101 protein-coding genes and 7 pseudogenes (1 of these 108 cut by a window edge) are annotated in these 111832 nt (G+C 72.1%); 62 read left to right on the top strand and 46 right to left on the bottom strand.

Translation table 11 applies throughout. The features are described from left to right. Positions 1–160: 160 nt before the first annotated feature. Together lpdA and sucB are read left to right on the top strand one after the other, a co-directional pair. On the top strand, positions 161–1549 hold the full coding sequence (lpdA, locus tag AB0A94_RS06775) for a dihydrolipoyl dehydrogenase (RefSeq protein WP_361739826.1): 1389 nt from the start codon (positions 161–163) through the stop codon (positions 1547–1549). Positions 1550–1611: 62 nt separating this feature from the next. Continuing rightward, positions 1612–3480 carry a 2-oxoglutarate dehydrogenase, E2 component, dihydrolipoamide succinyltransferase gene (sucB, locus tag AB0A94_RS06770; protein ID WP_361739823.1) on the top strand — a complete coding sequence of 623 codons (1869 nt, stop codon included), beginning with the start codon at positions 1612–1614 and terminating at the stop codon, positions 3478–3480. A gap of 101 nt (positions 3481–3581) precedes the next feature. Here the strand turns inward: sucB and AB0A94_RS06765 are convergent, their stop codons facing one another. After that, a complete protein-coding gene (locus tag AB0A94_RS06765) occupies positions 3582–4136 on the bottom strand; it encodes a hypothetical protein (protein WP_361739820.1) in 555 nt (184 codons plus the stop codon). A 261-nt stretch (positions 4137–4397) separates the two neighbouring features. Here AB0A94_RS06765 and AB0A94_RS06760 point away from each other — a divergent pair, with 261 nt between their 5' ends. The 4 genes from AB0A94_RS06760 (at position 4398) to AB0A94_RS06745 (ending at position 9805) form a co-directional block, all read left to right on the top strand. Then, positions 4398–5021 carry a GntR family transcriptional regulator gene (locus tag AB0A94_RS06760; protein ID WP_361739818.1) on the top strand — a complete coding sequence of 208 codons (624 nt, stop codon included), beginning with the start codon at positions 4398–4400 and terminating at the stop codon, positions 5019–5021. 333 nt (positions 5022–5354) lie between these two features. Further along, the gene (gene aceE, locus AB0A94_RS06755; RefSeq protein ID WP_361739815.1) at positions 5355–8060 is read left to right on the top strand and encodes a pyruvate dehydrogenase (acetyl-transferring), homodimeric type; all 2706 of its coding nucleotides are present in this window, start codon (positions 5355–5357) and stop codon (positions 8058–8060) included. A gap of 63 nt (positions 8061–8123) precedes the next feature. Further along, positions 8124–9101 carry a WYL domain-containing protein gene (locus AB0A94_RS06750; protein ID WP_361739812.1) on the top strand — a complete coding sequence of 326 codons (978 nt, stop codon included), beginning with the start codon at positions 8124–8126 and terminating at the stop codon, positions 9099–9101. Between the two features lie 185 nt (positions 9102–9286). Further along, on the top strand, positions 9287–9805 hold the full coding sequence (locus tag AB0A94_RS06745) for a DUF4240 domain-containing protein (protein ID WP_361739941.1): 519 nt from the start codon (positions 9287–9289) through the stop codon (positions 9803–9805). Between the two features lie 13 nt (positions 9806–9818). On the opposite strand, the gene AB0A94_RS06740 is transcribed toward AB0A94_RS06745, so the two are convergent. Then, on the bottom strand, positions 9819–9995 hold the full coding sequence (locus AB0A94_RS06740) for a hypothetical protein (RefSeq protein WP_217136717.1): 177 nt from the start codon (positions 9993–9995) through the stop codon (positions 9819–9821). Further along, the gene (locus AB0A94_RS06735) at positions 9992–10900 is read right to left on the bottom strand and encodes a peptidoglycan recognition protein (protein WP_361739809.1); all 909 of its coding nucleotides are present in this window, start codon (positions 10898–10900) and stop codon (positions 9992–9994) included. Before AB0A94_RS06735 ends, AB0A94_RS06740 begins: the two co-directional genes overlap by 4 nt. A gap of 198 nt (positions 10901–11098) precedes the next feature. Between AB0A94_RS06735 and AB0A94_RS06730 the strand changes: the two genes are divergently transcribed. Further along, complete coding sequence (locus tag AB0A94_RS06730) at positions 11099–12283, top strand: MarP family serine protease (protein ID WP_361739806.1); 1185 nt, start codon at positions 11099–11101, stop codon at positions 12281–12283. A 57-nt stretch (positions 12284–12340) separates the two neighbouring features. Here AB0A94_RS06730 and AB0A94_RS06725 read toward each other — a convergent pair whose 3' ends face one another. Further along, positions 12341–12826, bottom strand: a complete 486-nt coding sequence (locus tag AB0A94_RS06725) for a GNAT family N-acetyltransferase (RefSeq protein WP_361739803.1) — start codon at positions 12824–12826, stop codon at positions 12341–12343. A 72-nt stretch (positions 12827–12898) separates the two neighbouring features. Here AB0A94_RS06725 and AB0A94_RS06720 point away from each other — a divergent pair, with 72 nt between their 5' ends. Both AB0A94_RS06720 and AB0A94_RS06715 read left to right on the top strand, forming a co-directional pair. Further along, entirely contained in the window at positions 12899–13801 is a 903-nt protein-coding gene (locus AB0A94_RS06720) for a TIGR01777 family oxidoreductase (protein WP_361739801.1), read from the top strand. A gap of 230 nt (positions 13802–14031) precedes the next feature. Continuing rightward, positions 14032–15435 carry an NAD(P)/FAD-dependent oxidoreductase gene (locus AB0A94_RS06715; RefSeq protein ID WP_361739798.1) on the top strand — a complete coding sequence of 468 codons (1404 nt, stop codon included), beginning with the start codon at positions 14032–14034 and terminating at the stop codon, positions 15433–15435. A 234-nt stretch (positions 15436–15669) separates the two neighbouring features. On the opposite strand, the gene AB0A94_RS06710 is transcribed toward AB0A94_RS06715, so the two are convergent. After that, a complete protein-coding gene (locus AB0A94_RS06710) occupies positions 15670–17130 on the bottom strand; it encodes a regulator (RefSeq protein ID WP_361739795.1) in 1461 nt (486 codons plus the stop codon). A gap of 278 nt (positions 17131–17408) precedes the next feature. Between AB0A94_RS06710 and lipB the strand changes: the two genes are divergently transcribed. The 4 genes from lipB (at position 17409) to AB0A94_RS06690 (ending at position 20569) form a co-directional block, all read left to right on the top strand. After that, positions 17409–18206 carry a lipoyl(octanoyl) transferase LipB gene (gene lipB / locus AB0A94_RS06705; protein WP_361739792.1) on the top strand — a complete coding sequence of 266 codons (798 nt, stop codon included), beginning with the start codon at positions 17409–17411 and terminating at the stop codon, positions 18204–18206. Between the two features lie 153 nt (positions 18207–18359). Next, complete coding sequence (gene lipA, locus AB0A94_RS06700; RefSeq protein ID WP_361739789.1) at positions 18360–19325, top strand: lipoyl synthase; 966 nt, start codon at positions 18360–18362, stop codon at positions 19323–19325. A gap of 256 nt (positions 19326–19581) precedes the next feature. Continuing rightward, entirely contained in the window at positions 19582–19827 is a 246-nt protein-coding gene (locus AB0A94_RS06695) for a hypothetical protein (protein WP_361739786.1), read from the top strand. A gap of 37 nt (positions 19828–19864) precedes the next feature. Beyond that, positions 19865–20569: a DUF4191 domain-containing protein gene (locus AB0A94_RS06690; RefSeq protein ID WP_361739783.1), complete on the top strand. Its 705-nt coding sequence runs from the start codon at positions 19865–19867 to the stop codon at positions 20567–20569. Between the two features lie 89 nt (positions 20570–20658). On the opposite strand, the gene AB0A94_RS06685 is transcribed toward AB0A94_RS06690, so the two are convergent. After that, complete coding sequence (locus AB0A94_RS06685; RefSeq protein WP_361739781.1) at positions 20659–21129, bottom strand: RDD family protein; 471 nt, start codon at positions 21127–21129, stop codon at positions 20659–20661. Positions 21130–21339: 210 nt separating this feature from the next. On the opposite strand from AB0A94_RS06685, the gene glnA reads away from it, so the two are divergent. Together glnA and AB0A94_RS06675 are read left to right on the top strand one after the other, a co-directional pair. Beyond that, entirely contained in the window at positions 21340–22749 is a 1410-nt protein-coding gene (glnA, locus tag AB0A94_RS06680) for a type I glutamate--ammonia ligase (RefSeq protein WP_217136728.1), read from the top strand. Positions 22750–22879: 130 nt separating this feature from the next. Beyond that, complete coding sequence (locus AB0A94_RS06675; protein WP_361739778.1) at positions 22880–23137, top strand: hypothetical protein; 258 nt, start codon at positions 22880–22882, stop codon at positions 23135–23137. Positions 23138–23183: 46 nt separating this feature from the next. Here AB0A94_RS06675 and AB0A94_RS06670 read toward each other — a convergent pair whose 3' ends face one another. From AB0A94_RS06670 to AB0A94_RS06645, 6 genes are all read right to left on the bottom strand, one after another. Then, a complete protein-coding gene (locus tag AB0A94_RS06670; protein WP_361739775.1) occupies positions 23184–25742 on the bottom strand; it encodes an FtsX-like permease family protein in 2559 nt (852 codons plus the stop codon). Further along, entirely contained in the window at positions 25739–26506 is a 768-nt protein-coding gene (locus AB0A94_RS06665; RefSeq protein WP_361739772.1) for an ABC transporter ATP-binding protein, read from the bottom strand. The genes AB0A94_RS06670 and AB0A94_RS06665 overlap by 4 nt, the downstream gene beginning before the upstream one ends. Positions 26507–26529: 23 nt before the next feature. Next, positions 26530–26961, bottom strand: coding sequence for a hypothetical protein (locus tag AB0A94_RS06660; RefSeq protein ID WP_361739769.1), 432 nt, complete (start codon positions 26959–26961; stop codon positions 26530–26532). Between the two features lie 171 nt (positions 26962–27132). Beyond that, positions 27133–27807, bottom strand: coding sequence for a response regulator transcription factor (locus AB0A94_RS06655; protein WP_217136733.1), 675 nt, complete (start codon positions 27805–27807; stop codon positions 27133–27135). After that, complete coding sequence (locus tag AB0A94_RS06650; protein ID WP_361739766.1) at positions 27807–29036, bottom strand: sensor histidine kinase; 1230 nt, start codon at positions 29034–29036, stop codon at positions 27807–27809. The genes AB0A94_RS06655 and AB0A94_RS06650 overlap by 1 nt, the downstream gene beginning before the upstream one ends. A gap of 179 nt (positions 29037–29215) precedes the next feature. Next, the gene (locus AB0A94_RS06645; protein ID WP_361739763.1) at positions 29216–29530 is read right to left on the bottom strand and encodes a hypothetical protein; all 315 of its coding nucleotides are present in this window, start codon (positions 29528–29530) and stop codon (positions 29216–29218) included. 232 nt (positions 29531–29762) lie between these two features. Between AB0A94_RS06645 and AB0A94_RS06640 the strand changes: the two genes are divergently transcribed. The 9 genes from AB0A94_RS06640 to AB0A94_RS06600 all read left to right on the top strand — a co-directional run bounded on the left by AB0A94_RS06640 (position 29763) and on the right by AB0A94_RS06600 (position 37835). Beyond that, the gene (locus AB0A94_RS06640; RefSeq protein WP_361739760.1) at positions 29763–30122 is read left to right on the top strand and encodes an arsenate reductase family protein; all 360 of its coding nucleotides are present in this window, start codon (positions 29763–29765) and stop codon (positions 30120–30122) included. 109 nt (positions 30123–30231) lie between these two features. Further along, positions 30232–30882, top strand: a complete 651-nt coding sequence (locus AB0A94_RS06635; RefSeq protein WP_361739757.1) for a hypothetical protein — start codon at positions 30232–30234, stop codon at positions 30880–30882. Between the two features lie 261 nt (positions 30883–31143). Next, entirely contained in the window at positions 31144–32172 is a 1029-nt protein-coding gene (gene glnII / locus AB0A94_RS06630; RefSeq protein WP_361739754.1) for a glutamine synthetase, read from the top strand. A gap of 115 nt (positions 32173–32287) precedes the next feature. Next, positions 32288–32410, top strand: coding sequence for a hypothetical protein (locus tag AB0A94_RS06625; RefSeq protein WP_361739751.1), 123 nt, complete (start codon positions 32288–32290; stop codon positions 32408–32410). A gap of 84 nt (positions 32411–32494) precedes the next feature. After that, complete coding sequence (locus AB0A94_RS06620) at positions 32495–33058, top strand: winged helix-turn-helix domain-containing protein (RefSeq protein ID WP_361739748.1); 564 nt, start codon at positions 32495–32497, stop codon at positions 33056–33058. A 72-nt stretch (positions 33059–33130) separates the two neighbouring features. Then, the gene (locus tag AB0A94_RS06615; protein WP_361739745.1) at positions 33131–34141 is read left to right on the top strand and encodes an SDR family oxidoreductase; all 1011 of its coding nucleotides are present in this window, start codon (positions 33131–33133) and stop codon (positions 34139–34141) included. Between the two features lie 68 nt (positions 34142–34209). Continuing rightward, entirely contained in the window at positions 34210–35475 is a 1266-nt protein-coding gene (locus AB0A94_RS06610; protein WP_361739742.1) for a sensor histidine kinase, read from the top strand. Next, entirely contained in the window at positions 35460–36113 is a 654-nt protein-coding gene (locus AB0A94_RS06605; protein WP_361739739.1) for a response regulator transcription factor, read from the top strand. Before AB0A94_RS06610 ends, AB0A94_RS06605 begins: the two co-directional genes overlap by 16 nt. Before the next feature lie 219 nt (positions 36114–36332). Next, positions 36333–37835 (top strand): DUF1996 domain-containing protein, encoded by a 1503-nt coding sequence (locus AB0A94_RS06600; RefSeq protein WP_361739736.1) that lies wholly within the window; start codon positions 36333–36335, stop codon positions 37833–37835. Between the two features lie 71 nt (positions 37836–37906). Here AB0A94_RS06600 and AB0A94_RS06595 read toward each other — a convergent pair whose 3' ends face one another. Further along, a complete protein-coding gene (locus AB0A94_RS06595) occupies positions 37907–38338 on the bottom strand; it encodes a hypothetical protein (protein ID WP_361739733.1) in 432 nt (143 codons plus the stop codon). Between the two features lie 156 nt (positions 38339–38494). Here AB0A94_RS06595 and AB0A94_RS06590 point away from each other — a divergent pair, with 156 nt between their 5' ends. Both AB0A94_RS06590 and AB0A94_RS06585 read left to right on the top strand, forming a co-directional pair. Next, positions 38495–40393: a hypothetical protein gene (locus tag AB0A94_RS06590; RefSeq protein ID WP_361739731.1), complete on the top strand. Its 1899-nt coding sequence runs from the start codon at positions 38495–38497 to the stop codon at positions 40391–40393. A gap of 64 nt (positions 40394–40457) precedes the next feature. Next, complete coding sequence (locus tag AB0A94_RS06585) at positions 40458–41156, top strand: TetR/AcrR family transcriptional regulator (RefSeq protein WP_361739729.1); 699 nt, start codon at positions 40458–40460, stop codon at positions 41154–41156. Positions 41157–41162: 6 nt separating this feature from the next. Here AB0A94_RS06585 and AB0A94_RS06580 read toward each other — a convergent pair whose 3' ends face one another. From AB0A94_RS06580 to AB0A94_RS06550, 7 genes are all read right to left on the bottom strand, one after another. Next, positions 41163–41516, bottom strand: coding sequence for an isomerase (locus AB0A94_RS06580; protein ID WP_361739726.1), 354 nt, complete (start codon positions 41514–41516; stop codon positions 41163–41165). A 55-nt stretch (positions 41517–41571) separates the two neighbouring features. Then, positions 41572–46983: a pullulanase-type alpha-1,6-glucosidase gene (gene pulA / locus AB0A94_RS06575; RefSeq protein WP_361739723.1), complete on the bottom strand. Its 5412-nt coding sequence runs from the start codon at positions 46981–46983 to the stop codon at positions 41572–41574. A 208-nt stretch (positions 46984–47191) separates the two neighbouring features. Further along, positions 47192–48565, bottom strand: a complete 1374-nt coding sequence (locus AB0A94_RS06570) for an alpha-amylase family protein (protein ID WP_361739721.1) — start codon at positions 48563–48565, stop codon at positions 47192–47194. Between the two features lie 166 nt (positions 48566–48731). Beyond that, on the bottom strand, positions 48732–50426 hold the full coding sequence (locus tag AB0A94_RS06565) for a glycoside hydrolase family 13 protein (RefSeq protein WP_361739718.1): 1695 nt from the start codon (positions 50424–50426) through the stop codon (positions 48732–48734). A 146-nt stretch (positions 50427–50572) separates the two neighbouring features. Continuing rightward, complete coding sequence (locus AB0A94_RS06560) at positions 50573–51484, bottom strand: sugar ABC transporter permease (RefSeq protein WP_361739715.1); 912 nt, start codon at positions 51482–51484, stop codon at positions 50573–50575. 13 nt (positions 51485–51497) lie between these two features. Next, on the bottom strand, positions 51498–52502 hold the full coding sequence (locus tag AB0A94_RS06555) for a sugar ABC transporter permease (protein ID WP_361739712.1): 1005 nt from the start codon (positions 52500–52502) through the stop codon (positions 51498–51500). 99 nt (positions 52503–52601) lie between these two features. Next, a complete protein-coding gene (locus AB0A94_RS06550) occupies positions 52602–53873 on the bottom strand; it encodes an extracellular solute-binding protein (protein WP_361739709.1) in 1272 nt (423 codons plus the stop codon). A gap of 607 nt (positions 53874–54480) precedes the next feature. Between AB0A94_RS06550 and AB0A94_RS06545 the strand changes: the two genes are divergently transcribed. Together AB0A94_RS06545 and AB0A94_RS06540 are read left to right on the top strand one after the other, a co-directional pair. Continuing rightward, on the top strand, positions 54481–55527 hold the full coding sequence (locus AB0A94_RS06545) for a LacI family DNA-binding transcriptional regulator (protein ID WP_361739706.1): 1047 nt from the start codon (positions 54481–54483) through the stop codon (positions 55525–55527). 119 nt (positions 55528–55646) lie between these two features. Further along, positions 55647–56516: a phosphatase PAP2 family protein gene (locus AB0A94_RS06540; RefSeq protein ID WP_361739703.1), complete on the top strand. Its 870-nt coding sequence runs from the start codon at positions 55647–55649 to the stop codon at positions 56514–56516. Between the two features lie 7 nt (positions 56517–56523). Here AB0A94_RS06540 and AB0A94_RS06535 read toward each other — a convergent pair whose 3' ends face one another. Continuing rightward, positions 56524–59523 (bottom strand): bifunctional [glutamine synthetase] adenylyltransferase/[glutamine synthetase]-adenylyl-L-tyrosine phosphorylase, encoded by a 3000-nt coding sequence (locus AB0A94_RS06535; protein WP_361739700.1) that lies wholly within the window; start codon positions 59521–59523, stop codon positions 56524–56526. Positions 59524–59704: 181 nt separating this feature from the next. On the opposite strand from AB0A94_RS06535, the pseudogene AB0A94_RS06530 reads away from it, so the two are divergent. The 9 genes and pseudogenes from AB0A94_RS06530 (at position 59705) to AB0A94_RS06490 (ending at position 65066) form a co-directional block, all read left to right on the top strand. Next, a pseudogene (locus AB0A94_RS06530) lies at positions 59705–60210 on the top strand (pyridoxamine 5'-phosphate oxidase family protein). 36 nt (positions 60211–60246) lie between these two features. After that, on the top strand, positions 60247–60687 hold the full coding sequence (locus AB0A94_RS06525; protein WP_361739698.1) for a VOC family protein: 441 nt from the start codon (positions 60247–60249) through the stop codon (positions 60685–60687). A 30-nt stretch (positions 60688–60717) separates the two neighbouring features. Continuing rightward, entirely contained in the window at positions 60718–60969 is a 252-nt protein-coding gene (locus AB0A94_RS06520) for a CopG family transcriptional regulator (protein ID WP_361739695.1), read from the top strand. Continuing rightward, positions 60970–61404 carry a PIN domain-containing protein gene (locus AB0A94_RS06515; RefSeq protein ID WP_361739692.1) on the top strand — a complete coding sequence of 145 codons (435 nt, stop codon included), beginning with the start codon at positions 60970–60972 and terminating at the stop codon, positions 61402–61404. A gap of 307 nt (positions 61405–61711) precedes the next feature. Beyond that, positions 61712–62341 (top strand): hypothetical protein, encoded by a 630-nt coding sequence (locus AB0A94_RS06510; protein ID WP_361739690.1) that lies wholly within the window; start codon positions 61712–61714, stop codon positions 62339–62341. 1 nt (position 62342) lies between these two features. Next, positions 62343–62771, top strand: coding sequence for a phage holin family protein (locus AB0A94_RS06505; RefSeq protein ID WP_217136761.1), 429 nt, complete (start codon positions 62343–62345; stop codon positions 62769–62771). Next, positions 62747–63457, top strand: coding sequence for a DUF3618 domain-containing protein (locus tag AB0A94_RS06500; RefSeq protein ID WP_361739686.1), 711 nt, complete (start codon positions 62747–62749; stop codon positions 63455–63457). The genes AB0A94_RS06505 and AB0A94_RS06500 overlap by 25 nt, the downstream gene beginning before the upstream one ends. 728 nt (positions 63458–64185) lie before the next feature. Beyond that, positions 64186–64870, top strand: a pseudogene (locus AB0A94_RS06495) (Scr1 family TA system antitoxin-like transcriptional regulator); the annotation flags it as partial. Positions 64871–64874: 4 nt separating this feature from the next. Next, the gene (locus AB0A94_RS06490) at positions 64875–65066 is read left to right on the top strand and encodes a DUF397 domain-containing protein (RefSeq protein WP_361739938.1); all 192 of its coding nucleotides are present in this window, start codon (positions 64875–64877) and stop codon (positions 65064–65066) included. Positions 65067–65120: 54 nt separating this feature from the next. Here AB0A94_RS06490 and AB0A94_RS06485 read toward each other — a convergent pair whose 3' ends face one another. Continuing rightward, positions 65121–66686, bottom strand: coding sequence for a polysaccharide lyase family 1 protein (locus AB0A94_RS06485; RefSeq protein ID WP_361739683.1), 1566 nt, complete (start codon positions 66684–66686; stop codon positions 65121–65123). A gap of 295 nt (positions 66687–66981) precedes the next feature. Here AB0A94_RS06485 and AB0A94_RS06480 point away from each other — a divergent pair, with 295 nt between their 5' ends. After that, positions 66982–67554 (top strand): DinB family protein, encoded by a 573-nt coding sequence (locus AB0A94_RS06480; protein WP_361739680.1) that lies wholly within the window; start codon positions 66982–66984, stop codon positions 67552–67554. Between the two features lie 87 nt (positions 67555–67641). Here AB0A94_RS06480 and AB0A94_RS06475 read toward each other — a convergent pair whose 3' ends face one another. Together AB0A94_RS06475 and AB0A94_RS06470 are read right to left on the bottom strand one after the other, a co-directional pair. Continuing rightward, positions 67642–69003, bottom strand: a complete 1362-nt coding sequence (locus AB0A94_RS06475; RefSeq protein WP_361739677.1) for a glutamine synthetase family protein — start codon at positions 69001–69003, stop codon at positions 67642–67644. Between the two features lie 285 nt (positions 69004–69288). Beyond that, entirely contained in the window at positions 69289–69732 is a 444-nt protein-coding gene (locus tag AB0A94_RS06470; RefSeq protein ID WP_361739674.1) for an Rrf2 family transcriptional regulator, read from the bottom strand. A gap of 179 nt (positions 69733–69911) precedes the next feature. On the opposite strand from AB0A94_RS06470, the gene AB0A94_RS06465 reads away from it, so the two are divergent. The 3 genes from AB0A94_RS06465 to AB0A94_RS06455 are packed head-to-tail and all read left to right on the top strand — an operon-like array spanning position 69912 to position 73004. Next, positions 69912–70574 (top strand): DUF3105 domain-containing protein, encoded by a 663-nt coding sequence (locus AB0A94_RS06465; RefSeq protein ID WP_361739671.1) that lies wholly within the window; start codon positions 69912–69914, stop codon positions 70572–70574. Next, a complete protein-coding gene (locus AB0A94_RS06460; protein WP_361739669.1) occupies positions 70571–71194 on the top strand; it encodes a DUF305 domain-containing protein in 624 nt (207 codons plus the stop codon). Before AB0A94_RS06465 ends, AB0A94_RS06460 begins: the two co-directional genes overlap by 4 nt. A gap of 49 nt (positions 71195–71243) precedes the next feature. Further along, positions 71244–73004 carry an NAD+ synthase gene (locus AB0A94_RS06455; protein ID WP_361739666.1) on the top strand — a complete coding sequence of 587 codons (1761 nt, stop codon included), beginning with the start codon at positions 71244–71246 and terminating at the stop codon, positions 73002–73004. Positions 73005–73096: 92 nt separating this feature from the next. Here the strand turns inward: AB0A94_RS06455 and AB0A94_RS06450 are convergent, their stop codons facing one another. The 4 genes from AB0A94_RS06450 to AB0A94_RS06435 form a co-directional block, all read right to left on the bottom strand. After that, entirely contained in the window at positions 73097–74314 is a 1218-nt protein-coding gene (locus AB0A94_RS06450; protein WP_361739663.1) for an MFS transporter, read from the bottom strand. Between the two features lie 114 nt (positions 74315–74428). Beyond that, entirely contained in the window at positions 74429–75484 is a 1056-nt protein-coding gene (locus tag AB0A94_RS06445) for an endonuclease/exonuclease/phosphatase family protein (RefSeq protein ID WP_361739660.1), read from the bottom strand. A gap of 186 nt (positions 75485–75670) precedes the next feature. Then, entirely contained in the window at positions 75671–76291 is a 621-nt protein-coding gene (locus AB0A94_RS06440; protein ID WP_361739658.1) for a TetR/AcrR family transcriptional regulator, read from the bottom strand. Between the two features lie 75 nt (positions 76292–76366). Next, on the bottom strand, positions 76367–77956 hold the full coding sequence (locus AB0A94_RS06435; RefSeq protein WP_361739655.1) for an MFS transporter: 1590 nt from the start codon (positions 77954–77956) through the stop codon (positions 76367–76369). A gap of 191 nt (positions 77957–78147) precedes the next feature. Between AB0A94_RS06435 and panB the strand changes: the two genes are divergently transcribed. The 3 genes from panB to AB0A94_RS06420 all read left to right on the top strand — a co-directional run bounded on the left by panB (position 78148) and on the right by AB0A94_RS06420 (position 81222). Continuing rightward, a complete protein-coding gene (gene panB, locus AB0A94_RS06430) occupies positions 78148–79026 on the top strand; it encodes a 3-methyl-2-oxobutanoate hydroxymethyltransferase (RefSeq protein WP_217136775.1) in 879 nt (292 codons plus the stop codon). 346 nt (positions 79027–79372) lie between these two features. Beyond that, positions 79373–80401, top strand: coding sequence for an ATP-binding cassette domain-containing protein (locus AB0A94_RS06425; protein WP_361739651.1), 1029 nt, complete (start codon positions 79373–79375; stop codon positions 80399–80401). Further along, positions 80398–81222, top strand: coding sequence for an ABC transporter permease (locus AB0A94_RS06420; RefSeq protein ID WP_361739648.1), 825 nt, complete (start codon positions 80398–80400; stop codon positions 81220–81222). Before AB0A94_RS06425 ends, AB0A94_RS06420 begins: the two co-directional genes overlap by 4 nt. Here the strand turns inward: AB0A94_RS06420 and AB0A94_RS06415 are convergent, their stop codons facing one another. Continuing rightward, complete coding sequence (locus AB0A94_RS06415; protein WP_361739645.1) at positions 81223–84504, bottom strand: BTAD domain-containing putative transcriptional regulator; 3282 nt, start codon at positions 84502–84504, stop codon at positions 81223–81225. 156 nt (positions 84505–84660) lie between these two features. Between AB0A94_RS06415 and AB0A94_RS06410 the strand changes: the two genes are divergently transcribed. Beyond that, entirely contained in the window at positions 84661–85461 is an 801-nt protein-coding gene (locus AB0A94_RS06410) for a site-2 protease family protein (RefSeq protein ID WP_361739642.1), read from the top strand. Here the strand turns inward: AB0A94_RS06410 and AB0A94_RS06405 are convergent. After that, positions 85451–85645, bottom strand: coding sequence for a hypothetical protein (locus AB0A94_RS06405; protein WP_361739639.1), 195 nt, complete (start codon positions 85643–85645; stop codon positions 85451–85453). The genes AB0A94_RS06410 and AB0A94_RS06405 overlap by 11 nt on opposite strands. 66 nt (positions 85646–85711) lie before the next feature. Beyond that, positions 85712–86425 (bottom strand): NADPH-dependent F420 reductase, encoded by a 714-nt coding sequence (npdG, locus tag AB0A94_RS06400; protein WP_361739636.1) that lies wholly within the window; start codon positions 86423–86425, stop codon positions 85712–85714. 140 nt (positions 86426–86565) lie between these two features. Between npdG and AB0A94_RS06395 the strand changes: the two genes are divergently transcribed. Next, positions 86566–87168, top strand: coding sequence for a hypothetical protein (locus AB0A94_RS06395; RefSeq protein WP_361739634.1), 603 nt, complete (start codon positions 86566–86568; stop codon positions 87166–87168). Between the two features lie 14 nt (positions 87169–87182). On the opposite strand, the gene AB0A94_RS06390 is transcribed toward AB0A94_RS06395, so the two are convergent. Further along, the gene (locus AB0A94_RS06390) at positions 87183–87413 is read right to left on the bottom strand and encodes a hypothetical protein (protein WP_361739631.1); all 231 of its coding nucleotides are present in this window, start codon (positions 87411–87413) and stop codon (positions 87183–87185) included. An 83-nt stretch (positions 87414–87496) separates the two neighbouring features. Between AB0A94_RS06390 and map the strand changes: the two genes are divergently transcribed. Both map and AB0A94_RS06380 read left to right on the top strand, forming a co-directional pair. Continuing rightward, entirely contained in the window at positions 87497–88354 is an 858-nt protein-coding gene (map, locus tag AB0A94_RS06385; protein ID WP_361739628.1) for a type I methionyl aminopeptidase, read from the top strand. Between the two features lie 143 nt (positions 88355–88497). Continuing rightward, on the top strand, positions 88498–89145 hold the full coding sequence (locus AB0A94_RS06380; RefSeq protein WP_361739625.1) for a biliverdin-producing heme oxygenase: 648 nt from the start codon (positions 88498–88500) through the stop codon (positions 89143–89145). A gap of 242 nt (positions 89146–89387) precedes the next feature. Here AB0A94_RS06380 and AB0A94_RS06375 read toward each other — a convergent pair whose 3' ends face one another. Beyond that, the gene (locus tag AB0A94_RS06375) at positions 89388–89762 is read right to left on the bottom strand and encodes an ATP-binding protein (RefSeq protein ID WP_361739622.1); all 375 of its coding nucleotides are present in this window, start codon (positions 89760–89762) and stop codon (positions 89388–89390) included. Positions 89763–89882: 120 nt separating this feature from the next. Here AB0A94_RS06375 and AB0A94_RS06370 point away from each other — a divergent pair. Both AB0A94_RS06370 and AB0A94_RS06365 read left to right on the top strand, forming a co-directional pair. Continuing rightward, positions 89883–90552: pseudogene (locus tag AB0A94_RS06370) on the top strand (DUF5753 domain-containing protein); the annotation flags it as partial. Next, the gene (locus tag AB0A94_RS06365; RefSeq protein WP_361739620.1) at positions 90549–90752 is read left to right on the top strand and encodes a DUF397 domain-containing protein; all 204 of its coding nucleotides are present in this window, start codon (positions 90549–90551) and stop codon (positions 90750–90752) included. The pseudogene AB0A94_RS06370 and the gene AB0A94_RS06365, both read left to right, overlap by 4 nt. On the opposite strand, the gene AB0A94_RS06360 is transcribed toward AB0A94_RS06365, so the two are convergent. After that, positions 90733–91758: an NAD(P)-dependent alcohol dehydrogenase gene (locus AB0A94_RS06360; protein WP_361739617.1), complete on the bottom strand. Its 1026-nt coding sequence runs from the start codon at positions 91756–91758 to the stop codon at positions 90733–90735. The genes AB0A94_RS06365 and AB0A94_RS06360 overlap by 20 nt on opposite strands. On the opposite strand from AB0A94_RS06360, the pseudogene AB0A94_RS06355 reads away from it, so the two are divergent. After that, positions 91739–92047, top strand: a pseudogene (locus tag AB0A94_RS06355) (TetR/AcrR family transcriptional regulator); the annotation flags it as partial. The gene AB0A94_RS06360 and the pseudogene AB0A94_RS06355 overlap by 20 nt on opposite strands. Before the next feature lie 14 nt (positions 92048–92061). Here the strand turns inward: AB0A94_RS06355 and AB0A94_RS06350 are convergent. Beyond that, positions 92062–92706, bottom strand: coding sequence for a PhzF family phenazine biosynthesis protein (locus tag AB0A94_RS06350; protein WP_361739615.1), 645 nt, complete (start codon positions 92704–92706; stop codon positions 92062–92064). A 196-nt stretch (positions 92707–92902) separates the two neighbouring features. Continuing rightward, complete coding sequence (locus tag AB0A94_RS06345) at positions 92903–93166, bottom strand: hypothetical protein (protein ID WP_361739935.1); 264 nt, start codon at positions 93164–93166, stop codon at positions 92903–92905. 407 nt (positions 93167–93573) lie between these two features. Here AB0A94_RS06345 and AB0A94_RS06340 point away from each other — a divergent pair, with 407 nt between their 5' ends. From AB0A94_RS06340 to AB0A94_RS06325, 4 genes and pseudogenes are all read left to right on the top strand, one after another. Further along, positions 93574–94656 (top strand): iron ABC transporter permease, encoded by a 1083-nt coding sequence (locus AB0A94_RS06340; protein WP_361739612.1) that lies wholly within the window; start codon positions 93574–93576, stop codon positions 94654–94656. Further along, positions 94653–95519, top strand: a complete 867-nt coding sequence (locus tag AB0A94_RS06335; protein ID WP_361739609.1) for a heme ABC transporter ATP-binding protein — start codon at positions 94653–94655, stop codon at positions 95517–95519. Before AB0A94_RS06340 ends, AB0A94_RS06335 begins: the two co-directional genes overlap by 4 nt. Continuing rightward, positions 95515–95662: pseudogene (locus tag AB0A94_RS06330) on the top strand (iron transporter); the annotation flags it as partial. The gene AB0A94_RS06335 and the pseudogene AB0A94_RS06330, both read left to right, overlap by 5 nt. Next, the gene (locus AB0A94_RS06325; RefSeq protein WP_361739606.1) at positions 95625–96620 is read left to right on the top strand and encodes a hypothetical protein; all 996 of its coding nucleotides are present in this window, start codon (positions 95625–95627) and stop codon (positions 96618–96620) included. The pseudogene AB0A94_RS06330 and the gene AB0A94_RS06325, both read left to right, overlap by 38 nt. 77 nt (positions 96621–96697) lie before the next feature. Here the strand turns inward: AB0A94_RS06325 and AB0A94_RS06320 are convergent, their stop codons facing one another. Then, positions 96698–97435, bottom strand: coding sequence for a bifunctional DNA primase/polymerase (locus AB0A94_RS06320; protein WP_361739603.1), 738 nt, complete (start codon positions 97433–97435; stop codon positions 96698–96700). Between the two features lie 203 nt (positions 97436–97638). On the opposite strand from AB0A94_RS06320, the gene AB0A94_RS06315 reads away from it, so the two are divergent. After that, positions 97639–98520 carry a glycerophosphodiester phosphodiesterase gene (locus AB0A94_RS06315; RefSeq protein ID WP_361739932.1) on the top strand — a complete coding sequence of 294 codons (882 nt, stop codon included), beginning with the start codon at positions 97639–97641 and terminating at the stop codon, positions 98518–98520. Positions 98521–98542: 22 nt separating this feature from the next. Here AB0A94_RS06315 and AB0A94_RS06310 read toward each other — a convergent pair whose 3' ends face one another. Next, a complete protein-coding gene (locus tag AB0A94_RS06310) occupies positions 98543–99160 on the bottom strand; it encodes a TetR/AcrR family transcriptional regulator (RefSeq protein ID WP_361739600.1) in 618 nt (205 codons plus the stop codon). Positions 99161–99260: 100 nt separating this feature from the next. Between AB0A94_RS06310 and AB0A94_RS06305 the strand changes: the two genes are divergently transcribed. Next, the gene (locus AB0A94_RS06305) at positions 99261–99509 is read left to right on the top strand and encodes a DUF6243 family protein (RefSeq protein WP_361739597.1); all 249 of its coding nucleotides are present in this window, start codon (positions 99261–99263) and stop codon (positions 99507–99509) included. Here the strand turns inward: AB0A94_RS06305 and AB0A94_RS06300 are convergent. The 3 genes from AB0A94_RS06300 to AB0A94_RS06290 form a co-directional block, all read right to left on the bottom strand. Then, positions 99449–100447: a small ribosomal subunit Rsm22 family protein gene (locus tag AB0A94_RS06300; RefSeq protein WP_361739594.1), complete on the bottom strand. Its 999-nt coding sequence runs from the start codon at positions 100445–100447 to the stop codon at positions 99449–99451. The two genes, AB0A94_RS06305 and AB0A94_RS06300, sit on opposite strands and share 61 nt — an antisense overlap. Before the next feature lie 231 nt (positions 100448–100678). After that, entirely contained in the window at positions 100679–101857 is a 1179-nt protein-coding gene (locus AB0A94_RS06295; protein ID WP_361739592.1) for a serine hydrolase domain-containing protein, read from the bottom strand. After that, positions 101809–103194 carry a multidrug effflux MFS transporter gene (locus AB0A94_RS06290; RefSeq protein ID WP_361739589.1) on the bottom strand — a complete coding sequence of 462 codons (1386 nt, stop codon included), beginning with the start codon at positions 103192–103194 and terminating at the stop codon, positions 101809–101811. Before AB0A94_RS06290 ends, AB0A94_RS06295 begins: the two co-directional genes overlap by 49 nt. Before the next feature lie 140 nt (positions 103195–103334). Here AB0A94_RS06290 and AB0A94_RS06285 point away from each other — a divergent pair, with 140 nt between their 5' ends. Together AB0A94_RS06285 and AB0A94_RS06280 are read left to right on the top strand one after the other, a co-directional pair. Beyond that, positions 103335–104336, top strand: coding sequence for a Gfo/Idh/MocA family oxidoreductase (locus AB0A94_RS06285; protein ID WP_361739586.1), 1002 nt, complete (start codon positions 103335–103337; stop codon positions 104334–104336). A gap of 61 nt (positions 104337–104397) precedes the next feature. Then, positions 104398–104559 (top strand): annotated as a pseudogene (locus tag AB0A94_RS06280) (3-oxoacyl-ACP reductase); the annotation flags it as partial. Positions 104560–104799: 240 nt separating this feature from the next. On the opposite strand, the gene AB0A94_RS06275 reads toward AB0A94_RS06280, so the two are convergent. Then, positions 104800–105789: an aldo/keto reductase gene (locus AB0A94_RS06275; RefSeq protein WP_361739583.1), complete on the bottom strand. Its 990-nt coding sequence runs from the start codon at positions 105787–105789 to the stop codon at positions 104800–104802. Positions 105790–105881: 92 nt separating this feature from the next. Between AB0A94_RS06275 and AB0A94_RS06270 the strand changes: the two genes are divergently transcribed. Then, positions 105882–106235 (top strand): MazG-like family protein, encoded by a 354-nt coding sequence (locus AB0A94_RS06270; RefSeq protein WP_361739580.1) that lies wholly within the window; start codon positions 105882–105884, stop codon positions 106233–106235. 256 nt (positions 106236–106491) lie between these two features. Here the strand turns inward: AB0A94_RS06270 and AB0A94_RS06265 are convergent. Continuing rightward, positions 106492–107199, bottom strand: a pseudogene (locus AB0A94_RS06265) (lytic polysaccharide monooxygenase). 414 nt (positions 107200–107613) lie between these two features. On the opposite strand from AB0A94_RS06265, the gene AB0A94_RS06260 reads away from it, so the two are divergent. Further along, positions 107614–108207 (top strand): hypothetical protein, encoded by a 594-nt coding sequence (locus AB0A94_RS06260; protein WP_361739577.1) that lies wholly within the window; start codon positions 107614–107616, stop codon positions 108205–108207. Positions 108208–108300: 93 nt separating this feature from the next. Here AB0A94_RS06260 and AB0A94_RS06255 read toward each other — a convergent pair whose 3' ends face one another. Continuing rightward, a complete protein-coding gene (locus AB0A94_RS06255; RefSeq protein ID WP_361739574.1) occupies positions 108301–109365 on the bottom strand; it encodes an alpha/beta hydrolase family protein in 1065 nt (354 codons plus the stop codon). Positions 109366–109666: 301 nt separating this feature from the next. On the opposite strand from AB0A94_RS06255, the gene AB0A94_RS06250 reads away from it, so the two are divergent. Further along, positions 109667–109918: a hypothetical protein gene (locus tag AB0A94_RS06250; RefSeq protein WP_361739571.1), complete on the top strand. Its 252-nt coding sequence runs from the start codon at positions 109667–109669 to the stop codon at positions 109916–109918. Positions 109919–110320: 402 nt separating this feature from the next. Here AB0A94_RS06250 and AB0A94_RS06245 read toward each other — a convergent pair whose 3' ends face one another. Together AB0A94_RS06245 and AB0A94_RS06240 are read right to left on the bottom strand one after the other, a co-directional pair. Then, complete coding sequence (locus AB0A94_RS06245; protein ID WP_361739569.1) at positions 110321–111052, bottom strand: hypothetical protein; 732 nt, start codon at positions 111050–111052, stop codon at positions 110321–110323. Positions 111053–111157: 105 nt separating this feature from the next. After that, on the bottom strand, positions 111158–111832 hold the 3' portion of the coding sequence (locus AB0A94_RS06240; RefSeq protein ID WP_361739566.1) for a hypothetical protein. The gene runs 546 nt beyond the window's last position; 675 of the gene's 1221 nt are visible here — the last part of the coding sequence; the start codon falls outside the window, past its right edge; its stop codon occupies positions 111158–111160.

The following is a 111832-nucleotide window of genomic DNA, read 5'->3' as shown; positions in this document are numbered from 1 at the left end:
CTCACACCACGGCCCGGCGTCTCGTTCGGCTCCTGCAGGTGCGAAGATGGGCTCGGCAGGACAGGGCCCCACCTAAGGGCCGAGAACATAGAGCGGCCGGACACCAGCCGCCGACCGGTCACTGGAGACCGGCGTGGCGCACATGCATGGAGGACGTGACGTGGCGAACGACGCCAGCACCGTTTTCGACCTAGTGATCCTCGGCGGTGGCAGCGGTGGCTACGCCGCGGCCCTGCGCGGGGCACAGCTGGGCCTGGACGTCGCCCTGATCGAGAAGAACAAGCTCGGCGGCACCTGCCTGCACAACGGCTGCATCCCCACCAAGGCCCTGCTCCACGCGGGCGAGATCGCCGACCAGGCCCGCGAGAGCGAGCAGTTCGGCATCAAGACGACCTTCGAGGGCGTCGACATGGCGGGCGTGCACAAGTACAAGGACGACGTGATCGCCGGCCTGTACAAGGGCCTGCAGGGTCTGGTCGCCTCCCGCAAGATCACCTACATCGAGGGTGAGGGCCGGCTGTCCTCCCCCACCTCCGTCGACGTCAACGGCCGGCGCGTCCAGGGCCGCCACGTCCTGCTGGCGACCGGCTCCGTGCCGAAGTCGCTGCCGGGCCTGGACATCGACGGCAACCGGATCATCTCCTCCGACCACGCCCTCGTCCTGGACCGCGTGCCGAAGTCAGCGATCATCCTGGGCGGCGGCGTCATCGGCGTCGAGTTCGCCTCCGCGTGGAAGTCCTTCGGCGCCGACGTCACGATCGTCGAGGGCCTCAAGCACCTCGTCCCGGTCGAGGACGAGAACAGCTCCAAGCTGCTGGAGCGCGCCTTCCGCAAGCGCGGCATCAAGTTCAACCTGGGCACCTTCTTCCAGAAGGCCGAGTACACCCAGGACGGCGTCAAGGTCACCCTCGCCGACGGCAAGGAGTTCGAGGCCGAGGTCCTGCTCGTCGCCATCGGCCGCGGCCCGGTCTCGCAGGGCCTGGGCTACGAGGAGCAGGGCGTCGCCATGGACCGCGGCTACGTCCTGGTCGACGAGTACATGCGCACCAACGTCCCGACGATCTCCGCCGTCGGTGACCTCGTCCCGACGCTCCAGCTCGCGCACGTCGGCTTCGCCGAGGGCATCCTGGTGGCGGAGCGTCTGGCCGGTCTGAAGACCGTTCCGATCGACTACGACGGTGTCCCGCGGGTGACGTACTGCCACCCGGAGGTCGCCTCCGTCGGCGTCACCGAGGCCAAGGCCAAGGAGATCTACGGTGCGGACAAGGTCGTCGCCCTGAAGTACAACCTGGCGGGCAACGGCAGGAGCAAGATCCTGAAGACCGCGGGCGAGATCAAGCTCGTCCAGGTCAAGGACGGTGCGGTGGTCGGCGTCCACATGGTCGGCGACCGTATGGGCGAGCAGGTCGGCGAGGCCCAGCTGATCTACAACTGGGAGGCGCTGCCGGCCGAGGTGGCCCAGCTCATCCACGCCCACCCGACGCAGAACGAGGCGATGGGCGAGGCCCACCTGGCGCTGGCCGGGAAGCCCCTCCACTCCCACGACTGACGCTCTCGGTCATCGGGCGCGACGACACAGACTTCCGCACTTTTAAAGGAGCAACCGAAACCATGGCGGTTTCCGTAACCCTTCCGGCGCTCGGCGAGAGCGTCACCGAGGGCACTGTCACCCGCTGGCTGAAGGCCGAGGGCGAGCGCGTCGAGGCCGACGAGCCGCTGCTCGAGGTCTCCACCGACAAGGTCGACACCGAGATCCCCGCTCCCGCCTCCGGCGTGCTGTCCTCCATCAAGGTCGCCGAGGACGAGACGGTCGAGGTCGGCGCCGAGCTGGCGCTGATCGACGACGGCAGCGGTGCCCCGGCCGCCGAGCAGGCCCCCGCCGCCGAGCAGGCCCCCGCCGCCGAGCAGGCCCCCGCCGCCGAGCAGGCCCCGGCCGCCGAGCAGGCCGCCCCGCCGGCTCCCGCCCCGGAGCCGCAGGCCCAGCCCTCCACCGAGCAGCCCGCCCCTGCCCCGGCACCCACCGCCGAGGCCGCGGCCGGCGGCGGCTCCGCCCAGGGCACGGACGTGGTCCTGCCCGCGCTCGGCGAGTCCGTCACCGAGGGCACCGTCACCCGCTGGCTGAAGTCGGTCGGTGACACCGTCGAGGCCGACGAGCCGCTGCTGGAGGTGTCGACGGACAAGGTCGACACCGAGATCCCCGCCCCCGCCTCCGGCACGCTGCTGGAGATCGTGGTCGGCGAGGACGAGACGGCCGAGGTCGGCGCCAAGCTCGCCGTCATCGGCGAGGCGGGTGCCGCTCCGGCCGCCGCCCCCGCCCCGGCCGCCCCCGAGGCCCCGGCGCAGCCCGCCCCGGCCCCGGCGCAGCCCGCGCCCGCCCCGGCCCCGCAGCAGGCCGCCCCGGCTCCGGCCGCCCCGGCGCCCGCTCCCGCCCCGGCCGCTCCCGCCCCGGCTCCGGCCCCGCAGGCGCCCGCGGCCCCGGCCGCTCCGGCGCCCGCCCCGGCCCCGGCTGCCGCTCCGGCCGCCCCGGCCGCCGCCCAGCCGACGGACGAGGGCGCCTACGTGACCCCGCTGGTGCGCAAGCTCGCCGCCGAGAACGGCGTCGACCTGTCCACCGTCAAGGGCACCGGCGTCGGCGGCCGCATCCGCAAGCAGGACGTCATCGCCGCCGCCGAGGCCGCGAAGGCCGCCACCGCCGCCCCGGCCCCGGCCGCGGCTGCGGCGCCCGCCGCGAAGAAGGCCCCGTCCCTCGAGGCCTCCCCGCTGCGCGGTCAGACCGTGAAGATGCCGCGGATCCGCAAGGTCATCGGCGACAACATGGTCAAGGCCCTGCACGAGCAGGCCCAGCTGTCCTCGGTGGTCGAGGTCGACGTCACCCGCCTGATGAAGCTGCGCGCCCGCGCCAAGGACGCGTTCGCGGCGCGTGAGGGCGTCAAGCTCTCCCCGATGCCGTTCTTCGTCAAGGCCGCGGCCCAGGCGCTGAAGGCCCACGCGCCGATCAACGCCAAGATCAACGAGGCCGAGGGGACCATCACCTACTTCGACACCGAGAACATCGGTATCGCGGTGGACTCCGAGAAGGGCCTGATGACCCCGGTCATCAAGAACGCCGGTGACCTCAACCTGGCCGGCATCGCCAAGGCGACCGCCGACCTGGCGGGCAAGGTGCGGGCGAGCAAGATCAGCCCGGACGAGCTGGCCGGCGCGACCTTCACCATCTCCAACACCGGTTCGCGCGGCGCGCTGTTCGACACGATCATCGTGCCCCCGGGCCAGGTCGCGATCCTCGGCATCGGTGCCACGGTCAAGCGTCCGGCCGTCATCGAGACCGAGGAGGGTACGGTCATCGGCGTCCGCGACATGACCTACCTGACCCTCTCCTACGACCACCGCCTGGTGGACGGTGCCGACGCGGCCCGTTACCTGACGGCGGTCAAGGCGATCCTGGAGGCGGGCGAGTTCGAGGTCGAGCTCGGTCTGTAGGCGTCGTCCGTCAAGGCATACGCAGGTGCCCCCACCCGGAGTCTTCGGGTGGGGGCACCTGCGTATGGGGGCGCGGGGCTCCGTGCCTCGATCGGCAGGGGTCACGTCAGCGGCTGCGGGGTGACCGCGGTCCACGGGGACGTGCACACGAGCTGGTTGCCGGGAACGCTGCAGAACGTCTCGACCACCGTGCCGGTGGTGGTGATCACCTGGACGTTCAGCGTGTTCCCCTGCTCGGTCACCGTGATGCTGCAGGCGTTCGTCGGGGCGCCCGGGTTGTCCGACAGGTCCGACCACGTGTAGGCGCCCGGATTCGGCTGGAGGCTCCGCGTGCCGACCGAGATCTCCTGGTCGGGGTTGATGACGCCGGTGTACTGCTGCTCGCCGCGGTTGTAGCTGTCGATGCTCACGCACGGCCCGGGAGGACCGGGAGGTCCGGGAGGACCCGGCTCGCCCTTGCAGGGGCGGTCGTGGCTGTAGTCGCACTTGCCGGGGTCGGGGCCGTTCCAGCCGAGGCCGGGGGCCGCCGCGACACCGGACGGTGAGAAGCCGACCAGCGCGGCGGCGAAGACCATCGCGCCGGTCAGTCGAAGACCGTGTCGTCGTCGGGCGAAGACCGTCGCGCCTGAAGGGCCGGGCCCTTTGGCTCGCATCATCGTCGCTTCTGTCCCTTCTGATCCGAGGGAAAAATGACACGATCATTTTTTAATACGGACAATTCCCCCGCGGCACACGACACACGACTTCGGTCGGACGATCACACGGGGCCACCTGTTCGGCGCAGGGAGGACCGCGTGTAAGTCTCGTCTCACCTGGGCGAAAGCGCCCCCGTGCGCCCCTCCCGCACGAGCCCGCGGCCGTATTGTCTAAGCGTCAAAGCCCCCCGGGGGCCCGTGGGCCCCGCTAAGGAGCCCCTCATGACCGCGCCCGTCGTCCACTCGCTGCGCGAACAGATCCGCGAGCACATCCTGGAAGGGATCATCAGCGGACGCTGGCAGCCGGGCGAGCGGATCGTGGAGCGGCGGATCGCCACCGAGCTGGAGGTCAGCCAGACGCCCGTACGGGAGGCGCTGCGCGAGCTGGAGTCGCTGCGGCTGATCGAGTCGGCGCCCAACAAGGGCGTACGGGTGCGGAACCTCACGGCCGCCGACCTGGAGGAGAGTTACCCGGTGCGGGCGGGGCTCGAGGCGATCGCGGCGGAGCTGGCTGCGGGGCGGCTGGCGGAGGACTGCTCGGCGCTGGAGCCGCACGTCGCCGCGCTGTACGAGGCGGACCGGCTGGCGGACGGGACGGGGCAGGTGCGGCACACCGTGGCGTTCCACCGGGAGTTGGTGCGGGCCGCCGGCAACTCGGTGCTGCTGCACACGTGGGAGGGGCTGGGGATCGAGGTGTTCACGGCGTTGTCGATACGGTGGCTGGGGACGGTGCAGCAGTCCTACGCGGAGGAGCACGAGGAGTTGGTGGCGGCGTTCCGGCGGCGCGATCCGCTGATCGCGGAGCTGGTCAAGGCCCATGTGCTGGGGTGTGCGCCGCGGGCCTGACAGGCCTTTTCCCGCCCCCGCCGCCCCTGGAAGGGGCGCGGGGAACTATGCGACCAGCCACGACGCACCCGCAGCCGTCATACGGCCGGCTCACCCGGCTCATCCGCGCACACACCTCCTCACCTGCGCAAACCTCGAATCGAACAGTCACCCGGTGCCACCGCCGGAGGCACCCCGTGCCGACTTTCTCGAGATCGAGAGATTTTGCCCCTCACCCCTTTGATCGATCATCGATCAGCAAGTTACAGTCGCCAGCGGGCTTGCACCCGAGCCCTCCGCCCTGTCCTGCCAAAGACACAAGGGCACCCCCCTTCGACTGAGGAAGGCGGCGACATGACGACCGACCCCAACGCCATCCAGCCGAGCGAGCTCGACCAGCTCCCGGACCGCGACCCCGAGGAGACCGCCGAGTGGCAGGCCTCCCTGGACGCCGTCACCAAGGCGGCCGGGCCGCACCGTGCCGCGTACCTGATGCGCCGCACGCTGGAGCGTGCCGAGGGAGCCGGCCTCGCGCTGCCGAAGCTCCTCGAGACGGACTACGTCAACACCATCCCCACCGCCGCCGAGCCCGCCGTGGACGGCGACGAGGCGCTGGAGCAGCGGATCACCGCCTGGAACCGCTGGAACGCGGCGGCCATGGTGACCCGCGGCAGCAAGTACGGCGTCGGCGGCCACATCGCCACCTTCGCCTCCGCGGCCTGGCTCTACGAGACCGGCTTCAACCACTTCTTCCGCGGTAAGGAGGGTGACGGCTCCGGCGACCAGCTCTACATCCAGGGCCACGCCTCCCCCGGCATCTACGCCCGCGCCTTCCTCGACGGCCGGATCGGCGAGCAGCAGCTCGACAACTTCCGCCGCGAGGCGGGCGGCAACGGCCTGCCGTCGTACCCGCACCCGCGCCGTCTGCCCTGGCTGTGGGAGTTCCCCACCGTCTCCATGGGCCTCGGCCCGATCTCCGCGATCTACCAGGCGCGGTTCAACCGCTACCTGACCAGCCGCGGCATCAAGGACGTCTCCGACTCCCACGTCTGGGCGTTCCTCGGCGACGGCGAGATGGACGAGCCCGAGTCGACGACCGCGCTCACCCTCGCCTCCCGCGAGCAGCTGGACAACCTGACCTTCGTCATCAACTGCAACCTGCAGCGCCTCGACGGTCCGGTCCGCGCCAACTTCAAGATCGTGCAGGAGCTGGAGGCCCAGTTCCGCGGCGCCGGCTGGAACGTCATCAAGACCCTGTGGGGCACCGCCTGGGACGAGCTGTTCCGGCTCGACACCACCGGGGCCCTGGTACGACGCCTCCGCGAGGTACCCGACGCGCAGGTGCAGACGTACCAGACGCGCGACGCCGCCTACATCCGCGAGGACTTCTTCGGCAAGGACCCGGCGCTCGTCGAGATGGCGAAGCTGCTGAGCGACGACAAGATCCTCGAGTGCTTCCACCTCTCGCGCGGCGGCCACGAGTCCCGCAAGGTCTACGCCGCCTACAAGGCCGCGCTCGCCCACAAGGGCGCGCCGACCGTGATCCTGGCGCAGACCGTCAAGGGCCACACCCTCGGTGAGGGCTTCGCCTCCAAGAACGCCAACCACCAGATGAAGAAGCTGACGGTGGACGAGTTCAAGGCGATGCGCGACCGGCTCGAACTGCCGATCTCGGACGCGCAGTTCGTCGACGGCCAGGTCCCCTACGTCCACCCGGGCGCCGACTCCCCCGAGGTCCGTTACCTCCAGGAGCGCCGCGCCGCCCTCGGCGGTCCCGCCCCGGCCCGCCGCGTCCACCCGGTCGCGCCGCTGCCCCAGCCCGCCGACAAGGCGTTCGCCGCCTTCGACAAGGGCTCCGGCTCGCAGAACGTGGCCACCACCATGGCGTTCGTCCGCCTGGTCAAGGACCTGGTCCGCGACAAGGAGACCGGAAAGCGCTGGGTGCCGATCGTCCCCGACGAGGCGCGCACCTTCGGCATGGAGAGCCTCTTCCCGTCCCTCGGCATCTACTCGCCGATGGGCCAGACGTACGAGCCGGTCGACCGCGACCAGCTGATGTACTACAAGGAAGCCAAGAACGGCCAGATCTTCAACGAGGGCATCACCGAGGCCGGTGCCATGGCCGAGTTCGTCGCCGCCTCGACGTCGTACGCGACGCACGGCGAGACGATGATCCCGTTCTACATCTACTACTCGATGTTCGGCTGGCAGCGCACCGGCGACCAGATGTGGCAGCTGGGCGACCAGCTCGGCCGCGGCTTCCTGGTCGGCGCCACCGCCGGCCGTACGACGCTGACGGGCGAGGGCCTCCAGCACGCCGACGGCCACTCCCCGGTCATCGCGGCGACCAACCCGGCGGCACTGACGTACGACCCGGCGTTCGCGTACGAGATCGGCGTCATCGTCAAGGAGGGTCTGCGCCGGATGTTCGGCGAGGCCAAGCCGGACGAGGACCAGAACGTCTTCTACTACCTGACGGTCTACAACGAGCCGCTGCCGCAGCCCGCCAAGCCGTCGGCCGCCGGCATCGACGAGGGCATCGTCAAGGGCCTGTACCGCTTCAACACGGCGGAGTCCGCGGGCCTGACCCCGGCCGCGAACGCGCCGCGCATCCAGCTGCTCGGCTCCGGCACGGCGATCCACTGGGCGCTGAAGGCGCAGCGGATGCTCGCCGAGGAGTGGGGCGTGGCCGCCGACGTGTGGTCCGCCACCTCGTGGACCGAGCTGCGCCGGGACGCCATGGAGGCGGACGAGGCGCTGCTGCGCGGCGAGGACCGGGTGCCGTTCGTCCGGCAGGCGCTCCAGGGCGCCGAGGGCCCGGTGCTGGCGGTCTCCGACTACATGCGCCAGGTTCCGGACCAGATCGCGCAGTGGGTCGAGCAGGACTACACGTCGCTGGGCGCCGACGGCTTCGGCCTGTCGGACACCCGTGACGCGGCCCGCCGCCACTTCGGCGTCGACGCCGAGTCCATCGTCGTCGCGGCCCTGGCCCAGCTCGCCCGGCGCGGCGAGGTCCAGGCGGCGTCCGTGAAGGAAGCGCGCGAGAAGTACGGCCTGTAAGGGCTCGGATCACGACAGGAGGCCCCCGCCCACCCGGCGGGGGCCTCCTGCATGATGGGGCCCATGCGTGCTGCCCGGCTGATCAAGATGGTGCTGCTGCTCCAGTCCCGGCCCTCCATGACCGCCGCCGAGCTGGCGCGGGAGCTGGAGGTGTCGGAGCGTACGGTCACCCGGGACGCGCAGGCGCTGTCGGAGGCCGGGGTACCGGTGTACGCGGACCGGGGGCGGATCGGCGGCTACCGGCTGGTCGGCGGGTACCGGACGCGGCTGACCGGGCTGGCGCGCGGCGAGGCGGAGGCGCTGTTCCTGTCCGGGGTGCCGGGGGCGCTGCGCGAGATGGGCCTGGAGGACGCGGCCTCGGCGGCCCGGCTGAAGGTGTCGGCCGCCCTGCTGCCGTCCCTGCGGGACGCGTCGCACACGGCGGCGCAGCGGTTCCACCTGGACGCCCCGAACTGGTTCCGCGAGCCGGTCACGCCCGAGCTGCTGCCGAAGATCGCGGACGCGGTGTGGGACGACCGGCGGATCACCGCCCGCTACCGGCGCGGCGAGCACGACGTGGAGCGGGAGCTGGAGCCGTACGGACTCGTGCTCAAGGCGGGCGTCTGGTACCTGTGCGCACGGGTGGCCGGGGACGGCTCCTTCCGGGTGTACCGGATCGACCGGTTCACGGCGGTGGCGGCGGATGGGGAGCGTTTCGGGCGGGAGCCGGACTTCGATCTGCCCGCGTTCTGGGAGGAGCAGGCGGAGAAGTTCGCGCGCTCCATCCTGCGCGCGGAGGTCGTGGTGCGGCTGTCCGCGGAAGGGGTGCGCCGGCTGCCGCACGCCGTGGATCCGCTGTCCGCGCGGGAGGCGCTGGCACGGGCGGGCGAGCCGGACGGCGACGACGGGCGGATGACGGTGACCCTGCCGGTGGAGTCCGAGGAGGTCGCCCACGAGCAGCTGACGGCGCTGGGGGCGGAGGTGGAGGTGCTGGCGCCGGCGTCTTTGCGGGAGCGGTTCGCGGCGGAGGCCGTGCGGCTGGCGGAGCTGTACGGGCGGTGAGTCCGCCGGGCCTGCGTGCCCGGGTGTTTTTCGCCCCGCCGCCCCGTCCGGGGGGGCACCGCCCCCAGACCCCGTTTGCGCCCACGCGGCGGAGCCGCATGTCGACACCGCCCCGCGCCCCTTCCCGGCCGGTGCGCGCACTGCGGGTGCGTCGGTGAGCCGCAGGGCCGATGCTTGACCTCGTGATGGACGAAACGGAGTTCTGGGAGCTGGTGGACACCGCCCGCGAGGACGCCGGGGGCGATCCGGAGGAGCAGGCCGACCTGCTGGTGGAGCGGCTCGTGCGGCTGGACCCGGAGGCGGTCCTGGACTTCGCCCGTCACTTCGAGTCCCGCTACCACCGCGCGTACCACTGGGACCTGTGGGGTGCCGCCTGGGTGCTGCTGGGCGGGGCGAGCGACGACGCCTTCGACTACTTCCGGTGCTGGCTGATCGGCCAGGGCCGGGAGGTGTTCGAGGGGGCGCTGCACGACCCGGACGCGCTCGCCGATCTCCTCGACGCCTTCGACGAGGAGATCGACGGCGACGGCGAGGACCTCGGCTACGCGGCGGACGAGGCGTACGAGCAGCTCACCGGCACGGTGGCGCCCGACCTCGACCTGCCCCCGGCCCCCGTGGAGCCGGAGGGCACGCCGCTCGACTTCGAGAACGAGGCCCTGCTCGCCGAACGCTACCCGCGGCTGTGGGAGCGGTTCGGGAGCTGAGCCGCCCGCCGGTTCACAGGCGCCGGTGGGGAGTCGGCGCGTGGCGCAGCGGGGCGGCGTTGGCCTGCATGAGGGCGGAGGCGGTGTGGGCCGCCGGGCCCAGGACCACGGCGGCGGCGGCGCACAGGGCCGTCCAGGGACGGCGCAGGGCGTCCGCCCAGGTGGTACTTCGGTCGGGCGTGTCGTTCATGGGACCTGCTCTTCGTTCCGTGTGTCGTTGTCGTTCCGTACTGCGGTCTGTGTGTCGTCGGGCAGGTAGTCCCGGGTGCCGCGTCCCTGGAGGCGGGCCGCCAGGGTCCTGATCTCCGGGAGGCGGGCCTTGAGGGCGGCGCCCGGGCAGTCGGTCATGTAGCCGTCGCTGTGGCCGGCGACCGCGGGCAGGGTGGCGGTGGTGCCGGCCGCGTAGCGGCTGCCGCCGTTGCTGGAGACCAGCCGGACGTCGGCGCGCGGGTCGGTGCCGGACGTGCCGAGCTTCCAGGCGGCCACGGCGGCGATCGCGCGCAGCATCTCCGGCGGCACCTCCGTGCCCTCGGTGAAGGTGCCGAGGGCGGCGATCCCGGTGGTGCGGTGGTTGAAGCCCTGGGTGTGGGCGCCGGTGACGGGGCGGTCGGTGCCGCCTGCGCGGCCCTCGTAGACGGTGCCGCAGCGGTCGACGACGAAGTTGTAGCCGAGGTCGTCCCAGTGACGGGCGCCGGTCTGGCCGTCGTACAGGCTCCGGATGATGCCGGGGGCGTCCGCGCAGTCGTAGCCGTTGGGCGAGTCGGTGTGGTGGACGAAGACGGCGACGACCTCGTCGTCGTAGCGCGGCGGGGGCTGTTCCCGCGTGGTGTCGCCCAGCCAGGCGGAGCGGGGCACGACGGCCGGCCGGGGCGCCTGGTGGAGGGCCGCGGCCCGCGCGGCGGAGAGGGCGGCGGCGTCCTCGGCGGCGTGCTCGACGCCGTGGGCGCACAGCACCAGGGCGACGGCGGCGGCCATGCCCGGCAGACAGCCGAGCGACGCCGTGACGGCCCGTGGCGGGCGCGGGGAGCCGGGCCCGCCGGGTATCCGGTGGGGGCGGCGCTGCCGCGCTCCGCGCGGTCTCCTGGGGACACGCATGAGCCCACTGTGGGCCGGTCCGCCCACGTCCGCGATCCGTGCTGCGCCACCCGGTGGAACCATCGCCCTGGTCCGGGACGTTTTCCCCGGTACACGCGCGCGTGGCCGCATTCCCGCGGCCGTCGCGCGCGTGGCTGATCACCGGGCCCCTCCCCCACGTACTGATGGGCCGGTGGTCCCGAGAGAAAGGCGGCGTGCGTGGACCTGCTCGACATCCTGCTGTTGCTGGTCGTCCTGGCCTACGCGGCGTCCGGTTACCGGCGCGGGCTGCTGGCGGGCTGCGTCTCGCTGGCCGGTTTCGTGGGCGGTGCGGTCGTCGGCGTGTGGCTCCTGCCGTGGGTGATGGACCTGGTGACGCCGGGGACGACCCGGGCGACGCTGACGGCCGTGTTCACGGTGCTGCTGCCGGCCGTGACGGGCCACGAGCTGGCGGGGCGGCTGGCGCTCAGGCTGCGGCGGGAGCTGGACCGGGGCCCGCTGCGGGTGGCGGACGGGGTCGGCGGGGCGGTGGCCAACTCGGTGGCCGTGCTGATCGTGGCGTGGGTGGTGGCGAGCGTCCTGGGCGCGTCCTCCTCCTCGCTGGTGACGTCGGCGATCCGGGACTCGCGGCTGCTGGGCGCGGTGCAGGACACGATGCCGGACACCACCCCGGGATGGTTCTCCCGGGCCACGTCGGCCCTGACCGAGGCGGGTTTCCCGCAGGTCTTCAACCCGTTCGAGAACGAGTCGACCGCCGAGGTCGCCGCGCCCACCGGCGACAGCGTCACCGCGGCCGCCACCCGGGCCGCGCAGCGCAGCACGGTGAAGGTCGAGGGTGTCGCGGGCACCCAGGGCCGCGAGGGCAGCGGCTTCGTGTACGCGACGGAGCACGTGATGACCAACGCCCACGTGGTGGCCGGCATCGACGAGCCGACCGTGCGCGTGGGCGGGGTGGGACGGACGTACGAGGCCCGGGTGGTGCTCTTCGACCCGCAGAAGGACGTGGCCGTGCTGTACGTGCCGGAGCTGCGGGCCCCCGTCCTGGAGTTCGACGACGACGCCGACCGCGGCAACTCGGCGGTCGTCGCGGGCTACCCGCAGGACGGCGACCTCAACCTGCAGGCGGCGACGGTCGCCGGCCGGCTCCAGGCCCGGGGGCAGAACATCTACAACGACGCGGCGGTCACCCGCGAGATCTACTCGATCCGTTCGACCGTCCGCCCCGGCAACTCCGGCGGCCCGCTGCTGACCACGGACGGCCGGGTGTACGGCGTGGTGTTCGCGCGCTCCACCTCGGACGCGGAGACCGGCTACGTGCTGACGGCGGACGAGGTGGCCGGCGACGCCGAGCGCGCGGCGGACGCGACGGCACCGGTGGACACCGGGGAGCCGGTGACGTCGTAGTCCCCGTGGTCCCCGTCCCCGGGGTCCCCGTATGCCTCATGGTCCCCGCCCGCCTCGTCAGACCAGCGACCGGCCCATCATGACGTCGTCGACGTACTCGCCCCCGACGAAGAACTCCTCCGGCTGCACGCCCTCCACGACGAAGCCCTCGGACGCGTACAGCGTGCGGGCGACGGTGTTGTGGCCGAGCACGCGCAGGGTGATCCGGCGGGCGCCGCGTTCCCGCGCCTCGGCGACGGCGGCCCGCACCAGGGCCCGGCCCACGCCCCGGCCGCGCGCCTCCTCGGCGACGGCGAGGCCGCGGATCTGCCGCACGTGCGCGTTGCTGGCGAGTTCGGTGGCGAAGCCGAGGCGGACGTACCCCACGATCCGTCCCCCGCACTCGGCGACGAGGTGCTCCCGGGGTCCGGACCGCTCGCTGAAGAACGAGTCGTCCGCCGGCCGCGGGACGACGGCGTGCACGGTGGACCAGGTCTCCCGGTCGAGGCGGGCCAGCTCCCCCTCGTCACCGGAACGGGCGATGCGTATGGACGGCTCGGACATGAGGGCCACTGTACGGCCGGGTCCTGACGTCCCGGCCGTGATTTCCGTGCCGTGAGGGGCAGGATGGACGCCATGGAACGTTCCCGAATCGCGGTGGCCGGTGCGTCCGGGCTCATCGGTGGCGCGCTGGCGCGGTCCCTGACGGCGGACGGGCACGAGGTGGTCCGGCTGGTGCGGGGCGCGCCCCGGGCGGCGAACGAGGTCCGGTGGGACCCGGAGCGCGGGTCGGTGGACGCGGCCGGCCTCGCCGGGTGCGACGCGGTGGTCAACCTGGCGGGCGCCGGGGTCGGCGACCGGCGCTGGACGGCGGCCTACAAGGCACGGATCAGGACCAGCCGGGTCGGGGGCACCACCGCGCTCGCCGAGGCCGTCGCCGGGCTGCCCGAGGACGTACGGCCCCGGGTGTTCCTCAACGGCAGCGCGATCGGCTACTACGGCGAGACCGGCGACCGGGCGGTGGACGAGAGCGCGCCGCCGGGCGAGGGATTCCTGCCGGAGCTGTGCGTCGAGTGGGAGGCGGCCGCGGCACCGGCGCGGGAGGCGGGCGTGCGGACGGTGTTCGCGCGCACCGGCCTGGTGGTGGCGCGCGGGGGCGGGGCGTGGGGCAGGCTCTTCCCGCTGTTCCGGGCCGGGCTGGGCGGCCGGCTGGGCGACGGACGCCAGTACTGGTCGTTCGTCGCGCTGCACGACGAGGTGGCCGCGCTGCGCCATCTGCTGGACACCGACGGGCTGTCCGGGCCGTTCAACCTGACCGCCCCGCATCCGGCGACCAACCGTGAGATCACCGGGGCGATGGCGCGCGTGCTGCACCGGCCGGCGGTGTTCGCGGTGCCGGCACCGGTGCTGCGGACGGTGCTCGGGGAGATGGCCGGGGACGTCCTCGGCAGCGCCCGGGTGCTGCCGGCACGGCTGCTGGAGTCCGGTTTCCGGTTCGCGTTCCCCCGGATCGAGGGGGCGGTCCGGGCGGCGCTGTGAGCGCACGGACGTGACCACGGTCCGCCCGGAACCGATCCGGCCCTGAGCCCTCTGCGACCACATCGTGCCCAACCGGCGTGCGTATGCGACCGTCGTGCGCCCGTGCTCTGTCCATGCGCGACTGACCAGGTGCTCGGCCACGGTCCTAACCTCGAGCAGAACTCGGGTATCCCTGGGGCCTGCTGAGGGCATGACGTCTCCAGCGCCCGCGCAACCTCGAGGAGGGGCACGTGCTTGAGCCCACGTACCAGGCGGACGTCGTCGTCGTGGGAGCCGGGGTCGCCGGACTCTCCGCGGCGCGACGGCTGACCAGCGCAGGAGTCACCACCCTGGTCCTGGAGGCCGCCCACGAGGTGGGCGGCCGGATGGCGACCGAGAAGGTCGACGGCTTCCGGCTCGACCGGATCGGACGGCTGCTGTCCACGGCGTATCCCGAACTACGGCCGGCCTCGGGCCTCGACGGGCTGGTGCTGCGGCCCTTCGCGCCCGGCGTCCTGCTGCACAGCGACGGACGGCACCACCGTGCGGGGGTGCGGCCGGGCGCGAGGGGGGCGCGGAGCGCGAGGAGCGCGCTCCATGCCGTACGCGCCCTGGCGAGCGCCCCACGGCCGGGAAGCGGGCCCAGGAGGCCGGTGGCCGTGCCCGGACGGCAGGTGTCCGTGCCCCGCAGCCGCACCGGTGCCCCGCTGGGCACGGCGGTCGACCAGGCCCGCCTGGGGGCCGCGTTCAGCAAGCTCGCGGGCACGCCGGTGGAACGGCTGCTGGCCCGGCCCGAGACGACGGCGGCCGAGGCGCTGCCGGCCCGGGGCCTGCCCGCCCGGACCATCGACGGCTTTCTGCGCCCCCTGCTCGCCGCCCTGCTGTGCGATCCGGATCTCACCACGTCCAGCCGGTGCGCGGATCTGGCGCTGCGGGCGTTCGCGAGCGGGCGGCTGTGCGTGCCGGAGGGCGGTGCCGAGGCGCTGCCGCGGACGCTGGCGCGGACGCTGCCGCCGGGCACGGTGCACACGGGGGTGCGGGTCACCTCCGTGTCGACGACCTCGGTGACCACCGCGGAGCACGGGGAGTTCCGGTGCGGCGCGGTGCTGGTCGCGACCGGGGCGCGGGCCGCCGCCGAGCTGCTGCCCGGGCTGCGGGTGCCGGACTTCCACCCCGTGACGGTGGTGCACCACAGCACCGACGAGGCCCCGGGGACCGGTACCTCGCTGCTGCTCGACGCCGAGCGGGGCGGGCCGGTGGCGCACACGGCGGTCGTCAGCCGGGTCGACCCGTCCCGGGCCCCGGCCGGGCGCACGCTGGTCAGCTCGACGGTCCTGGGGCCGCCGGTGCCGGGGGTGGACACCGCCGTGCGCATGCACCTGGCCCGGCTGTACGGCGTGTCGACGGCGCGCTGGGAGACGCTGGGCGTGCACCACACCGCGGAGGCGGTGCCGGTGATGCGGCCGCCGCACGATCTGCGGCGGCCGGTGCGGTTGCTGGCGGGGCTGTACGTGTGCGGTGACCACCGGGACACCGGGACGGTGCAGGGGGCGTTGCACTCGGCGCACCGGGCTTCGGCTGCGATCCTGGCGGATCTGGGGGTGGACCGGTCCATGCACACGGCGGATCCGGTACCGAGCGCTCGGGCGGCGTGAGCCGGGGGTGAGGGCGCGCCCGGCCCCTTCCGTCTCCCGCGACCGCGGGCAGTCGTGCCGCTGGGGCGGCACGGGTGGGCGCGACGGTACCCCGCAAGCGCCGGGCTGCGCGACCCACCCCCGGCCCGCACCAACACGGGGCACTCGCAAAGCGACGGGGCGGGGGTGGCCGTCCGCGGTGGTCGGCGCGTCCGCGCCCCGCGCCCCCACCCGCCGCGGGCGTCGGACGCGGGTTCAGCCGTACGCCGCGATCCTGTCGCGGTACGTGCGCACGGGAGCCGCGTCCCGGTACGGCTCCAGCTTCCGTTCGAAGTCCCGGACGTACTCGACGGCCCGCACCGACCGCATCTCCGCCGCCTGACCGGCCGCCTCGGCGGCCAGCTGGCACGCCTGGTCCAGCTCCCCCAGACCGAGCCGGGCGGTCGCCAGCACCATCCGGCAGAAGAGCCGGCTCCGGGCGTACCCCGGTGCCCGCAACCGCAGCGAGCGCTCCGCATGCTGCGCGGCGGCCCGGAACTGCTGCAGGTCCCGGTGGCAGTGCCCGAACTCGTCGGCGAGCTGCGCCTCGTCGAAGAAGCGCGCCCAGTACGGAACCTCGTCACCGGGCCGCGCGCCCTCCAGCGCCCGCTCCGCGCGCACCAGCGCCGCCGTGCAGGCCCGCACCTCCCCCAGCACCCCGTGCCCCCGCGCCTCGGCCGCGTGCAGCAGCGCCTGCACGACCGGCGGCCCCGACCCGCCCGCCCCCTGCTGGGCGACCCGCGCGAGCTGCACGGCCTCCCGCCCGTGCCCGAGGTAGACGGCCTGCCGGCTCATGGTGACCAGGACGTAGGCACCGTAGGGCCGGTCCCCCGCCGCCTGCGCCAGCCGCAGCGCCTGCACGAAGTACCGCTGTGCGAGCCCGTGCGCCGCGATGTCGTACGACGTCCACCCGGCCAGCCGGGTCAGGTCCGCGGCGGCCGCGAACAGCCGCCGCCCGGTCTGCTCGCCGTACGTGCCGCGCAGCATCGGCTCGCACTCGTGCTCCAGGTACCGCACGAGGGCCTGGCGGGCGTGCCCGCCGCCGTACGCGTCGTCGAGCGTGCGGAACAGCTCGCCGACCGAACGCAGCGCCGCGATGTCGCCGCCGGTGACCCGGTGGCCCGGACCGCGTTCGGCCGTGGCACGCCGGCGCGCGAGCAGTTCGGCCGGACGGACCGGCGGCCGGCCCTGCGCCGGCACCCGTACCGGCACCGGCGGCTCCGCCCGGGCCACCTTCTCGTCCTCCCGCCCGATCAGCCAGTCCCGGCTCGGCACGACCAGCCCCGCCGAGGTGAAGGCGATCTTCCGCAGCTCGGCGTGGCTGCCGGAGTCCTTGCGCCACAGCCCGCTGACGATGTCGACGGCCTCCTCGGGGGTGGCGGCGAACTCCAGCCCCGCGTAGACCGGCGCGCAGGCGTCCAGCCCCAGGTCCTGCGCGGTCAGGCGGCGGCCCAGACGCCGGGTGAAGACCTCGGCGATCAGCGCCGGCGTCGTACCGCGGGGCTGCTGTCCGCGCAGCCAGCGGGTGACGGACGTCTTGTCGTATCTCAGGTCGAGCCCGTGTTCGAGACCGAGCTGGTCCACGCGCCGGGCGAGTCCCGCGTTGGAGAACCCCGCTTCTGCGATGAGCGCGGCGAGCTGTCGGTTGGGGGTGCGCTGCGCGGGTCGTTCCGTCATCTGCGGTGCGGTCTCCTGCCTTCCGGCTGAGCGAGGTGCCCGGATTGCCTGTGAGCAGCCCTTATGGCCACATGGACGGCGCGAATGTAGCGGAGAGTAAGCACCCGATCGCGGGCTTCACCCGGCATTCATCCGATCGTGTGAGGATTGCCCGGAAGCTGACGGCCACCCCGGACGGACGCCGCCGGCCGGACGCCGCCGACCGGCACCCACTCGAACGGTCGTACAGTGGCGTGGGCGCGTTTCGTGCCTGACGACCTTCTAGGGAGGCGCTTGCCGTGAGCGAGTTGCGGTTCGTGCGGATGGGCTTCGGGACCGAGGCCGTGGACTACCAGGCGGCCTGGGACGAGCAGCGCCGGGTGCACGCGGCGCGGTTCGCCGACGAGGTGCCCGACACCGTGATCCTCCTCGAGCACCCCCCGGTCTACACGGCCGGCCGCCGCACCGCGGACAGCGAGCGCCCCCTCGACGGCACCCCGGTCATCGACGTGGACCGCGGCGGCAAGATCACCTGGCACGGCCCCGGCCAGCTGGTGGGCTACCCGATCCAGAAGCTGCCCCGCCCGGTGGACGTGGTCGCGCACGTCCGCCGCCTGGAGGAGGCCCTGATCCGCACCTGCGCGGAGTTCGGCCTGGAGACCACCCGGGTGGAGGGCCGCAGCGGGGTGTGGGTGCTGGGCGACCCGGTGGAGCGGCGCCCGGCGCTCGGCGGACTCTCCCTGGACTTCGACCCCCGGCTCACCGACGACGAGTTCGACCCCCGCCTCAACGGCCCGGAGTACGCGCCCTCCAACGCCGGCCAGCGCCGCGAGGACCGCAAGATCGCCGCGATCGGCATCCGCGTGGCCAAGGGCGTCACGATGCACGGCTTCGCGCTGAACGTGAACCCCGACAACAAGTGGTTCGACAAGATCATCCCGTGCGGCATCCGCGACGCGGGCGTCGCCTCCCTGGCGAACGAGCTGGGCCGCGACATCACGATCGCCGAGGTGCTCCCCGTCGTGGAACGCCACCTCCGGGACATCCTGGAGAACGCGGAACCGAAGCCCCGGGTCATCGAGAAGGCACCGGCATAAAAACAGCCCGTCCGGCGTTGCACGTCATGGCCGAACAGGCCGCAGCGAGGACCGGGGGCGGCTTTCCTCAGCAGGCCGACACCCTCGCCGGGCATTCAAATCAACGGGCGTACGCTTGAGCACGCCGAAGAATCAATCGCTAGGGAGCCGGTCGTGTCCGCAGTCGCACCCGACGGACGCAAGATGCTGCGCCTGGAGGTCCGCAACAGCCAGACCCCCATCGAGCGCAAGCCCGAGTGGATCAAGACCCGGGCGAAAATGGGCCCCGAGTACTCCAAGATGCAGAACCTCGTGAAGAGCGAAGGGCTGCACACGGTCTGCCAGGAAGCCGGCTGTCCGAACATCTACGAGTGCTGGGAGGACCGCGAGGCGACCTTCCTCATCGGCGGCGACCAGTGCACCCGGCGGTGCGACTTCTGCCAGATCGACACCGGCAAGCCCGAGGCCCTCGACCGTGACGAGCCGCGCCGCGTGGGCGAGTCGGTCGTCACCATGGACCTGAACTACGCCACCATCACCGGCGTCGCCCGCGACGACCTGGAGGACGGCGGCGCCTGGCTGTACGCCGAGACCGTGCGCCAGATCCACGCGCAGACGGCGGAGCGCGAGGCCGGCCGCACCAAGGTCGAGCTGCTCGCCCCCGACTTCAACGCCGTGCCGGAGCAGCTGGCGGAGGTCTTCTCCTCCCGCCCCGAGGTCTTCGCGCACAACGTCGAGACGGTGCCCCGGATCTTCAAGCGGATCCGCCCCGGCTTCCGCTACGACCGCTCCCTGAAGGTCATCACCGAGGCCCGCGACTACGGCCTGGTCACCAAGTCCAACCTGATCCTCGGCATGGGCGAGACCCGCGAGGAGGTCAGCGAGGCGCTGAAGCAGCTGCACGACGCCGGCTGCGAGCTGGTCACCATCACGCAGTACCTGCGGCCCTCCGTGCGCCACCACCCCGTGGAGCGCTGGGTGAAGCCGCACGAGTTCGTGGAGCTGAAGGAGGAGGCCGAGCAGATCGGCTTCTCCGGCGTGATGTCCGGCCCGCTGGTCCGCTCCTCGTACCGCGCCGGCCGCCTGTACCGGATGGCGGTCGAGAAGCGCGGCGCGTACGTGGCCTCCCAGGCCGTCTGACAGCGCCCTCCCGGGCCGTCCGACGGCGTGTGAATTCACGCACAAGGCCCTACCGGCCGGTAATGGCCGAGACGACGCGGTCCCGACCGTCCTCGCAGTTGAGGGCACAGGTCGGGGCCGCGTCGGCGTTCCGGACCCTCCCACCGAGGCTTCATGCCTGTTTGACCGGCCGGTCACGCCCTGGTAACACCAGTCAGTGAGCCTGGAATCACCGCACGTACACCCCTGTCCGCCGGCACTGAGGGAGACCTCCACCATGCAGGCCGCGCCCGTCCGCGCCACCGCCATCCCGTCCTTCACCACCGCGCTGCGCGCCGTCGAGTCGCTGCTGATGAGCGGCGGCCAGCGCACCGCCCGCCGCAACGCCTGGACCTCGGTGCTGGAGGACCGCCGCCGCGCCAAGGACCGGATCGAGGCACAGCGCGTCCTCGACCAGGCTCCGGGCGCCCCGTCCCCGAGCACCCTGCCCCTGAGCACTCCGTCCCTGACGACCCGCCCCTGACCGACCGCCCCCCGCGGGGACACGTAGACTTCATGGCATGGCGAGGAAGGAAACCGCAGCGGACGCTGCGAACCCCGGGCGACTGAAGCAGATCGCCCTGACCTACAAGATGACCCGCAGGGCCGACAAGAAGATCGGTCTTGTACTCGCGGCTGTCGGAATCGTCACCTTCGGTGTCTTCCTCGCGATCGGCTTCTTGATCGGGCACCCCATCTATCTCGGCATCCTGGGCCTCCTGCTCGCCTTCCTCGCGACGGCGATCGTCTTCGGGCGCCGGGCCGAGCGGGCCGCCTTCGGGCAGATGGAGGGACAGCCGGGCGCCGCCGCGGCCGTGCTCGACAACATCGGCCGGGGCTGGACGACGACCCCTGCGGTGGCGATGAACCGCAACCAGGACGTGGTGCACCGCGCGGTCGGCAAGGCCGGCATCGTGCTGGTCGCCGAGGGCAACCCGAACCGGGTGAAGAGCCTGCTGGCCGCCGAGAAGAAGAAGATGAACCGCATCGTCGCGGACGTCCCGGTGCACGACCTGATCGTGGGCACCGGCGAGGGCCAGGTCGAGCTGAAGAAGGTCCGCACGACCATGCTCAAGCTGCCCCGCGTGCTCACCGGCCCGCAGGTCACCGCGACCAACGACCGGCTGCGCGCCCTGGGCGACCTGATGAGCAACATGCCGCTGCCGAAGGGCCCGATGCCCAAGGGCATGAGACTGCCGAAGGGCGGCAACCCGAGGGGCCGCTGACCCACCCCTCCACTACGCCGACGGGGGCGCCGGAATCACTTCCGGCGCCCCCGTCGGCGCACTCCCGTCACATCCGCCGTAAGCGGGGGTCAGATCCGCACCTCGACCGTGCGGGCCAGCCGGTCGTGCAGGCCGCGGCCGTCGCGGTCCCAGATCAGCGCGGGGACGGCGAGGCACAGCAGCGCGGAGCGCACCAGCCCGCGCAGCGGCTGGACCCGGCCGCTGTCGAGGGCGACCACCCGCAGCCCGAACAGCCGCTTGCCGGGCGTGAAGCCGACCGTGCCGACGGTGAGGACGCTCAGCACGAAGAACACCAGCAGCGCCCAGTTGCTGGTCGCCTGTCCGTAGTAGCCGTCGGTGATCAGGCCGTATGCGATCAGGACGCACAGCCCCCAGTCCACGGCGAGGGCGCCGAGCCTGCGGCCGGGGCGCGCGATCGAGCCCGGTCCGTCCTCCGGCAGCCCCAGCTGCTCACCCCGGTGACCGAACTCGGCACCGGCGTCCTCCAGGGCCGCGCGGGGACCCGAGAGCCATGATCCGATTGCTTGCCTGTTGTCCACCCGTCCACGGTACTGCGCCCGGATATGACCACAGGACGGCGGGGTGCGCCGGGGCTACCGTGGGAGAGGGGCCGGTTAACTTGTGCGAAACAAATGGGTCACGCCCGAGAAATGACCCGTCCCTAGGGTCGAGGGGAGCGTGTGCCACCCGCACTGGCCACACGAACGGTCTACCACCCCGGCGGGACGGTCGGGAGTAGGAGGAGCTGGATGTTCCAGAACGCCGACGACGCCAAGAAGTACCTCGCGGACGAGGACGTCAAGTTCATCGACGTCCGGTTCTGCGACCTCCCGGGTGTGATGCAGCACGTCACGATCCCTGCCGAGGCGTTCGACCCGGACGAGGAGCTGGCGTTCGACGGATCGTCGATCCGTGGCTTCCAGGCCATCCACGAGTCCGACATGTCGCTGCGCGCGGACCTGTCGACCGCCCGGGTCGACCCGTTCCGCCGTGACAAGACGCTGAACATCAACTTCTTCATCCACGACCCGATCACGGGCGAGCAGTACTCCCGCGACCCGCGCAACGTGGCCAAGAAGGCCGAGGCGTACCTGGCCTCCACCGGCATCGCGGACACCGCGTACTTCGGTCCCGAGGCCGAGTTCTACGTCTTCGACAGCGTGCGTTTCAAGACGTCCGAGAACGAGTCCTTCTACCACATCGACTCCGAGGCGGGCGCCTGGAACACCGGTGCGCTGGAGGACAACCGCGGTTACAAGGTCCGCTACAAGGGCGGCTACTTCCCGGTCCCGCCGGTCGACCACTTCGCCGACCTGCGCGCCGAGATGTCCCTGGAGCTGGCCAAGGCCGGCCTGAAGGTCGAGCGCCAGCACCACGAGGTGGGCACCGCAGGCCAGGCCGAGATCAACTACAGGTTCAACACCCTGCTCGCCGCCGCCGACGACCTGCAGCTCTTCAAGTACATCGTGAAGAACGTCGCCTGGCGCAACGGCAAGACCGCGACCTTCATGCCGAAGCCGATCTTCGGCGACAACGGCTCGGGCATGCACGTCCACCAGTCGCTGTGGGCGGGCGGCGAGCCTCTCTTCTACGACGAGCAGGGCTACGCCGGGCTGTCGGACACCGCCCGCTACTACATCGGCGGCATCCTCAAGCACGCGCCGTCGCTGCTGGCCTTCACCAACCCGACGGTGAACTCGTACCACCGTCTGGTGCCGGGCTTCGAGGCCCCGGTGAACCTGGTGTACTCGCAGCGCAACCGCTCCGCCGCGATGCGCATCCCGATCACCGGCTCCAACCCGAAGGCCAAGCGCGTCGAGTTCCGCGCCCCGGACGCCTCCGGCAACCCGTACCTGGCCTTCTCGGCGCTGCTCCTCGCGGGCCTGGACGGCATCAAGAACAAGATCGAGCCGGCCGAGCCGATCGACAAGGACCTCTACGAGCTGGCTCCCGAGGAGCACGCGAACGTGGCCCAGGTCCCGACCTCCCTCGGCGCGGTCCTCGACCGCCTCGAGGCCGACCACGAGTTCCTCCTCCAGGGCGACGTCTTCACGCCGGACCTGATCGAGACGTGGATCGACTTCAAGCGCGCCAACGAGATCGCCCCGCTGCAGCTGCGCCCGCACCCGCACGAGTTCGAGCTGTACTTCGACGTGTGATCGGGCCACGGCGCCCCGCCCCCGGTTCTTCCGGGGGCGGGGCGCCGTCGTGTGTCCGGAAAGCTTCCCTCTCCGTGCCCGGAGGGGGGATCCTTGGTCCGACACCGTTGTTCGAGAGAAGGTCACGGGGATGTCCGAAAGGGACGACGAGGAGCGGGAGTTCGACATCAAGTGGGCGGACGGCGCCGCGCACAAGGAGCCGTCGGCGCGGGCCCGGATGCTCGCCGCGCGCTGGAAGGACAACCCGCCCGGACCGGTCCCGTTCCGCGGCGAACCGGAGTACCGGGGATCGTCGGGCCGCTCGTCGTGGGTGTCGACGGCCGTGGTGCTCGGCTGCGTCGTCGCGGTGATCGTGCTGCTCGGCTACGCCGACTTCCGCCCGTACTGATCCCGGCGACGCGGCGTGCCCGCCGGGCCCCGGCCCGCTTCTCCGGCTAGTCGGTCTGGGCGACGGCGACCGTCGGCGAGGTGCGGGAGGCCCGGAGGGCGGGCACCATGCCCGCGGCGGCGGTCACCAGGACGAGGACGGCGAAGACCGCCGCGAGCTCCCCGGCCGGCACGCTGAACGGGGCGTTCGCCCGGGTGACACGGACCACCAGCCAGGAGTACGGCAGCCCGAGGGCCAGACCGAGGATCCCGCCCAGTACGCCGTAGAGCGCGCATTCCACCGTGACCATGCGGTGCACGGCCGTTCCACCGAGGCCCAGGGCCCGCAGCAGCCCGAACTCACGCCTGCGCTCGACGACGGTGAGACTCGCCGTGGTCGCGACTCCGGCGACCGCCACCAGGACGGTCAGCCCCAGAAGCATGATCACTGTCGTGGCCGTCGTCCGCAGGTCCTCCGACTCGCCGGCCTGTCCGGCCGCGTCCTCGGCGATGACGCGGCCGTCGCCGCGCTCCGGGCCGGTCAAGGTGTCGGTGATGGCCCGCTGTGCGCTTGTCCGCCCCTGGGCGCCGTCTTCCGCGGCGTCGGCGGTGACCACGGTGGGCGCGGCGTCCGCTCCCATCCGGGTGAGATCGGCGGCGGGGACGAAGAACTGCCCTCCCCAGGGGCCGGCTCCGGTCAGCGTCGCCGCCACGGTGAGCTCGACGGGGCGGCCCTCGAACGTCAGCGTCACGCGGTCGCCTGCCTCGACACCGAGTCGATGGGCGGTGTCGGCGTCCACGACGACGTGGGCGGGGCCGAGGTCGTCGAGGGAGCCGGTGCGGGCGGTCAGGCCCACGCCGGAGCGGACGGTGCCGAGGTCGAGGTCGGAGATCGTCGCGCTGTAGGCGCCTTCGGTGACCTCCGCCGTGCGGAAGGCGGTCACGTCGGCCAGTCCGGGACGGGAGGCCAGATCGGCGGCCAGCGACCGGTCCAGCGTCTCGCTGTCCCTCGGGTACAGGCGGAAGTCGGCGGGCGCCTCCACCGCCTGCCGGTACCGCTCGTAGGCGTCCAGGGAGGCGAGGCAGGTCAGCGTCGAGCCGACCAGGCAGGCGCCGAGGGCCACGACGACCGAGACCGAGGCCGCTCGGCGCGGCGCACCCCCGACGCCCGCCACCGCGAGGCGGCCGGCCGCACCGGTGCGGCGCAGGGGCACGGCGACGGCCGACAGCACCGGCCGGACCGCATGGGGGCCGAGGGCGATCAGGGCCAGGAAGGCCAGCCCGCCCGAGAGGACCACGACGGTCAGCGCCGTGAACCGGTCGTACTCCGTGTCGCCCGGCTGGGGCAGCCCGTCGTACTGCTGCCAGGCGAGGAACGCGGCGGCCGCCGCGCACAGCAGGCCCAACAGGGTCCGGCCGATGCCGCTCACCGCGCTCTCCTCGGACGCAGCGGTGCGCAGGGCTTGCAGCGGGGAGACCCGTGAGGCGCTCAGGGACGGGGCCAGGACCGCCAGAACGGCCAGGAGACCGGTGCCGAGAACGGTGAGGGCGGCCTCCGTCAGCGGAACCCGGGAGGCGGCGGACAGGTCGTGCCCGAACCGCCCGGCGACCGGGGGGACGAGCTGCCCGCAGCCCCAGGCCGCCAGCACACCGATCGCACCGGCCAGCAGACCGACCACCGTCCCCTCGACGACGAGCGCGGCGGCGAGCCGTCGCGGGGTCGCCCCGATGGTGCGCAGCAGCGCCAGCTGGCGTACGCGCCGTGTGAAGACGATGCGGAAGGTGGAGGTCGCGACGAGGACCGCCGCGCCGACGGCGACCGCGAGGAAGACGGTGACCAGGTCCAGGTTGTCCCGCGCCGCCGCCACCGCCTCGCGGGCCTCCTCGTCGCGCACCTCGTCCCCGGGCCGCACCTCCGCTCCGGGCACCGCCTGCCGGATCCGCTCGGTCAGCTCCGCGGAGACGGACGCGGAGGACGCGGTGTCGGTGCGGATGTCGACGCGGGCGTAGCCCGACGCGCCGAGGATCTTCCGGAGCTGGGGCCCGGGAGCGTACCCGGTGGGCTCCACGTCGTTCGTGGCGGTGCTGCGGACGATGCCGCTGACCTCGACCGTCACCCGTCGGGTGTCCTCGCCGTCGGGCTGCAGCAGGGTGAGCGACGTTCCCGGAGCGAGATCGTATTCCTCCGCGGCCCGCGTGTTGACGGCGAGCCTGCCCGGGCCGGACGGGTACGTGCCGTCGAGCAGCCGGACTTCGGCCAGGGCGCCGGTGCCCGGGTCCGCGGACAGACTGAGGTAGCGGTCGACGGCGCTGCCGCCCAGCGGGACGCCGTCCTCGATCCGGCCGACGGCCTCGACGACTCCGGACGTCCTCCGGATCTCACGGAGGCGGGACTCGCCGATGTCCGCCCCCTCGTCGCCGGGCGTGACCACGATCGACACCGCTTCGGGTGTTCCGCGGAACTTCTCGACGGCGGTCGCGGTGAGGATCTGCTGGGTCATGACGGTCCCGAAGACGACGAACGCCGCGATCAGCAGCGACAGTCCGGTCGCCGCGAACCGTCCGGGCCGTCTCAGGAGTTCCGCCACCTGGGAGCCCAGGACGGTCGCGCGCCACGGATACCTCATCGCCGCCTCCCCATGACGTCGGTGGCGAGTGCGGTGGCCCGCCCGGAGGGGGTGGCGTGCTCGTCCTTCACGACGCGTCCGTCCGCGAGGGTCAGCACCCGGTCCGCGTACCGCGCGGCCGCGGGGTCGTGGGTGACCATCACGACCGTCTGCCCGAGGTCGTCGACGGACCGGCGCAGCATGGTGAGGACTTCGGCGCCGGCCCGGGAGTCGAGGTTGCCAGTGGGTTCGTCGGCGAAGACCACGGCCGGCCGGGCCACCAGCGCCCGGACCACGGCGACCCGCTGCTGCTGGCCCCCGGACAGTTCGGACGGGCGGTGCGAGACCCGGTGGGCGATGCCGAGGACCTCGCAGAGGTGGTCCACCAGCTCGCGGTCCGGGCGCCCGCCGGTCATGGTGACGGGCAGCACGATGTTCTCGTAGGCCGTCAGCTGCGGCAGCAGGTTGAACGACTGGAAGACGAACCCGATCCGCTCCCGGCGCACCCGGGTCAGCCGCCGGTCGGACAGTCCGGTGATCTCCGTCCCGTCCAGGACGATGCTGCCGGAGGTGACGGTGTCGAGTCCGGCGACGCAGTGCATCAGGGTCGACTTGCCCGACCCGGAGGGGCCGACGACGGCGGTGAACCGGGCGCGCCGGATGCCGACGGACACCTCGTCGAGGGCCCGTACCTCGGTGGTGCCCTGACGGTAGGTCTTCACCAGGGCGGTGGCGGTGATGACGTCGTCCGGTGCGCGGTCGCGGGCGGCGGTGTGGACAGCCATGGGGACGGTTCTCGCGATCCGGGTCAGGCGCCGAGCGGCGGCATGGAGAGGGTGACGCCGGAGTCCGAGCAGTGTCCCTGCGCCTCTTCCTGGAGGTTCTTCACGTCCTTCGCGGACGGCGCTTCGGGGGACTTCTTGGCGGTCTCGAGCGCCCATCCCTCGTACCGGGAGATCTTGGCTCCGAGGTAGCCGTCCTTCATCTGCGCGCGGCGCTCGTCGCCGGTCTCCTGCCACCACTTCTCCGCGTCCGGCACGGGGCCGGTGGAGATCTCCTCGGCCTCGGTGATGATGCGCTGCGCCAGCCGGCAGTCCTCGGCGGACGCCTGGCTGAGCTCGTCGCGGTCCAGCCACCAGTAGCCCGCCCCGGCGGCCAGGGCCGCGGCGATCACGGCCGCGGCCGCGCCGATGACGAGACGGTTGCGCTTGCGGTTCCGCGTGGTGGGCGTGGTGTCCATCGGGTCCTCCAGAGGTCTTCTCGGCCGCGTTCGGCGACAGTGAGAAGTCTGGAGTTCGGCGGCCCGCCGGACATCGGCCACGGATCCGAGATCGGACGCGGCGGATCTGGCACACCGGACGGGGTGATCCCTGCGCCCCCGGGGGCAGACTCCGGGGGCGCTTCTGCACCCTCAGGGGGAGGGACGGACCAGTCCGGACTCATAGGCGAACGCGACGGCCTGGGCACGGTCCCGCAGGTGCAGCTTCGCCATGAGGTTGCCCAGGTGCGTCTTCACCGTGGCCCCCGCGACGTACAGCTCCGCCGCGATCTCGGCGTTGGACAGCCCTCGGGCGACCAGGGCGAGCACGTCCCGCTCGCGCGCGGTCAGGGCGTCCAGCCGTTCGGCCTGTCCGTTCGCCGGTGCCAGCCGGTCCGAGACCCGGTCCAGGAGCAGCCGGGTGATGCGCGGCGCCACCACCGACTCCCCCGCGGCCAGGACCCGGATGGCGTTCACGACCTCCGCGGCGGGGGCGTTCTTCAGCAGGAAGCCGCCGGCTCCGGCGCGCAGGGCCGCGAACGCGTCCTCGTCGTTGTCGAAGGTGGTCAGCACCAGCACCCCGGGCGGATCGTCCCGCAGCATCAGCTGCTCCGTGGCCTGGATGCCGTCCATGACGGGCATGCGGATGTCCATGATGACGACGTCCGCCTCGACCTTGTGCAGCAGGTCGAGGGCGTCCGCCCCGTTCTCCGCCTCCCCGACGACCTCGATGTCGTCCTGACCGGCCAGCACCATGGAGAACCCGGCCCGGATCAGCGGCTGGTCGTCCACCACGGCCACCCGGATCGGCCTGTCTGCCTGCGTCATCACTTCTTCCTTGTCGGAATCGAGGCACGTACGTGCCATCCGCTGCCGAGCCGGGGGCCGGCCTCGAAGGTGCCGCCGGCGAGCTCCACCCGCTCCCGCATCCCCACGAGTCCGTTCCCTCCCGAGCTCCCGACGCCGCGGCCGGCGAGGGTGCCCGCCCCGTCGTCGGCCACGCTGATCAGCAGTGTGCCCTGCTCCTCGTGGAGCCGGATGTCGACCCCGGCCCCGGCTCCGGCGTGGCGGAGCACGTTCGTGAGGCACTCCTGGACGATGCGGAAGGCCGTCATCTCCTCCGCCGGCGCCAGCCGTCCCTCGCCGACCTCGATCGACACCTCCACCGTCAGCCCGGCGGCCCGTGCGCGTTCGGCGACGACCTCGATCTCGTCGAGGGTGACCAGGCGCCGTGGCGGGCCGCCGTCCGCGGAGTCCGGGTTTCCTTCGCGCAGCACCCGGACGATGCGGTGCATGTCGTCGATCGCGTCCCGGCCCGTGGCGGCGATCGTCTTCAGCGCGGACCGGGCCATGTCCGGCGACTTCCGCAGCACGGACTCGGCCCCGTCGGCCTGGAGGATCATCACGGCCAGGCTGTGCGCCACCACGTCGTGCAGTTCACGGGCGATGTCGGCCCGCTCCCGGGCCGCGGCCAGCCGGACGCGCTGCTCCTGTTCCCGCTGGACGTGCAAGGCGCGGTCCGCCTGGCTCTCGGCGTAGAGCCGCCGCGTGTGCAGGACGAAGGCCGTCAGCCAGACCGTCAGCGTCAGTCCCCAGAAGGTCAGCAACACCTCGAGATCGGCGAACGGCTCGACACCCAGGGGCGGCATCCCCACCGTTCCGGCCAACGTGGCCAACAACACCGCGGCGCCCGCGAGATACGGCATCCAGGTGGTCCGGGAATGATGGACGACCGAGATCATGGCGAACAGCACGGCCACGTCGTACGCGGCGGGCGACGACGCCAGCGGGTTGTCGGGCGCGTCGTCCAGGACGAACTGGACGACGGTCAGCGCCAGGACGGCCGCCATCACCGTGCCGGGGAACCGTCTGCGGGCCAGCAGGCACAGGGCCATCAGCGAGCCCAGGACCAGGTCGTAGTCCTCGCTGTATTGATTCGCCGCGATCAGGACCCCCAGCGCCATGGCGATGTCGCAGGCCCGGGCGACGGCGCGGCCGTACCGGCCGGACAGCGTCATCCACGACGACGGGACCGGGACCGTCCTCTCCTCAGTCAACCGTCGTACCTTTCTCCTCCGGCAGGGGCGCGACCGCGTGGCCCGGCGGCACAAGTGCCTGCGGACCGCGACGACTTCGGGGTGAGGACGGTGTCCTCACCCCGCCCATACTGCCTCAGCGCACGGCACGGCGGTGCCGGGCACCCCACGCGGGGAGGCGCCCGGCACCGGTCCGTGACTCAGCGGTTGTAGCGCATGAACGCGCGCACCATGTGGCACGTGGTGTCCGACGGCGGGTGGACGCCGATCAGTGCCGCCGTGGTGCGGATCTTGTCGTTGCGGGCCTGGCCCGGCAGGTAGACGCCGGAGTCGAGCAGGGCGATGGCGAGCCGCATCGCCTTGAGCCGGCGGTTGTGCGTGACGTACCACTCGCGCGGGCGGCCCGCCGGGAGCGGGCGCTTCTCCACCGGGGCGCAGGGCAGTTCGAGCAGCACGGGACGCTTCGCGGTGGACTGGGTGGGCAGGGGCTTCGGCTTCAGTGCGGCAGCGGGCACGGGCATCCTCCTGTCGCGGTCGGGGCGGCCCGCCGGGATCCCCGACGACCCCGGCACCACCCTCGAACACTGCTTCCAGTCTACTGCCCCCCACTGACAATCAGCAGACCTGAAGGAGTCAATAAATCCCCTGGTGAGCACGGGTTTTGGCAGAGCGCCACACCGGCCCCGGGAGACACGCGCACGAGGACGGAGAATTCGAACAACGGCATGGCGGCGTACCGTGGGCGGCATGGAGATCTGGATCAATCCCGCCTGTTCCAAGTGCCGTAGCGCCCTCAGCCTGCTCGACGCCGAGGGGGCCGAGTACACCGTCCGCCGGTACCTGGAGGACGTGCCGAGCGAGGACGAGATCCGGGCGGTGCTGGAGCGGCTCGGGCTGGAGCCGTGGGACATCACCCGGACCCGGGAGGCCGTCGCGACGGAGCTGGGGCTCGCGGAGTGGGCGCGGGACGCCGGCACGCGGGACCGCTGGATCGCGGCGCTCGCCTCGCATCCCAAGCTGATCCAGCGGCCGATCATCACGGCGGACGACGGTACGGCGGTCGTGGGCCGCACGGAGGACGCCGTACGGGACGCCCTCTCCCGCTGACGGCCGTGTGACGCAGGCCACTTCGGCGAGTCGACCCGACCGCTGAGCAACTCCGTTCGGTATCTCGTACATAGCGGCGTACGCTCCCCTACCTCTTCAGGAGGCGCGCATGTCGCGCAGGAGAACTCTCGGCCCGAAGAAGAAGCTCGCGCTGTTGCTGAGCGCCGCGACGGTGGCGGGGGGCGGGGCCTTCGTCATGGCGAACACGTCGAACGCGGCACCGCCGGCCACCACCAGGTCGGCGGCGGACTCGACCGTCTGCCAGGGTCTCGCCACCGCGCTCGGCAACAACCGGAAGTTCATCGAGGGCCAGCGGGCCGCCCCCGACGCGCAGTCCGCGGCGCGGATCGCCAACCGCGAGGCGGTCATCGCCCAGATCCAGCGCCAGCAGGAGGCGTCCGGGTGCACGGTGGGGGAGTCGGCTCAGGACTCCCAGGCCGCGCGGCCGGAGCAGCCCGCTCCCTCGCAGCCGGCCGCGGGTGACCAGGGCGGCCAGGCCGGCCAGGCCTCCGGCGAGCAGGTGTGCGACGGGTCGACCGTCACCCTCTCCGGCGAGGGCGGCGCCCCGGCCGCGTCCAGCAACCGGTTCCCGGCCGGTACGAAGCTGAAGGTGACCAACCTGGACAACGACAAGTCCACGACGGTGGAGGTCACCTCGGTGTCCGGCAGCTGCGTGCTGCTCAACAACGCGGCCTTCGAGCAGGTCCGCGAGGCCGGCAAGTTCCTGATCCGCCGGGCGGTGATCGAGAAGGTGGGGTGACACCCGGGTTCGTCGCGGATTCCCAGGGCCCGCCGCTCCCCCACCGGGGCGGCGGGCCCGCCCGCGTCCCCCGCGACCGGGCACGCGCGCTCACACGGCGGGGCGGGACACGGAGGTGTCAGGTAACACGGGGTTCACATTCGGGCAATGGCCGGGAAATCGCCTGTTGACAGGCTGCGGGGCATCGACGGCGGCGCCCCAGTGCCGCAGCGCCGCAGCACCCGCACAAGCGCCCAGACCCACCCCCGAAGGATGTGGACCGTGAGCTTCAAGGCCGAGTACATCTGGATCGACGGCACCGAGCCGACCGCCAAGCTGCGTTCCAAGACGAAGATCCTGGCCGACGACGCCAAGGGCGCGGAACTGCCGATCTGGGGCTTCGACGGTTCCTCCACCAACCAGGCCGAGGGCCACGCCTCCGACTGCGTCCTCAAGCCGGTCTTCGTCTGCCCGGACCCGATCCGCGGCGGTGACGACGTCCTGGTGCTGTGCGAGGTCCTGAACACGGACATGACGCCGCACGCGACCAACACCCGTGCCGCGCTGGCCGAGGTCGCCGGGAGGTTCGCCGCTCAGGAGCCGATCTTCGGCATCGAGCAGGAGTACACCTTCTTCAAGGGCGCCCGCCCGCTCGGCTTCCCCGAGGCCGGCTTCCCGGCCGCGCAGGGCGGCTACTACTGCGGTGTCGGCTCGGACGAGATCTTCGGCCGCGACGTCGTCGAGGCGCACCTGGAGAACTGCCTGAAGGCGGGCCTCGGCATCTCCGGCATCAACGCCGAGGTCATGCCCGGCCAGTGGGAGTTCCAGGTCGGCCCGCTGGCCCCGCTGGAGGTCTCCGACCAGCTGTGGGTGGCCCGCTGGCTGCTCTACCGCACGGCCGAGGACTTCGAGGTCTCCGCCACCCTCGACCCCAAGCCGGTCAAGGGCGACTGGAACGGCGCGGGCGCGCACACCAACTTCTCCACCAAGGCGATGCGCGAGGGCTACGACGCGATCATCACCGCGTGCGAGTCGCTCGGTGAGGGCTCCAAGCCGCTGGACCACGTCAAGAACTACGGCGCCGGCATCGACGACCGCCTCACCGGTCTGCACGAGACCGCCCCGTGGAACGAGTACTCCTACGGCGTCTCGAACCGCGGCGCCTCGGTCCGCATCCCGTGGCAGGTCGAGAAGGACGGCAAGGGCTACATCGAGGACCGCCGTCCGAACGCCAACGTCGACCCGTACGTGGTGACCCGTCTGCTGGTCGACACGTGCTGCACCGCGCTGGAGAAGGCCGGCCAGGTCTGATCCGTACCGCAGTCCGCGCGCGAGGGCGTCCACCGTGGGGGTGGGCGCCCTCGCGCGTTGTCCGAGCGGTGGAAGGGGGCTCCTGCGGACCGCGGGTGTCTGCTTCAATGGGGGCATGGCCGGCTTCCGGAAGTACGACGCGACGGGTCGCCGTGACCTCGAGCCGTTCTGGCCCTCCCGTCAGCACCACGACTTCGACCGGGTGTGTCGCCGCGCGACGAACGCGCCGGCCCTCTGACGCCCGGATCCTCTCCCGGCCTTCGGCAGGCGCGAACCGCGTACGTCCCCGACGAACCCCTTCGCGCGAAAGAGCTGACGACTCATGGCGACCACCCGTTCCCTGCCCTCCGCCTCCCCTTCCGCCCCTCCCCGGCTGCGCGCCGTCGACCGGGACGAGGTGGTGACCGTCGCGGACCTGCTGCCGCCGGGTGCCACCTGGCTGCCCGCGCCGCAGAACGCCCTGCCCGTCCTGCCCGGCCGCCCGCCGATGGTCGGCTACCTGGTGCTGGTCCCCGCCGACCGGCAGCCGCCGTTCCCGGCCGCGGCACCGGAGCCGGGAACGGTACCGGGGCCGGCCGGGCACCCCGACGGCGATCCGCTCATCCACGTCGACACCGCACAGCGCACCGCCCACGTCGGCGGACGGCAACTCGACCTCACCTACCTGGAGTTCGAGCTGCTCGCCCATCTCGTGGCGCACCCGGGCCGGGTGCACACCCGGGACCACCTGGTCGGCACGGTGTGGGGCTACGACCATGTCGGCGACGGCCGTACCGTCGACGTCCACATCGCCCGGCTGCGCCGCAAACTGGGCGCCGGGCACCGGGACACGATCCGCACGGTGCGCCGGGTCGGCTACAAGTACGTTCCGCCGGCGGGACGCTGAGCCGCCCGCGGCCGGTCTGCCGACAGCAGATTCCCGTTCCCCCGGGCCGCCCGACCGGGCAGAGTCACCGGTATGAGACTTCTGGTGCTGGGTGGTACGGAGTTCGCGGGCCGGGCCGTCGTCGAGGCGGCCCTCGGACGGGGCTGGGAGGTGACCGTCTTCCACCGGGGGCGCCACGAGGCCCCGAAGGGCGTGCGGACGCTGCTGGGCGACCGCACCGCGCCCGACGGTCTGGCCGCGCTCGACGAGGACCCCGGGGAGTGGGACGCCGTGGTCGACACCTGGTCGTCCGCGCCGCGCGCGGTGCGGGACGCGGCACGGCTGCTGCGGGGCCGCGCCGGGCGGTACGTGTACGTGTCGAGCTGCTCGGTGTACGACTGGGCCCCGCCCGCCGGGTACACCGAGCGGGCGCCCGTGGTGGAGGGCGCTTCCGCCGACGCCGGCCTCACGGACTACGCGCGGGACAAGCGGGGCGGTGAGCTGGCCGCCGTGGACGCCTTCGGCGCGGACCGGTCGCTGCTGGTGCGGGCGGGGCTGATCCTCGGGCCGTACGAGAACGTGGGCCGGCTGCCCTGGTGGCTGGACCGGATGGCGCGCGGCGGGCCGGTCCTCGCGCCGGGCCCGCGTGACTTGCCGCTCCAGTACGTCGACGTCCGCGACCTCGCGGAGTGGATCCTCGGGGCGGCGGAGCGGGGGCTGAGCGGGCCGTGCAACCTGATGTCGCCGCAGGGGCACGCCACGATGGGAGAGCTGCTGGAGGCGTGCGCCGGGGTGACCGGGGGCGCGGCCGAACTGCGGTGGACCGCGCCGGAGGTGATCCTCGAAGCGGGGATCGAGCCGTGGACGCAGCTGCCGGTGTGGGTGCCGCCGGGCAGCGACCTGCACGACGCGCTGCACTCTGCGGACGTCTCCCGGGCGGTCGCGGCGGGGCTGCGCTGCCGCCCGGTCGCCGAGACCGTGGCCGACACCTGGGCCTGGCTGGAGGACATCGGCGGCACCGCGCCCCAGCGCCTCGACCGGGCCGTCAAGGGGCTCGATCCGGAAGTGGAGGCGAAGGTGCTGGGGACCACCGAAGGGGTGTAGCCAGCACCACCCCCGGAGCGGGTGCCCGGCCCAGTGCCCCGCCCGCCCCGCCCGGCCAGACTGGTGCCATGACCGACGACACGAAGAACGGCCAGGGGCGGACCAAGGGGCGGGGCATCGCGCTCGCCGCGATACGAGGGCTGGCGCTCGCCCTGGTGTCGCTGCCGGGGGCGGTGCTGTGCTTCGTGCTGTCCGCCGTGTCCATCGCGCTGATCCCGATCGGCGTCGGCATCGTCACCACCCCGTACGTGCTGACGGGGGTGCGGGCGTTCGCGAACTGGCGGCGGGTGCTGGCGGCCGAGTGGGGCGGGGTGCGGATCCCGCCGTCGTACCGGCCGATACCGAAGGACGCCAACCCGTGGGGGCGGACGTTCGGGATGCTGCGCGACCCGGCGACCTGGCGGGATCTGCGGTGGCTGCCCGTCGACATGACCGCCGGTTTCGTCACCGCGCTGCTGCCGTTCGCGCTGCTGGCCTACCCGCTGGAGGGGATCGCGCTGGCGGCCGGCCTGTGGCGGGTGATGCCCGACGGGTACTGGTACGGCTTCGTGCCGGTCTCCGACCAGGCGTCCGCGCTGGGCGCCGGTGTGCTCGCCCTCGCCCTGCTGTTCCTCGCGCACTTCTTCACCCCGCGCCTGCTGCACGCGCACTTCCTGCTCACCCGGGCCGTCCTCGGCTCGGACCGGGGCGAGCTGACCGAGCGGGTGCGGGTGCTGACCGAGACCCGGCGGGACGCCGTGGACACCTCCGCCGCCGAACTGCGGCGCATCGAGCGGGACCTGCACGACGGGGCGCAGGCGCGGCTGGTCGCCATGGGCATGGACCTCGGGACGATCGAGGCGCTGATCGAGAAGGACCCGGTGAAGGCGCGTGAGCTGCTGGCGCACGCCCGGCAGTCCTCCGCCGAGGCGCTGACCGAGCTGCGGGAGCTGGTGCGCGGCATCCATCCGCCGGTGCTCGCCGAGCGCGGGCTCGGTGACGCGGTGCGGGCGCTGGCGCTGCGGCTGCCGGTGGCCGCCGAGGTGACCGTGGAGCTGCCCGGGCGGGCCGAGGCGCCGGTGGAGTCGGCCGCGTACTTCGCGGTGAGCGAGGTGCTCACCAACGCGGTGAAGCACTCCGGCGCGGACCGGATCTGGGTCGACCTGCATCACGCCGACGGTCATCTGCGGGTGACGGTCACGGACAACGGCAAGGGCGGCGCGGTGATCGGGGCCGGTTCGGGACTGACCGGGGTGGAGCGGCGACTGGGTACATTCGACGGCGTCCTGGCCGTCAGCAGCCCCGCGGGCGGCCCCACCATGGTCACCGTGGAGATGCCTTGCGCGTTGTCCTAGCCGAAGACCTGTTCCTGCTGCGCGACGGACTCGTCCGGCTCCTCGAAGCCCACGACTTCGAGATCGCGGCGGCCGTGGAGTCCGGGCCCGAACTGGCCCGGGCGCTGGCCGAGCTGGAGCCCGACGTCGCCGTGGTCGACGTGCGCCTGCCGCCGACGCACACCGACGAAGGGCTGCAGTGCGCGCTGGAGGCGCGCCGCAGGCGGCCGGGGCTGCCGGTGCTGGTGCTCTCGCAGCACGTGGAGCAGCTGTACGCGCGGGAGCTGCTCGCGGACGGCAGCGGTGGGGTGGGCTATCTGCTGAAGGACCGGGTGTTCGACGCGGAGCAGTTCGTGGACGCCGTACGACGGGTGGCGCAGGGGGGTACGGCGATGGACCCGCAGGTGATCCAGCAGCTGCTGGCACGGCAGTCGGGCGGCGACCGGCCGCTGGCGCGGCTGACGCCCCGGGAGCTGGAGGTGCTGGAGCTGATGGCGCAGGGGCGGACCAACGCGGCGATCGCGGCCCGGCTGGTGGTGACGGAACGGGCGATCGCGAAGCACACCGCGAACATCTTCGCCAAACTGGGCCTCGAGGTATCGGACGACGACAACCGGCGCGTGCTGGCGGTTCTCGCGTATCTCGACCACGGCCGGTGAAACCGGACCCGCCACCCCTTCACTCCAGGTACGCGGTCGACAACTTCCGGTGTTTCAGGGCCTGTTGAAACCCGTGCGGCCGTACGGACTTCTCATCGATTTCCGGGACGGGTGAACACCCGTGGGGCGGCTCCCGTACTCAAGGGAGCCGCTTCACTCCTGCCGGGCCGCTCGACGCCCCGCAAAGGTGCCCCCGTAAGGAAGGTCAAGAGGATTTCCATGGGACGCAACACAAGAAAACGCCGTATGCCGCTGGCCACCAAAGTGACAGCCGGGGCGGCGGCCCTGGCGCTCGGTGGGGGCGGGCTCGTCTGGGCGAACTTCTACGCCTCGGCACACGAGGACGGAGGCCACAACCGGACGAAGTCGAGGGGGGCGCAGGTCGCCACGATCAACTGCCCCGACGTCGGCCAGAAGCTGACGAAGGTGCCGAGGCAGGCGCGCCGGGGCGTGGCGAAGGAACTGGCGCTGCTGGACCGGCAGATCACGGACGCCTACACGCGTCTCGCGGAGACGCGCCAGGCCCAGGCGGGAGACGCCGGCTACGTCGACAACGCCATCCTCGGACCGCTGAAGTCCAAGCGGACGGCCACCCTGGACCGGATCGGCATCAACATCAACCGCGCGGGCGGCACGGCGCCGCGCGACCTCGGCCGGTTCGCCCGGTGCCAGGGCGTTCCCGTCGAACAGCCGGACGGCGACGACGGTGCCGGCCAGGACCAGGACAACGGCCAGGACCAGGGCGGCGGTGGCCAGGACAACGGCCAGGAGCAGGGCAACGGCGGTCAGGCCGGCAACGGCCCCGTGGCGGACGACTTCATCGCCATCGAGGACGTCCAGCCGAACTCCCGCAACCTGCCCAACGGTCTGGCCGCGAACGGCGACGGCGGTTCGACGGGCAGCTTCACCACCGAATGCGGCACCAACGAGAACGCGCTCCGCAACTCGGACAACGTGATCGTCGCCCCCGGCGTCAGCAACGGCGCCCAGCACCAGCACGACTACGTCGGCAACCAGGCCAACACCGCCTTCGCGAGCGACGAGGACCTGGCGAACGGCGAGACGACCTGCCGGAACCAAGGTGACCGGTCGACGTACTTCTGGCCGGTCCTGCGGATCCAGGACGGTACGCAGGACATCGACCAGGGCCAGCCGGGCGGTGGTCAGGACGGCAACGTCGGCAAGATCGTCGCGCCCACCGACGTGGAGCTGAAGTTCGTCGGCAACCGGACGAGCGACGTCGTCGCCATGCCGAGGGCCCTGCGCATCATCACCGGTGACGCGAAGGCCTTCACCAACGGCCTGAACAACGCCAACACCGCCTGGAGCTGCACCGGCTTCGAGGACCGGCAGGTGACGGACAAGTACCCGATCTGCCCCGAGGGCAGCAGCGTGGTCCGGACGTCCGCCTTCCAGAGCTGCTGGGACGGCCAGAACACCGACAGCGCCAACCACCGCACGCACGTCGACTTCGTGGAGGCGGACGGCACCTGCTCGAACGGCTTCCAGGCCATCCCCCAGCTCCAGGTCCGCCTGGTCTACGACGACATCCCGGCCCCGCGGATCGAGAACGGGCAGGTCGTGAACCCGTTCGCGGTGGACTCCTTCCCGGAGCAGCTGCACAAGCCGATCACCGACCACAACGACTTCATCAACTTCTTCGACGAGGACCTGATGAACGAGATGGTCGACTGCATCAACAGCGGCCAGGACTGCCAGTAGTCCGGTAGCGGAAGGAGGCCGGCGGTGGGGCATCCCACCGCCGGCCTCCTCGTCCGTCCGCGACCGCCGGGTCAGCCGTGGTGGCCGCCCTGGTTGTGACTGCCGCCGGGGTTCATGTGCTCGGAGCCTTCCTCCATGGTCCCGCCGAGCGCGCTCCGCAGGGCCGTGACGGTCCGCTCCTCGCCGACGGCCACCCACTTGCGGCCGACGAGGTAGTAACCGCCGTAGTCCTTGGCGGTGTCGAGCCACTCGCGCTGGCCGCGGTCGGTGGCGAAGGTGGCGAGGACGTACTTCTCGTCGCCCTTCTCGCACAGCGCCTGGCGGATGGTGTCGGCGTCGGTCTGCATGTTCGGATCGCACTCCGCCTCGGCGGCCAGGTGCTCCAGGCTGCCGGTCGCGGTGGGCGGCACGTCGGCCTTCCCGTCGCCGCCGGTTCCGCAGCCCGCCAGCGCCAGGGCCGCCACCGCGCCGGTCAACGCGAGCATCGGTCGGGTCACCCTCATGTGTTCCTCCGGTTCTGACGGCGACATCGTGGCGGCGACACGCCGCACGGAGCCCCGTACCGGGGCCCTCCGCCTTCGATACGGCTGCGACGCCCGCAACGCTCAACGACCGCGCGGGGCAGGTGACCATCCGCCGGTTCCCTCGTTCTGCTGAGCGTGCAGCCACAGGATGTCGTCCCGCCCTCCCCAGACTCCCCCGCCCCCTCCGCGGCCGGTCCGGTCGTGGGCGTCGAGCAGGCCGAGGCGGCGCTCGTCGAGCACTACCCGCGGCTCGTCCGGCTCGCCTACCTGGTGCTGCCGTCCGGCAGGGGCCGGAGCAGGCGGGTGCTCACCGCGCACGCCCTGGTCCAACGGGCACTGCCCCGCCACCGCACCCCCGCGCCGTTGATCCCCGCCCAGCGGGCCGGCCGGGACGGCGACCCGGGGTACGCGCTGATCCGCCTCCAGGTGCTGCGTACGGCGCTGGGGCGCGGGGTGCGGCTGCCGCCGCCGCTTCCGCAGGTGTGGGGGCTGAAGCTGTTCCCGCGCTCGGGCGGCGCCGACGAACTCGCGCTGGACCAGCGGCTGTCCGCGCTGTCGGGGCCGGCCCGCGCCGCCCACGCCCTGCGCGGCCTGGAGCGGCTTCCGGACGGGGAGGTGCGCGAGGTGCTCACCGCCGCGGGCGTCGCCGACGTGGACGCCGCGCTGGAGGAGGCCGACCGGATCCCCGACCCGTACCGGCTGCTCGACTCCCCCGGGTTCGACCCCTGCGCGCTGCAGGTCCGGCCGACCGACCTGCTGCGCCGCCGGCGGCGTCTGAGGGCCACGCTGGTCGCCGGGGCGGCACTGGCGGTGTGCGGGACGCTGCTCGCGCTGCCGGGCGACGGCTGGGGCCCGGACGGCGCCGCCGCACCCCCGTACACGCGCAACCCGGCCGCGCAGGCCGCACTGGACCCGGGGAAGCTGGCCCGGGTCTCCCCCGCCGCGTGGCGGACCTCGGCGCGCACCGACTTCTCCGTGTGGCCGGCGCGCGGCGACCGTACCGGCGACCGGGCCCTGCTGCGCCGTGCCCTCGCCGTCTGGGCCCGGCCCGGGGAGGACGTCCGGGTGTCGGCGACCCCGGGCACCCCGTCCGGCGGCCCCGCCGGACCGCCCCAGCTGCTGTACGCGGGGACGGTCGACACCGCGCGCGTGGTGGTCCTGTACGACGGTCTGCGCCTCGCCAGGTACGCGGAGCCGAAGGACGGCACGCGGGGCGCCGTCCTCGACTTCGCCCGCGTCGACGGCGCCGGGCGGGCCGGGTCGGGCGCGGTGGTGCTGAACCGGGCCGACGGCAACGTCCGCTATCTGCTGGCCCCCTGGGTGCGTGAGGCCGGCGAGCGGGACCTGCGGGAGCCGGGCTCGGGCGTGATGTCCCTCCCCCTCAGCGACGGGGTGACCTCGCCGCTGGCCAGTTCCGCCCTGCGGCCGGGGCCGTGCACCTCCTGGAACGTGCTGCAGCTGACCGACGGCACCGGCACCCGGCTGGTGACCGACCTCGGCGAGCTGGTCCCGGCCCACCTCACCGCCGGACGTCCGGGCAGGACGCGTGAGGTCTCCGGTGCCGGGGCGCTGCGCACCTGGGCGCCGTACGCCTGCTCGCTGGGCGCGGTGCGCTCGGCGGGCGTGCGGAGCGTGAACGCCTGGGCGTTCGCCGAGCAGCCGCTGCCCGGAGCGGAAGGTGCGGCGGAGTGGGTGTGCACCCGCGCGGAGACCTGGCGGGGCGGCGGGGCCCGGGTGCTGGCGCAGTTCCACACGCCGGGCGGGCGGTCCGGGGCGGTGGCGGCGACGGCCGAGTCCGTGCCGGCCTGCGGGGAGCGGGAGCCCCGGGTGCTCGCCGGGGTGCTGTGGAGGTCCGGGGCGGGCACCTGGTACCTGCTGGCCGCCGGCAGCAGCGGCACGGTGTCGGTCAGGGCGACCGGCGGGGTCGAGGGGTCGGCCCGGGGCCGTCTGCTGGCCGTCCACGCGGAGAAGGGCGCCCGGGCGGAGCTCAGGGGCAGACTGGAGGACGGGCGGTCGATCGGCGGACTGCGCTAGCCGGATGAACACCGCCGTCCGGTCCGGGCCGTTCGAGGCCGGAATCGATCGGTAAGGTGTTCGCATGACTACCGGGGCGCGGCGCAGGATGGGAGTGGAGGAGCGGCGGCAGCAGTTGATCGGCGTGGCCCTCGAACTGTTCAGCCGGCGTTCCCCCGACGAGGTCTCCATCGACGAGATAGCGTCGCGGGCGGGCATCTCCCGCCCGCTGGTCTACCACTACTTCCCCGGCAAACTCAGCCTGTACGAGGCCGCGTTGAGGCGGGCCGCGGACGATCTGGCGTCCCGGTTCGCGGAGCCGCACGAGGGCCCCCTGGGGTCGCGGCTGCGGCGGGTGATGGTCCGCTTCTTCGACTTCGTCGACGCGCACGGGCCCGGTTTCGCCGCCCTGATGCGCGGTGGCCCGGCGGTCGGCTCCTCCACCACCAACGCGCTGATCGACTCCGTACGGCAGGCCGCGTATGACCAGATGTTGTCGCACATGGGTGTGGTGGGCCCGGCGCCGGTGCGGCTGGAACTGGTCGTGAGGTCCTGGATCTCGCTCGTCGAGTCGACGGCGCTGATCTGGCTGGACGGGCGGCGCGTGCCGCGCGAGGAGCTGGAGACCCAGCTGGTGCAGGACTTCGCCGCGCTGGCCGCCGTCGCCGCCGCCCGTGACGAGGAACTGGCCGCGCTGCTCCGTGACCTGATCAAGAACGAGCCGGGCGACGGGCCGTTCACCGACCTCGCCACCCGGCTGATCTCGCTGGCGTCCGAGGCCTAGAACGGCCTAGAACTCGTCCTTGCGGTAGGACGGGTCGAGGTCGCGGACCTCGGCGGAGACATACGTGCGGTGGCCGTCCTCCGGCCCGATGAATTTGCGCATGAGGTCCACCACCGCCTCGGTGAGCTGCGCCTTCGTCTCGTCGCTGCGTCCGGCGAGCAGACCGATCATGACATGCACGACAGTGACACCGTCGACGGTGTCGGCGCCGACCGCCGCGTCCTCACCCCGCACGACCTGCGTCTTGCACGCCTCCGGTCGCGCGTTCGCCTTCTCGACGACCACCCCGTTCAGTGCGACCGCCAAGCCCTCCCAGTCGACATCGTCGCTTCCGGTCCGGGTAACGAGAATCTGCGGCATGAGCCCTCCTGTTCAAGGTCAGGAGGGCTCACACTAGCCGCAGCTCCTTGCGGGGTCAGCCGGCGGTGGTGAACACGGCGACCGTGCGCGCCGGGACGGTGAACGTGCCGGACCCCTTCGCGTACGCCGAGGTCTTCACGACCGCGTCGCCGCCCGCCGCCTGCACCGGGTGCAGCCGGTAGCCGGTCCCGGCGAGCGCGGCGACCCGCTGCTCCTGCTCCTCGGGCGTGGCGTTGAAGACCACGACCAGGTCACCGAGGGTCATCGTGATCACGCCGGGCGTCTCGTCCTTCCCGGAGAGCGGGAAGGAGAGCGCCGACTGCACCTGCGCGGCCGTGTCGAGGGAGAAGGCCTTCTCCGTCGTACGGATGCTCAGCAGGTCCCGGTACGCGGCCGAGGTGCCCTCGATCTGCGGGCAGCCGACCTCGACCGCGCCGAGCAGCGGCTTGGCGTAGGACCACTTGGCCTCGTTGTCGGCGGCCGGCGGCAGACCGCGGCCGAAGCCGTTGCCGTCCGCGCAGTTCCAGTGGATGGCGTTGAACCAGTCGCCGCTGTCGTAGGAGTTGCGGTCCAGGGACTTGGAGCGCAGCAGGTCGGTGCCCGCCTGGGAGAGGGCCGGGCCCTGCGAGAGGGTGGCCGTCGCCATGGCGAGGACCTGCATGCGGGCCCGGTCCGCGGCCGGGGTGTCCTTCGGCAGCTTGAAGGCGAGCGCGTCGAACAGCGTCTCGTTGTCGTGCGCGTCCGCGTAGGCGAGGGCGTCGCCGGGCGCGGCCGCGTATCCGGCGGGGGCGCCGTTGTAGTCGACCTGGGAGCCCTTGACCTCCTTGCCGCTGGTGTCGGTGAAGGTGTAGTCGGCGAGGTTGCCGCTCAGGCCCACCTTGATCAGGTCCTGGTAGTGCAGCAGGCGGGCCTTCTGCTCGGCCTCGGTGCCGTTGTCCGCCGAGGAGTTGGGGTCGGTGTAGAGGCCGGAGGCGAAGCCCTGCACGCCGGGGTCCTCGTCGAAGGGGCCGCCGCCGCGCACGGCGTCGCGGGCCCGGTCGGAGAAGGTGGCGATGCCGGTGCCGGCCATGTTCTTCTGGGTGGCCTGTTCGAAGCGGGCGTCGTCGGCGATCTCGCCGAAGTTCCAGCCCTCGCCGTACAGGATGATCTTCTTGCCGTCGACGCCGTCCTTCTCGGGGGTCAGCGCGTCGAGGGCCTCGCGGACGGCGAGGATGTTGGCCTTCGGGTGGTGGCCCATGAGGTCGAAGCGGAAGCCGTCGACCTTGTACTCCTTGGCCCAGGTGACGACCGAGTCGACGACGAGCTTGCCCATCATGGCGTTCTCGGTGGCCGTGTTGGCGCAGCAGGTGCTGTTCGCGACCGAGCCGTCGGCGAGGAGCCGCTGGTAGTAGCCGGGGACGATCCGGTCGAGGACGCTCGTCTTCGCCTGGCCGCTCGCGGCGGTGTGGTTGTAGACGACGTCCATCACGACTCGGAGGCCGTCCTCGTTGAGCGCCTTGACCATCTTCCGGAACTCGACGGTGCGGGCGGTGCCGTCCGGGTCGGTGGCGTAGGAGCCCTCGGGGACCGTGTAGTGGTACGGGTCGTAGCCCCAGTTGTAGGCGTCCTTGGCGGCCGCCTTCGCCACGCACTCCTGCTGCTTGCCGGAGTCGGCCGGGTAGGAGGCGAGGTCGCAGTCGACGGTCGCCTGGTCGGACTTCTTCTCGGGGATGGTGGCGATGTCGAACGCGGGCAGCAGGTGCACGTACGAGGTGCCGGCCTGCGCCAGCTCACGCAGGTGCCTGCTGCCGTCGCTGTCCTTGTCGGTGAAGGCGAGGTAGGTGCCGGGGTTCTCCGCCGTGCGGTCCGCCACGGAGAAGTCGCGGATGTGCAGCTCCTGGATCTGGGCGTCCTTCAGCGGCACGGCCTTCGGCTTGTCGTACGTCGACCACTCGCGCGGCTTCAGGGACCGGTCGCCGAGGTCGACGACGAGGCTGCGCTCGGAGTCGGTGGTCAGGGCGACCGCGTAGGGGTCGGTGACCTTGTTGGTGACGACCTCGCGGGCGCCGGGCGCCCACACCTTCACCTCGTACCGGTACTCCTCGCCCTTCCAGGAGCGCGGGCCGGTGACGGACCAGACGCCGGTGGCGTCGTCGCGGCGCATCCGGACGGTGCGGTCGCCGATCTCCAGGGAGACGTCCTGCGCGGTCGGCGCCCACACGGAGAGGGTGGGGCGGCCGTGGTGGAAGGTCGGGCCGAGGTCCGCCTTCGTGGCGCCGTCCGCGTAGAGGTCGTCGAGGACGCCCGCGATCTGCACGCCGGTCGCCGCGAGCACGGCGCCGTCGGCGGCGCGCTGGGAGGCGACGACCTGGCCGCGCAGGGCCTCGCGCACCCGGTCCCGGTCGCGCGGGTCGACGGACCAGGCGGTGCCGTCCTTCAGGTGCGGGAAGGCCGCCTTCTGGGCATCGGTGAGCGTCGCGCTCGTCAGCCGGATCCAGCGCGCGTCCTCGCCGGTCAGCGCGGAGTCCTGCACCTTGATGGAACCGGTGCGGGAGGCGAGGAGCTGGGTGGAGGCGGCGGCCTCGGAGCCGTCCCAGACGACGGTGTCCCGGTCGATCCAGACCGCCTTGGAGGTGGCCAGGTCGAGGGCGGCCGCGGAGCCGGCCGGCTGCGGCAGCAGGTACTTCTGCCGGCCGTTCAACAGCCACACCTCGTGGCCGTCGGCCTTGAGGTCGAGCGACTGGTCGGACGGGAGGTCCTTCTCGTCGCCCTTGTGGAGGATGTAGCTGAGGCTGGTGGCACCCTCGGCGAGCGGCACCTCGAAGACAGCGCCATAGGCATCAGTCTTCACCGGCTCCAGGGGGTTCGACCAGTCGGTGGGGTTCGCGGCGCCGGTCCAGGTGTGCAGGCCCCAGCCGTCGTAGTTCCCGTCGGCGCGGTGGTAGTGCAGCACCGCCTTGGTCCTGTCCTGGGCCGGGTACTCGGGCCGTTCGGTGGTGACGGTCTCCTTGCCCTGCTCGATCCAGATCTCGCCGGTCCTGGTGAGGTCGATCGTGCGGTCGGTGGCGACGTCCTTGTTCCCGTCCTTGTCGATGACGAGGAAGCCGAGGTCGGACGCGCCCGGCTTGAGCTTGACGTAGGCGAAGGCGCCGTAGGCGTCGCGGCCGGTGAAGGGGTGGCTGTCCGGCCACTCGGTGGCCTCGCCGTCCGCCAGGTCGCCCCAGGCGTACAGGCCCCAGTCGTCGTAGTCGCCGTCCGTGCGCTTGTAGTGGACGATCGCGTAGTCGCGGGAGGCGGCGGTGGGCGGCTCCTCGACGGGCGGGGTGCCGGTGGTGGAGGCGGCCAGGGCGCTCGCGGTGCGGCCGGCCGAGTCGATCACGACGGCCTTGTAGCGCAGGGCGGTACCGACGGGGACGTCCTCGCCGATGGTGTGGGTGACCTGGTAGGGGGCGTGGTCGGCGGAGCCGAGGGTCCGCCACTTCCCGTCGCCGGTCTGGGCGGCGAAGACGACCCGGTTGAGCTGACCGCCGTCGATGTCGGCGGTGACCTCGACGGTGCCGGTGGCGCCCGCCTCGGGGGCCTTGAGGGTGACCGTGGGCTTCGCGGCCGGCTCGGCGAGCGGGCCGGAGGCCTTGAGGACGATCGCCGAGCCGGCCGGGACGGTGACGGTGATCTTCTTGTCGGCGTCGCTGGTGACGGAGGCGTCGGCGCCGTGGAGGCCCTTGTACGTCATCCGGGCGGAGCCGGTCGCGAAGGTGGCCTGCTTCGCCTCGCCGGCGTTGTTGAAGGCGACGACGTACTCGGTGGTGTCCTTGCCCGTGCCGGTGCGGGAGAAGGCGTAGACGCCCGCGCCGTCGGCCGCGTACCGCTCCTGCTGGATGCCGTCCGTGAGCGCCGGGTGGGCCTTGCGGAGCTTCGCGAGAGCGCTGATCTGCCGGTAGAGCGGTGCGCGCGTGTCGTAGGCGTCCTCGGCGTGGGTGCGGTCGCTGCCGATCAGGTCGTCGTCGAGGTAGTCGGCCGTGCGGGAGGCGAACAGGGTCTGGCGGGCGTCCTTGTCGCCGCCGGCGCCGGTGAAGCCCTGCTCGTCGCCGTAGTAGACGACCGGGTTGCCGCGGCTGAGGAACATCAGCTCGTTGGCGAGCATGTCCTTCTTCAGCAGCTCCGCGTCGGACGCCTCCGGGTTGTCCTGCGTCAGGAACGTCCCGAAGCGGCCCATGTCGTGGTTGCCGAGGAAGGTGACCTGCTCGTAGGCGTTGGCCTTGTCGGTGGCGTACTTGTAGTCGTCGCCGAAGACCGAGGCGAGCTTCTTCGCGCTGCCGCCCTGGGAGGCGTACTGCCGTGCCGCCTCCTGGAAGGGGAAGTCGAGCGTGGCGTCCAGGCGGCCCCGGGTGACGTACGGGGCGGTGACGTCGGTGTCGGCGGAGTACACCTCGCCGAACATGAAGAAGTCGTCGCGGCCCTTCTTGGCCGCGTAGGCGTCCAGGGCGGTGGCCCACTGGGTCCAGAACTCCATGTTGACGTGCTTCACGGTGTCGATCCGGAAGCCGTCGATGTCGAAGTCCCTCACCCACCGCTGGTAGATCTTCTCCATGCCGTCGACGACCTCGGGACGCTCGGTCCACAGGTCGTCGAGGCCGGAGAAGTCGCCGTACTCGGCGGACTCGCCTGCGAAGGTGGAGTCGCCGCGGTTGTGGTACATGTCCGGGTCGTTGAGCCAGGACGGGACCTTGAGGTCCTCCTTCGCCTCGGGCACGACCGGGGTGCGCGGGAAGGAGCCGGAGTCGACGCGCGGGAACTTCCGCGAGCCGTCGGCGTAGTCGGCGTCGTCGAAGGGCTCGCCGTCCTTCGTCAGGTACGGGAAGGCGCCCTTGGAGAGGTAGCCGTAGGACTTCTCCTCGTAGTCGACGACGTCGGCGGTGTGGTTGGTGATGACGTCGAAGAAGACCTTCATGCCCTTGTCGTGGGCCTTGTCGATGAGGGTCTCGAGGTCCTCGTTGGTGCCGAAGTGCGGGTCGACCTGGGTGAAGTCGGTGATCCAGTAACCGTGGTAACCGGCGGAGGCGTCCTTGCCGGTCCCCTGCACGGGCTGGTTCTTGAAGATGGGCGCCATCCAGATGGCGGTGGTGCCGAGCCCCTTGATGTAGTCGAGCCTCTTCGTCAGGCCCTTGAGGTCGCCACCCTGGTAGAAGCCCTTGTCGGTGGGGTCGTACCCGGTGGTGAGGCGGGAGCCGGTGAGCCCGCCGCGGTCGTTCTTCGCGTCGCCGTTGGCGAAGCGGTCCGGCAGGACGAAGTAGAACTGCTCGCGGGTCAGCTCGTGCCGCGCGGGCGACTCGGCGAGCTTCGCGTCCGAGGGCGGCGCGGGCGGGGTCGCGGCACTGGCGGCGACCGGCTGCACCAGGGCGGCGGCGAGCGCGGCCACGGTGACGGCGGCGACGCGTCCGCCGCGTGCGGTGCGGCGCCCCGGGGGCGCGGGCCATCTGGGTATCAAGGCGAGAACTCCTTGCGCTTACGGCTCATTTCGGGTCCGACCCCACACGCCGCGGCACGGCCTGTTTCGGCCACGTCACCGGAGCGTCGGCGTGACCGTACCGCCGTTGAAAGCTTTACAGCAAGGGTTGTGAAAGTAACGGTAAGGACTTGCATACGGACGCGGGCCGCGCCGCCGCCCCGTGAACGGCGGCGCGGCCCGCGCGTCTTCAGCAGGACGACTTGCCGGCGTACACCGCGAGGGCCGTGTGGGCGCCCAGGGTGGCGGTCAGCTGCCCGGAACCGTTCACCGTCACCGTGGTGTTGTTCTGGACGTTGCAGTACGTCCCTGCGGGGAGGGAGGTCTGGTAGGTGCGGGTCAGGGAGCCGGACTCGTGGTTGACGGCCACGAAGCCCTTGCCGCCCCGGCCGAAGGCGATCGCGTCGCCGCCGTTGTCCCACCAGTCGGTCACCGCCTGGCCCCGGGTGGCGTTGCGGAAGGCGACCATGGACTTGATCTCCGGCCAGGCGTGCTGGCACTTCCAGCCGCTCTGCCAGCAGGCGTCGACCCGCCCGCCGTTCGGCGGTCCGGCGTCGTGGTCGGAGAACTCGTACCCGGAGTTGATGTCCGGGGCGCCGTAGGGCCAGGCCAGCATGAAGACGTTGGCCAGGGTGTAGGTGGCGCCGTCCTTGTAGTTCAGGGTGGAGCCGTTGCGCTCGGTGTCGTGGTTGTCGACGAAGACGCCCGAGACACCGCTGCCCATGTAGCCCCAGCCCTCGCCGTAGTTCTTCAGGTAGGCGAGGTTCTCGTTGTTGAAGACCCGCTTGAGGTCGTAGGCGTACCGGAACTCCTGGACGTCCCCGTTGCCGGTGTACTCGGTGGGCTGGACGGCCTCACCGGCGCCGTAGATGACCTCCTGCTTCCAGTACACGGAGGGGTTGGTCAGGCGGGACTTGATGTTGGCGAGGTCGGCGGCCGGCATGTGCTTGGCCGCGTCGATGCGGAAGCCGTCCACACCCAGCGACAGCAGGTCGTTCATGTACCCGGCGACGGTCTTGCGGACGTACTCCTCACCGGTGTCGAGGTCGGCGAGGCCGACCAGTTCGCAGTTCTGGACGTTCCCGCGGTCGCCGTAGTTGCTGATCTGCGCGGTGCAGTTGTCGAAGTCGTACGAGGAGTACAGACCGGGGTAGTTGTACTTGGTGTACGACGAGCCGCCGGTGCCGGTGCCGTTGCCCGCGGACATGTGGTTGATGACCGTGTCGGCGACGACCTTCACGCCGGCCGCGTGACACGTGTCGACCATGTTCTTGAACGCGGCGCGGTCACCGAGCCGCCCGGCGATCTTGTAGCTCACCGGCTGGTACGACGTCCACCACTGCGCGCCCTGTATGTGCTCGGCGGGCGGGGAGACCTGGACGTATCCGTATCCGGCGGGGCCGAGGGTGGTGGTGCACTCACGGGCGACCGAGGCGAAGTTCCACTCGAAGAGGACTGCGGTGACGTCCTTGCTGCCGGGCGGGGACGCCTGCGCCCCAGTCGGGGCCATGACAACCGAGGCGGCCGCGAGGGCGGCCATCCCGGCGATGATTCTGCGTGCCATGTGGGGTTACCTTCTTCATCGAAGGGTGTGGGGATACCGCTCACATCACTTGAAGCTTCTTGCAGAAAACTTCAGCAACCTTGCGGCAACGCAGATGTTAGAGGCCCGCCACCGGAAAGGGCAGCGGGCCGTACCAACTTGAATGAAAAAAGTTGCGAGCCGAACGTCAGCCCGCGGTCCACCACACGGTGGTGTCCGCCGGCACCTTCGCCTCGCCGGCCGTCTCCTCCACCTCACCGCTGGCGAGCAGGACACGGCCGTACGACGGGGTGGTCACCGACTCCCCCGTGGTGTTGGCGACGCACACGAAGTCGCCGCGCCGGAAGGCGAGGACGCCCTCGGGGGCGCGCAGCCACTCCACCGCGTCGCCCGCGCCCAGGTCGGCCTGGTCCCGGCGCACGGCGAGCGCGGACCGGTACAGCTCCAGGGTCGAGCCGGGGTCGCCGGTCTGCGCCTCGACGCTCAGTCCGCCCCAGCTCGCCGGCTGCGGCAGCCAGCTGCCGCCGTCGCCGAAGCCGTACGAGGAGCCCTCACGGGTCCACGGGATCGGGACGCGGCAGCCGTCGCGGAAGCCGTCCTGGCCCGCGCCCCGGAAGTACGCCGGGTCCTGGCGCACCTCGTCCGGCAGGTCGACGACGTCCGGCAGACCGAGCTCCTCGCCCTGGTAGACGTACGCCGAGCCGGGCAGCGCCAGCATCAGCAGGGTCGCCGCGCGCGCCCGGCGCAGACCCAGTTCGCGGTCGCCGGCCAGACGGATCTGGGTGCCGAGGCCGGCCGGGTTGGCGAAGCGGGTGGCGTGCCGGGTGACGTCGTGGTTGGACAGCACCCAGGTGGCGGGGGCGCCGACCGGGCGCATGGCGTCCAGGGTGCGGTCGATGACCTCGCGCAGTTCCGACGCGTCCCAGTGGGTGCCCAGGTACTGGAAGTTGAACGCCTGGTGCAGTTCGTCGGGGCGGACGTAGTTCGCGGTGCGCTCGACGGTCGGGGTCCAGGCCTCCGCGACGAAGATGCGCTCACCGCTGTACTCGTCGAGGATGAGCCGCCACTGGCGGTAGATGTCGTGGACGCCGTCCTGGTCGAAGAACGGCATGACATCGTTGCCCAGCAGCTTCAACTGCTCATGGGATCCAAGGTCGGGAAGGCCTTCCGCCTTCACCATGCCGTGGGCGACGTCGATGCGGAAGCCGTCCACGCCCATGTCCAGCCAGAAGCGGAGGATGGAGCGGAACTCGTCGCCGACGGCCGGGTGCTCCCAGTTGAAGTCGGGCTGCTCGGGCGCGAACAGGTGCAGGTACCACTCGCCGGGGGTGCCGTCGGGCTCGGTGACGCGGGTCCAGGCCGGGCCGCCGAAGATCGACTCCCAGTCGTTGGGCGGCAGCTCGCCGTTCTCGCCCTTGCCGGGGCGGAAGTGGTAGCGGTCGCGGGAGGGCGAGCCGGGGCCCTCGGCGAGGGCGCGCTTGAACCATTCGTGCTGGTCGGAGGAGTGGTTCGGGACCAGGTCGACGATGATCCTGAGGCCGAGGCCGTGGGCGTCGCGGATCAGCGCGTCCGCGTCGAGGAGGGTGCCGAACATGGGGTCGACGGCGCGGTAGTCGGCGACGTCGTAGCCGGCGTCGGCCTGCGGGGAGGCGTAGAAGGGGCTGAGCCACACGGCGTCCACGCCGAGGTCGCGCAGGTACGGCAGGCGGGAGCGGATGCCTTCCAGGTCGCCCATGCCGTCGCCGTTGCTGTCGGCGAAGCTGCGCGGGTACACCTGGTAGATCACCGCGTCCCGCCACCAGTCGCGGCGCCGTGCGACGGTGGCGACGGCCGAGTCGGTCGTGGGGGTCGGGGCCGGGGCGGCGGAGTGCTGCTGGCTCATGTCGTCCTTGATGCGAGTTCGGTCGGGAAGGCGAGTGGGGTGCGGCGGGGAGACGAGGCGGCCGCGGGGGTCAGCGGGGTCGGATGGACACCCGCGGCCGCCTACCCGCGCGAGTCAGGCGCGCGGGAGTCGTTCCACGGAGGGGATCAGCCCTTCGTGCCGCCGGCGGTGAGGCCGGCCACCAGGTTCTTCTGCACGAGGTAGAAGAACACGGAGACCGGTATCGCGATCAGGACCGCGGTGGCGGCCATGAGGTTGCGCTGTGCGTCGTGCTCGCTGACGAAGCTCTGCAGACCGACGGCGAGGGTGTACTTCTCGTCGTCGAGCATGAACGTCGTGGCGAAGGCGACCTCGCCGAACGCGGTGATGAAGCTGTAGAACGCGGCGACCGCCAGCCCCGGCTTGGAGAGCGGCAGGATCAGCCGTGCGAACGTGCCGAAGGGGGTCAGCCCGTCGACGCGTCCAGCCTCGTCGATCTCGAACGGGATGGTGTCGAAATAGCCCTTCATCAGCCAGGCGCAGTACGGCACCGCCGTCGTGCAGTAGACGAGGATGAGTCCAAGGTAGCTGTCGACGAGCTGCAGGTCCGAGAGGATCTGGTACATCGGGACCATCAGGACGGCCACCGGGAACATCTGGGTGAGCAGCAGCACCCACATGAACTTCCGGTAACCGGGGAAGCGCATGCGGGAGACCGCGTAGCCGGTGGTGGCGGCGACCAGGACGCCGATGACCGTGGTGCCGAGCGAGACGATCAGCGAGCTCTTCAGCCAGTCGAAGAAGTTCGTGTTCTGCAGGACGAACGTGTAGTTGTCGAGCGTCATCTTGCCCCAGATGCCGCCGGGGCGCAGATAGTCGTCCTTGTCGGGGCCGAGGGAGAGGAAGACCAGCCAGGCGACCGGGAACAGCGCGATCAGGCTGGCCACGGTCAGCACGCCGTGCGTGGTGAGGCGTGCCAGGGGGCCGCTCTCGCCGCGTCGGCGCGTCCTGCGGGGCGCGGGCTCCTTGTCGACAGGCCGGTCCGCCGGAGCAGTGGGGGTGACGGTGGATGTGCTCATGGGGACTCCTGCCTCAGATCGCGAGCTGCTGCTCATTGCGGTTCAGCCAGCGGCGGTAGAAGGAGGTGAAGACGACCAGGATGGCCAGCAGCAGCATGCCGTAGGCCGCGGACTCGGCGAATTCGCGCGGCTGCTGTCCGAAGCCGAGCTGGTAGGCCCAGGTCACGAGGATCTGTGCCTCCGGGGCGGTGTTGCCGAACAGCAGGAAGATGACGGCGAACTGGTTGAAGGTCCAGATGACGCCGAGCAGGACCACGGTGGAGCTGACCGAGCGCAGGCCGGGCAGGGTGACGTGGCGGAACCGCTGCCAGGCGCTCGCGCCGTCCATCTCGGCCGCCTCGTACAGGCTGGCGTCGATGGACTGCAGGCCGCCGAGCAGGGAGACCATCATGAACGGCACACCGCACCAGGTGTTGACCATGATCGCGGCGAACCGCTGCCAGAAGGTGTCCTCCAGCCACGCGGGCGTGGGCAGGCCGAGGGAGTCCAGGGCGGTGTTGATGATGCCGGCGTCGGCGAGCATGAAGCGCCAGCCGAAGACGGTGACGAAGGTCGGCACGGCCCACGGCAGGATGAGGACCAGCCGGTAGAGGGTGCGGCCGCGCAGCTTCTGGTTGAGCAGCAGGGCCAGGCCCAGGCCGATGCCGTAGTGCAGGCCGACGCAGGCGGCCGTCCACACGATCGTCCAGATGAACTTGGACCAGAAGCGGTCGTAGGCCGTCTCGCCCCACAGGATGTCGGCGTAGTTGTCGATGCCGATGAACTTGTAGGTGGCCTCGATCTCGTTGACGCCGATGGTGCGGGCCGAGTTCAGGCTGTCCGCGTCGGTGAGGGTGAGGTAGAAGCCGTACGCCAGGGGGTACAGCACGATGACGCCGAGCACGAGGGCCACCGGCGCGATCATGGCGTAGGCGTACCAGTGCTTCTGGAAACTGCGCTTCAGGCGGCTGACCGGCCCGGGGCGGGGCGCGCGGTCACCGCGGCGCTTGCCGGTCGCGCGGTCGATGGCGACTGTCATGGTTCGGCACCTTCTGGATGATCAAGGGGTACGGCACACGGGCCGGCGGCCGCCGGACCCTCCCCCCGGCGGGAAGCGGGTCCGGCGGCCACACGGGCGTTACTTGCTGAAGTCCGGCACCAGCTTGGCGATCGCGGTCTCCGCGTCGCCCAGGCCCTTGTCCAGGGACTCCTTGCCGCTCGCGATCTGCGGGAGCTCGTCGTCCAGCGGACCCCACAGCGAGCTGTACTCGGGCAGGGCCGGGCGCGGCTGCGCGGCGGAGAGGACCGTCTGGTAGCCGGCGATGCCCGGGTCGGCCTTGACCTTGTCGGTGTAGGCGTCGTCGCGCGTGGGCAGCGTGGAGTTCTTCAGCGCGATGGTCTCCTGCGCCTTGGCCGAGGTCATGAACTTCACGAACTTCAGCGCGGCCTCCTGCTTGTCCTTGCTGGAGCCGGCGTAGACGGAGAGGTTGTGGCCGCCGGTCGGGGCGCCCGCCTTGCCGGTGGAGCCGGCCGGGACGGTGGCGATGCCGAGGTTGTTCTTGTCCTTGAAGGCGGAGCCCTTGTAGAAGTTGGTGATCTCCCACGGGCCCTGGACGATCGAGGCGACCTTGCCGTTGACGAACGCGTCCTGGATGTGGGCGTAGGCGTCGGCGGTCACGTCGGCCTTGTGCAGGCCCTTGCCGTCGAAGAGGTCCAGCCAGGTGCCGTAGGCCTTCTCGGCCTCGGCCGACTTCACGGTGATCTTCTTGGCGCCGGCGTCGACCATGTCGGTGCCCTCGCCGTACAGGAACGGCTGGGCGTAGTAGCCCGCGGTGGAGCCCCAGTAGCCGTCGACGCCGGTCTTGTCCTTGATGGTGGCGGCGGCCTTCTTCAGGTCGTCCCAGGTCTTGGGGGCCTCGACGCCGGCCTTCTCGAAGATCTCCTTGTTGTAGACGAAGGCGAGGGTGTCCGTGGTGAAGGGGACGCCGTAGGTCTTGCCCTCGTACTTGGCCTGCTCGATCAGGTTGGGCTTGAACTGGTCCTGCTCGGCGAGGGCCTCGGTGCCGTCCAGCGGCAGGAAGAAGCCCTTCTTGGCGAAGGCGGGGGTCCAGCCGACCTCGGAGCGCAGCACGTCGGGGGCGCCCTTGGAACCGGCGGCGGTGTCGAACTTGTTCTGCGCCTGGTCGAAGGGGACGTTGACGAACTCGACCTTGATGTCCTTGTTGGCGGCCTCGAACTCCTTGACCAGGGCCTGGTAGGTCGGCGCCTCGTTGGTCGCGTTGGAGGTGTCCCACCAGGTGATGGTGACCGGTCCGCCGGCCGAGTCGCCGCTGTCGCTGTCTCCGCCGCAGGCCGTCGCCGCGAGGGCGAGGGACGCCACCAGCGCGGTGGCCGCTATGCCACGCCGCATGAGGTTCTCCTTGAGGGTTAAGCCCGTGTGGTGGGCCCTGTCGTCACGTTCGCGTCGTCCGCCCGAAGGGCGGGCCTCGCGGCGTCCGGTGCGTGCGATCGCAAGGCGCCGGAGCGCCCTCGTGGCGGAGCCACGTGGGCGTTTCGGCAACGCTGCGAGCGTGCGTGCCAGGCGTCGCGAGGCAGACGGGAATGTGACGACAGGGCCCCGCAGGTGCGGCCCCGTCTGCCGTCCTGCGAACTTGCCGACCGCGCCGTTGCCGCCGCCGGGCGACGTGAACGTAACAGCGATGGAACCGTTTCGAAAGACCTTGCAGAAAAGTTTTGCAAGCGACGCGGAGAGTTATGTCGCCGTGACCTGTTCTCGACCGCTCGGCTACCCGGGTTTCCGCCCGTACGGCAGGGGTTCGGACTGTTGTGCAAGACTCTGCAAGCACTTGCCATCCGTTGCCGCCGGGGGAATCATCCCTTGCGGACCGGACGCCGACCACGACTTGAGGACCGCGATGACCCAGCAGCCCGCAGCGGGCCGTTCGACGGCGCGCGCCGCGCGCACCAGGCGTCCGATCGGTGTGCAAGGGGAGAACCGGCGGCTACAGTCCACTCCTGTGACCACACGCCTTGCCGATATCGCTGCTCAGGCGGGGGTGAGCGAGGCGACCGTCAGCCGCGTCCTCAACGGCAAGCCAGGCGTCGCCGCCACCACCCGCCAGTCCGTGCTCGCCGCCCTCGACGTCCTCGGCTACGAGCGTCCGGTGCGGCTGCGGCAGCGCAGCGAGGGCCTGGTCGGTCTGATCACCCCGGAGCTGGAGAACCCGATCTTCCCGGCGCTGGCCCAGGTCATCGGGCAGGCGCTGACCCGCCAGGGCTACACGCCGGTGCTCGCCACCCAGACCCCGGGCGGGTCGACGGAGGACGAGCTCACCGAGATGCTCGTGGACCGCGGCGTGGCCGGCATCATCTACGTCTCCGGGCTGCACGCCGACACCACCGCCGACACGCAGCGCTACGAGCGGCTGCGGGCGCAGGGCGTGCCGTTCGTGCTCGTGGACGGTTTCTCGCCGAAGGTGCAGGCGCCGTTCATCTCCCCCGACGACCGGGCCGCGATGGCGCTCGCCGTCACCCACCTCGCCTCCCTCGGCCACACCCGCATCGGGCTGGCGCTCGGGCCGAAGCGGTTCGTGCCGGTGCAGCGCAAGATCGAGGGCTTCGTCCGCACCGTGCAGGAGCAACTGGGGCTGAGCGCCGAGACGGTCGAGACGGAGCTGGTCCAGCACTCGCTGTACACGCTGGAGGGCGGCCAGGCCGCCGCCACCGCGCTGATGGACCGCGACTGCACGGCGGTGGTGTGCGCGAGCGACATGATGGCGCTGGGCGCGATACGGGCGGCCCGGCAGCGCGGTCTGGACGTGCCCAAGGACATCTCGGTGGTCGGCTTCGACGACTCCCCGCTGATCGCCTTCACCGACCCGCCGCTGACCACGGTCCGCAAGCCGGTCCCGGCGATGGGCCAGGCCGCGGTGCGCACGCTGCTGGAGGAGATCGGCGGGACGCCCGCGCCGCACAGCGAGTTCGTGTTCATGCCGGAACTGGTGGTGCGCGGTTCGACCGCTTCGGCCCCTGGGGACCGGAATCGTCCTCAAGGCGGAGAGTAGGGCCTCCGGCGCACTGCCACAGGAGGAAGCGGCGGGCCTGCCGTCGGGGGAGCACGTGCGGGGCGGGCCCGACCGGGGGATGATCTGACCGGAGGGTCTTTTCTGGCAGACTCTGGCCCATGGGTGACACGACGGTGACAACGCTGGAAGGCCGGGAAGAGGCCGCAGCGCGCCCCGTCGCGGAGGAGACGGGGCCGGGCCGCCTGCGCCGTCTGCGCGTACCGCGCCGGCCCCGGCTGTGGTTCGAGATCCTGCTGATCGCGGTGAGTTACTGGACGTACTCGCTCGTGCGCAACGCCGTGCCGGAACAGCGGTCCGAGGCGCTGCGCAACGCCGACTGGATCTGGCGGCTCGAGCAGCAGCTGGGCCTCGCCGTCGAGGAGTCCGTCAACCATGCCGTGAACTCGGTGACTTGGCTCATCGTCGGCATGAACTACTACTACGCCACCCTGCACTTCGTGGTGACGCTGGGTGTCCTGGTGTGGCTCTACCGTGGTCATCCCGGCCGCTACGCGGCGACCCGCCTGGTCCTCTTCACCACCACGGGCATCGCCCTCGTCGGCTACTACCTGTATCCGCTCGCCCCGCCCCGGCTGATGAACGGCCAGGACTTCATCGACACCGTCCTGGTCCACCAGACGTGGGGCTCGATGGCCTCCGGTGACCTGAAGAACATGTCGAACCAGTACGCCGCGATGCCGTCGATGCACATCGGCTGGTCGGTCTGGTCCGGTCTGACGATCTTCGCGCTGGCCACCGTCCCGTGGGTGCGGGTGCTGGGCCTGGTGTACCCGGCGGCCACGCTGGTGGTCATCGTCGCCACCGCCAACCACTTCTGGCTGGACGCGGTGGGCGGCGTCCTCTGCCTGGCCTTCGGCTACGGCGTCGCCCTGGTCTGGTACGGCCGGCAGCCGTACGCCCTGCCGAGACAGCCGGGCGGACGGGAGGAACGGGGGCCGGCCCGGATCCCGGTGCCGAAGCAGGGATGACCCGGGGTCACGACCCCCCGTAGAACAGCTCCTCCACCACGCCCCGCGCCCGCCGTGCCGTGCGCCGGTACGCGTCGAGCATGTCGCCGGCGTGACCGGGGCCGTAGCCCAGGTAGCGGCCGACGGCGCCCAGCTCGCGGGGCACGGTGGGGAAGGTGTCCCCGGCCCGGCCCCGGACCAGCATCACCGCGTTGCGCACGCGGGTGGCGAGCACCCAGGCCTCGTCGAGGGTGGCGGCGTCCTCCTCGGAGATCAGCCCGGCAGCGCGGGCGGCGGTCAGCGCCTGCCGCGTGCGGGTCGTGCGCAGGCCCGGCACCTCCGCCCCGTGCCGCAGCTGGAGCAGCTGCACGGTCCACTCCACGTCGGACAGCCCGCCCGGCCCGAGCTTGGCGTGCAGCTTGGGGTCGGCGCCGCGCGGCAGCCGCTCGGACTCCATGCGGGCCTTCAGCCGCCGGATCTCGCGGACGGCCTCCTCGTCGAGTCCGCCGGCCGGGTAGCGCAGCGGGTCGATCAGCTCGGTGAAGCGGCGGCCCAGGTCCTCGTCCCCGGCGACGTGCTCGGCGCGCAGCAGCGCGTGCCGCTCCCACACCAGCGACCAGCGGCGGTAGTACGCCTCGTACGACGCGAGCGTGCGCACCAGCGGGCCGGACTTGCCCTCCGGGCGCAGGTCGGCGTCGATGAGCAGCGGCGGGTCGGCGCTGGGGACCTGCAGCAGGCGGCGCATCTCGGCGACCACCTTGCCCGCGGCCTCGGCGGCCTCCCGCTCGTCCACGCCGTCGCGCGGTTCGTGCACGAACAGGACGTCCGCGTCGGAGCCGTAGCCCAGCTCGTGCCCGCCGAAGCGGCCCATGCCGATGATCGCGAACCGGGTGGGGAGGGTGTCCCCCCAGCCCTCGCGGACCACCGCGCGGAGCGTGCCCGAGAGGGTCGCGGCGGTCAGGTCGGACACCGCGCCGCCCACCAGGTCCACCAGGGCGCCCTGGTCGGCCTCGGCGGGCTGCGACTCGGTGCCGTAGGAGCCGACGATGTCGGCGGCGGACGTGCGGAACAGCTCGCGGCGGCGCACCCCGCGGGCGGCCGTGACGCCCTGGACGGCGTTGTCGGCGCGGCGGACGGCGGCGAGCATCTCCTGCTCCAGATGGGCGCGCGGGCGCGGCTCGAGTCCGCCGCCGCCGTCGCCGAGCAGCGCCACCGCCTCGGGGGCACGCATCAGCAGGTCGGGGGCGAGCCGCCCGGCGGACAGCACGCGGGCCAGGTTCTCGGCGGCGGCGCCCTCGTCGCGCAGCAGCCGCAGGTACCAGGGCGTCTTGCCGAGCGCGTCGGAGACCTTGCGGAAGGTGAGCAGACCGGCGTCCGGGTCGGCGGAGTCCGCGAACCAGCCGAGCAGCACGGGCAGCAGGGTGCGCTGGATGGCGGCCTTGCGGGTGACGCCGGACGCCAGCGCCTCCAGGTGGCGCAGCGCGGCGGCCGGATCGGCGTACCCGAGCGCGATCAGCCGTTCCCGCGCGGCCTCGGCGCTGAGCCGGGCCTCGCCGGGGGCGAGCGCGGCGACGGCGTCCAGCAGCGGCCGGTAGAACAGCTTCTCGTGCAGCCGCCGTACGACGGAGGCGTGCCGCTTCCACTCCCGGGTCAGGGTGGCGACCGGGTCGGTGCGCAGGTCCAGGGAGCGGCCCAGGCGGCGCAGGTCGGCCTCGTCCTCGGGGACGAGGTGGGTGCGGCGCAGCCGGTGGAGCTGGATGCGGTGCTCCAGGGAGCGCAGGAAGCGGTAGGCGTCGTCGAGCTGGGCGGCGTCCGCGCGGCCGACGTAGCCCCCGGCGGCGAGGGCCTTCAGCGCGTCGAGGGTGGTGCCGCTGCGCAGCGAGGCGTCGGAGCGGCCGTGCACCAGCTGGAGCAGCTGCACCGCGAACTCGACGTCCCGCAGGCCGCCCGGGCCGAGCTTCAGCTGGCGGTCGATCTCGGCGGCGGGGATGTTCTCCACCACCCGGCGGCGCATCTTCTGCACGTCGGCGACGAAGTTCTCCCGCTCGGCGGCCTGCCACACCAGCGGCTGGAGCGCGGCGACGTACTCCTCGCCGAGCGCGGCGTCGCCGGCGACCGGGCGGGCCTTGAGCAGCGCCTGGAACTCCCAGGTCTTGGCCCAGCGCTGGTAGTAGGCGAGGTGGGAGGCGAGGGTGCGCACCAGCGGCCCGTTGCGGCCCTCGGGGCGCAGATTGGCGTCGACGGGCCAGATGGAGCCCTCGACGGTGGTCTCGGAGCAGATCCGCATCAGGTGCGAGGCGAGCCGGGTCGCGGCGCGCAGCGCCTTGTCCTCGTCGGCGCCGTCCACCGCCTCGCCGACGAAGATGACGTCGACGTCGGAGACGTAGTTCAGCTCGTGTCCGCCGCACTTGCCCATCGCGATCACCGCGAGCCGGCACAGGGCGGCGTCCTCGGGCGCGGCGGCCCGGGCGAGGGCGAGGGCGGCGCGCAGGGTGGCGGTGGCGAGGTCGGCGAGCTCGGCGGCGGTCTGGGCGACCTCGATCGTGCCGCAGACGTCACGGGCGGCGATGGACAGCAGGCAGCGCCGGTAGGCGACGCGGAGCGAGACCGGGTCGGTGGCCCCGGCGAGACCCCGCTCGAACTCCTCGAGGCCCGGGTGGAGGTCGCGCGGCTCGTAGGTGACGAGGGCCTGCCAGTCGCTCGGGTGCCGGGCCAGGTGGTCGGCGAGCGCCTCGGACGCGCCGAGCACCCCGAGCAGCCGGTCCCGCAGCGGCTTGGCGGCTATCAGCGTGTCCAGCAGTTCCTGGCGGGCGGTGGCCCCGCCCTGCGCCTCCAGCAGCCGTACCAGTCCCTGGAGCGCGAGGTCGGGGTCGGCGGTGGCGCCGAGGGCGTCCAGCAGCACGGGGTCGTTGCGCACGAGCGCGAGTCCGGCGCTGTCGAGCAGCCGCTCGGCGGCGGACGGATCGGTGAAGCCGTGCCGCAGCAGTCGCGTGAAGGTACTGCTCCTGCGCCCCGGCGCCGACGTCATCCCCGGCCTCCCTCGTGCCTCGTGCCTGTGCCTGGTGCACATGCCTCGGATCAGGGTCGTACGGCCATGAGCCTATCCGGAGTACGGGCCCGCGGCCCCGGGGCGGCCTGCGATGAGTTCCGGGAGCGGACGGGGTCTGATGGGGAGACGGCACGTACGGCCGACCGGCGCTGGAGGTCCCATGAGCGACATCCCCGAGACCCGCCTCGACCCGCGCTACAGCGACCCGGCGGCCGGTGCGCCGCCCTGGCCGCGGACGGAGCGGCTGCTCGCCGAGGCGGAACTGTTCTGGATCTCCACGGTCCGCCCCGACGGCCGTCCCCACGTCACCCCGCTCCCGGCCGTCTGGTCGGCCGGCGCCCTGCACTTCTGCACCGGCCCGGACGAGCGCAAGGCCCGCAACCTGGCGGAGAACCCGCACGTCGTGCTGACGACCGGCACCAACACCTGGAACGAGGGCTACGACGTGGTGGTGGAGGGCGAGGCGGGGTCACCGACGACGCGCGGCTGCGCGAGCTGGCGGCGGCGTGGGAGGCGAAGTACGGCGGCTTCTGGCACTTCGAGGTCCGGGACGGGTGCTTCCACCACGGTCCGGGACACGCTGTCGTGTTCTCGGTGGCGCCGCGGACCGTGTTCGGCTTCGGTAAGGGGAAGCCGTTCAGCCAGACCAGGTGGCGGTTCGCCTGACGCCGGGCCGACCGCCGACGAAGGAGTCGCTGTTCCATGGACATGACCCTCGAAGTGATCCCCCTCCCGGTGAGCGACATCGACCGCGCCAGGGACTTCTACCGTGACAAGGTCGGCTTCCACGTCGACATCGACCAGGAGGTCATGCCGGGCATGCGCATCGTGCAGCTGACCCCGCCCGGCTCCGGCTGCTCGATCGCACTCGGCGACAGCATCTGGAAGATGACCCCCGGGTCCGCCCCGGCCCCCGGCTCCTACCGGGGGCTCCAGCTCTGCGTCGCCGACATCGGGGCGGCCCACGCGGAACTGACCGCCCGCGGCCTGGACGTCTCCGAACCGGTCCGGTACGCCGACGCCGACGGCGCCACCTTCATGTACTTCACGGACCCGGACGGCAACGGCTGGGCGGTCCAGGAGTACCGCAGGCGGGCCACGGAGCCGCTGCACAAGCTGCTGGGGGATCAGACAGAGGCGTAGGGCAATGTATGGCGGGAGTACCATACAGTCATGGGCCTCAAGCGAACGACGGTCTATCTCGAGGAAGACGATCTCCACGACCTCAAGGACACGGCTGCGCGGAGAGGGATCAGCGAAGCCGAACTGATTCGTGAGGGCGTCCGCCTGGCCATCGCCCGCAATCGTGTCTGGGACGAGCCCGTGGGGCTTCCCGTCTTCGACAGCGGCGACCCCACCTTCGCGGAGCGAGGTGACGAGATACTGGGCGAGACGGGCTTCGGCCGCTGGAACGAGGCCTCATAAGTGATCGTCATCGCCGACACGTCGGGGGTCATCGCCTCCGTCGATCACGCTTGCCCCGAGCACAAGACCGCCCGTCACGTGATGGACACGGCCGGCCTTCTGGTGATCCCCCAACTCGTCCTCGCCGAACTGGACCACCTGTTGAGCCGCCGGTTCAACAAGGATGCCGCAGGGCAGGTCGTGGACTCACTCGTGGCACAGGCCAGGACGGGGCGCTACGTCCTCGGTGACGCGCACGCCGATCTCCTCGCGGACGCCAGGCACGTTCAGCGCAGGTACCGGGAACTCGCGCTCGACCTGACCGACTCGGTGATCGCGGTCATGGCCCGCGAGTACGCGACGGACTCCGTGCTCACGCTCGACCGGAAGGACTTCCGCGCCATCCGGCCACTCACCGCGCACCCCGCGTTCCGGCTCCTGCCCGACGATCTGTAGCGTCCCCCGCACGCTCCTCGGCCACCGTCGTCGGCGCGGACGACGGCGCGCCTCGGATCCGTACCCGCACGGTACGGCCCGCTCATCGGGCAGGCGCGGCGGGAGTGGCCCGCGAGCGGCCCGTCACTCTCGCCCCACGACACGACACGGCGTGGCACAGGTTTCCCTCATGGCGTGTCAAACCATCACAAATGGCCACTCGGGCTGAGACGGACGGCCACGTGTGCGGCCCGGAACGCGGGTCACGGCCCGCGCCGGGTCACCGGGCACGGGCCGTACGCACACATCCGATGAGGGGAAGTCGCCGATGAGTGAGTCCGTACGAACCGGATCCGGGAGCACCGGAGACAAGGTCAAGGCAGAGACCTCCGCGACGGCCGGGCAGGCCAGGCAGGCCGCCGGCCAGGTGGCGGGGACCGCGGCGGAACAGGCCCGGACCGTCGTGGGTGAGGCGCGGCAGCAGGCCGGCACGGTCATCGAGGACCTGCGCACCCGCGCGATCGACGAGGCCGACGGGCAGACGAAGCGGGCGGCCGGCACGCTGCGGCAGTGGGCGAACGACTTCTCGAACCTGGCCGCGCACGCCGAGCACGACTCGCCCGCCCGGGGCCTGGCGGCCCGGGCCGGCGACAGGGGGCAGCGGGCGGCCGACTATCTGGAGCGGCAGGGGGTCGAGGGCCTCGTCGCCGACCTCCAGGGCTTCGCCCGGCGCCGCCCCGGTGCCTTCCTCGGCGGCGCGCTGCTGGCCGGACTGGCCGTCGGACGCCTGGCGAAGGTGACGCAGACGGCGTCCCGGGCCGGCGGGGACGGGGACGGTCAGCGGCGGGTCACCGCGGCCCCGGCCTCCGAGGCCCTGCCGGTCGCTCCCCCGCCGGGAACCGCACCGCCCGCTCCGCCGAGCCTCGGCACGCCGGGCCGCCCGTTCCCGGAGGCGTGAGATGGCCACGATGTCACCGCTGTCCCGGGCCCGCTCGGCCGAGCCGTACGAAGGAGAGCGGTCCGCTGGTGAGCTGCTGTCCCGGGTGACCTCCGACCTCCAGGTCCTCTTCCGTCAGGAGGTGGAGCTGGCCAAGGCCGAGATCAAGGAGGAGGGCAGCAAGGCGGGCAAGGCGGCCGGCATGTACGGCGGTGCCGGCTTCGCCGGTTACATGGTCCTGCTGTTCCTGTCGCTGGCGGCCATGTTCGGTCTGGCCAACGTGATGGACGACGGCTGGGCCGCGCTGATCATCGCCGCGCTGTGGGCCGTCGCCGCGGCCGTGCTGTACCAGAAGGGCCGCGCGCAGATGCGCACCGTCTCGCCGAAGCCCGAGCGCACCGTCCAGACTCTGAAGGAGGACGCGGAATGGGCACGTCACCCGACCAAATGAGGGCCGAGATAGCGGCCACCCGCAACCAGCTGTCCGCGGACGTGGACCGGCTCGCCGACCGGGCCAGCCCGCGCCGCATGGCCCGCCGCCGCAAGGCGAGGATGCGCCGCACGGTGTCGGGCGTCCGTGACCGCGTCATGGGCACCGCCTCGCACACGGCGCACGGAGTGGCCGACACCGCGCGGTCGGCGGCCGGTTCGGTGCAGTCGGCGGCGGGTTCGGCGGCCGGTTCGGTGCAGGAGGGCACCGGACGCGTCGCCGACTCGGCGCGCGAGGTCGCCGGTCAGGCGGGAGAGGCCGTCCAGCAGACGCCCGAGATGGCCCGCCGCCAGACGCAGGGCAACCCGATCGCCGCCGGTCTGGTCGCCTTCGGCGTCGGCCTGCTGGCCGCCTCGATGGTGCCCGCCTCCGAGAAGGAGCAGCAGAAGGCGTCCGAGCTGATGGAGCGCGGCGCCGAGGCGCTGGAGCCGGTCAAGCAGGCCGCCACCGAGTCCGCGCAGCACTTGAAGGAGGACGCCAAGGAGGCCGCGCAGAGCGCGGCCGCGGAGGTGAAGGACACCGCGCAGCAGGCGGCCCGCACCACTCAGGACGAGGCCCGCGACCAGGCCGGCCAGGTCACCGACCAGGCCAAGGACTCCGGCCGCAGCCTCAAGGACGAGGCCGGCAAGCGCTCAGGGCCCACGTGAGGCCGGACACCGGCGAGTGGACGGAGCCCTGTTCCCGGCCCGAGCGGGTCCGGGGCAGGGCTCCGTCTCGCCCCGGTGAGCGATCAGCGGTCGGCCGGTGAGGATGAGGATGACGGTCGCCGCATCGCGATAACGGCATGGCTCATGGACCGCCGCTCCCGCTCGATCGACCACCGCAATGCGTTCCACATCGCTGACATCGGTCACCGGGTGGCGTCCCGTCAAGTAGTGCGGTGGTTCACGGCGCCGGAATCCGCAGGAGGTTGTGCCCGCCTGCGCCACGTCGTGGGGCAGGGTCCCCGCGCACCGCCAGGGGCATGTGCCTTTTCGGAAAACGAGGGCATTCCGGCCCTCGGTGTTCACATTCTGCTCATTTGAGCACGCGGGGTACATCTATCCGCCGGGTGTTCACCTTTTTCAACAGGGTGAGGGGTCACGAGCCCTGGAAGGTGACGTCACGCCGGGTGGTGCGGCCGGTCCCGCATCCGGAATGTACAGGTCACCGCCACGCCGACGCAGTTCAGGGAACTCCGCCCGGTCCACGACGACGTCTGTGACAACGCCGTGCGCCGGCCGGGGAGAAGCTCGTCCATCACGGCGGCTGGAAGAACGGACTCGCGTCACCCATTGGCGTGCTGCCGGTTCGTTCACCTCACTCGGCGTCGTCCTCCTGCCTGCCGTGAGGCGCCTCGCCGATACAACACGTACGGCGGAGGGGACGGGTGAGGATGCCGGTGGACGGTGAGGCGGTACGGCTCGGGGTCGGGGCGCGGACGCGGTCGGGGCCGGAGACGGAAGCGGACGAGCCGGGGTGGGGTGTCGACCCGGACGACGAGTGGGGCGTGGCCGCCGTCACCACGGCGGGGCGTCAGTTGAAGCTGCGGCGGGAGGCCGCGGGAATGCGGGTCGCCGGGTTCGCGGCGACGGTGAGGTACGGGGAGAACCTCGTCCGCAAGATCGAGGGCGGGAAGCGGATTCCTCGGTCCGAGCACCTGGAGAAGGCGGACGAGTTGGAGAGGGCGGTCTTCGCCCGGACGGCCCGTAGGGTCGTCTTCGACCGGCGTCCCACCCCGGAGTCGGGTTTCGTGCAGGAGGAGGCGCCCCTCGGACGTCCTGTCGGGGGCATGACGGTTTTGCGCAGGCAGCTCGAACACCTGTCGGCGGCGCAGTTGCGGCACGTCGGGGTTCAGGTGATGCCGACCGACCGCGGAGACCACCCCCAAAACGGGAGGGCGGCTCCAAGTGCTCGAGTTCGGGGACGGCACGGCGGTGGGCCGGGCCGATGACGAGTTCGGCAGCCGCCCCGTCACCGATGCCCGACAGCTCCGGATCCTCGGACTGCGCCATGGCATCATCCGAGCCGAGGCGCTGACCGCACGGGAGTCGCCGGCCTTCATCGAACGAGTGCCGGGGAGACATGAACCGCAAGGGCACGGGCCGAGACGACGTCGAACCGACCCGGTTCAGGAGCGGTTGCGGCGACAGCGGCAATCCCAGCGACTGCGTCGAGGTCGCGATGACCCCCGACTCCGTCCACGTCCGGGACTCCAGGACCACCGACGCGGCCCCCGTCTCACCCTCACGGCGGCGACGTGGGCCCGCTTCGTGACGCGTCACGCCGGCTGAGGCCGGGGGCCGCCGCGAGGGCGGCCCCCGGTACCCGTCAGCTCGCGTACGTCTCGAATTCGGCGATCCTCGGGGTGCCCGAGGCACTGGTGATCTCGAAGGTGATCTTCTTCAGGGAGGTCGCGGAGAAGCTGATGACGCCCGTTCCGCTGCCGGAGGCCAGGACGGCGCCCGTGTCGTGGTTCAGGACACGGTAGGAGCCGACCGTGCCGGAGCCCGACGCCTGCCGGATGTTGATCTTGGAGACCGTGGTGGCCGAGCCCCACTTGACCGAGACGGAGCCGGTCGAGCCGGACGGCGACCAGTACGTACTCGTGCTGCCGTCGACGACGTTGCCGTAGCTCGTCCCGGAGGCCTTGGAGGAGCCGTCGGCGCCCGCGCCGATGCTGAGGTTGGTGCCGGTGGGCGGGTCAGTGGGGTCCGGGTCCGTCGGGTCCGGGTCCGGGTCGGTGGGGTCCGGGTCCGTCGGGTCGGGGTCGGTCGGGTCCGGGGTCTGGGGGGTGCAGCTGCCGTCCGAGACCTTCAGGCCCTTGTTGGCGCCCGCCGTCTGGCTCACCACGCTCGGCACGCAGTTGGCCGCGTCGAGGGTGTACGCGTACGGGACGCTGACCGAGGTGTTCGACGTCGGGTTCGGGCCGGCGGGGTTGTTGTCGCCCTCCCGCTCGGACCAGGTCACGTTGTCGAAGATGTTGCCGCTGACCTGCCAGTAGCCGGCCTGATCGGTGTAGAAGGTGCCGAGGACGTCCTTGGAGTCCTCGAAGTAGTTGTTGTCCACCTTCGCGCGGGCTCCGGCACGGGAGTTGATGCCGGACTCGTTCAGGTTCTTGTAGTGGTTGTTGTAGATGTGCGAGACGCCGCCGCGCAGCAGGGGGGTACGGGAGTCGATGTTCTCGTACAGGTTGTGGTGGAACGTGACGTACCCGTTCGAGGTGTCGCTCTCGCTGGAGCCGATGAGGCCGCCGCGGCCGGAGTTGCGCAGGATGCTGTAGGACAGCGTCACGTACTGGGTGTTGTCCTTCATGTCGAAGAGGCCGTCGTAGCCCTCCGACTCGCCGCCGGACGCCTCCAGGGTGGTGTGGTCGACCCAGACGTTGCGGACACCGCTTTCCATGCCGATGGCGTCTCCGCCGTTCGACGTGGGCGAGCCCGACTTCTTGACGTTCCGGATCGTCACGTTCTGGATGATGATGTTGCTGGACTCCCGGATGTGGATGCCCAGTTGGTCGAAGACGGCGCCGTTGCCCACACCGACGATCGTGACGTTGCTGATCTGCTTGAGCTCGATGACACCGGCGGCGGTGCTGCAGCTGTCCCCCGACACCTTGGCGGTGTTGCCGTGGTTGATGGTGCCCTCGACCTGGATGACGATCGGGGTGGAACTGCTGGCCCGGCCGCACAGGGCCTGGTGGATCGCGGTGCCGGTGGTGGCGCGGACCGTCTGGCCGCCCGCACCGCCGGTGGTCCCGCCGTTCTGGGTCGCGTAGCCGGTGACGCCGCCGGTGGCGGCGGACGCCGTGGACGTGGACAGGGCCATACCGGTCGCCGCCGCGAGGGCGCCCGTGGCCAGGAGAGCGGAGAGTCGCACGGCGACTGATCGTCTCATTCTCGTCTCGCCTTTCGTACTCCGAGTTGCGCCGGACTGAATGTCATGGGCATGACAGCAAGACCGATGAGGGTGGGCGGGGTGGGCCGGACCCATCGGCGGGAAAGCGCTTTCTTTTGGTCTGTCGTTGACAGTAGGGGCACGCCCGAGGGACTGGCAAGGTTCCGCGCAGTTACGGAATACAGCCTTCCGATTCATGCGGCCCACCGCCTCCGCACGTTCTAGGACAAGATCTGACCTCAATGGCTCCTAGCGTGGTCCTCGACCGACGGAAGAACCCCGGAAGGCGGAGATCATGACTGTGAACGAACCGGTCACCCAGGAACGGGCCACTCAGGAACAGGCCGAAGCCCCGGCCGTCACCGGCGAGCGCGCCGACCTGCTGGAGACGCTGGCCAAGCACCGGCACTTCCTGCGCCTCACCACCCGCGACCTCACCGACGAGCAGGCCGGGCTGCGGACCACCGCCAGTGAGCTCTGCCTGGGCGGTCTGATCAAGCACGTCACCTCGGTCGAGCGGAACTGGGTGGCCTTCATCCTGAACGGCCCCTCGGCGATGGGGGACTTCACGGCCATGACCGAGGACGACTGGGCCCGGCGGGCCGACGAGTTCCGGATGCTGCCCGGTGAGACGCTGGCCGGTGTGCTGGCCGAGTACGCCGACGTGGCCGCCCGGACCGACGACCTGGTCGCGGCCCTGCCCGACCTCGACGCCGCATGGCCCCTGCCGAAGGCTCCGTGGTTCGAGTCCGACGCGCGGTGGTCGGCCCGCAGGACGCTGCTGCACGTCATCGCCGAGACCGCCCAGCACGCCGGCCACGCCGACATCATCCGTGAGTCGCTGGACGGCTCCAAGAGCATGGGCTGACCGCCGGGGCGCCCGCGGAAGGGGCCGAGGCACACGGCCATCGGTCCCGTACGCCCCGTCAGCCGGACACCCGACGGCGGCCCGCGCCTACAGCACCGGCAGGTTCTTGCGCAGCTCGAAGGCGGTGACCTCGGAGCGGTACTCCTCCCACTCCTGCTTCTTGTTGCGCAGGAAGAAGTCGAAGACGTGCTCGCCGAGGGTCTCGGCGACCAGGTCGCTGCGTTCCATCAGGGTCAGGGCCTCGCCCAGGTTCTGCGGCAGCGGCTCAATGCCCAGCGCGCGGCGTTCCGCGTCGGACAGGGCCCACACGTCGTCCTCGGCGCCCGGAGGGAGCTCGTAGCCCTCCTCGATGCCCTTCAGGCCGGCGGCCAGCAGGACGGCGTAGGTCAGGTACGGGTTGGCGCCGGAGTCGATGGAGCGGACCTCCACGCGCGCCGAGCCGGTCTTGCCGGGCTTGTACATGGGCACGCGGACCAGCGCCGAGCGGTTGTTGTGGCCCCAGCAGATGTACGACGGGGCCTCGCCGCCGGCGCCGGCCGTGCGCTCCGTGCCGCCCCAGATGCGCTTGTAGGAGTTGACCCACTGGTTGGTGACCGCGGACACCTCCGCCGCGTGCCGCAGCAGGCCCGCGATGAAGGAGCGGCCGACCTTGGAGAGCTGGTACTCCGCGCCGGACTCGTAGAACGCGTTGCGGTCGCCCTCGAAGAGGGAGAGGTGGGTGTGCATGCCGGAGCCGGGGTGCTCGGAGAAGGGCTTCGGCATGAAGGTCGCCTGGACGCCCTGCTCGAGGGCCACCTGCTTCATGACCAGGCGGAACGTCATGATGTTGTCGGCCGTGGAGAGCGCGTCCGCGTAGCGGAGGTCGATCTCCTGCTGGCCGGGGGCGCCCTCGTGGTGGGAGAACTCCACCGAGATGCCCATCGACTCCAGCATGGTGATCGCCTGGCGGCGGAAGTCCATGCCGACGTTCTGCGGGGTGTGGTCGAAGTAGCCGGAGTTGTCCGCGGGGGTCGGGCGGCTGCCGTCCAGCGGCTTGTCCTTCAGCAGGAAGAACTCGATCTCCGGGTGGGTGTAGAAGGTGAAGCCCAGGTCGGAGGTGCGGGCGAGCGCGCGCTTGAGGACGTAGCGCGGGTCGGCGAAGGACGGGGAGCCGTCCGGCATGAGGATGTCGCAGAACATGCGGGCCGTACCGGGGGCCTCGGCACGCCAGGGGAGGATCTGGAACGTCGACGGGTCCGGCTTGGCGATCATGTCGGACTCGTACACCCGGGCGAAGCCCTCGATGGCGGAGCCGTCGAAGCCGATCCCCTCGTCGAACGCCTGTTCCAGCTCGGCGGGGGCGACGGCCACCGACTTGAGGAAGCCCAGCACGTCGGTGAACCACAGGCGCACGAACCGGATGTCGCGCTCCTCCAACGTCCGGAGCACGAACTCCTGCTGCTTGTCCATCTTCCGCTTCCCCATCCTTGCCGGTCGGGCCACCTGTCCGCTCCCACGCCCCCAGGAGGCGGCCGGGCGTCCCGAGCATCCCACCACACCAGCGTTTCATACGCGTTGCCGACCTCGATCGGCCGGCTTGCCGCGGCCTGAACGCCTCGCACACGACAGGTGTACCGCTCCGGGGCCCATCTTGCCCGTTCGGGCCGGCATCCGTAACGGGCGGCTCAGGGCCGGTGGCTCACGGCCGGTGATTCACGGCCGGTGATTCACGGCCGGCGCCTTGCGGCCTGCGGCTCACGGTCTCGGGGAGATGCCCAGCAGGAGGGGGCCCGTGGGGGTCGTGACGATGTCCGCCACCGTGACCGGGTCCAGCGAGGCGAAGAACGCCTCCTGGGCCCGGCGCAGGGCGCCGCGCAGCCGGCAGGCCGAGCTCAGCGGGCAGGGGGACGAGGTGGCGGTGCCCTCGCAGTCGACGACGTCGCCCTCGCCCTCGAAGGCCCGGACCAGGGCACCCACCGAGGCGGTGCGGCCCTCCTCCGTGAGCGCGAGGCCGCCTCCCCTGCCGCGGCGGGCCGTGAGCAGGCCCATGCGCTGGAGCTCGGCGACGACCTTCGCGGCGTGGGTGTAGGGCACGTCCACGGCTTCCGAGACGTCACGCGTCGTCGGATGGGAGTCGCCGGCCACGGCGAGGCGCATGAGGACCCGGAGAGCCAGGTCGGTGGAGCGGAGGAGCCGCATACCAGGCAGCGTAAGTAATACGCATCTGGGGTTCAAATTATTCGGTGTGGAGAATGTGTACGAGGGCGTGCTCGCGGGTGCCGGGCCGGATTCCCGCGCCCCCTACGGCTCGCCCCACCTTCCCCATTACGATCAGTTGATCCGTTCGTCACACTCTTCCTCTCCCGAAGGACACTCCCATGGGCTCCGCCAAGAAGAGCAGCGCGTCACGTTCGGCGCGCATAGAGGAGATGCGGCGCGCCGAGAAGGCCCGCGAGCGCCGCAACCGGCTCCTCGTCATCGCCGCCAGTGTGGTGGTCGTCGCCGGACTCGTCGCCGGCAGTGTGGTGCTCGTCCAGTCGCAGTCGGACGACGGCGGCGGCGCGGCCGCCGACTCGAAGAACTCGGGCAAGTTCGTCACGGGTGCCGACGGCGTGCGGAAGTGGGAGGGCGAACTCGGGCGCAACCACGTGACCAAGGCGGTGGACTACGCCGTCTCGCCCCCGGTCGGCGGTGACCACAACCCGGTGTGGATGAACTGCAACGGGGACGTCTACACCGACGAGATCAACAACACCAACGCCGTGCACTCGCTGGAGCACGGTGCCGTGTGGGTGACGTACAACGCCTCCGCCGACGAGGCGGACGTCGAGGCGCTCGCGGCGAAGGTGAAGAAGACGCCGTACACGCTGATGAGTCCGGTGGACGGGCAGAAGGACCCGATCATGCTGTCCGCCTGGGGGCACCAGCGGACGGTGACCGGGGCGAAGGATCCGAACGTGGACGCGTTCTTCGAGAAGTTCGTCCAGGGGGAGCAGACGCCCGAGCCGGGGGCCGCCTGCACCAACGGGCTGTCCGAGTGAGGCAGGCGGGACTGATCGCGGGGGCCGCGGCCACGGCGCTGGTCGCGGCCGGGGCGATCACTTACGCGGTGGCCGGGGACGAGGGGTCCTCGGGCACGGTCCCGTCCGCGGCGTCCGCGGACGCCGGGTTCGCCCGGGACATGGCCGTGCACCACCAGCAGGCCGTCGAGATGTCGTACGTCGTGCGGGACCGCACGGACGACGAGGAGGTCCGGCGGCTCGCCTACGACATCGCCCAGACGCAGGCCAACCAGCGGGGCATGCTGCTGGGCTGGCTGGACCTGTGGGAGCTGCCCAAGGTGTCCGCGGATCCGCCCATGACCTGGATGGGCATGGGGGACACGGCCTCCGGCGAGGACGGGGCGCTGATGCCGGGGATGGCGACCAACACCGAGATGAAGCGGCTGGGGTCGCTGAGTGGGGAGCGGGCGGAGGTCTTCTACCTGCAGCTCATGACGGACCACCACAAGGGCGGGGTGCACATGACCCAGGCGTGCGTCCGGGCGTGCGAGGTGGGGGTCGAGAAGCGGCTCGCGCGGACCATGGTGGAGGGTCAGGAGTCCGAGATCGCGCTGATGGCGGGGATGCTGGAGGAGCGGGGGGCGGCGGCCCGGCCGTGACGGACGGGGCTCCGGGACATCGCGTCGCTTTGACGATTACACTGGGCCCGTGCCTCAACTACGTCTCGCCCTGAATCAGATCGACTCGAGCGTCGGCGACCTCGCCGGCAACGCCGAAACGATCGTCCGCTGGACCCGGCACTCCGCCGAGCAGGGAGCGCACCTCGTGGCGTTCCCCGAGATGGCGCTGACCGGGTATCCCGTCGAGGACCTCGCCCTGCGGTCGTCCTTCGTGGAGGCCTCGCGGGCGGCGCTGCGCTCGCTGGCCGCGCGGCTCGCCGAGGAGGGGTTCGGGGACCTTCCGGTGGTCGTCGGGTACCTCGACCGCAGCGCCGCCGCCCAGCCGAAGTACGGGCAGCCGGCCGGTGCGCCGCAGAACGCGGGCGCCGTGCTGTACGGGGGTGAGGTGGTGCTGAGCTACGCCAAGCACCACCTGCCGAACTACGGCGTCTTCGACGAGTTCCGGTACTTCGTGCCCGGCGACACCATGCCGGTGGTGCGGGTGCGCGGGGTCGACGTCGCCCTCGCCATCTGCGAGGACCTGTGGCAGGACGGGGGGCGGGTACCGGCGGCGCGGTCCGCGCGGGCCGGGCTGCTGCTGTCGATCAACGCCTCGCCGTACGAGCGGGACAAGGACGACACCCGGCTGGAGCTGGTGCGCAAGCGGGCGCAGGAGGCCGGGTGCACGACCGCGTACCTCGCGATGATGGGCGGGCAGGACGAGCTGGTCTTCGACGGGGACTCGATCGTGGTGGACCGTGACGGCGAGGTCGTGACGCGTGCGCCGCAGTTCGCCGAGGCGTGTGTCGTGGTCGATCTCGAGCTTCCGGCGGCGGAGGCCGACGCGCCGACGGGGGTCGTCGACGACGGGCTGCGGATCGACCGGGTCGTGCTGTCGGAGGCGCCCGTGCCCGCGTACGACGCCTCGTCGTCCGGGGGGTACGCCGAGCGGCTCGACGACGACGAGGAGGTGTACTCCGCGCTGGTGGTCGGGCTGCGGGCGTACGTCGCGAAGAACGGGTTCCGGTCGGTGCTGATCGGGCTGTCCGGGGGGATCGACTCGGCGCTGGTCGCCGCGATCGCGTGCGACGCGGTGGGCGCGGAGAACGTGTACGGCGTGTCGATGCCGTCGAAGTACTCGTCGGAGCACTCGAAGGACGACGCGGCGGAGCTGGCGCGGCGCACCGGGCTGAACTACCGCACCGTCGCGATCGAGCCGATGTTCGACGCGTACATGGGGGCGCTGGGGCTGACGGGGCTGGCGGAGGAGAACCTGCAGTCGCGGCTGCGGGGGACGCTGCTGATGGCGATCTCCAACCAGGAGGGGCACATCGTGCTGGCGCCGGGGAACAAGTCGGAGCTGGCGGTGGGGTACTCGACGCTGTACGGGGACTCCGTGGGGGCATACGGGCCGATCAAGGACGTGTACAAGACCTCGGTGTTCCGGCTGGCGGAGTGGCGCAACCGGGCGGCGGTGGAGCGGGGGCAGACGCCGCCGATCCCGGAGAACTCGATCACGAAGCCGCCGAGCGCGGAGTTGCGGCCGGGGCAGGTGGACACGGACTCGCTGCCGGACTATCCGGTGCTGGACGCGATCCTGGCGCTGTACGTGGACCGGGACCGGGGAGCGGACGAGATCGTCGCAGCCGGGTTCGACGCGGAGCTGGTGACGAAGACGCTGCGGATGGTGGACCGGGCGGAGTACAAGCGGCGGCAGTATCCGCCGGGCACGAAGATCTCCCCGAAGGGCTTCGGCAAGGACCGCCGGCTGCCGATCACGAACGGCTGGCGCGAGGGCGTGCGCGTCTGACGCCTGCGGTGGGCGGGTGGGTCGGGACCGCGCCGGGGGTGTCCGCATGCCCGCCGGCTCCCCCGGCCCACCCCAACGCCGTACGCCCCCGCTCAGACGCCGCTCGCCTCGTGCTGCCGCGGCACACCCCCCGCGACCACCCGCTCGCGGCCGGCGACCGGCGTCACCCTGCGGTCCACCGCGTACGCCACCGCCGCCACCCCGACGCCGAAGGCGGACAGCAGCGCCCCCGCGAGCGCCGGCGACGTCGTCCCGAAGCCCGCCGACAGCGCCAGGCCCCCGATCCACGCGCCACCCGCGTTCGCCAGGTTGAACGCCGCCTGGTTGGCCGAGGAGGCCAGGGACGGCGCCGCGGCCGCCTTCTCCATCACCATCAGCTGCAACGGCGACCCCGTCACGAACGCCGCCGTACCGAGCGCGGTCACCGCGAGCGCCGCGCTCACCTCCGTCCGCATCAGCAGCGGGAACAGCGCCAGGATCGCCGTCAGCGAGACCAGGCCGCCGAACAGCGTCCCGCGCAGGGAGTGGTCGGCCAGCCGGCCGCCCAGCAGGTTGCCGGCCGTGGCGCCCACGCCGAACAGGGCCAGCAGCAGCGTCACGCTCGTGCCGGCGTACCCCGCGGGTCCGGTCAGCATCGGCGTGATGTAGCTGTACGCCGCGAAGAGGGCGCCGAAGCCCGCGACCGTCGTGCCGAGGGCCAGCCAGACCGGGAGGGAGCGCAGGGCGGCCAGTTCGCCGCGCAGTGCGGACCGCGGGGCGGGGGTGTGGTCCCGGGGGATCAGGAGGGCCAGGGACGCTATCGCCGCCAGGCCGATGGCGCTGACCCCGAGGAAGGTGGCCCGCCAGCCGAAGTTCTGGCCCATGAGCGTGGCCACGGGGACGCCCGCCACGTTGGCCGTGGTCAGGCCGAGGAACATCAGGGAGACCGAGCGGGCCTTGCGCTCCGGGGCCACCATCGTCGTGGCGACCACCGCTCCCACGCCGAAGAAGGCGCCGTGCGGGAGGCCGCTGAGGAATCGGGCGGCCAGCAGCCAGGTGTGGTCGGGGGCGAACGCCGAGAGGACGTTGCCCGCCACGAAGAGGGCCATGAGGGCGATCAGGACCGTGCGGCGGGCCGTCCGCGCGGTCGCGGCGGCCAGCAGCGGGGCGCCGACGACCACGCCCAGGGCGTAGGCCGAGACCAGGTGACCCGCGCCGGGAAGGGAGACGCCGAGGTCGTCCGCGACGTCGGGGAGCAGCCCCATCATCACGAACTCGGTGGTACCGATGCCGAAGGCACCCACGGCGAGGGCGAGCAGGGCCAGGGGCATGACGTGCGGACCTTTCAGAGGGCGGGATATGTTCACGTGCGGAACAAAGTCTCGCAGGTCCGGTATTCCGTTGTGTGACGAGCGGATGAAGGGAGGGCGGCTGACCTGCGGTTTTCAGTCGTCCTGTGTGGTGACCCTCACACGGGCCGCGATGGGGAGATGGTCGCTCGCCGTGGCCGGGAGGGTCCAGGAGCTCTCCGGTTCGGCGCCCTTGACCAGGATCTGGTCGATCCGCGCCATCGGGAACGACGCCGGCCAGCTGAAGCCGAAGCCGCTGCCCACGGCGCCCTGGGTGGAGCGCATCTGGGAGGTGACGGCGTTCAGGGCGCGGTCGTTCATCGTGCCGTTCAGGTCGCCGAGCAGGACGACGTTCGGCAGCGGCTCGTCGGCGATGGCCTCGCCCAGGGCGTCGGCGCTCTTGTCCCGCTGACGGGCCGTGAAGCCGGCCTCCAGCTTCACCCGGACCGAGGGGAGGTGGGCGACGTAGACGGCGACCTGGCCCGCGGGGGCGTCCACCGTGGCGCGCATCGCGCGCTTCCAGCCGAGGCGGATGTCGACCGCCCGCACGTCGCTCAGGGGGTACTTGCTCCACAGGCCGACGGTGCCGACCACCTCGTGGTACTCGTACGTCGACTCCAGGGCCCGCTCGTACGTCGGGACCGCCGAGGCCTTCAGTTCCTCGAGGGCCAGCACGTCCGCGCCCGAGGCCGCCACGTCGCGGGCGGTGGCGGACGGGTCCGGGTTGTCGGCGTTGACGTTGTGCGTGGCCACCGTGAGGTCGCCGCCTCCGGTGTCGGTCTTGTCGGTGAGCAGGCCGCCGAAGAGGTCCAGCCAGACGGCCACCGGCAGGATCGTCGCGATCAGCGCCGTCGCCGACCTGCGGATCAGACCGAGGACGAGCAGCACGGGGATCAGCAGCCCCAGCCAGGGCAGGAAGGTGTCCACCAGGCTGCCCAGGTTGCCGATCGCGTTCGGGATGTGGCCGTGGGCCAGCATGACCAGCGCCAGCAGGACCGCACAGGCGGCCAGGACGAGGCCGCGGCGCCAGATGCGGCGGTCGCCGCGCCAGCCTCTGGTGAGGCGCTCGCGCAGGCGCCGGAACCGGGTCGGCTGCGGCCCGGGCCCCGAACCGCCGTTGTCCGTCTCCGTCATGTACGCCTGCTGCGCCATACCGTCGCCTCACAACCTGCCGTGCACGCCGTCACCCCGTGTGTCCGTAAAGACCCTAGGGGATGATCGGTTCTGTTCCTGCCGCCCCGCGACGGCCGTACGGGGGCGAGGACGCGCGGGGGCGCCCGGGGAGTTCCGGGCGGGGGTGGGGAAAGCGCCCTCTGTGACGAAACGCGCACCTCGCGACTAGCCGCTGACGGGGCGTAGGCCTTCGAGGAGGATGTCGACCACCTGTTCGGCGAGGTCGTCCGGGAGGTCGGCGTCGGGGCGCAGGACGGTGCGGACGAGGAGGGGACCCACGACGATGTCGTTGAGGAGTTCTATGTCGACGTCGGCGCGCAGTTCGCCGGTCTCCCGGCCCCGGCGCAGCGCCTCCAGGCCGAGTCTGCGGCGCGGCACGATGACGGTGTCGTGGTAGGCGGCCCAGAGGTCGGGGCTGCTCTTCATCTGGGCGCGCACGTTGTGCAGGATCGCCGAGGTGCGGCCCGCCAGGCCCCGCCGGCGCAGGGACTCCAGCAGGACCACGAGGTCGTCGCGCAGGGAGGTGCCGGGGAGTTGGGGGTCCGGGGGCTCGGCGGCGCGCATGACGTCGACGAAGAGCTGCTCCTTGCCGCTCCAGCGGCGGTAGATGGTGGCCTTGCCGACGCCGGCGGTGCGGGCGATGCGCTCGATGGAGAGCTCGGCGAGGGGCACGCCGTCCTCCAGGAGTTCCATTACTCCCTCGATGATGGCGCGTTCGACCGCCTCGCTGCGGGGACGTCCCCGTGCGGGGCCGTCCTGCCGGGGGTCGGTGCCGGCCGGGCTCACGTCGTCGGGTCCTTTCGGTGGGCTGGGACGATTCTCCCCGGTGGGTGGCGGGAACGGTCCACCGCCCGGGGGTTCTCAGTCCGCCGCCGGGACCAGTTCCCGCTTCCCCTCGTCCCCTTCGGACGTCGGCGTACGGCCGGGCAGGAACACCACGGCGACGATCGCGCACAGCACCGTGATGCCCGCCCCCCACAGCGCCGTGATGTGCATCGCGTGCAGGAACGCGTCGTCGGCCGCGCCGGCCAGGACTTCGCCGCGCGCGCCCAGCCGGTCCGCCACGGCCAGGGTGGCCTCGATGGACTCACCAGCGGCGTGCCGCGCGCCGGGCGGCAGCAGGCCGAGCTCGTCCTCGATGCCGTTGCGGTAGGCGGTGGACAGCACCGAGCCGAGTACGGCGATGCCGAGGGCGCCGCCGACCTGGCGGAAGGTGTTGCTCAGGGCGGAGGCGGAGCCGGCCTTCTCGCGGGGCAGGGCCTGCATGATGACGACGCTGACCGGTGTCATGACGTACGCCATGCCGGTGCCCATGAGGAAGAAGACGACTTCCAGCGTCCAGATCGGCGTGTCCCCGTCCAGGGTGGCGAACGCGGCCAGTGTCCCCGCGAGCACCACCAGGCCGGTGGCCGTGGTGGCCTTGTCGCCGAAGCGGTCCACCAGGAGGCGGGCCTGGGGCGCGAAGATCATCTGCGTGGCGGCCAGCGGCAGCATCAGCAGCCCGGTCTCCAGCGGCGAGTAACCGCGCACGCTCTGGAGGTAGAACACCGCGAAGAACGTCACGCCCATCAGCGCGAAGAAGACCAGCGCGACCGCCGCGATCGCGGCGGAGAACACCTTGTTCCTGAAGTAGGTGACGTCGACGGACGGGTGGTCGCTGCGCTTCTCGAACGCCACGAACGCGGCGAGCACGGCGAGACCGGCGCCGATCGTCGACACCACCGTGACGTCGGTGAAGTCGGCGAGCTGGCCGCCCTTGATGATGCCGTAGACCAGCAGGACCAGTCCGGCCACGGACAGGACGACGCCGACCGGGTCGATCCGGCCCGGGTTCGGGTCACGGGAGTCGGGGACCAGCCACAGCATCAGGGCGACGGCGAGGACCACGATGGGCACGTTGACGAGGAAGACCGAACCCCACCAGAAGTGGTCCAGGAGGATGCCGCCGGTGATCGGGCCGATGGCGATGGCCAGGCCCACGCCGCCCGTCCAGACGCCGATGGCCTTGGGCTGTTCGTCGCGTTCGAACACGTTCATCAGGACCGCCAGGGTGGCCGGCATGACGAACGCCGCGCCCAGCCCCATCACCGCGCGGAAGCCGATCAGCTCGGCCGGTGAGCTGGAGAACGCGGCGAGCGCCGAGCCGGTGCCGAACGCGACGAGACCGCCGATCAGCATCTTCTTGCGGCCGAGCCGGTCACCCAGCAGCCCCGCGCTGAAGAGCAGACCGGCGAAGACGAGCGTGTAGGCGTTGATCGCCCACTCCAGCTCGCTCTGGGTGGCGCCCAGGCCGGTGGGGGCGGGGGTGGAGATCGTCTTGATGGCGACGTTCAGGATCGAGTTGTCGAGTACGACGATCAGCAGGCTCAGCATCAGCACGCCGAGGATCGCCCAACGGCGCCGGTGCACGGCCTCCGGGACCCGGCGGACAGGGGTGGGGGGAGGAGTCATGCGCCCCAGAGTAGTCATTTACGATACGAGACCGTATCGTATCGAAAGCGTTTCGCCCCGTTCTTGCCGGAATATCACACGGCGGAACTCACAGGGCGGCCTCTGGCCCTCGTCCGGGCGAGGTGCCACCATGGACGTGGTCCGGGGACGCCGTCAGGGCGCCTCGAGATGACGTGTTGGGAGACGGTTCAATGACGCAGCTTTCGGCTGCCCAGACCGGGACGACGTCCGGTTCCCCCTCCGACGGCAGGACGCTGTACGGGGGCAAGGGCACGCGCCGTATCACTGTCCGCGACATCGCCGCCGCCAAGGAGCGCGGCGAGAAGTGGCCCATGCTCACCGCGTACGACGCGATGACCGCGTCCGTGTTCGACGAGGCCGGCATCCCGGTGATGCTCGTCGGCGACTCCGCGGGCAACTGCCACCTCGGGTACGAGACCACCGTGCCCGTCACCCTCGACGAGATGACCATGCTGTCCGCCGCGGTCGTACGGGGCACCTCGCGCGCCCTGATCGTGGGCGACCTGCCCTTCGGCTCCTACCAGGAGGGTCCGGTGCAGGCGCTGCGCTCGGCGACCCGGCTGGTGAAGGAGGCCGGTGTCGGCGCGGTGAAGCTGGAGGGCGGCGAGCGGTCGCACCGGCAGATCGAGCTGCTGGTGGAGTCCGGGATCCCGGTGATGGCCCACATCGGGCTGACGCCGCAGTCGGTGAACGCGATGGGCTACCGGGTGCAGGGTCGGGGCGAGGAGGCGGCGCAGCAGCTGCTGCGGGACGCCAAGGCCGTGCAGGACGCGGGGGCGTTCGCGGTGGTGCTGGAGCTGGTGCCGGCGGAGCTGGCGGCCGAGGTGACGCGGGTGCTGCACATCCCGACCGTCGGGATCGGGGCCGGGCCTCAGACGGACGCGCAGGTGTTGGTGTGGACCGACATGCTGGGGCTGACGGGTGGGCGTGTGCCCAAGTTCGTCAAGCAGTACGCGGATCTGCGTGAGGTCATGAGCGGGGCGGCGAAGGCGTTCGCCGAGGACGTGGTGGGCGGGACCTTCCCGACGGAGGCGCACTCCGTGCACTGAGCAGCTCCGCTGCTGTTGAGCCATTGCCGCACCACCGGCCGGCCCCGCCGATCTTCCCCCGTCGGCGGGGCCGGCGCATGTCCGGGGCCGGGCGGGGGGTGTTCGCGCAACCCGGCGCTTGCGGGGTGCCGTCGCGCCCACCCGTGCCGCCCCAGCGGCACGACTGCCCGCGGGGACGGAGGCACCGCGCCCGCGGGAACGGCGGCACGCGCCCGCGGGAACGGCGGCACGTACCCGCGGGAACGGAGGCACGTACCCGCGGGAACGGAGGCACGTACCCGCGGGAACGGCGGGCTGTCGGTGGGATGTCGGGGGTTTGTCGGTGGGGGGCGGCAGAGTCGGGGGCATGAAGCGAAACGACAAGGACCTGGGGGGCGCGGGGAGCGCCGTCACCGTGCGGGGGCTGGTCAAGCACTACGGGGAGACCAAGGCGCTGGACGGGGTCGACCTGGATGTGCGCGAGGGCACCGTGATGGGGGTGCTCGGGCCGAACGGGGCCGGGAAGACCACGCTGGTGCGGATCCTGTCCACCCTGCTCACGCCGACCGCCGGACACGCCACCGTCGCCGGGTACGACGTGGTCCGCCAGCCGAGGCAGCTGCGCCGGGTGATCGGGCTGACCGGGCAGTACGCCTCCGTGGACGAGAAGCTTCCGGGCTGGGAGAACCTGTATCTGATCGGGCGGCTGCTCGACCTGTCCCGCAAGGAGGCCCGGTCCCGCGCCGACGAGCTGCTGGAGCGGTTCTCGCTCACCGACGCGGCACGGCGCCCGGCGGCCACCTACTCGGGCGGCATGCGGCGCCGCCTGGACCTGGCCGCCTCGATGATCGGCCGGCCGGCCGTGCTGTACCTGGACGAGCCGACCACGGGACTGGACCCCCGTACCCGCAACGAGGTGTGGGACGAGGTCAAGCGGCTGGTCGGGGACGGGGTGACGGTGCTGCTGACCACCCAGTACATGGAGGAGGCCGAGCAGCTCGCCTCCGAGCTGACCGTCGTGGACCGGGGCAGGGTGATCGCGAGCGGCGGCATCGAGGAGCTGAAGGCCAAGGTCGGCGGCCGTACGCTGCGGGTCCGCCCGGCCGATCCGCTGCAGTTGCGCCCGCTGGCGGACGCCCTCGACGCGCTGGGCGTCACCGGGCTCGCCACGACCACCGTGGACGCCGAGCGGGGTGCCGTGCTCGTCCCGGTGCTCAGTGACGAGCAGCTGACCGCCGTGGTCGGCGCGGTCACCGAGCGCGGCGTCACGCTCAGCTCCATCACCACCGAACTGCCCAGCCTGGACGAGGTGTTCCTGTCCCTCACCGGCCACCGCGCCAGTGCCCCGCAGGACACCGTGCCCGCCGAGACCCACGAGGAGGTCGTCGCCGTATGAGCGCCACCACCGCCACCACCGCCGCCGGCCTCCGCGCGGACGCGCGCATCCCGCTGCGCGGGCATCTGCGCCACACCGGTGCCCTGGTGCGCCGCAATCTGCTGTGGATACGGCAGGACCCGGAGTCGATGTTCGACGCCGTGCTGTTCCCGATCGTCTTCACCCTGCTGTTCGTGTACGTCTTCGGCGGCTCGATCGGGCAGTCGCTGGGCGGCGGGCAGGAGGCGTACGTGCAGTACATCGTGCCCGGACTGATGGCCATGATGGGCATGAACATGGCCCAGGGAGTGGGCACCGGCTTCAACCAGGACTTCAACACCGGGGTCATGGACCGTTTCCGGTCGCTGCCGATCGGGCGCGGCTCGGTGCTGTTCGCCAAGATCTCCGTCGAGATGATGCGGATGCTGATCGCCACCGCCATCCTGATGGTCGTCGGTGTGCTCGTCGGCTTCGACATCACCAACTGGCCGGGGCTGTTCGCCGCCGTGGGACTGTCCGCGGTGTTCGGCTCGGCCCTGATGTGGATCTTCCTCACGCTGGGTGTGGTGATGAAGAACGCGCAGTCGGTGCAGGCGATGGGCTTCCTGGTGCTGATGCCGCTGCAGTTCGGCTCGTCGATCTTCGCGCCGACCCAGTCGATGCCGGGCTGGCTGGAGTCCTTCACCCAGGTCAACCCGCTGTCCGCGCTGGCGGACGCCGCGCGCGGGCTGATGGTGGGCGGCCCGGTCGTCCACGACCTGTGGATGACCCTGGCCTGGTCGGTGGGGATCACGGCGGTGATGGCGCCGGTCGCGATCCACAAGTTCCGTACGAAGAGCTGATCACGCCGGTTCGAGCAGGGCGGCGGCCTCCGCCGGGGAGAGGCCGGCGCCCTCGGCGTACGCGGTGTCGTACGCCGCGCCGCCGAGTACCGCCCGGATCCGTGCCTCGGCACGTTCGCGCACCTCGTGTTCCACCTGCCCGGCGTGGTGTTCGGGCGGCAGCCAGGAGTCGGCCGCGCCGAGGCAGCGGGCCGCGTCCCGGGCGTGCCGCCCGCCGTCGACTCCGGCGAGGGCGACGGCGCCCGTCGTGACGTACGCCGAGGGCATGTAGGGCGCCATGGCGACGGACAGCGGGTCGCCCGCCTTCCGGATCGCCTCGCGGATGATGACCAGGGCCCGCTCGTCGTTGCCGTCGGCCACCTCCAGCCAGCCCTCGGCGCCGAGGATGAACGCGTCGAAGACGACGTAGTGCGCGATGCGGAACTCCTCGCGCAGCGCCCGCAGATGCTCCCGGGCCTCCGCCGTGCGACCGGTCACGCAGAGCCAGCCGGTCAGGAAGAGCCGGGCGGCGGGCAGCGCCTCGGTGTGCCGGCCCCTGGTGTCGTCGATGACCTCGCGCAGCAGCCGCTCGCCGCGCTCCGTCTCCCCCGCCTCCAGCAGCGCGCTGCCCAGCCGGGCGGTGAGGATGGCCGTGTGGGCGCGGGCGCCGAGGCGTTCGGCGTGCTCGATCGCCGCCTCGAAGTCCGCGGCCGCGGCCTCGTACGCGCCGACGCGTTCGCGGGCCTCGCCCCGCGCGGAGTGGGCCTCGGCGATGCCCCAGGTGTCGCCGAGCCTGCGGTGGATCTCCAGGGCCTCGTCGGCGTCGCGGCGCGCGTCACCGGCCCAGTCGCTGCGGTTGGCCAGGAAGTTGGCGCGCAGCTGGAGGTTGGAGGCCAGTTCCCATTCGAATCCGGGGTTCTCCCGGCAGGTGCGGATCGCCGCGTCGACCACGTGGCGCAGCCGCTCCATGTCGCCGGTCAGCATCACGGCGAACACCCAGAGCAGGCCGGGCGGCCGGCAGACCTGCGGCAGGCCCGGCTCGTACGTCGCGCCGACGAGGCGCAGCTTGTGCTGTGCCTGCGGGGTCTGCCAGTCGTCGAGTTCGGTGTCCATGTGGGCCAGGTGGGCCAGGTGCACCCCGCGGCGGGCCTCGGCGAGGAGCTCGCCGGCCATCGGGGGCGGGGCCTCGGTGCAGCGCTGCCACAGCGGGGCGGCGGGCCGCACCGGTTCGGTGAACGGGTCGGGGGCGAGGGCCATGACCTCGGAGCACCAGTTGCGGGCCTCGATGCGCAGGTTGCGCATCTGCCAGTACCAGACGAGCGACAGGGTGATGCAGAGCGCCTCCTGCTCGTCGCGCAGGGCGAGGGCGTGGCGCAGGGCCGTGCGCACGTTCTCGTACTCCCGCTCCAGCAGTGCGATGGCGGCCACCTGGTGCGGGCCGCGCAGCATCGGCTCGGTGGTGCGGGCGAGTTCACGGAAGTGCGTCAGGTGCGCCCGCTCCGCCTCCGCGCACCGGCCGGCCTCGTCGAGGCGTTCGTCGGCGTACTCGGCGACGGTCTCCAGGAGCCGGTAGCGCATCTCGCCGTCGCCCGAAGGGGCGGCCACGACCAGGGACTTGTCGACGAGGGAGCCGAGCGCGTCGAGGGCGGCCGGTCCGCAGACGGCCTCGGCGGCGGCGAGGCCGCAGCCGCCCGCGAAGACCGAGAGGCGGCCCAGTACGTCGCGTTCGTCCTCGTCGAGCAGGTCCCAGGACCAGTCGACGACGGCCCGCAGGGTCTGCTGCCTGGGGAGGACGGTGCGGCTGCCGGAGGTGAGCAGCCGGAAGCGGTCGTCGAGCCGGTCGGCGATCTGGCGCGGGGTGAGCATCCGCAGCCGGGCGGCGGCGAGTTCGATGGCCAGGGGCAGCCCGTCGAGGCGGCGGCAGATCTCCGCGCAGGCCGCCGCGGTGTCGGCGTCGGCGTCGGTGCGGAAGCCGGGGCGGGCGGCGGCCCCCCGGTCGGCTAGCAGGCGCAGCGCGACCGGCTCGGGCAGCGGCTCCACCGGACGCAGCAACTCACCGCGCACGCCGAGTGGTTCGCGGCTGGTGGCGAGGACGGTGAGTCCGGGGCAGCGTTCCAGCAGTGCTTCCACGAGGTGGGCGGCGGCCTCGACGACGTGCTCGCAGTTGTCCAGGATCAGCAGCATGCGGCGCGGTCCGCAGTGCTCGGCGAGACGCTCCACCGGGTCGTCGTGCCGTTCGGTGACGGCCCGCATGCTCTCGGCGCCGCCGCCGTAGAGCACGGTCTCGCGGGCGCCGACGGCGGTGAGGACGGCCTCGGGGACGGCGTCGGGGTCGTCGACCGGGGCGAGTTCGGCGAGCCACACGCCGTCGGGGAGGGTCTGCCGTACGGTCTCGGCGGCCTCCTGCGACAGCCGGGTCTTGCCGGCCCCGCCCGGTCCGAGCAGGGTCACGAGGCGGGCGGCGGTGAGGTCCGCGCGGATGGTCTCGATGTCGGCCTCCCGGCCGACGAACGAGGTCAGCCGGGCCCGCAGGTTGCCGGGCGGCGCACCGACCCGGGCTTTGGGCGCCGGCCCGGGTTCCAGCAACTCGGCGTGCAGGACGCGCAGTTCGGCGCCGGGGTCGGAGCCGAGGCGGTCCGCGAGCAGGCGTCGTACGTCCTCGAAGGCGGCCAGGGCCTCGGCGGTGCGGCCGGTGTCGCGCAGGGCGCGCAGCCGCAGCGCCTGGAGGGGTTCGTCGAGGGGGTGGTCCTCGCACAGCGCGGTCAGCTCGGGCAGGGACTGCTCGGCGTCGCCGAGGGCGAGGGCGGCGGTGTGCCGGGCGCGCAGCACGTCCAGGTGCCGGGTCGCCAGGCGGGCCGCGTCGGCGGTGCGGTCGGGCAGATCGGTGAGGGCGGGGCCGCGCCACAGGGCGAGGGCGTCGTCGAGGACGGCGGCCGCTTTCGCGGCGTCCCCGTCGGCCAGGGCGCGCAGGCCGTCGCCGGCCAGCCGCTCGAAACGGTGCAGGTCGATGTCGTCGGGCGCGGCGGTCAGCCGGTAGCCGCCGTCGACGGAGGCGATCCGGTCCGCGCCGAGCGTCCGTCGCAGCCGCCCCACCAGCGCCTGCAGCGCCCCGGTCGCGTCGGCCGGCGGATCCGCGTCCCCCCAGACCTCGTCGACCAGCAGGCCCACCGGCACGGTGCGCCCGGCCCGCAGGGCGAGCACGGTCAGCAGGGCACGCAGCCGCGCCCCGCCGACCGGGACGACGGTGCCGTCGGGACGGAGTGCCTGGGTGGTGCCGAGGATGCGATAGCGCACGGGGTCCATTCTCTCCGGTGACGGCCGGGACGGTCGCAGGGGCCGGGAGGAGGGCGTCGTCGTCCCCCACCCTGCGTGGAACCGGCGGCGCGCGCGAGACGTTCTCACCGTGCGCCCGGTACCGTCGGGCAGTCCCCGCGTGTGCCCGACTGTCCGAGGAGTCCCATGACCACCGCCGCCACCCGTCACAGCGACCGGAGGATCAGCCCGGTCTTCCTGGGGATCCTGGCCGTGACGGTGGTCACCGGGTGGGCCACCTGGACCGGGTTCGCGGAGCAGCCCGGGGTCGCCGTGTTCCTGTTCGTGACGGCCGCCTGGATCGTCTCCCTGTGCCTGCACGAGTACGCGCACGCGCGCACGGCGCTGCACAGCGGTGACATATCGGTCGGCGCGAAGGGCTACCTCACGCTGAACCCGATGAAGTACACGCACGCCCTGCTGAGCATCGTGCTCCCGGTCGTCTTCGTGATCATGGGCGGGATCGGTCTGCCGGGCGGGGCCGTGTTCATCGAGCGCGGCCGGATCCGGGGACGGTGGCGGCACAGCCTGATCTCGGCGGCGGGCCCGCTGACGAACGTGCTGTTCGCGGTCGTGTGCACGGCGCCGTTCTGGCTGGGCGCGCTGGACGGCGTACCGGCCGGCTTCCGCTTCGCGCTGGCGTTCCTGGCGCTGCTCCAGGTGACGGCCGCGATCCTGAACTTCCTGCCGGTGCCGGGTCTCGACGGCTACGGCGTGATCGAGCCCTGGCTGTCGTACAACGTCCGTCGGCAGGTGGAGCCGTTCGCCCCGTTCGGTCTGCTGTTCGTGTTCGCGCTGCTGTGGGTGCCGTCGGTGAACGGTGCGTTCTTCGACGTGATCGACTCGCTGCTGGGGATGCTGGGGATCGACGAGTTCGACACGTACTGCGGCTACGACCTGTTCCGCTTCTGGCGGGAGACGAGCGGGTACTGCTCGGTCAGCGCGTGACCGGCTTGCCGTCCCGCTCGGCCGCCCGTCCGCGCCGCAGGTAGTACCAGGTCATGTTGGACGACAGGCCCGCCAGCAGCACCCAGACGACGCCGATGAACACGCTGCCCCGCACGAAGGAGAGGACGGCCGCGGCGACGGCGAGGAGGCAGACGGCGAGGGCGTAGAGGGCGAGGCGGGGCATGGCTGCGGGCTCCTGTCGGGGGACACTGCTGAGGCACTGCTACGGCCCCCAGTGTCCCCCATCGCCTCATACGTCCGTGACGCGGAGCCCGGCGTGTGCCTTGTAGCGGCGGTTGACGGAGATCAGGTTGGCGACCAGCGACTCCACCTGGTGGGCGTTGCGCAGCCGTCCGGCGAAGACGCCCCGCATGCCCGGAATGCGCCCGGCCAGCGCCTGCACGGTCTCGACGTCGGCGCGGACCTCGCCGAGCACCATCACATCGGTGTCGATCTCGTCGATCTCCGGGTCCTGGAGCAGGACGGCCGACAGGTGGTGGAAGGCGGCGGTGACCCGGGAGTCCGGGAGCAGCGCGGCGGCCTGCTGGGCGGCGCTGCCCTCCTCCGGCTTCAGCGCGTAGGCGCCCTGCTTGTCGAAGCCGAGCGGGTTGACGCAGTCCACGACGAGCTTGCCGGCCAGCTCCTCGCGCAGGGATTCCAGCGTCTTGCCGTGGCCGTCCCACGGCACGGCGACGATCACGATGTCGCTGCGCCGGGCGGTCTCGGCGTTGTCGGCGCCCTCGACGCCGTGGCCGAGCTCCTCGGCGGCGGCCTGCGCGCGCTCGGCGGCGCGGGAGCCGATGATCACCTTCTGGCCGGCCTTGGCGAGCCGGTACGCGAGGCCCTTGCCCTGCGGTCCGGTGCCGCCGAGCACGCCGACGACGAGCCCGGAGACGTCGGGCAGGTCCCAGGGGTCCTTGGCGGGGGCCTTCGCGGGCTTCTGTTCGCTGTCAGTGGAGGTCATGGCCCGACTGTACGTCCGTGGCGGCACCGCGTCCGGTGGGCGTGAGCCCTGTCACGCGGTCCGGGCCGCATCCCCGGTTCGGGCGAACCCGGTTCGAACACCGGGACGTGGCGGCGCGGTTGGGGGAAGGATGCGGCCGCATGGATGCCGTACGGGTCGCGCTGCTGCGGGAAGTGCTCGCCGGGACGGAATGGCTGGGCGCCACCCGGCACTTCGCGGGGACGCTGCGCGGGTCGGTGGTCTCGCACGGGGGCGGTCTGCTGCTCGTGGGCACACCGGAGTACGAGCCGTGGCATCTGGCGGCGCACCTGGTGGACGAGGCCGCCTGGTCGGGCACACCGGAGCTGGCCCCCACGCTCGTACGGCACGACGCGCGCCCCTCGGACCCCGCGCACCTGGCGGTGGGTCTGGGGCGCCTGGCAGCGGCGCGGCGGGGTGAGACGCTGCTGGTGGTGGCGCCCGGGGAGACGGCCGCCCCGCTCCTCGACCGGGTGTGCGACGCCCGCCGGGCCGGGGCGACGGTGCTGTCCCTCGGCCCCGGGGAGGGTGAGCTCCCGGCGATGGCCCACGAGGTCCTGCCCGTGCCCGACGGCTCCGAGCTGGACCTGGACACCGTGCAGCACCTGGTCAGCGCGGCGGCCGGCGAGGACGTCCGGCCGGCCCGCCGGGGCCCCCGCCGCTTCCGGGACCGGCTGTCGCGGCTGGCCGACCTGCTGACGGCCCCGCCGCCGACGCGCTGGTAGCCGCCCCGGCGCGGTCAGCCGTCGTCCCGCTCGCCCGCGGGGGCGTCGCGCCACCTGGAGTCGTTCTCCCACTGGAGATTGCGCTCGCGGGCCGTCTCCATGGCGTGCTCGGCCTCGGTGCGGCTCGTGTACGGGCCGAAGCGGTCCTTGCCGGGGCAGTCGGGGCCCTCCTCGACCTTCTTGTGCTCCAGGCAGTAGTACCACTCGCCCGGCTTTCCGACCGTCCGCTTCTTGAACAGGGGCATGTCCGGCTCCTCTCACCGTCTCACCGTCTCACCGTCTCGCCAGGAAGATGGTCCCCCGTCGCCGCTGAATTAGACTCGCCGGCATGTCTGGCCAGTCGCTGCTCGTCCCTGGGGAGCTGTCCCCCACCCGTTCCGTGCCCGGGAACATCCGTCGTCCCGAGTACGTCGGCAAGCCCGCCCCGACTCCGTACACCGGTCCGGAGGTGCAGACGCCCGAGACGGTCGAGGCGATGCGGACCGCCGGCCGGATCGCCGCGCGGGCGATGGAGGAGGCCGCGAAGCTGATCGCGCCCGGTGTGACGACGGACGAACTGGACCGGGTGGCGCACGAGTACATGTGCGACCACGGCGCCTACCCGTCGACGCTCGGCTACCGCGGCTTCCCCAAGTCGCTGTGCACGTCGGTCAACGAGGTGATCTGCCACGGCATCCCGGACACGACGGTGCTGCGCGACGGCGACATCGTCAACCTGGACGTGACGGCGTACATCGGCGGGGTGCACGGCGACAACAACGCGACCTACCTGGTCGGTGAGGTGGACGAGGAGAGCCGGCTGCTGGTCGAGCGCACCCGTGAGTCCCTCGCCCGCGCGATCAAGGCGGTCAAGCCGGGCCGGCAGATCAACATCATCGGCCGGGTGATCGAGTCGTACGCGAAGCGGTTCGGCTACGGGGTCGTCCGTGACTTCACCGGCCACGGCATCAACACGTCCTTCCACTCGGGCCTGATCATCCCGCACTACGACAGTCCGCACGCGACGACCGTGATGCAGCCGGGGATGACCTTCACCATCGAGCCGATGCTGACGCTGGGGACCCACGAGTACGACATGTGGGACGACGGCTGGACGGTGGTCACGAAGGACCGCAAGCGCACGGCCCAGTTCGAGCACACGCTGGTGGTGACGGACACGGGGGCGGACATCCTGACCCTGCCGTAGCCCTTCCCCCGTTCCCCCTGATTCCCTCGGCCCGCCCTCTTCCGGAGGGCGGGCTTTTCCATGCCGTGGCAGAGTGGAAGTTACCGACAACCCGTCGGCAAGCTATTGACTTAGGTAAGCCTAACCATAGAAGATCTGGACTCATGGACTCCTTCTCGACCCTCATCCGCACCGCCTCCCACGAGCAGCACATGGAGGCGGAGACGTCGACGTTCATGAGCGATCTGCTGGGCGGCCGGCTGGGCGTGGACGCGTACGCGCGCTACACCGAGCAACTGTGGTTCGTGTACGAGGCCCTGGAGTCCGGTGCGCAGGAGCTGGCCTCGGACCCGGTGGCGGGCCCGTTCATCCAGCCGGAGCTGTTCCGGCTGCCCTCCCTGGAACGCGACCTGGCCCATCTGCGCGGCCCCGACTGGCGCTCGACGCTGACCGCACTCCCCGCCACCCGCGCCTACGCGGCCCGCGTCGCCGAGTGCGCCCGCGCCTGGCCGTCCGGCTACGTCGCCCACCACTACACCCGCTACCTGGGCGACCTCTCCGGCGGCCAGATCATCCGCGGCAAGGCGGAGAAGACGTGGGGCTTCGCGAGGAAGGGCGACGGCGTCCGCTTCTACGTCTTCGAGGACATCTCCAACCCGGCGGCCTTCAAGCGGGGGTACCGCGAACTGCTGGACGCGGTCCCGGCGGACGACCTGGAGAAGCAGCGGATCGTGGCGGAGTGCAAGCGGGCGTTCGCGCTGAACACAGACGTCTTCCGGGCGCTGGGCGAGGAATTCCCCTTGTCGGCGTGATTCCCTGGGCTTTTCACGGCGACGTGGGGTGGGGTGCCTTCGCTGAAAGCGTGAGCAGTGGACAGGGCAATGTCAGTCAGGCGCTCAGATGAGTGACGTATGGACGGTGAGGGCTGAAATGCTCACGCTTTTCAAGTGAGTGGGGCAGCGGGGGCTTTTCAACGCCTTTCGTTCCGGACGTCGTGGAGAACCGGGACGGCTTGGACGACGGCGCCGATTCGGGCCCGACGCAGGAGATCCCATCATCCGGAGCACTCCCCCGTCCGGACCATGACCGCCGCCACCTCACGCACCTCGGGTTCGGCCACGATGCCCGGAGCCTTCAGCTCCGCGAACACCGTCTTCCCGATCCCGGCGGGACGCGTCCCGTAGCCCCACCGATGGGCGAGCGCCGATACGAGGAGCAGGCCCCGCCCGCCGGTCTCGTCCCCACCGGGCTCCCGCACCTCGGGGCATCCGCCCCCAGAGTCGCTCACCTCCAGCCGCAGCAGTCCGTCCGCCATGGAACGACTGATCCGCACACCCACCTGCCGATCACCCGGCGCCGGGACGCGCAACGCGTTGGTGACGAGTTCCGAGAGCACCAACTCGGCGTTGTCCGGCGTTTCCTGGCCCACACCCCAGTCACCGAGCACGGCATGCGGCAGCGCCCGGGCACGGGGGGACGCTACGGCGACTGCGAGGCAGTCGGAATGTGATGTCGTTCGACGAGGTCATGGGGGTCTCCTCCGTTCTCGGACGCCGAGCTCCGTGGCCGACTCGGCACGCTCGCCCGCAAGGCCAATCGACGCCGCAGGCAGGGGTGGTGGAATCAGTAGGGATCGGTGCCGGCCGACACCTATCGCGACTACATCGCGCTCGAAACCATGGCCGGAACCATCCGCACCTTCCAGGCACAACTGGTGCCGGGCCTGTTGCAGACCCCGGAGTACATCCGTGCCGTGACCGTCGCCTCGCACCAGTGGCAGACGGCCGACGAGATCGAGCAGTTCGTCCAGGTGCGCCTCGCCCCGTCAGGAACATCTGGTCAGCGACTCACCGCTCGAGCTGTGGGCGGTGCTGTCCGAAGCCGTGCTCCTTCAACAGGTCGGAGGACCGGAGGTGCTGGCGGCGCAGTTGGAACAACTTCTGACCGTGTCCGAGCAGCCCAACGTGACTGTCCAGGTCCTGCCGTTCTCCCGTGGAGCCCATGTGAGTATGTTCGGGCCATACGTAGTACTGGGCTTCCGGGAGGAAGCGGCGCTCGACGTGGTGCCGGCGGACAACCCCACCGGTTCGATGTGGTTGGAGCGAGAGGCCGAAGTCGCGCGCTACCAGGAGTTGTTCGACGCCGCTCGCACGTCTGCGCTCTCCCCCGTGGAATCCCGCACGGTCATCCGACGCAGGGCCAAGGAGCACAGGACATGAACACCGCACGCCACGGCACGCCGGACCTGTCGGGCGCGAAGTGGCGTAGCAGTACCCACAGCGGCGGCAACAACGAGTGCCTCGAACTCGCCCACGGCATCCCCGCCCTCGCGCCCGTCCGGGACAGCAAGAACCCCGCCGGGCCGGTGATCCCTTTCGGCCGGGACGCCTGGGGTGCGTTCATCGCACAGCTGGGCTGACGTCCAGGTCGGACATGTCGAGCACGAGGCGGTAGCGGACGTCGTTGCGGCCGAGGCGGTCGAGCGCCTCGTTCACCCGCGCCGAGGCGAGCAGTTCGATGTCGGCGGTGATGGCGTGCTCGGCGCAGAAGTCCAGCATGGCCGCGGTCGCGGGCCTGCCGCCGCTGCCCGCGGAGCTGAGCTTCTTGCGGCCCACGAGCAGGTCCGTGGTCTCCACGGTGACGGGTCCGAGGTGTCCGACGAGGCTGAGCGTGCCGTCCATGGCGACCAGTCGCAGGTAGGGGCCGAGGTCGTGCGGGGCGGAGACGGTGTCGATGACGACGTCGAACCGGTCACGGGCGTCGGCCGACTGTTCCGGGTCCGTGGAGACGACCAGGCCCCGGGCGCCGAGACGGCGGGCGTCGTCGGCCTTCTCGGGTGAGCGGCTGATGACCCACGTCTCGGCTCCCAGCGCCACGGCGAACTTGACCGCGAGGTGTCCGAGGCCGCCCAGGCCCGCCACGGCGACGCGGGTCCCCGGGCCCACGCCCAGGGAGTGGAGCGGCTCCCAGACCGTGACCCCGGCGCAGAGCAGAGGTGCGGCGGCGGCAGGATCCAGGCCGGCGGGGAGCGCGTGGGCGAACCCTTCACGGACGACGTACTCGCGGGAGTAGCCGCCCGGGGTGGTCGATCCGTCGTGGCGGTCGGTGCCGCCGTAGGTCAGGGTCGGGAAGGTGTGGCAGAAGTTCTCCTGGCCGGCCCGGCACATGGGGCAGTCGCCGCACGAGTCGACGATGTTGCCGACCGCCACGGCGTCGCCGACGGAGAAGCGGGTGACCGCGGGTCCGGTACCGGTCACCACGCCCGTGAACTCGTGCCCTGGCACCATTGGACGGCCCGCCGCGGCATCGTGGCCGCGGACCGCGTGCGGATCGCTGTGGCAGACGCCGCAGTAGTCGACCCGGACCGCGAGGTCGTCGGGGCGCAGGTCGCGCCGCTCCAGCGATGTGCGCCGCCCCGACCTCATCCGGCTGGCCACCTGGGCGCGCCTGGAGCGCCGCCCGGCCGGCCACCTGGTGGGGAACCACGATCGCCACCACGACGCCAAGCTGCGCGCCATCGCCGACGCGCAGGCCGCGGGCCTGGTGCGGCAGGGAGACCCGTTCGACGTGATGGCCGTGGTCATCGCCATGTCCATGGCCTGGTCACCGGTGAGCAACGTCTACGCGGCGACCGCCGAGGAGCCCTCCGAGCTGCACGAGCAGCGTCGCGCCCTGCTCCGCGAGAGCGTGCGCCGCGCCATGACGGCCGGCTGATCCGCTCCTGGCCGTCAGCGCTCCAGGTAGACCCGGCCGCCGACCTCCGTCCAGCCCTCCGGCTGGGGGGCCGTGAGGATCTGGGAGCCCGTGCCCTGGGTGATGTTCAGGGCCCGGCCCAGTCGGTCGGTGAGGAGGAGGGCCGCCGCGCCGGTCGCCTCGTCCTCGTCGATGCCGTCGTCGCGGCCGGGGAAGGCGCGGGCCCGGATGCGGCCGGCCGACTCGTCCAGCCAGGCCCAGGCGTAGACCCACTCCCCCTTCGGCGGCACGGGCAGGTCATCGACCTCGGCGGCACTCGCGTACTGGCGCAGGGTGCGCGGCGGCACCCACTCCGCCCGCGCCTCGATCCAGCAGAACTCCCCGTCCTGCCGGGCGCCCACCACCCCGGCGGGGACGACCAGTTCGGGCACGTCGAGCAGCCAGGCCGTGCCGACGCAGGGGTGGCCGGCGAAGGGCAGGCGCAGGGTGGGGGTGTAGATGTCGATCACCCCGCGCTCGGGGTCGTCGACGAACACGGTCTCACTGAACCCGAGCTTCGCGGCGAACGCCTGCCGCTCGTCCCGCTCGGGCATCACGGAGCCGTTGCGCACGACACCGAGTTCATTGCCGTACCCGCCACGGGGCCCGCAGAAGACGCGCACCACGTCGTAATCAGTCACGGGGGCATTCAAGCATCGCGCGGGCGGCGGGGTCGTCCCAGGTCGCGGGGGTGCCGACGCCCGTCCGGCAGGACCGGCGTCACCGGCCCCGGCGCTCCGGCGCTCCGCCGGTCGCCCGAGCCGCCCAGCGGCCCAGGCGGAGAGAGACCGTGCCGGAGCCCGTGCGCCGGGCCACGGCGGAAGCCGCCCCGGCCGGTCACAGACCGGCGACGTCCCCGGCCCTCCTGAGCACGGAGGTGAGCTTGTCCCCCACGGCGTCACGTCGCCTCGCGCGCGCCGCCCGGTCCGTCGGCACCAGCCGCGCGGCGACCTGCACGGCGTGGGCGTCCGGGTCGCCGAAGGCGGTCCGCGGGTGCTCTCCCGTCTCCGCGCAGTGCGCCGTGACCTCCTTGACCGCCCGGAGCACGACCGTCCGGTCCACGCCCGGCTGCATGGCCAGCCGTACCTGGAAACGCGCCATCCACTTCTCTCGGTCCTTCTCCGTCACGTGCCCTCCCGGGTGATCGGCAGCCGTCCGTCGTCCAGTGGGACGCCGGGGCGTGGAAGTGAGTTGCTCGACGTGCTCCCCGGGACCGCTTCGGCATCACCTGCGTACGAGGGCTCTCACCTGACGAGGTGCCGTCCCGCCCGGTCGGGGAACTCCCGGCCCCCTACGACGCCTGGCACTTCCAGCCGCCGGAGCGCGCCGGGCCTGCGAGGACGGTCCATCGGAGACGGCAGTGGATAGCGAGCGAAGGTAAGGCTAACCTAATCTCCATCTCGGGCCACATCCGCCACGGAAGGAACGGACGGAACCGTGCGACGCTTGCGCACTCGACCGGCGGGAGCACCGCTGTCCGCCGTCACACGGCTGTACGGCGGTGGCGCGTGACCGTCCTGGAGAAGACCGTGCGGGAGCCGGCGCCCCCCGTCACCCGGCAACGGCACACCACCGCCTGGCTGTTGACCGCCTCGCTCGCCGCCGCCCTGCTCGTCCTCGTCCCCGTGGCCGCCGGCACCGGCGCCTACCCCGTGCCCGTCGGCGACGTCCTCACCTCGGTGCAGCACCGGCTCGGGCTGGGCGGCGCCGAGCTGGACCGGGTCGCCGAGTCGGTGCTGTGGAACGTACGGTTCCCGCGGATCGTGCTCGCGCTGCTCGTCGGGGCCTCGCTGGGGTGCGCCGGTGCGCTGATGCAGGGCGTGTTCGGCAATCCGCTCGCCGAGCCGGGCGTCATCGGGGTCTCCTCCGGCGCGGCGGTGGGCGCGGTGGCGGCGATCGCGCTCGGGCTGGACTTCCTCGGCAACTGGACGGTTTCGGTCCTCGCGTTCGCCGCCGGGCTCGCCACCGTCCTGCTGGTGTACGCGATGTCCCGCTCGGGCGGCCGTACGGAGGTGGTGACGCTGATCCTCACCGGGATCGCGGTGAACGCCTTCGCGGGCGCCCTCATCGGGCTGTTCCTGTTCTCCGCGGACACCGCCGCGATCAACCAGATCACCTTCTGGCAGCTCGGCTCGCTCTCCCAGGCCACCTGGCCGAAGGTGCTCGCCGTCCTGCCGTGCGCGGCGCTCGGGCTGGCCGTCGCCCCCCTGTACGCCCGCCGGCTCGACCTGCTGGCGCTCGGCGAACGTCCGGCCCGGCACCTGGGCGTGGACGTGGAGCGGCTGCGGATCGTGCTGGTGCTGGTCATCGCGCTGCTGACGGCGGCGGCCGTCAGCGTGTCGGGGATCATCGGGTTCGTCGGGCTGGTCGTGCCGCATCTGCTGCGGATGGCGGCCGGGCCGGGGCACCGGTTCCTGCTCCCGGGCAGTGCGCTGCTGGGCGCGCTGGTGCTGCTCGCCGCCGACCTGACGGCCCGTACCGTCGCCGAGCCCGCCGAACTCCCCCTCGGTGTCCTCACGGCGCTGCTCGGCAGCCCGTTCTTCTTCTGGCTGCTGCGCCGCACCCGGCGCAGGCAGGGAGGCTGGGCATGATCCGCCTGCGCAACCGTCCCGTTCCGCCGGCCGCCCCCGAGCCCGGTGAGGTGCTCGCCGAGGCCGAGGGGCTCTCCGTACGGCTCGGCGCCCGGGTGGTGCTCGCCGGTGTCGACCTCACCGTCCGCGCCGGCGAGGTCCTCGCCCTCGTCGGCCCCAACGGAGCCGGGAAGTCGACCCTGCTGAGCGCCCTCGCCGCCGATCTCCCGCCCACCACCGGCACCGTGCGGATCCACGGGCGGCCCGCGTCCGGCTGGTCCGCGCCCGAACTCGCGCTGCGCCGGGCCGTCCTGCCCCAGTCCGCGTCCCTCTCCTTCCCGTTCACGGTCGAGGAGGTGGTCCGCATGGGCCGGGCGCCCTGGGCCGCCGTCGCCCGGCCCGGCAAGGACGAGTACGAGGGCAAGGGCGGGGGCGAGGACGAGGCCGCCGTGGCCGGGGCGATGGCCGCCACCGAGGTGACCGGCTTCGCCGCCCGCCCCTTCTCCGCGCTCAGCGGCGGCGAGCGGGCCCGGGTCGCGCTCGCCCGGGTGCTGGCCCAGCGCACACCCCTCCTCCTGCTCGACGAACCGACCGCCGCGCTCGACCTGCGGCACCAGGAGCTGGTGCTGCGGCTGTGCCGGGCGCGGGCGCACGCCGGTGACGCGGTGGTCGTCGTCCTGCACGACCTGGGACTCGCGGCGGCCCACGCGCACCGGGTGGCGGTCCTGCGCGCGGGCCGGGTCGCGGCCGACGGGCCACCGGAGGACGTCTTCACGCAGCGGCTGCTGTCGGAGGTGTACGAGCAGCCCGTCGAGGTGTTCCCGCACCCCCGCACGGGGGCACTCCTGGTGCTTCCCGCGCGGGACGGATCGGCCTCCGCCTGACCCGGCCGTCCTCCAGGTCACGGTGTGGCCGCTGTACCCGGTCCCGGCGTTCGCGCTCCTCCTCGTCCCGGTAGGGTTCGCCTCCGGGAAGGGGGAAGGAACCGGATGACCAGGGATCTCGGCCTTCAAAGGCTCCGCAGGCACCTCAGGCACCGCAGGATCGACACGTGCGTGCTCGTGGTCGCCCTGTCGGTGACGGCGAGCGGCTGTGTGGTGGTGCACGGTGAGCGCGAGGTGCTCCCGGCCACCACCCGCGCCGAAGCCGCCAAGGCGCTCGAGGAGTTCACGGCCGCGTACAACGAGGCCGACAAGGCGTACGACGGTTCCCTGGACGCCGACCACACCACCGGCGCCCTCGCCGACATCGACGCGGCGCGGCTGAAGGCCGGGCGGGCCAACAGTCCGGAGGGCAACGCCTCGCACACGCCGCTGGAGCTGACGGACGCGAAGTTCACCATCCCGAAGAAGGCCGGCTGGCCGCGCTGGTTCCTCGCCGACGCGGCCGGCAACAAGGGCGGCGAGTCGCGCTGGCTGCTGGTGTTCACCCGCGACGGGCTGGACGAGACCTGGGAGGCGGCGTATCTGACGCTGGTCCTCCCGGAGGACATACCGGAGTTCAAGACCGACGAGGACGGCTGGGCCGAGGCCGTACCCGCCAACTCGTCCGATGTGACCGTGCCGCCGGGCGAACTGAGCGAGGAGTACACGTCGTTCCTCAAGAACGGCGGGGACGTCTTCTCGGACGGCCCGCACACCAGCGGGTGGCGGACCCAGCGCGAGAAGAAGTCGTCGCGGCCGGGGCTGGCCACGCAGTACATCGACGAGCCGGTGACGGACGGCGACTACGCGCCGCTGGCACTGCGCACGAAGGACGGCGGGGCGCTGGTGTTCTTCACCACCCGCCACTTCGAGAAGCAGACCGCCGCGGCCGGGGCGTCGGTGCCGACGCCGAACAAGGACGTGCTGGCGCTGACGACCGGGGAGATACGGCAGTCGCTGACGATGGAGTTCGTCTCCAACGAGGTGGCGCTGGACCCGGCCGACGGTGAGGTGGAGGTCCTGGGGCGGATCCAGGGACTGACGTCGGCACAGGGCGAGTAAGTCCCTTTCGGGACCGGGCTCAGTGACTCAGGGGCGCAGGGGCCGGGCTCAGTGGCGCAGGGGCGCAGGGGCCGGGCTCAGTGGCGCAGAGGCCAGGCCGTGTCCGCGTGGTCGGGCTGTTCGCCGGCGTGCCGGGCGCAGGAGTCGGTGAGGACCTCCAGCAGGCTCAGCGGGTCCGGGAGCGGGTGCTCGGGGCCGCGTACCCAGTGCACCGACTGGTCGTCGTCGCCGGGGAGGCGGGCGGGCGGTACGAGGACGTAGGAGCCGCGGCAGTGCCAGCGCAGGCCGGGGTGCTCGTCCATGGTCTCCGGGTGGCAGTCCAGCTCGCAGGGCCACCACTCGTCCTCGTCCTCGGGGGTGCCGCGGGTGAGGGTGAAGAACAGCATCCGGCCGTCGTCGCTCTCGGCGACGGGGCCGACCTCGACGTCGGCGTCGAGGAGGCGGGTGAGCGCCTCGCGGCCGGCGTCCAGGGGGACGTCGAGGACGTCGTGCACCATGCCGGTGGCGGTGATGAAGTTGGCCTGCGGCTGGTGGCGGGCCCAGCGCTCGATCTGGGCGCGGTCGGTGGTGGACTGCGTCTGCCAGGCGAACGACACCGGGTGCCGGGCGGGGGTGGGACAGCCCACGCGGTCGCAGGAGCAGCCGTATCCGGCGGCGGGGTGGGCGGCGGGCGCGAGCGGCAGTCCCGCTTCGGCGGCGGCGAGCAGCAGGGCCTCACGGCCGCCCTCGTCGGCGGCCTGCTTCGGGCGGCGTCCACGCAGCCACTGGGAGAGCCTGCCCTGCCGGCCGGTCCGGCCGCCGAACTCCGCGCTCATCTATCCCCTCGCCTCGCCGTCGTGCCACACAGCATGCCCCATGGTCCCACGATCGTGCGCCCCGGGGGGCCGGAGCCCACAATCGGCGCAGGTGGGACGAGGGAGCACCGACGGGACGAGGGGTGACGAAGGGTACACGCGGCGAGGGGGCGTGCACCGGTTCGGGTGCCGTCGGGCGGTCCGCGGTGATCCGCGGACCTACCGTGGTCGTCATGGTCGCAAGCGTCGCGTTGACGGGCCTGGCGGCCGTGGCTTCCGTGGTCTCGCTGACCCTCACGGGCCACGGCGGCGGCCGCCCGCTGGAGTGGGGGGCCGGGCCGCTGACGGTGGACTCGCTGCCCCGCGTCCCGTACGCCGCGCACCGGGGCGGGGCCCGCGAGGTGCCGGAGAACAGCATGTCGGGGCTGATGGCGGCGTACCGGCGCGGTACGGCGCAGGTGCTGGACTTCGACACGCGGGTGCTGCGGGACGGCACGCCGGTGGTCTTCCACGACGCGACCCTGAACCGCACGACCTTCCTGGGCGGCGAGGTGCGCGGCCTGGACGCCGGGGAGTGGCGGGGCGTGCGGCTGCGTCCGCGCGACCGGCTGCCGGGGAGCTGGCGCTCGGAGCGGCCGCCGACGGTCGCCGAGGTGCTGGACCGGTTCGGCGGGCGGATCGTGCTGACGCTGGAGGCGAAGGATCCGCGCGGGGTCGACCGGCTGGCCGCGCTGATCCGCGCCCGCGGCCTGACCCGCTCGGTGTTCGTGAACACCAACGACCCCGGGGTCGCCCTCCGCGTCCACCGCCTGGGCCTGCTGGCCCAGCTGTGGCGCTCGGCCCGCCAGCTGCGCACCGACCGTCCCGAGCGCTGGCGCTCCTACGTGGACCTGCTCGACGTCGACGTCAAGGCGCGGGACGCCGATCTGCGGCGCGCGGTGCGCTCCGGCATCCCCCGGGTGTGGGCCCACACGGTCGTCACCCCGGCCCAGCGCGACCGCGCCCTGGCGCTGGGCTGCAACGGCGTCATCACGGACGCGCCGGGGCGGCTGGCCCGGCATCCGGCGCGGGTGCCGGGGAGGGTGGGCGCCGCGCCGGGGCGGTGAGGCCGCCGGCCGTCCGGGCCGGTCAGCGGGGTGCGAGGCCGTTGAGGGCGTAGTCGACGAGGGTGTCGGTGTAGTCGTAGGTGATCGGGCCCGTGTACTGGAGCCAGCGCTGGGCGAGGGGGGAGACGAAGAGTTCCAGGGCGATGCGCGGATCGACGTCGGGGCGGACGTCCCCGGCGTCCTGGGCGGAGCGCAGGCGCTCGACGTACAGCTGGAGCTGGGGTTCCAGCAGCTTGGCGACGAATTCGCGGCCGAGCTCCTCGTTGACGACGCCTTCGGCGGCCAGCGCGCGGGAGGGGGCCTCGAAGGCGGGGTCGCGCAGTTCGTCGACCGTGGCGCGCAGGACGTGCTTGAGGTCGGCGGCGAGGTCACCCGTGTCCGGGAAGGCGTACGGGGCCTGGCCTGCGGCCTCCGCGGCCTGCTCGCCCAGGTCGAGGAAGGCCTCGAGGAGGACGTCCGCCTTCGACGACCACCACCGGTAGATCGTCTGCTTGCCGACTCCGGCGCGGGAGGCGATGCCCTCGATGGTGGTCTTCGGATAGCCGACCTCGGCGACCAGGGCGAGGGCGGCGTCGTAGATGGCCCGCCGGGAGCGCTCGCTGCGGCGGGTGGCGTCGGGGGCGGACTGGTGTGCGGCCATGAGGTCGAATTTACCAGTTGACAAGACGGTGCGTCTCGCCGGACAGTGGTGAATGTCGATGACGAGACGATACGTCTCGTACTGATGAGAGGAGATCACCATGACCCGAGGCGGAGCCGGAAACATGCTGGGCGTCGGCGGCACCCGGCAGCACCTGGGCCGCGAGGCCCTGCGCGGCGGCGGGCGCGGCGGGCGTGTCGGGGGCGGGCTCGATCCGCGGGCGCAGAAGCGGGAGCTGCTGCGCAAGCTGCAGGCCAAGCGGGAAGAGGACGGCGGCGCGGCGTCGGATCAGGCGTCGGCGCGCGGCGGCCAGGGGTCGCCCCAGTCGGTGTCCCGGGCGGCCCGGTAGAGATCGCCGTGGCGCTTGGTCACGGTGGTGCGGCGCAGGGCCGGGTCCTTCTCGCACAGGTCGAGGAGGACCTGGCCCTTGCGGATCTGCGGCTTGCGGACGACGCGGGCGGGGGCCGGGGTGACCGGGAGGCGGGTGGCGGCGACGTAGCTGAACTTCTCGTCCTCGTAGGCGAGGGAGCCGCCCTTGACCTGGCGGTGCAGGGAGGAACGGCTGACCCGCGCGGAGAAGTGGCACCAGTCCGTGCCGGGGACGATGGGGCAGGCGGCGCCGTGCGGGCAGGGGGCGGCGACGTGGAAGCCGGCGGAGACCAGCAGGTCGCGGGCCTCGATGACGCGGGCGTAGCCGTCGGGGGTGCCGGGTTCGACGATCACGACGGACCGCGCGGCGCCGGCGGCGGCGTCGACGAGGGCGGCGCGGTCGGGGGCGGTGAGCTCGTTGAGGACGTAGGAGACGGTGACGAGATCGGCGCTCCCGAGGGTGAGCTCCGGTCCGATACGGGAGCGCTGCCAGCGGGCGCCGCGCAGGGCGGGGTTGGCGGCGGCGAGTTCCCGGCCGAGGGCGAGGGCGGGTTCGGCCCAGTCGAGGACGGTCACGGGGCGCTCCCCGTCCCAGGTCGCGCTCACCGCCCAGGCCGCGGCGCCGGTGCCGCCGCCGACGTCCACGTGGTCACCGGGCGCCCACCCGGGCACGGCGTCCGCGAACGCCTCCAGCGCGGACCGCACCGCCTCGAACGTCGCGGGCATCCGGTAGGCGGCGTACGCGGCCACGTCGGCCCGGTCCCGCAGGATCGGCGCCCCGGTCGGGGTGGCGCCCCGGTAGTTGGCGATCAGCCGCTCGACGGCCTGCGCGGCCTGCCGCGCCGGAAGCCCGTCGAGCAGCCCGGCGAGGGCGGAGCGCAGGGTTTCGGCGGTGGGCAGCGAGGCGGGGGCGTTCACCCGGCGATTCTACGGGGGCGCGGTGCTCGCCCACGGCCGGTGGGTGGGCCGGGGCCGAGTCCCCTCACCGCCCTCCCCGCTCCGGCGGGCAGTCGCGCCTCCCCCAGTGCCTTGATGGCCTGGGAGGTACCCCGCGAGCACCGGGCCGCGTGAACACCCCGTACCGGGCACCTCGCGAGCACCCACCCCCACGGACACCGGGCCCCGCCCAAGAAGAAGAGGGGCACCCCCTCACATGCCCCGCACCGCCCGCGCCACCCGCGTCGCCGCCCGCGCCCTCGGCGTGCTGTCCGGCGGGACCGGGCGGCGCGGATGGACCGTGTTGGCCAGCAGGATCAGGTACGTGTCCGTGGCCCGGTCCAGGACCAGGGACGTGCCCGTGAAGCCGGTGTGGCCCGCGGCCCCCCGCCCCGCCAGTTCCCCCATGAACCACGGCCGGTCCAGGACGAAGCCCAGGCCGGGCGGGGTGAACAGCAGGTCCACGAAGTCGGGACCGAGGATGCGGGCGGGTCCGTACGAACCGCCCGCCAGCAGGGTCCGGCAGAAGACCGCCAGGTCCCGCCCCGTGGAGAACAGCCCGGCGTGGCCCGCCACCCCGCCCAGCGCCCACGCGTTCTCGTCGTGCACCTCGCCCCGCAGCATCCCCCGGTCCGCCTTGGCCCACGGCCGCCGCTGGTCCTCCGTCGCCGCCGCGTCCGGGCACGGCCCGAAGCCGGTCGCGGTCATGCCGAGCGGCCGGGTGATGCCGTCGCGCACGAGGACGTCGAGCGGGCGGCCGGTGATGCGCTCCAGGACGTGCTGGAGCAGCAGCATGTTGAGGTCGGAGTAGCAGTACGCGCCGGGCACCCCGACGGGCCGCTCCGCGCGCAGCAGCGCCAGCCGTTCCGCGTCGTCGGCGCAGTCGTACAGCGGGAGTTCGGGGCGCAACCCGGAGGTGTGGGTGAGCAGCTGGCGGATGGTGGTCCCGTGCCGCGCCGCGCCCGTGAAGTCCGGCAGGTACGCGCCCACGCGCGCGTCGATGCCCAGCGTGCGCCGCTCGATCTGCTGCACCACCGCCACCGAGGTGAACAGTTTGGTCAGGGACGCCAGGTCGAAGGGGGTGTCCACGGTCATCGGGACGCGTTCGGCCGGCGGCAGCCCGACCGGGGTGTCCGTCTCCTCGTCGTACGCCGCGTAGCGCACGGCCCAGCCCGCCGCCTCCTGCACGGCGAGCACCGGGCCGCGCCCGACGACCACGACGGCGCCCGCCGCCCAGGGCCGCTCGCCGCCGGTGCGGGCGTGGACCTCCCGGACCAGGTGACGTAATTCCCGCGCGTCGAGCCCGGCCCGTTCCGGTGTGCCGTCACGCAGTCGCGGCGCGCTCAGACGCCCCCGCCCTTCGCACCGGCCGATCCGCTCCACGGACGGCACATTCCCAGGAAGCAGGCCAGCGCCACGAGGGCGGCGACCAGCTGGACGACGGCCATCGGGACGGCGGTGTCCTCCCCGGCGATCCCGACCAGCGGGGAGGCGATCGCGCCGATGAGGAAGGACGTCGTGCCGAGCAGCGCCGACGCGGAGCCGGCGGCGTGCCTGGTGCGCATCAGGGCGAGGGTCTGCGTGTTGGGCAGGGTGATGCCCATCGCGGACATCAGCACGAACAGCGCGGCGGCCACCGGTACCAGCCCCACCTCGCCGAACGTGCCCAGCGACATCAGCAGCAGCGCGACCGCCGCGACGACCACCACGGCCAGCCCGAGACCGGTCACCCTGTCCAGCCGGACCCGGCCGACCAGCACCTTGCCGTTGATCTGCCCCATGATCACCAGCCCGATCGAGTTGAGCCCGAACAGCAGGCTGAACGTCTGCGGGGAGGCGCCGTAGATCTCCTGGACGACGAACGGGGAGGCGGCGACGTAGGCGAAGAGGGAGGCGAAGGCGAAGCCGCCGGTGAGCATGTAGCCGGTGAACGCGCGGTCGGCGAGCAGCCGGCGCATCGAGCCGAGCGCCTCGCCGACGCCTCCGTCGTGCCGGTCGGCGGGGGCCAGCGTCTCCGGCAGCTTCGCCCAGACGACGGCCGTCAGCAGCACCCCGACGAGGGTCAGGACGACGAACACGCCCCGCCAGTCCGTCACCCGCAGGATCTGCCCGCCGATGAGCGGCGCCACGATCGGCGCGACCCCGGAGATCAGCATGAGGGTCGAGAAGAAGCGGGCCATGGCGACGCCGTCGTACAGGTCGCGGGCGACCGCCCGTGCGATGACGATGCCGGCCGCGCCCGCGAGGCCCTGGGCCAGCCGGAAGGCGACGAGGAGTTCGACGGTCGGCGCGAAGGCGCACAGCGCGGTGGCGACGACGTAGACCGCGAGGCCGATGAGCAGCGGCCGGCGGCGGCCCCACCGGTCGCTCATCGGGCCGACCACCAGCTGCCCGAGCGCCATGCCGGCCAGACAGGCGGTGAGCGTGAGCTGGACGGTGGCGGCGGGCGCGTGCAGGGACTGGGTGACCGCCGGCAGGGCGGGGAGGTACATGTCCATCGCCAGCGGGGGCGTGGCGGTCAGGCCGCCGAGGACGAGGGTGACCAGGAGGCCGGCGCGGCGGCCGGCGGTCGCGCGGAGCGCCGCCCCGTCCGCCGTCAGGTCCGGGACGGCCGTCTCCGGTGCCCTGCTCGCTCCCGGGTTCGCGGCCGGGTTCGCTGTCGAGTTCGTTGCCGGATTCGCTGCCGGGTTCGTTGTCGGGTTCGATATGGACGCCCCACCCTCGGGCATGTGGCCCCTCCCTTTCCATGCCATCGGCTCCCTATGCTCTCAGCTCGTACGGAGTGCTCGGCGTCAACGGCGATGTCATGGGAGCGCTTCCATCCACATCCGTTCAGGATGTGACGAACGACACGAGCAGGGTGGGACGCATGACGGAGCAGAAGGTGCGCTGGGGCATTCTGGCGACCGGTGGGATCGCCGCGAGGTTCACCGCGGACCTGGTGGACGTGCCGGACGCGGAGGTCGTGGCGGTGGCGTCGCGGTCGGTGGAGCCGGCGAAGGCGTTCGCCGAGCGGTTCGGGATACCGCGGGCGTACGGCGACTGGGAGTCGCTGGCGTTCGACGAGGAGGTCGACGTCGTCTACGTCGCCACTCCGCACTCGGCGCACCGCGCGGCGGCCGGACTGATGCTGGAGTCCGGGCGGAACGTGCTGTGCGAGAAGCCGTTCACGCTGAACGCGCGGGAGGCTCAGGAGCTGGTCGCGCTGGCGCGGGGCAACGGGCGCTTCCTGATGGAGGCCATGTGGACGTACTGCCATCCGATGGTGCGGCGGCTGAAGGCACTGGTCGACGACGGCGCGATCGGCGAGGTGCGCCACGTGCAGGCGGACTTCGGCCTCACGGGGCCGTTCCCGGCGTCGCACCGGCTGCGGGACCCGGCGCTGGGCGGGGGCGCCCTGCTGGACCTGGGCGTGTACCCGGTGTCGTTCGCGCAGCTGCTGCTCGGGGAACCGTCGGACGTCACGGCGCGGGCGATGCTCTCGGAGGAGGGCGTCGATCTCCAGACGGGGGCGCTGCTCTCGTGGGAGAGCGGCGCTCTCGCCTCGGTGCACTGCTCCATCGTGGGCGGTACGGCGACCTACGCCTCGATCACCGGTTCGCAGGGCCGCATCGACATTCCGTCCGGCTTCTTCTTCCCGGAGCGGTTCGTGCTGCACCGGGACGGCCGTGACGCCGAGGAGTTCACGGCCGACCCGGCCGACGGCCCCCGCGACAGCCTCAGGCACGAGGCCGTCGAGGCGATGCGGGCCCTGCGGGCCGGCGAGACCGAGTCCCCGCTGGTCCCGCTCGACGGCACCCTCGCCGTGATGCGGACGCTCGACGCGATCCGGGACCGCGTCGGCGTCCGCTACCCCGGCGAGACCCGCTGAGCGACACCCGCCCGGCAGCCGGGGGCCGGGCGGACCGCCCGCACCCCGGCCCGCCCTGTGGACCGGTGTCCTCCGGGCGAACGGGAAGATCACCCCGGAACCGGTGACGGACGTCGCGGACGTGGCCCGCACGGTGCGGCACATGGCGGAGCTGCCGCTGGAGGCGAACGTGCAGTTCGCGACGGCCCTGGCGACGGCGATGCCGTACGTGGGCCGGGGCTGAGCGCGGCCGGTGCACCGATCCCGCACGAACGGAGTTTGAACGTCCGCACCATTGCGGCCGGTAGCGGACTTGTGCTCAACTCTCCTGCACCAAAGCTTCACACTTGGAATGAGCGGCTTCCACAGGCCATGTCCAGGGGGGCGGCAGCCGTTCCACGCCACCGGGTGGGGGTGGACCCGCGCGGGACCGCGGGTGCGCACCGGTGGGTGGAACGGCTGCCGCACGAAACGACCGGGCCCGCTACCGGACGGCGAGGATCCGCTCGGCCTCGGCCATCTGCGCGCCGGTGAGCGCGCCCTTCTCCAGCGCCCCCGCGTTCTCCTCCGCCTGGGCGACCGACCGGAAACCGGGGATCGGCACGGTGCGCGGGCTCCGGGCCCACAACCAGGCCAGGGCGCCCTGGGCGAGGGTGCGGCCGTCGCTGGTGAGCACGTCCCGGAGCGCGTCGACGCGCGCGAGCCACTCGGGGTCGGCGCCGGACCCGGCACCGAAACCCCGCAGCCAGGCGGGCGGCCGGCTGCGGATGTCCCCGGCCTCCAGCGTCCGCCGGCCGGCGTGCTTCCCGGTGAGCAGGCCCATGGCGAGCGGACTGCGGTTGACGGAGGCGAGGTCCGCCCCCTCGCACAGCCGCAGCATCTCGGGCGCGTCCGTGAGGACGTTGAGCGCGTGCTGTACGGCGGTGCAGTGCGGCCCCTCCGCGAACACGGCGGCGCGGGCCGGGTCGTCGGTGCTCCAGCCGTAGGCCCGGATCAGCCCCTGCGCCACCAGTTCCTCGCAGGCGTCCCGCAGCCGGGCGGCCCGCTCGGGGTCGGCGTCGGCGAGGTGGAGCTGGTACAGGTCGACGTGGTCGGTGCCGAGGCGGCGCAGCGATGCGGTCAGGGCCCGGCGCAGGTGTTCCGGGGAGTCGTCGCCGCCGGTGAGGGTGCGGGAGTCCGGGTCGAAGACGTTGCCCCACTTGGTGGCGACGACGACCTCGTCCCGGCGCCGCCCGAGGGCCCGTCCGAGGACGTACTCGCTGTGTCCCGTCCCGTAGACGTCGGCCGTGTCGAAGAAGGTGACGCCCAGGTCGAGTGCGCGCCGGATCGCCCGCGTCGACTCCTCGTCGTCGACCCTGCCCCACCCCAGGGGCTGTCCGGTGGCGTCCTGCCACTCACCGCCGATCGCCCAGCAGCCGAACCCGACGGCGCTGACCTCGATACCGCTGCGTCCCAGTGTCCGTGTGGTCTCCATGCCCCGGGACGCTAGGAGTTGGAGCGCGCGCGAAGGCAAGCCGCCGAATCGGCGCCGGGGCCTGTCAGTGCCGTGTGCCAGGCTCGGCGCCCATGAGCGACCACCTGCCCCCGCCCCCTTCCCCTCTCCCGGCCACCGACCTCTGGGACTCCATCGACGACCTGTGCGGCTGGCTGGACGCCAACCGTCCGGTCGACGGCCGGGAGGGCCTGCTGCTGCGGATCATCAAACTGTCCGAGGAGGTCGGCGAGGTCGCCGAGGCGGTGATCGGCGCGACCGGCCAGAACCCGCGCAAGGGCACCACGCACACCTGGGACGACGTCCGGTCGGAGCTGTGCGACGTCGCCGTCACGGCGCTGGTCGCCCTGCGCACCCTCACCCCCGACGCCCGCGAGGTCTTCACCGACCACCTGGCCCGGGTGACACGACGCTCGCTCGGCGACTGAAGCGGGCACCTGGACCGGCCCGGACACCGCGGTCGCCTTCGGCCCCTTCGACCCCTTCGGCCCTTTCGACCCCTCTGCCCCCTCCGGCCGGGGCCTCACCAGCACGGTCCTGCACGACGCGACGCGGACGGCCCGGTGGGCCGGGCCCGGCAGATCCTGACGGTGCGGCGGCCGTCGCCGGGAGCGCGGCCCCGCAAGGGGTGACCGGTGCGGCGCGCGCCGCACCGGTCCGCTTCGGCGGGGAACGGCCGGCCGGCTAGCAGGCTCCGAGGTCCTCCCAGACGCCCCACTCCCCCGTGGTGCCGGGCTCCTCGCCCGTCACCCACCACTTGGCACGTCAGGAGCGGCCGTCGTGGGAGACGGTGTCTCCGCCGGTGTAGACGTTCGCGGCGTTCCAGACCGGCGCGGCGCAGTCGCCCGGTTCACCGCCGCCGCCACCACCGTCACCGCCGCCGATGTTGACGTCGATGCAGGCGTAGAAGGCGTTGGCGGTGTCGGCCACGTTCCAGACGGCGAGGACCTTCTGACGGCCGGTGAAGCCGCCGAAGTCCACCTGGTGGGCGACGTCCGCGGGCGGCTGCGCGCCATGGCCGTCGAACTCGGCGATCTTCGTGTTGCCGATGAAGTACTGCCAGGTGTCGGTGGCGTGCCGGGCGGTGTGGTGCCAGTTGAAGGTGTGGCTCGTGCCGACAGGGGTGACGCGCCAGCCCTTGCTGTCGTCGTCGAGCTCGGCGAACTGGCTGTTGCCGCCACTGCAACTGCGCAGGCCCTTCGGGCCCTCGACGCTCTGCGGCTCGTACTGGATCTGGCCGCAGTCGACGACGCCCTCGGCGCACTGGTCCTGCCGGCTGCCGGGGTCGGTCACCCAGCCGTGGGCGTAGGCCGGGCCCGCCGGGAGGCTGAGGGCGAGCAGGGGAGCGACCAGTGCTCCGACAGCGACCGCCACTCGTCTTTTCGTGCTCATGTCATATCTCTTTCCTTCGGTGTGCGCCGATGCCGCCCGCGAGGGCGGCCCTGCCGACCGTGCCGTGGGCGCCGCCGCACGCGCCCCGCACCTTCGCCCGATCGACGGCCTGACCGAGGCCGGGGTGAATGGAAGAGAGGTCTAGACCTCAGCGACTAGGTCTAGACCATACCGACGGGCGGGGAGTGGTCAAGGGTTCACGCGAAGGGAATCGGCGAACAGGGCCGATCGGCTCAGTGACCGCGCCGCACCACACCCCGCGACCTAGCGTGAGGATTTGTCACAGTATGCGTTCATCGCAGGAGGTGAGTTATGCGGCACATATGCCGCCGCGGTCCGGCTCTGGCCATGGTCAGCGGCTTGGCGGCCGGCTCGATGCTCTTGGGCGCGAGTCAGGCAGCTCAAGCAGCGCCCATGGAGGACGGGGCCCGGCCGCACCGGTCGGCCGCGGCCACGACCGGGCCCTCGAAGGATCAGGCGCGTCACGAGACCCACACCGTGGCACGCGGAAACACCTTGTGGGAGATCGCCGACCGCCATTACGGCGACGGAATGAAGTGGTGGGCCGTCTTCGGGGCCAATGCCAAGGCGATCGAGAAGACCGCGCGGGACCACGGACGCAAGGGGAGCGACATCGGCCACTGGATCTTCCCCGAGACCGAGTTGGTGATTCCCGCCCCTGCCGCGGTGAAGGCCGGCGAGAAGGCCGTCCGCGCGACCCTGGAACACGTTCTGGCGCAGCATCCACAACTGCTCGGCAGCGCGCCCTGCCCCGAAGCGCAGGCACCCGAGGACATGGGCGAGTGCTTCCTCGGACTGCTCGACCAGGTACCTCTGCTACTGGACCAACTGCCTCTCCTGCTCGACCGGATCGACGTCCTGGAGGAAGTCTCGAGCGACGAACTCCTCGAACTGGTCGAGCCGCTCATCACCTGCGTGACGAAGGAGGAGGAGGATCCCGCCGCCTGCCTGACGGAGGCGATTGCGAACCTGCCCGCCCAGGAGTGACGGACTTCGTCGGGTCGCCTCCGGCGAGGTGACCCGATGACCGGACACTGCGCCTGAGCAGGCTCCTCCACTCGAGGTCGGCACCGTGGCCGTTCAGCCGTCGTGACCGGTGGCGTCGCGCAGGGCACGCAGGAGCATGGGCAGGGACCTGCGGAACTCCCGTACCCAGTACGGCGCGTCGTGCGTGCCCGGATAGAAGTGGGTCGTCACCGGGGTTCCGACGGACTCCAGGCGTGCGGCCAGGGCACGGGACTCCCGCTCCATGATGGTCTCGGTGGGTGAGATGGCGTCGTCGGGGAACGGGTCGGACGGGTCCTCAAGACCGGGGACCTCCGGGTCGGGCCGGGTGCCCGGCGGGTTGAGCACGCCCGCCCTGCCGTCGCCGCTGGAGAGGTACACGGGGGTGTCGCGCAGCCGGTCGGCCAGGTAGTACGGGTCGTGGGCCTCCCAGTTCACGCGCTGGGCGACCGGGTCTCCCCACACCGCCTTCCAGTCCAGGCCCAGGGCGGTCATCCCGGCCCGGACCGCGTGCGGATGCTGCAAGGGGTGCACGTAACCGCTGTAGCTCGCCACCGCCCGGAACAGCCCGGGGTGACGGCCGGCGTAGGAGAGCCCGCCGAATCCGCCCTGCGACTCACCCGCGGCCACGCGGCGGGTGCCGGCGCCGTAATGGCGCTCCAGGAGGGGGCGCACCTCCCGGAGGTGGAAGGTCTCCACGGCGGGCGGGCCGCCCCGGCCGTCGTTGTACCAGTCGCTGTAGAAGCCGAACAGCGGCATCTCGGGCATCACCACGAGCACGTCCCGGAGTTCGGGCAGCTCCTGGAGGCGGGCGTCGTAGTCCTCCGTCCACGCCTTGTAGTTGCCGTCACCGCCGACCAGGAGGTAGAGCACCGGCCAGCTCCGGCCCGGCCGCCGGTCCTCCCAGCCGTCCGGGGTCAGCAGCCGGACCTTCGCGGTGCGCCCCAGGGCGGGCGAGTCGACCGTGAGGTCGACCAGGCGCTCACCGACGTCCTCCTCGGCGACGACCCGGGCGCCGTGGCGCGGTGCCGGGGTACCCCCGCCGGCGTACGCCACGGAGCCCTCCGCGGGCAGGAGGAAACTCGCGATCACCAGGGGAAGCAGCAGTCGCAGCCACGGCCGCGCAGAGCGCCAGGACATCCGACCTCCGTCACGTAGGGGACGTCAGCATTTTCACCCATTCGAACCTTGTGCGCACGTACAGTGATCCCGTGACCCGTCTGTCGCGCCCCTTCGGCGTGTCCGGGTCCGCACGCGCCCCCTCCTCCAGCTCGCCCCTGAAGGCCTCGGCCACGCGATGGCCCAGCACCAGGAGACCGGGGACACCGCCTCACCCTTCCTTTGAACGTGTTCAAAAAAACGGCCGGACGTGCCATGATGGCGGTGCGGGCGTTCATCACCCACACGTCGACGAGCCGACCGCCTCGAGCGAGGAGCCACCATGGCCACCGGATCCGCAGACAGTCCCGCGACCCTCTACGGGCCCGTCTCCCTCGTCCTCGGCACGGCCGCTCTGGTCGCCGTCGTGTTCGCCGGCCTCCTCGGCATCGCGATCCCCCTGCTCCTCGGCAGCCTGGCCGTCACCTTCGCGCTGCTCGGCCTGGGCCAGGAACTCAACCGGCTCCAGTGCGGCGTCGGCCTCGTCACGGGATCCCTGAGCGTGCTCTACCCGGTCCTCCTGGTCGCGGCCTGAGCACGACGTGGCGGAGCCCGGGAGTCGTATCCAGCTCCCGGGCCCCTGGGGATGCCACCCAATTGCGCACGCCGGCGGCGTTTAAGAGGACGGATCAGTCATCATGCCGTCGTGTTCTTCCTTTGAACTACCGCGCCAGGCGAGAGGCGCAGGCGAGAGTCGAACTCGCATCCGACGGCGTTCGTCCGTCCCCGGTCGGTCCGGCGATCGGCGGCGATGCTGAGACTGGAGCGAGAGTCTGAGATTGACCGCGGCCGCCGGTTCGGCGGACCGCTTCTTCAGGCTGAACTTCAGTGTCAGCTTGCGCTCCTCACGCGGACCGGTCCTCAATTCCGGCCCGCGCTGTCGCGCACCCCCGCGCTCGCACGCGGGGGCGATCATGGATGCCGCCTGTCGGCCGCGTCAGCCGAACAGGTAGCCGAACACCGCGTCGCCGACCCGCTGGTCGGTGACCTCGGCGCCGTTGGCCTCCTCGCGGGCGAACTTCACGGCCTGCTGGAGCTTCTCGACCCGCTCCACCAGCTCATTCACCCGCCGCGCCGGAAGCGCGCCGGAGAACTTCACGGTGGTCCAGTACCCGATGGGCACGTCCTCGTAGTACACCTCGACCTGCGCCGGGTGCTTCTCGGTCGCCTCCGCCTTGACGTGGTTGCGCGGGACCTTCTTCGTACGGATCGTGCGCACCGGGTCCGTCTTCCACCAGTCCGTGGACGGGTCGTGGGACCAGGACTCGGCGGCGTCGAGGGTGGGCAGCTTCTTGACGAAGGTGTGCAGGTCGGCGAGCTGCTTCTCCAGGAAGAGCAGGTAGCTGACCGGCACGTCGGCCACGACGGTCCGTCCGTCGACGGTGACGTCCGCGCGGGCCGTGCAGTTCGCCCAGTCCTTGGTCGCGGTCACGTCGAACAGCCGCGTCAGCGACGCGGACATCTCCTGCAGCACGTCCTCGGCCTGCACCTGCACCCGCGTCGACTCGGGCGGCAGCTGCTCGCCCTCCTCGTCCTTCGGCTGGTACGTGCGCGAGATACCGGCCAGCAGCGCCGGCTTCTGCACCTTGGCGTGCGCGGCGTTGATGTCCTGGAGCGACTTGCTCTTGACACCCTTCTCGACCGCGATGATCTGGTTCAGCTTCGCCATGCGGCTCCCCCTTCGAACACCAGGGAACCTACAGGCTGGGAGCCCTCGGCTCAGCCCATTTTTCGCCGGCCCGGCGTTCACCGTCTGCCTCTTACCCCTTGATCGTCAAGCAGCAGGCGTCCTCGGGAAGCTCCCGGACAGGAAACCCTCCAGGATCCGGTCCCGCAGTTCACGCAGCCGTGCGGTCTCGGTCTCCGCTACGCGTGCCCGCTGCTGGAGACGGTCGGCCAGCCGTGCGAACTGCTCGCGTACCTCCAACGGAGGCCACATAACGGCGGTCGCGGCGAATGCCTTTCGGCTGAGCTCGCGGCCGGCGGACCCTTGTGCAGAAGCGGCCAGTTCGGCACTGCGCGAGCGAAGCTCGTGCAGCAGCCAGTACGCGTCGGACACCGACTCGGCTTCCAGTGCGAGCACATTACGGCCGATGACGGCGGGGACGTGGTTCATCACAGCGCGGACGCCGTCTTCCCTCGATGCCACAAGAAGGGAACCCGGAGCGCGCGTGCGTCCCTTCTTGCCCTGGGACAACCGTCGCTCAGTGGCGTACAGGTGGGGCGACTCGCTCTGCAGAATGTCCGCGGGGGCGACGAAAGCCGGACCGCGCTCGATAAGTGCCCCGTCGTCATCCGGGCTCGGTCGTGGCGCTGCCCCGGCGGTGAAGTGGACAAGGCTCGCAAGGGACCGTTCGGGCCAGGACCCATCGTCGCTCACCAGGTGCGCGAAGTGCGCTTCGCTCAGCTCTACGGCGCACTTGGCGATCCGCGCGTTGATCGCCGCTTT

Source organism: Streptomyces sp. NPDC044984 (assembly GCF_040646935.1).
GTDB lineage: Bacteria > Actinomycetota > Actinomycetes > Streptomycetales > Streptomycetaceae > Streptomyces.
This window is presented reverse-complemented; position numbering and strand designations above follow the sequence as displayed.

Coding starts and splice junctions, on each gene's coding strand:
- sucB (WP_361739823.1), top strand. CDS start 1,612: ATGGCGGTTTCCGTAACCCTTCCGGCGCTCGGCGAGAGCGTCACCGAG.
- AB0A94_RS06765 (WP_361739820.1), bottom strand. CDS start 4,136: ATGATGCGAGCCAAAGGGCCCGGCCCTTCAGGCGCGACGGTCTTCGCC.
- AB0A94_RS06760 (WP_361739818.1), top strand. CDS start 4,398: ATGACCGCGCCCGTCGTCCACTCGCTGCGCGAACAGATCCGCGAGCAC.
- aceE (WP_361739815.1), top strand. CDS start 5,355: ATGACGACCGACCCCAACGCCATCCAGCCGAGCGAGCTCGACCAGCTC.
- AB0A94_RS06750 (WP_361739812.1), top strand. CDS start 8,124: ATGCGTGCTGCCCGGCTGATCAAGATGGTGCTGCTGCTCCAGTCCCGG.
- AB0A94_RS06745 (WP_361739941.1), top strand. CDS start 9,287: ATGGACGAAACGGAGTTCTGGGAGCTGGTGGACACCGCCCGCGAGGAC.
- AB0A94_RS06740 (WP_217136717.1), bottom strand. CDS start 9,995: ATGAACGACACGCCCGACCGAAGTACCACCTGGGCGGACGCCCTGCGC.
- AB0A94_RS06735 (WP_361739809.1), bottom strand. CDS start 10,900: ATGCGTGTCCCCAGGAGACCGCGCGGAGCGCGGCAGCGCCGCCCCCAC.
- AB0A94_RS06725 (WP_361739803.1), bottom strand. CDS start 12,826: ATGTCCGAGCCGTCCATACGCATCGCCCGTTCCGGTGACGAGGGGGAG.
- AB0A94_RS06720 (WP_361739801.1), top strand. CDS start 12,899: ATGGAACGTTCCCGAATCGCGGTGGCCGGTGCGTCCGGGCTCATCGGT.
- AB0A94_RS06710 (WP_361739795.1), bottom strand. CDS start 17,130: ATGACGGAACGACCCGCGCAGCGCACCCCCAACCGACAGCTCGCCGCG.
- AB0A94_RS06695 (WP_361739786.1), top strand. CDS start 19,582: ATGCAGGCCGCGCCCGTCCGCGCCACCGCCATCCCGTCCTTCACCACC.
- AB0A94_RS06690 (WP_361739783.1), top strand. CDS start 19,865: ATGGCGAGGAAGGAAACCGCAGCGGACGCTGCGAACCCCGGGCGACTG.
- glnA (WP_217136728.1), top strand. CDS start 21,340: ATGTTCCAGAACGCCGACGACGCCAAGAAGTACCTCGCGGACGAGGAC.
- AB0A94_RS06675 (WP_361739778.1), top strand. CDS start 22,880: ATGTCCGAAAGGGACGACGAGGAGCGGGAGTTCGACATCAAGTGGGCG.
- AB0A94_RS06670 (WP_361739775.1), bottom strand. CDS start 25,742: ATGAGGTATCCGTGGCGCGCGACCGTCCTGGGCTCCCAGGTGGCGGAA.
- AB0A94_RS06665 (WP_361739772.1), bottom strand. CDS start 26,506: ATGGCTGTCCACACCGCCGCCCGCGACCGCGCACCGGACGACGTCATC.
- AB0A94_RS06660 (WP_361739769.1), bottom strand. CDS start 26,961: ATGGACACCACGCCCACCACGCGGAACCGCAAGCGCAACCGTCTCGTC.
- AB0A94_RS06655 (WP_217136733.1), bottom strand. CDS start 27,807: ATGACGCAGGCAGACAGGCCGATCCGGGTGGCCGTGGTGGACGACCAG.
- AB0A94_RS06640 (WP_361739760.1), top strand. CDS start 29,763: ATGGAGATCTGGATCAATCCCGCCTGTTCCAAGTGCCGTAGCGCCCTC.
- AB0A94_RS06635 (WP_361739757.1), top strand. CDS start 30,232: ATGTCGCGCAGGAGAACTCTCGGCCCGAAGAAGAAGCTCGCGCTGTTG.
- AB0A94_RS06625 (WP_361739751.1), top strand. CDS start 32,288: ATGGCCGGCTTCCGGAAGTACGACGCGACGGGTCGCCGTGACCTCGAG.
- AB0A94_RS06620 (WP_361739748.1), top strand. CDS start 32,495: ATGGCGACCACCCGTTCCCTGCCCTCCGCCTCCCCTTCCGCCCCTCCC.
- AB0A94_RS06615 (WP_361739745.1), top strand. CDS start 33,131: ATGAGACTTCTGGTGCTGGGTGGTACGGAGTTCGCGGGCCGGGCCGTC.
- AB0A94_RS06610 (WP_361739742.1), top strand. CDS start 34,210: ATGACCGACGACACGAAGAACGGCCAGGGGCGGACCAAGGGGCGGGGC.
- AB0A94_RS06600 (WP_361739736.1), top strand. CDS start 36,333: ATGGGACGCAACACAAGAAAACGCCGTATGCCGCTGGCCACCAAAGTG.
- AB0A94_RS06595 (WP_361739733.1), bottom strand. CDS start 38,338: ATGAGGGTGACCCGACCGATGCTCGCGTTGACCGGCGCGGTGGCGGCC.
- AB0A94_RS06585 (WP_361739729.1), top strand. CDS start 40,458: ATGACTACCGGGGCGCGGCGCAGGATGGGAGTGGAGGAGCGGCGGCAG.
- AB0A94_RS06580 (WP_361739726.1), bottom strand. CDS start 41,516: ATGCCGCAGATTCTCGTTACCCGGACCGGAAGCGACGATGTCGACTGG.
- AB0A94_RS06570 (WP_361739721.1), bottom strand. CDS start 48,565: ATGGCACGCAGAATCATCGCCGGGATGGCCGCCCTCGCGGCCGCCTCG.
- AB0A94_RS06565 (WP_361739718.1), bottom strand. CDS start 50,426: ATGAGCCAGCAGCACTCCGCCGCCCCGGCCCCGACCCCCACGACCGAC.
- AB0A94_RS06560 (WP_361739715.1), bottom strand. CDS start 51,484: ATGAGCACATCCACCGTCACCCCCACTGCTCCGGCGGACCGGCCTGTC.
- AB0A94_RS06555 (WP_361739712.1), bottom strand. CDS start 52,502: ATGACAGTCGCCATCGACCGCGCGACCGGCAAGCGCCGCGGTGACCGC.
- AB0A94_RS06550 (WP_361739709.1), bottom strand. CDS start 53,873: ATGCGGCGTGGCATAGCGGCCACCGCGCTGGTGGCGTCCCTCGCCCTC.
- AB0A94_RS06540 (WP_361739703.1), top strand. CDS start 55,647: ATGGGTGACACGACGGTGACAACGCTGGAAGGCCGGGAAGAGGCCGCA.
- AB0A94_RS06535 (WP_361739700.1), bottom strand. CDS start 59,523: ATGACGTCGGCGCCGGGGCGCAGGAGCAGTACCTTCACGCGACTGCTG.
- AB0A94_RS06525 (WP_361739698.1), top strand. CDS start 60,247: ATGGACATGACCCTCGAAGTGATCCCCCTCCCGGTGAGCGACATCGAC.
- AB0A94_RS06520 (WP_361739695.1), top strand. CDS start 60,718: ATGGGCCTCAAGCGAACGACGGTCTATCTCGAGGAAGACGATCTCCAC.
- AB0A94_RS06510 (WP_361739690.1), top strand. CDS start 61,712: ATGAGTGAGTCCGTACGAACCGGATCCGGGAGCACCGGAGACAAGGTC.
- AB0A94_RS06505 (WP_217136761.1), top strand. CDS start 62,343: ATGGCCACGATGTCACCGCTGTCCCGGGCCCGCTCGGCCGAGCCGTAC.
- AB0A94_RS06500 (WP_361739686.1), top strand. CDS start 62,747: ATGGGCACGTCACCCGACCAAATGAGGGCCGAGATAGCGGCCACCCGC.
- AB0A94_RS06490 (WP_361739938.1), top strand. CDS start 64,875: ATGAACCGCAAGGGCACGGGCCGAGACGACGTCGAACCGACCCGGTTC.
- AB0A94_RS06485 (WP_361739683.1), bottom strand. CDS start 66,686: ATGAGACGATCAGTCGCCGTGCGACTCTCCGCTCTCCTGGCCACGGGC.
- AB0A94_RS06480 (WP_361739680.1), top strand. CDS start 66,982: ATGACTGTGAACGAACCGGTCACCCAGGAACGGGCCACTCAGGAACAG.
- AB0A94_RS06475 (WP_361739677.1), bottom strand. CDS start 69,003: ATGGACAAGCAGCAGGAGTTCGTGCTCCGGACGTTGGAGGAGCGCGAC.
- AB0A94_RS06470 (WP_361739674.1), bottom strand. CDS start 69,732: ATGCGGCTCCTCCGCTCCACCGACCTGGCTCTCCGGGTCCTCATGCGC.
- AB0A94_RS06465 (WP_361739671.1), top strand. CDS start 69,912: ATGGGCTCCGCCAAGAAGAGCAGCGCGTCACGTTCGGCGCGCATAGAG.
- AB0A94_RS06450 (WP_361739663.1), bottom strand. CDS start 74,314: ATGCCCCTGGCCCTGCTCGCCCTCGCCGTGGGTGCCTTCGGCATCGGT.
- AB0A94_RS06445 (WP_361739660.1), bottom strand. CDS start 75,484: ATGGCGCAGCAGGCGTACATGACGGAGACGGACAACGGCGGTTCGGGG.
- AB0A94_RS06435 (WP_361739655.1), bottom strand. CDS start 77,956: ATGACTCCTCCCCCCACCCCTGTCCGCCGGGTCCCGGAGGCCGTGCAC.
- panB (WP_217136775.1), top strand. CDS start 78,148: ATGACGCAGCTTTCGGCTGCCCAGACCGGGACGACGTCCGGTTCCCCC.
- AB0A94_RS06425 (WP_361739651.1), top strand. CDS start 79,373: ATGAAGCGAAACGACAAGGACCTGGGGGGCGCGGGGAGCGCCGTCACC.
- AB0A94_RS06420 (WP_361739648.1), top strand. CDS start 80,398: ATGAGCGCCACCACCGCCACCACCGCCGCCGGCCTCCGCGCGGACGCG.
- AB0A94_RS06415 (WP_361739645.1), bottom strand. CDS start 84,504: ATGGACCCCGTGCGCTATCGCATCCTCGGCACCACCCAGGCACTCCGT.
- AB0A94_RS06410 (WP_361739642.1), top strand. CDS start 84,661: ATGACCACCGCCGCCACCCGTCACAGCGACCGGAGGATCAGCCCGGTC.
- AB0A94_RS06405 (WP_361739639.1), bottom strand. CDS start 85,645: ATGCCCCGCCTCGCCCTCTACGCCCTCGCCGTCTGCCTCCTCGCCGTC.
- npdG (WP_361739636.1), bottom strand. CDS start 86,425: ATGACCTCCACTGACAGCGAACAGAAGCCCGCGAAGGCCCCCGCCAAG.
- AB0A94_RS06395 (WP_361739634.1), top strand. CDS start 86,566: ATGGATGCCGTACGGGTCGCGCTGCTGCGGGAAGTGCTCGCCGGGACG.
- AB0A94_RS06390 (WP_361739631.1), bottom strand. CDS start 87,413: ATGCCCCTGTTCAAGAAGCGGACGGTCGGAAAGCCGGGCGAGTGGTAC.
- map (WP_361739628.1), top strand. CDS start 87,497: ATGTCTGGCCAGTCGCTGCTCGTCCCTGGGGAGCTGTCCCCCACCCGT.
- AB0A94_RS06380 (WP_361739625.1), top strand. CDS start 88,498: ATGGACTCCTTCTCGACCCTCATCCGCACCGCCTCCCACGAGCAGCAC.
- AB0A94_RS06365 (WP_361739620.1), top strand. CDS start 90,549: ATGAACACCGCACGCCACGGCACGCCGGACCTGTCGGGCGCGAAGTGG.
- AB0A94_RS06360 (WP_361739617.1), bottom strand. CDS start 91,758: ATGAGGTCGGGGCGGCGCACATCGCTGGAGCGGCGCGACCTGCGCCCC.
- AB0A94_RS06345 (WP_361739935.1), bottom strand. CDS start 93,166: ATGGCGCGTTTCCAGGTACGGCTGGCCATGCAGCCGGGCGTGGACCGG.
- AB0A94_RS06335 (WP_361739609.1), top strand. CDS start 94,653: ATGATCCGCCTGCGCAACCGTCCCGTTCCGCCGGCCGCCCCCGAGCCC.
- AB0A94_RS06325 (WP_361739606.1), top strand. CDS start 95,625: ATGACCAGGGATCTCGGCCTTCAAAGGCTCCGCAGGCACCTCAGGCAC.
- AB0A94_RS06320 (WP_361739603.1), bottom strand. CDS start 97,435: ATGAGCGCGGAGTTCGGCGGCCGGACCGGCCGGCAGGGCAGGCTCTCC.
- AB0A94_RS06310 (WP_361739600.1), bottom strand. CDS start 99,160: ATGGCCGCACACCAGTCCGCCCCCGACGCCACCCGCCGCAGCGAGCGC.
- AB0A94_RS06305 (WP_361739597.1), top strand. CDS start 99,261: ATGACCCGAGGCGGAGCCGGAAACATGCTGGGCGTCGGCGGCACCCGG.
- AB0A94_RS06290 (WP_361739589.1), bottom strand. CDS start 103,194: ATGCCCGAGGGTGGGGCGTCCATATCGAACCCGACAACGAACCCGGCA.
- AB0A94_RS06285 (WP_361739586.1), top strand. CDS start 103,335: ATGACGGAGCAGAAGGTGCGCTGGGGCATTCTGGCGACCGGTGGGATC.
- AB0A94_RS06275 (WP_361739583.1), bottom strand. CDS start 105,789: ATGGAGACCACACGGACACTGGGACGCAGCGGTATCGAGGTCAGCGCC.
- AB0A94_RS06270 (WP_361739580.1), top strand. CDS start 105,882: ATGAGCGACCACCTGCCCCCGCCCCCTTCCCCTCTCCCGGCCACCGAC.
- AB0A94_RS06260 (WP_361739577.1), top strand. CDS start 107,614: ATGGAGGACGGGGCCCGGCCGCACCGGTCGGCCGCGGCCACGACCGGG.
- AB0A94_RS06255 (WP_361739574.1), bottom strand. CDS start 109,365: ATGTCCTGGCGCTCTGCGCGGCCGTGGCTGCGACTGCTGCTTCCCCTG.
- AB0A94_RS06250 (WP_361739571.1), top strand. CDS start 109,667: ATGGCCACCGGATCCGCAGACAGTCCCGCGACCCTCTACGGGCCCGTC.
- AB0A94_RS06245 (WP_361739569.1), bottom strand. CDS start 111,052: ATGGCGAAGCTGAACCAGATCATCGCGGTCGAGAAGGGTGTCAAGAGC.